This window comes from Burkholderia pyrrocinia (assembly GCF_018417535.1).
GTDB classification, from domain to species: domain Bacteria; phylum Pseudomonadota; class Gammaproteobacteria; order Burkholderiales; family Burkholderiaceae; genus Burkholderia; species Burkholderia pyrrocinia_E.
This window is the reverse complement of the sequence record NZ_CP070978.1, coordinates 3,025,131-3,136,177: the sequence shown is the minus strand read 5'-3', so window position 1 is coordinate 3,136,177 and position 111,047 is coordinate 3,025,131. Positions and strand designations below refer to the sequence as shown.

Annotated in this window: 111 protein-coding genes (2 of these 111 cut by a window edge); 51 read left to right on the top strand and 60 right to left on the bottom strand. The window is 67.5% G+C overall.

Annotated elements, in window-relative coordinates:
* Window positions 1-407 carry the 5' end (the start) of an AraC family transcriptional regulator gene (locus JYG32_RS32235; RefSeq protein ID WP_174384017.1) on the bottom strand. 517 nt of this gene lie to the left of the window's left edge, so only the first 407 of its 924 coding nucleotides appear in the window; its start codon is at window positions 405-407; the stop codon falls past the left edge of the window.
* A 181-nt stretch (window positions 408-588) separates the two neighbouring features.
* On the opposite strand from JYG32_RS32235, the gene JYG32_RS32230 reads away from it, so the two are divergent.
* Complete coding sequence (locus tag JYG32_RS32230; RefSeq protein WP_011354470.1) at window positions 589-1,050, top strand: (2Fe-2S)-binding protein; 462 nt, start codon at window positions 589-591, stop codon at window positions 1,048-1,050.
* Between the two features lie 2 nt (window positions 1,051-1,052).
* Entirely contained in the window at window positions 1,053-3,269 is a 2,217-nt protein-coding gene (locus tag JYG32_RS32225) for a xanthine dehydrogenase family protein molybdopterin-binding subunit (protein WP_213266309.1), read from the top strand.
* A gap of 119 nt (window positions 3,270-3,388) precedes the next feature.
* Here JYG32_RS32225 and JYG32_RS32220 read toward each other — a convergent pair whose 3' ends face one another.
* On the bottom strand, window positions 3,389-4,591 hold the full coding sequence (locus tag JYG32_RS32220; protein WP_213266308.1) for a Fic family protein: 1,203 nt from the start codon (window positions 4,589-4,591) through the stop codon (window positions 3,389-3,391).
* A gap of 426 nt (window positions 4,592-5,017) precedes the next feature.
* Between JYG32_RS32220 and JYG32_RS32215 the strand changes: the two genes are divergently transcribed.
* From JYG32_RS32215 to JYG32_RS32195, 5 genes are all read left to right on the top strand, one after another.
* Window positions 5,018-5,416 (top strand): winged helix-turn-helix domain-containing protein, encoded by a 399-nt coding sequence (locus tag JYG32_RS32215; RefSeq protein WP_174384020.1) that lies wholly within the window; start codon window positions 5,018-5,020, stop codon window positions 5,414-5,416.
* Window positions 5,417-5,808: 392 nt separating this feature from the next.
* Window positions 5,809-6,963, top strand: coding sequence for a type III secretion system cytoplasmic ring protein SctQ (gene sctQ / locus JYG32_RS32210; protein ID WP_213266307.1), 1,155 nt, complete (start codon window positions 5,809-5,811; stop codon window positions 6,961-6,963).
* Between the two features lie 3 nt (window positions 6,964-6,966).
* Entirely contained in the window at window positions 6,967-7,641 is a 675-nt protein-coding gene (sctR, locus tag JYG32_RS32205; protein WP_174384054.1) for a type III secretion system export apparatus subunit SctR, read from the top strand.
* Complete coding sequence (locus tag JYG32_RS32200; protein WP_213266306.1) at window positions 7,638-8,423, top strand: lytic transglycosylase domain-containing protein; 786 nt, start codon at window positions 7,638-7,640, stop codon at window positions 8,421-8,423. The genes sctR and JYG32_RS32200 overlap by 4 nt, the downstream gene beginning before the upstream one ends.
* 90 nt (window positions 8,424-8,513) lie before the next feature.
* Window positions 8,514-8,651, top strand: coding sequence for a hypothetical protein (locus JYG32_RS32195; RefSeq protein ID WP_213266305.1), 138 nt, complete (start codon window positions 8,514-8,516; stop codon window positions 8,649-8,651).
* 58 nt (window positions 8,652-8,709) lie between these two features.
* Here JYG32_RS32195 and asnB read toward each other — a convergent pair whose 3' ends face one another.
* The 15 genes from asnB to JYG32_RS32120 form a co-directional block, all read right to left on the bottom strand.
* Entirely contained in the window at window positions 8,710-10,677 is a 1,968-nt protein-coding gene (gene asnB, locus JYG32_RS32190) for an asparagine synthase (glutamine-hydrolyzing) (protein ID WP_213266304.1), read from the bottom strand.
* Window positions 10,678-10,954: 277 nt separating this feature from the next.
* The gene (locus JYG32_RS32185) at window positions 10,955-11,986 is read right to left on the bottom strand and encodes an EscU/YscU/HrcU family type III secretion system export apparatus switch protein (protein ID WP_213266303.1); all 1,032 of its coding nucleotides are present in this window, start codon (window positions 11,984-11,986) and stop codon (window positions 10,955-10,957) included.
* Window positions 11,987-12,004: 18 nt separating this feature from the next.
* On the bottom strand, window positions 12,005-12,814 hold the full coding sequence (gene sctT, locus JYG32_RS32180) for a type III secretion system export apparatus subunit SctT (protein ID WP_213266302.1): 810 nt from the start codon (window positions 12,812-12,814) through the stop codon (window positions 12,005-12,007).
* The gene (locus tag JYG32_RS32175) at window positions 12,808-13,584 is read right to left on the bottom strand and encodes a hypothetical protein (protein ID WP_249744798.1); all 777 of its coding nucleotides are present in this window, start codon (window positions 13,582-13,584) and stop codon (window positions 12,808-12,810) included. Before JYG32_RS32175 ends, sctT begins: the two co-directional genes overlap by 7 nt.
* Window positions 13,577-14,959 carry a type III secretion system ATPase SctN gene (gene sctN / locus JYG32_RS32170; RefSeq protein WP_213266301.1) on the bottom strand — a complete coding sequence of 461 codons (1,383 nt, stop codon included), beginning with the start codon at window positions 14,957-14,959 and terminating at the stop codon, window positions 13,577-13,579. Before sctN ends, JYG32_RS32175 begins: the two co-directional genes overlap by 8 nt.
* Entirely contained in the window at window positions 14,956-15,585 is a 630-nt protein-coding gene (gene sctL / locus JYG32_RS32165; RefSeq protein WP_213266300.1) for a type III secretion system stator protein SctL, read from the bottom strand. The genes sctN and sctL overlap by 4 nt, the downstream gene beginning before the upstream one ends.
* Complete coding sequence (locus JYG32_RS32160; RefSeq protein ID WP_213266299.1) at window positions 15,567-16,304, bottom strand: SctK family type III secretion system sorting platform protein; 738 nt, start codon at window positions 16,302-16,304, stop codon at window positions 15,567-15,569. Before JYG32_RS32160 ends, sctL begins: the two co-directional genes overlap by 19 nt.
* Window positions 16,301-17,218, bottom strand: coding sequence for a type III secretion system inner membrane ring lipoprotein SctJ (gene sctJ / locus JYG32_RS32155; RefSeq protein ID WP_213266298.1), 918 nt, complete (start codon window positions 17,216-17,218; stop codon window positions 16,301-16,303). The genes JYG32_RS32160 and sctJ overlap by 4 nt, the downstream gene beginning before the upstream one ends.
* Window positions 17,219-17,270: 52 nt before the next feature.
* Window positions 17,271-17,744, bottom strand: coding sequence for a hypothetical protein (locus JYG32_RS32150; RefSeq protein ID WP_034180983.1), 474 nt, complete (start codon window positions 17,742-17,744; stop codon window positions 17,271-17,273).
* Between the two features lie 148 nt (window positions 17,745-17,892).
* Window positions 17,893-18,105, bottom strand: a complete 213-nt coding sequence (locus JYG32_RS32145; protein WP_034180511.1) for a hypothetical protein — start codon at window positions 18,103-18,105, stop codon at window positions 17,893-17,895.
* 141 nt (window positions 18,106-18,246) lie between these two features.
* A complete protein-coding gene (sctD, locus tag JYG32_RS32140; protein WP_213266297.1) occupies window positions 18,247-19,605 on the bottom strand; it encodes a type III secretion system inner membrane ring subunit SctD in 1,359 nt (452 codons plus the stop codon).
* On the bottom strand, window positions 19,586-21,625 hold the full coding sequence (gene sctC / locus JYG32_RS32135) for a type III secretion system outer membrane ring subunit SctC (protein ID WP_213266296.1): 2,040 nt from the start codon (window positions 21,623-21,625) through the stop codon (window positions 19,586-19,588). Before sctC ends, sctD begins: the two co-directional genes overlap by 20 nt.
* Window positions 21,625-21,903 carry a type III secretion system export apparatus subunit SctS gene (sctS, locus tag JYG32_RS32130; protein WP_006480854.1) on the bottom strand — a complete coding sequence of 93 codons (279 nt, stop codon included), beginning with the start codon at window positions 21,901-21,903 and terminating at the stop codon, window positions 21,625-21,627. Before sctS ends, sctC begins: the two co-directional genes overlap by 1 nt.
* Window positions 21,900-24,107, bottom strand: a complete 2,208-nt coding sequence (gene sctV, locus JYG32_RS32125) for a type III secretion system export apparatus subunit SctV (RefSeq protein ID WP_174380230.1) — start codon at window positions 24,105-24,107, stop codon at window positions 21,900-21,902. Before sctV ends, sctS begins: the two co-directional genes overlap by 4 nt.
* Before the next feature lie 242 nt (window positions 24,108-24,349).
* Window positions 24,350-25,183, bottom strand: a complete 834-nt coding sequence (locus tag JYG32_RS32120) for a helix-turn-helix transcriptional regulator (RefSeq protein ID WP_174380229.1) — start codon at window positions 25,181-25,183, stop codon at window positions 24,350-24,352.
* Window positions 25,184-25,467: 284 nt separating this feature from the next.
* Here JYG32_RS32120 and JYG32_RS32115 point away from each other — a divergent pair, with 284 nt between their 5' ends.
* On the top strand, window positions 25,468-26,373 hold the full coding sequence (locus JYG32_RS32115; RefSeq protein WP_174380228.1) for a helix-turn-helix transcriptional regulator: 906 nt from the start codon (window positions 25,468-25,470) through the stop codon (window positions 26,371-26,373).
* A 124-nt stretch (window positions 26,374-26,497) separates the two neighbouring features.
* On the opposite strand, the gene JYG32_RS32110 is transcribed toward JYG32_RS32115, so the two are convergent.
* On the bottom strand, window positions 26,498-28,144 hold the full coding sequence (locus tag JYG32_RS32110) for an NRAMP family divalent metal transporter (RefSeq protein WP_213266295.1): 1,647 nt from the start codon (window positions 28,142-28,144) through the stop codon (window positions 26,498-26,500).
* 115 nt (window positions 28,145-28,259) lie between these two features.
* Window positions 28,260-28,397: a hypothetical protein gene (locus JYG32_RS32105; protein WP_213266294.1), complete on the bottom strand. Its 138-nt coding sequence runs from the start codon at window positions 28,395-28,397 to the stop codon at window positions 28,260-28,262.
* A 1,059-nt stretch (window positions 28,398-29,456) separates the two neighbouring features.
* On the opposite strand from JYG32_RS32105, the gene JYG32_RS32100 reads away from it, so the two are divergent.
* Together JYG32_RS32100 and JYG32_RS32095 are read left to right on the top strand one after the other, a co-directional pair.
* Entirely contained in the window at window positions 29,457-29,726 is a 270-nt protein-coding gene (locus JYG32_RS32100; RefSeq protein WP_213266293.1) for a hypothetical protein, read from the top strand.
* 112 nt (window positions 29,727-29,838) lie between these two features.
* Window positions 29,839-31,326, top strand: a complete 1,488-nt coding sequence (locus JYG32_RS32095) for a carbohydrate porin (RefSeq protein WP_213266292.1) — start codon at window positions 29,839-29,841, stop codon at window positions 31,324-31,326.
* 99 nt (window positions 31,327-31,425) lie between these two features.
* On the opposite strand, the gene treA is transcribed toward JYG32_RS32095, so the two are convergent.
* Together treA and JYG32_RS32085 are read right to left on the bottom strand one after the other, a co-directional pair.
* Window positions 31,426-33,153, bottom strand: a complete 1,728-nt coding sequence (gene treA, locus JYG32_RS32090; protein ID WP_213266291.1) for an alpha,alpha-trehalase TreA — start codon at window positions 33,151-33,153, stop codon at window positions 31,426-31,428.
* A 158-nt stretch (window positions 33,154-33,311) separates the two neighbouring features.
* Complete coding sequence (locus tag JYG32_RS32085; RefSeq protein WP_213267535.1) at window positions 33,312-33,536, bottom strand: hypothetical protein; 225 nt, start codon at window positions 33,534-33,536, stop codon at window positions 33,312-33,314.
* Here JYG32_RS32085 and JYG32_RS32080 point away from each other — a divergent pair.
* Both JYG32_RS32080 and JYG32_RS32075 read left to right on the top strand, forming a co-directional pair.
* Complete coding sequence (locus tag JYG32_RS32080; RefSeq protein WP_213266290.1) at window positions 33,487-34,875, top strand: MFS transporter; 1,389 nt, start codon at window positions 33,487-33,489, stop codon at window positions 34,873-34,875. The two genes, JYG32_RS32085 and JYG32_RS32080, sit on opposite strands and share 50 nt — an antisense overlap.
* Window positions 34,876-35,297: 422 nt before the next feature.
* Window positions 35,298-36,509: a winged helix-turn-helix domain-containing protein gene (locus tag JYG32_RS32075; RefSeq protein ID WP_213266289.1), complete on the top strand. Its 1,212-nt coding sequence runs from the start codon at window positions 35,298-35,300 to the stop codon at window positions 36,507-36,509.
* Window positions 36,510-36,558: 49 nt separating this feature from the next.
* Here the strand turns inward: JYG32_RS32075 and JYG32_RS32070 are convergent, their stop codons facing one another.
* From JYG32_RS32070 to JYG32_RS32060, 3 genes are all read right to left on the bottom strand, one after another.
* The gene (locus JYG32_RS32070) at window positions 36,559-36,777 is read right to left on the bottom strand and encodes a DUF1653 domain-containing protein (RefSeq protein ID WP_006480837.1); all 219 of its coding nucleotides are present in this window, start codon (window positions 36,775-36,777) and stop codon (window positions 36,559-36,561) included.
* 57 nt (window positions 36,778-36,834) lie between these two features.
* Window positions 36,835-37,278 carry a GNAT family N-acetyltransferase gene (locus tag JYG32_RS32065; protein ID WP_213266288.1) on the bottom strand — a complete coding sequence of 148 codons (444 nt, stop codon included), beginning with the start codon at window positions 37,276-37,278 and terminating at the stop codon, window positions 36,835-36,837.
* 117 nt (window positions 37,279-37,395) lie between these two features.
* Window positions 37,396-37,836, bottom strand: a complete 441-nt coding sequence (locus tag JYG32_RS32060) for a DUF4087 domain-containing protein (RefSeq protein WP_249744797.1) — start codon at window positions 37,834-37,836, stop codon at window positions 37,396-37,398.
* Between the two features lie 278 nt (window positions 37,837-38,114).
* On the opposite strand from JYG32_RS32060, the gene JYG32_RS32055 reads away from it, so the two are divergent.
* The 3 genes from JYG32_RS32055 to JYG32_RS32045 all read left to right on the top strand — a co-directional run bounded on the left by JYG32_RS32055 (window position 38,115) and on the right by JYG32_RS32045 (window position 40,498).
* On the top strand, window positions 38,115-38,879 hold the full coding sequence (locus JYG32_RS32055) for a substrate-binding domain-containing protein (RefSeq protein ID WP_249744888.1): 765 nt from the start codon (window positions 38,115-38,117) through the stop codon (window positions 38,877-38,879).
* 17 nt (window positions 38,880-38,896) lie between these two features.
* Window positions 38,897-39,520: an HAD hydrolase-like protein gene (locus JYG32_RS32050; protein ID WP_174380218.1), complete on the top strand. Its 624-nt coding sequence runs from the start codon at window positions 38,897-38,899 to the stop codon at window positions 39,518-39,520.
* 408 nt (window positions 39,521-39,928) lie between these two features.
* Entirely contained in the window at window positions 39,929-40,498 is a 570-nt protein-coding gene (locus JYG32_RS32045) for a DUF4142 domain-containing protein (protein WP_213266287.1), read from the top strand.
* A gap of 145 nt (window positions 40,499-40,643) precedes the next feature.
* Here JYG32_RS32045 and JYG32_RS32040 read toward each other — a convergent pair whose 3' ends face one another.
* Both JYG32_RS32040 and JYG32_RS32035 read right to left on the bottom strand, forming a co-directional pair.
* Window positions 40,644-41,243 (bottom strand): GNAT family N-acetyltransferase, encoded by a 600-nt coding sequence (locus JYG32_RS32040; protein WP_213266286.1) that lies wholly within the window; start codon window positions 41,241-41,243, stop codon window positions 40,644-40,646.
* Between the two features lie 56 nt (window positions 41,244-41,299).
* The gene (locus JYG32_RS32035; protein ID WP_213266285.1) at window positions 41,300-42,214 is read right to left on the bottom strand and encodes a LysR family transcriptional regulator; all 915 of its coding nucleotides are present in this window, start codon (window positions 42,212-42,214) and stop codon (window positions 41,300-41,302) included.
* 109 nt (window positions 42,215-42,323) lie between these two features.
* On the opposite strand from JYG32_RS32035, the gene lysA reads away from it, so the two are divergent.
* From lysA to JYG32_RS32005, 6 genes are all read left to right on the top strand, one after another.
* Window positions 42,324-43,562, top strand: a complete 1,239-nt coding sequence (lysA, locus tag JYG32_RS32030; RefSeq protein WP_213266284.1) for a diaminopimelate decarboxylase — start codon at window positions 42,324-42,326, stop codon at window positions 43,560-43,562.
* Window positions 43,563-44,200: 638 nt separating this feature from the next.
* The gene (locus JYG32_RS32025) at window positions 44,201-45,001 is read left to right on the top strand and encodes a transporter substrate-binding domain-containing protein (RefSeq protein ID WP_174380214.1); all 801 of its coding nucleotides are present in this window, start codon (window positions 44,201-44,203) and stop codon (window positions 44,999-45,001) included.
* Between the two features lie 67 nt (window positions 45,002-45,068).
* A complete protein-coding gene (locus JYG32_RS32020) occupies window positions 45,069-45,728 on the top strand; it encodes an amino acid ABC transporter permease (protein ID WP_213266283.1) in 660 nt (219 codons plus the stop codon).
* A 43-nt stretch (window positions 45,729-45,771) separates the two neighbouring features.
* Complete coding sequence (locus JYG32_RS32015; protein ID WP_166962040.1) at window positions 45,772-46,497, top strand: amino acid ABC transporter ATP-binding protein; 726 nt, start codon at window positions 45,772-45,774, stop codon at window positions 46,495-46,497.
* Between the two features lie 60 nt (window positions 46,498-46,557).
* Window positions 46,558-47,739, top strand: coding sequence for a cystathionine beta-lyase (metC, locus tag JYG32_RS32010; RefSeq protein ID WP_213266282.1), 1,182 nt, complete (start codon window positions 46,558-46,560; stop codon window positions 47,737-47,739).
* Window positions 47,740-47,815: 76 nt separating this feature from the next.
* The gene (locus tag JYG32_RS32005; protein ID WP_213266281.1) at window positions 47,816-48,160 is read left to right on the top strand and encodes a DUF3088 domain-containing protein; all 345 of its coding nucleotides are present in this window, start codon (window positions 47,816-47,818) and stop codon (window positions 48,158-48,160) included.
* A 42-nt stretch (window positions 48,161-48,202) separates the two neighbouring features.
* On the opposite strand, the gene JYG32_RS32000 is transcribed toward JYG32_RS32005, so the two are convergent.
* Window positions 48,203-49,090: a DMT family transporter gene (locus JYG32_RS32000; RefSeq protein ID WP_174380209.1), complete on the bottom strand. Its 888-nt coding sequence runs from the start codon at window positions 49,088-49,090 to the stop codon at window positions 48,203-48,205.
* 126 nt (window positions 49,091-49,216) lie between these two features.
* Here JYG32_RS32000 and JYG32_RS31995 point away from each other — a divergent pair, with 126 nt between their 5' ends.
* The 3 genes from JYG32_RS31995 to JYG32_RS31985 all read left to right on the top strand — a co-directional run bounded on the left by JYG32_RS31995 (window position 49,217) and on the right by JYG32_RS31985 (window position 52,048).
* The gene (locus tag JYG32_RS31995; protein WP_213266280.1) at window positions 49,217-50,695 is read left to right on the top strand and encodes a PLP-dependent aminotransferase family protein; all 1,479 of its coding nucleotides are present in this window, start codon (window positions 49,217-49,219) and stop codon (window positions 50,693-50,695) included.
* Between the two features lie 178 nt (window positions 50,696-50,873).
* Window positions 50,874-51,575, top strand: a complete 702-nt coding sequence (locus JYG32_RS31990; RefSeq protein ID WP_213266279.1) for a M35 family metallo-endopeptidase — start codon at window positions 50,874-50,876, stop codon at window positions 51,573-51,575.
* Window positions 51,569-52,048 (top strand): hypothetical protein, encoded by a 480-nt coding sequence (locus tag JYG32_RS31985; RefSeq protein WP_174380206.1) that lies wholly within the window; start codon window positions 51,569-51,571, stop codon window positions 52,046-52,048. Before JYG32_RS31990 ends, JYG32_RS31985 begins: the two co-directional genes overlap by 7 nt.
* An 85-nt stretch (window positions 52,049-52,133) precedes the next feature.
* Here the strand turns inward: JYG32_RS31985 and JYG32_RS31980 are convergent, their stop codons facing one another.
* Together JYG32_RS31980 and JYG32_RS31975 are read right to left on the bottom strand one after the other, a co-directional pair.
* The gene (locus tag JYG32_RS31980) at window positions 52,134-53,567 is read right to left on the bottom strand and encodes a nicotinate phosphoribosyltransferase (RefSeq protein ID WP_213266278.1); all 1,434 of its coding nucleotides are present in this window, start codon (window positions 53,565-53,567) and stop codon (window positions 52,134-52,136) included.
* Window positions 53,568-53,641: 74 nt separating this feature from the next.
* Window positions 53,642-54,682, bottom strand: coding sequence for a bifunctional nicotinamide-nucleotide adenylyltransferase/Nudix hydroxylase (locus JYG32_RS31975; RefSeq protein ID WP_213266277.1), 1,041 nt, complete (start codon window positions 54,680-54,682; stop codon window positions 53,642-53,644).
* A gap of 181 nt (window positions 54,683-54,863) precedes the next feature.
* Here JYG32_RS31975 and JYG32_RS31970 point away from each other — a divergent pair, with 181 nt between their 5' ends.
* A complete protein-coding gene (locus JYG32_RS31970; protein WP_213266276.1) occupies window positions 54,864-55,316 on the top strand; it encodes a type II toxin-antitoxin system RatA family toxin in 453 nt (150 codons plus the stop codon).
* A gap of 194 nt (window positions 55,317-55,510) precedes the next feature.
* The gene (locus JYG32_RS31965; RefSeq protein WP_213266275.1) at window positions 55,511-56,398 is read left to right on the top strand and encodes a DUF4261 domain-containing protein; all 888 of its coding nucleotides are present in this window, start codon (window positions 55,511-55,513) and stop codon (window positions 56,396-56,398) included.
* 191 nt (window positions 56,399-56,589) lie between these two features.
* Here the strand turns inward: JYG32_RS31965 and JYG32_RS31960 are convergent, their stop codons facing one another.
* Genes JYG32_RS31960 through JYG32_RS31935 form a run of 6 tightly spaced genes read right to left on the bottom strand, consistent with a single transcriptional unit; the run spans window position 56,590 to window position 60,503 of the window.
* Complete coding sequence (locus JYG32_RS31960) at window positions 56,590-56,976, bottom strand: hypothetical protein (RefSeq protein ID WP_174380201.1); 387 nt, start codon at window positions 56,974-56,976, stop codon at window positions 56,590-56,592.
* Window positions 56,977-57,002: 26 nt separating this feature from the next.
* Entirely contained in the window at window positions 57,003-57,386 is a 384-nt protein-coding gene (gene speD, locus JYG32_RS31955) for an adenosylmethionine decarboxylase (RefSeq protein ID WP_213266274.1), read from the bottom strand.
* Window positions 57,383-57,532 (bottom strand): hypothetical protein, encoded by a 150-nt coding sequence (locus JYG32_RS31950; protein WP_174380167.1) that lies wholly within the window; start codon window positions 57,530-57,532, stop codon window positions 57,383-57,385. Before JYG32_RS31950 ends, speD begins: the two co-directional genes overlap by 4 nt.
* Window positions 57,529-59,037, bottom strand: a complete 1,509-nt coding sequence (locus JYG32_RS31945; protein ID WP_213266273.1) for a DUF4178 domain-containing protein — start codon at window positions 59,035-59,037, stop codon at window positions 57,529-57,531. The genes JYG32_RS31950 and JYG32_RS31945 overlap by 4 nt, the downstream gene beginning before the upstream one ends.
* A gap of 9 nt (window positions 59,038-59,046) precedes the next feature.
* On the bottom strand, window positions 59,047-60,090 hold the full coding sequence (locus tag JYG32_RS31940) for an SPFH domain-containing protein (protein ID WP_213266272.1): 1,044 nt from the start codon (window positions 60,088-60,090) through the stop codon (window positions 59,047-59,049).
* Between the two features lie 26 nt (window positions 60,091-60,116).
* Window positions 60,117-60,503, bottom strand: coding sequence for a DUF350 domain-containing protein (locus JYG32_RS31935; protein ID WP_213266271.1), 387 nt, complete (start codon window positions 60,501-60,503; stop codon window positions 60,117-60,119).
* Between the two features lie 121 nt (window positions 60,504-60,624).
* Between JYG32_RS31935 and JYG32_RS31930 the strand changes: the two genes are divergently transcribed.
* The 5 genes from JYG32_RS31930 to JYG32_RS31910 all read left to right on the top strand — a co-directional run bounded on the left by JYG32_RS31930 (window position 60,625) and on the right by JYG32_RS31910 (window position 65,766).
* Entirely contained in the window at window positions 60,625-62,139 is a 1,515-nt protein-coding gene (locus JYG32_RS31930) for a polyamine aminopropyltransferase (RefSeq protein ID WP_213266270.1), read from the top strand.
* The gene (locus JYG32_RS31925) at window positions 62,139-63,758 is read left to right on the top strand and encodes an NAD(P)/FAD-dependent oxidoreductase (protein WP_213266269.1); all 1,620 of its coding nucleotides are present in this window, start codon (window positions 62,139-62,141) and stop codon (window positions 63,756-63,758) included. The genes JYG32_RS31930 and JYG32_RS31925 overlap by 1 nt, the downstream gene beginning before the upstream one ends.
* Before the next feature lie 148 nt (window positions 63,759-63,906).
* A complete protein-coding gene (locus JYG32_RS31920) occupies window positions 63,907-64,662 on the top strand; it encodes an N-acetylmuramoyl-L-alanine amidase family protein (protein WP_213266268.1) in 756 nt (251 codons plus the stop codon).
* Between the two features lie 50 nt (window positions 64,663-64,712).
* Window positions 64,713-65,102 carry a lysozyme inhibitor LprI family protein gene (locus JYG32_RS31915; protein ID WP_174380193.1) on the top strand — a complete coding sequence of 130 codons (390 nt, stop codon included), beginning with the start codon at window positions 64,713-64,715 and terminating at the stop codon, window positions 65,100-65,102.
* Between the two features lie 136 nt (window positions 65,103-65,238).
* Window positions 65,239-65,766 (top strand): GNAT family N-acetyltransferase, encoded by a 528-nt coding sequence (locus tag JYG32_RS31910; RefSeq protein ID WP_213266267.1) that lies wholly within the window; start codon window positions 65,239-65,241, stop codon window positions 65,764-65,766.
* Window positions 65,767-65,791: 25 nt separating this feature from the next.
* On the opposite strand, the gene JYG32_RS31905 is transcribed toward JYG32_RS31910, so the two are convergent.
* The 4 genes from JYG32_RS31905 to JYG32_RS31890 form a co-directional block, all read right to left on the bottom strand.
* On the bottom strand, window positions 65,792-67,138 hold the full coding sequence (locus tag JYG32_RS31905) for a glutamine synthetase family protein (protein WP_213266266.1): 1,347 nt from the start codon (window positions 67,136-67,138) through the stop codon (window positions 65,792-65,794).
* A gap of 152 nt (window positions 67,139-67,290) precedes the next feature.
* Window positions 67,291-67,848, bottom strand: a complete 558-nt coding sequence (locus JYG32_RS31900) for a helix-turn-helix domain-containing protein (RefSeq protein ID WP_034180557.1) — start codon at window positions 67,846-67,848, stop codon at window positions 67,291-67,293.
* A 17-nt stretch (window positions 67,849-67,865) separates the two neighbouring features.
* On the bottom strand, window positions 67,866-69,155 hold the full coding sequence (locus JYG32_RS31895; protein WP_213266265.1) for an NAD(P)/FAD-dependent oxidoreductase: 1,290 nt from the start codon (window positions 69,153-69,155) through the stop codon (window positions 67,866-67,868).
* A 312-nt stretch (window positions 69,156-69,467) separates the two neighbouring features.
* Entirely contained in the window at window positions 69,468-70,388 is a 921-nt protein-coding gene (locus tag JYG32_RS31890) for a LysR family transcriptional regulator (RefSeq protein WP_213266264.1), read from the bottom strand.
* A gap of 150 nt (window positions 70,389-70,538) precedes the next feature.
* On the opposite strand from JYG32_RS31890, the gene JYG32_RS31885 reads away from it, so the two are divergent.
* The 8 genes from JYG32_RS31885 (at window position 70,539) to JYG32_RS31850 (ending at window position 77,905) form a co-directional block, all read left to right on the top strand.
* Window positions 70,539-71,489 carry a ketopantoate reductase family protein gene (locus tag JYG32_RS31885; protein ID WP_213266263.1) on the top strand — a complete coding sequence of 317 codons (951 nt, stop codon included), beginning with the start codon at window positions 70,539-70,541 and terminating at the stop codon, window positions 71,487-71,489.
* The gene (locus JYG32_RS31880; RefSeq protein WP_213266262.1) at window positions 71,486-71,878 is read left to right on the top strand and encodes a VOC family protein; all 393 of its coding nucleotides are present in this window, start codon (window positions 71,486-71,488) and stop codon (window positions 71,876-71,878) included. The genes JYG32_RS31885 and JYG32_RS31880 overlap by 4 nt, the downstream gene beginning before the upstream one ends.
* 2 nt (window positions 71,879-71,880) lie before the next feature.
* Window positions 71,881-72,339: a MaoC family dehydratase gene (locus tag JYG32_RS31875; protein WP_213266261.1), complete on the top strand. Its 459-nt coding sequence runs from the start codon at window positions 71,881-71,883 to the stop codon at window positions 72,337-72,339.
* On the top strand, window positions 72,339-73,562 hold the full coding sequence (locus JYG32_RS31870; RefSeq protein WP_213266260.1) for a CaiB/BaiF CoA transferase family protein: 1,224 nt from the start codon (window positions 72,339-72,341) through the stop codon (window positions 73,560-73,562). Before JYG32_RS31875 ends, JYG32_RS31870 begins: the two co-directional genes overlap by 1 nt.
* Window positions 73,559-74,392, top strand: coding sequence for a shikimate dehydrogenase (gene aroE, locus JYG32_RS31865; RefSeq protein ID WP_213266259.1), 834 nt, complete (start codon window positions 73,559-73,561; stop codon window positions 74,390-74,392). The genes JYG32_RS31870 and aroE overlap by 4 nt, the downstream gene beginning before the upstream one ends.
* Window positions 74,393-74,411: 19 nt before the next feature.
* Window positions 74,412-74,855 carry a type II 3-dehydroquinate dehydratase gene (gene aroQ / locus JYG32_RS31860; protein ID WP_213266258.1) on the top strand — a complete coding sequence of 148 codons (444 nt, stop codon included), beginning with the start codon at window positions 74,412-74,414 and terminating at the stop codon, window positions 74,853-74,855.
* 156 nt (window positions 74,856-75,011) lie between these two features.
* Window positions 75,012-76,436, top strand: a complete 1,425-nt coding sequence (locus JYG32_RS31855) for an MFS transporter (RefSeq protein ID WP_213266257.1) — start codon at window positions 75,012-75,014, stop codon at window positions 76,434-76,436.
* Between the two features lie 245 nt (window positions 76,437-76,681).
* Complete coding sequence (locus JYG32_RS31850; protein ID WP_213266256.1) at window positions 76,682-77,905, top strand: Bcr/CflA family efflux MFS transporter; 1,224 nt, start codon at window positions 76,682-76,684, stop codon at window positions 77,903-77,905.
* Here the strand turns inward: JYG32_RS31850 and JYG32_RS31845 are convergent.
* Window positions 77,879-78,052, bottom strand: a complete 174-nt coding sequence (locus JYG32_RS31845; protein ID WP_213266255.1) for a hypothetical protein — start codon at window positions 78,050-78,052, stop codon at window positions 77,879-77,881. The genes JYG32_RS31850 and JYG32_RS31845 overlap by 27 nt on opposite strands.
* Window positions 78,053-78,716: 664 nt before the next feature.
* Here JYG32_RS31845 and codB point away from each other — a divergent pair.
* From codB to JYG32_RS31830, 3 genes are read left to right on the top strand one after another with little or no spacing between them, the layout of a single operon-like run.
* Window positions 78,717-80,012 (top strand): cytosine permease, encoded by a 1,296-nt coding sequence (codB, locus tag JYG32_RS31840; RefSeq protein WP_433960868.1) that lies wholly within the window; start codon window positions 78,717-78,719, stop codon window positions 80,010-80,012.
* A 44-nt stretch (window positions 80,013-80,056) separates the two neighbouring features.
* Window positions 80,057-81,310, top strand: coding sequence for a cytosine deaminase (gene codA / locus JYG32_RS31835; RefSeq protein WP_213267522.1), 1,254 nt, complete (start codon window positions 80,057-80,059; stop codon window positions 81,308-81,310).
* Window positions 81,311-81,347: 37 nt separating this feature from the next.
* The gene (locus JYG32_RS31830) at window positions 81,348-82,028 is read left to right on the top strand and encodes a TetR/AcrR family transcriptional regulator (RefSeq protein WP_349631816.1); all 681 of its coding nucleotides are present in this window, start codon (window positions 81,348-81,350) and stop codon (window positions 82,026-82,028) included.
* 72 nt (window positions 82,029-82,100) lie between these two features.
* Here the strand turns inward: JYG32_RS31830 and JYG32_RS31825 are convergent, their stop codons facing one another.
* Window positions 82,101-82,538 (bottom strand): glycine zipper domain-containing protein, encoded by a 438-nt coding sequence (locus JYG32_RS31825; RefSeq protein WP_213266254.1) that lies wholly within the window; start codon window positions 82,536-82,538, stop codon window positions 82,101-82,103.
* Window positions 82,539-82,799: 261 nt separating this feature from the next.
* Here JYG32_RS31825 and JYG32_RS31820 point away from each other — a divergent pair, with 261 nt between their 5' ends.
* On the top strand, window positions 82,800-83,537 hold the full coding sequence (locus JYG32_RS31820; protein WP_174380178.1) for a sulfite exporter TauE/SafE family protein: 738 nt from the start codon (window positions 82,800-82,802) through the stop codon (window positions 83,535-83,537).
* Between the two features lie 133 nt (window positions 83,538-83,670).
* On the opposite strand, the gene JYG32_RS31815 is transcribed toward JYG32_RS31820, so the two are convergent.
* The 7 genes from JYG32_RS31815 to ftrA all read right to left on the bottom strand — a co-directional run bounded on the left by JYG32_RS31815 (window position 83,671) and on the right by ftrA (window position 90,909).
* Window positions 83,671-84,249, bottom strand: coding sequence for an NnrU family protein (locus tag JYG32_RS31815; RefSeq protein WP_213266253.1), 579 nt, complete (start codon window positions 84,247-84,249; stop codon window positions 83,671-83,673).
* Window positions 84,250-84,719: 470 nt separating this feature from the next.
* Window positions 84,720-85,343, bottom strand: a complete 624-nt coding sequence (locus JYG32_RS31810; RefSeq protein WP_213266252.1) for a TfoX/Sxy family protein — start codon at window positions 85,341-85,343, stop codon at window positions 84,720-84,722.
* Between the two features lie 16 nt (window positions 85,344-85,359).
* Entirely contained in the window at window positions 85,360-86,469 is a 1,110-nt protein-coding gene (locus JYG32_RS31805) for a malate/lactate/ureidoglycolate dehydrogenase (RefSeq protein ID WP_213266251.1), read from the bottom strand.
* A gap of 40 nt (window positions 86,470-86,509) precedes the next feature.
* Window positions 86,510-87,964: a M20 family metallopeptidase gene (locus JYG32_RS31800; RefSeq protein WP_213266250.1), complete on the bottom strand. Its 1,455-nt coding sequence runs from the start codon at window positions 87,962-87,964 to the stop codon at window positions 86,510-86,512.
* A gap of 81 nt (window positions 87,965-88,045) precedes the next feature.
* The gene (locus JYG32_RS31795; RefSeq protein WP_174380173.1) at window positions 88,046-89,116 is read right to left on the bottom strand and encodes an NAD(P)H-dependent flavin oxidoreductase; all 1,071 of its coding nucleotides are present in this window, start codon (window positions 89,114-89,116) and stop codon (window positions 88,046-88,048) included.
* 48 nt (window positions 89,117-89,164) lie between these two features.
* Window positions 89,165-89,896, bottom strand: coding sequence for a hypothetical protein (locus tag JYG32_RS31790; RefSeq protein WP_213266249.1), 732 nt, complete (start codon window positions 89,894-89,896; stop codon window positions 89,165-89,167).
* Between the two features lie 50 nt (window positions 89,897-89,946).
* Window positions 89,947-90,909: a transcriptional regulator FtrA gene (gene ftrA, locus JYG32_RS31785; protein WP_213266248.1), complete on the bottom strand. Its 963-nt coding sequence runs from the start codon at window positions 90,907-90,909 to the stop codon at window positions 89,947-89,949.
* A gap of 114 nt (window positions 90,910-91,023) precedes the next feature.
* On the opposite strand from ftrA, the gene JYG32_RS31780 reads away from it, so the two are divergent.
* Window positions 91,024-91,443: a rhodanese-like domain-containing protein gene (locus JYG32_RS31780; RefSeq protein ID WP_213266247.1), complete on the top strand. Its 420-nt coding sequence runs from the start codon at window positions 91,024-91,026 to the stop codon at window positions 91,441-91,443.
* Between the two features lie 90 nt (window positions 91,444-91,533).
* Window positions 91,534-91,860, top strand: coding sequence for a superinfection immunity protein (locus JYG32_RS31775; protein WP_034180582.1), 327 nt, complete (start codon window positions 91,534-91,536; stop codon window positions 91,858-91,860).
* 15 nt (window positions 91,861-91,875) lie between these two features.
* Here the strand turns inward: JYG32_RS31775 and JYG32_RS31770 are convergent, their stop codons facing one another.
* The 7 genes from JYG32_RS31770 to JYG32_RS31740 all read right to left on the bottom strand — a co-directional run bounded on the left by JYG32_RS31770 (window position 91,876) and on the right by JYG32_RS31740 (window position 98,427).
* Window positions 91,876-93,060, bottom strand: coding sequence for a cytochrome P450 (locus tag JYG32_RS31770; protein ID WP_213266246.1), 1,185 nt, complete (start codon window positions 93,058-93,060; stop codon window positions 91,876-91,878).
* A gap of 111 nt (window positions 93,061-93,171) precedes the next feature.
* Entirely contained in the window at window positions 93,172-93,438 is a 267-nt protein-coding gene (locus tag JYG32_RS31765) for a YodC family protein (RefSeq protein ID WP_174384064.1), read from the bottom strand.
* Between the two features lie 346 nt (window positions 93,439-93,784).
* Window positions 93,785-94,645 (bottom strand): isocitrate lyase/PEP mutase family protein, encoded by an 861-nt coding sequence (locus JYG32_RS31760; protein WP_213266245.1) that lies wholly within the window; start codon window positions 94,643-94,645, stop codon window positions 93,785-93,787.
* Window positions 94,646-94,808: 163 nt separating this feature from the next.
* The gene (locus tag JYG32_RS31755) at window positions 94,809-96,476 is read right to left on the bottom strand and encodes an ankyrin repeat domain-containing protein (RefSeq protein ID WP_213266244.1); all 1,668 of its coding nucleotides are present in this window, start codon (window positions 96,474-96,476) and stop codon (window positions 94,809-94,811) included.
* A 200-nt stretch (window positions 96,477-96,676) separates the two neighbouring features.
* On the bottom strand, window positions 96,677-97,102 hold the full coding sequence (locus JYG32_RS31750; protein ID WP_213266243.1) for a GNAT family N-acetyltransferase: 426 nt from the start codon (window positions 97,100-97,102) through the stop codon (window positions 96,677-96,679).
* A gap of 55 nt (window positions 97,103-97,157) precedes the next feature.
* On the bottom strand, window positions 97,158-98,018 hold the full coding sequence (locus tag JYG32_RS31745) for a MurR/RpiR family transcriptional regulator (RefSeq protein ID WP_213266242.1): 861 nt from the start codon (window positions 98,016-98,018) through the stop codon (window positions 97,158-97,160).
* Window positions 98,019-98,073: 55 nt separating this feature from the next.
* On the bottom strand, window positions 98,074-98,427 hold the full coding sequence (locus tag JYG32_RS31740) for a YgiW/YdeI family stress tolerance OB fold protein (RefSeq protein WP_174384067.1): 354 nt from the start codon (window positions 98,425-98,427) through the stop codon (window positions 98,074-98,076).
* Window positions 98,428-98,658: 231 nt separating this feature from the next.
* Between JYG32_RS31740 and JYG32_RS31735 the strand changes: the two genes are divergently transcribed.
* Window positions 98,659-99,321, top strand: coding sequence for a response regulator (locus JYG32_RS31735; protein ID WP_047902645.1), 663 nt, complete (start codon window positions 98,659-98,661; stop codon window positions 99,319-99,321).
* Window positions 99,318-100,694 carry an ATP-binding protein gene (locus JYG32_RS31730; RefSeq protein WP_213266241.1) on the top strand — a complete coding sequence of 459 codons (1,377 nt, stop codon included), beginning with the start codon at window positions 99,318-99,320 and terminating at the stop codon, window positions 100,692-100,694. The genes JYG32_RS31735 and JYG32_RS31730 overlap by 4 nt, the downstream gene beginning before the upstream one ends.
* 96 nt (window positions 100,695-100,790) lie before the next feature.
* Here the strand turns inward: JYG32_RS31730 and JYG32_RS31725 are convergent, their stop codons facing one another.
* Window positions 100,791-101,009, bottom strand: coding sequence for a hypothetical protein (locus JYG32_RS31725; RefSeq protein ID WP_174384069.1), 219 nt, complete (start codon window positions 101,007-101,009; stop codon window positions 100,791-100,793).
* Window positions 101,010-101,209: 200 nt separating this feature from the next.
* Between JYG32_RS31725 and JYG32_RS31720 the strand changes: the two genes are divergently transcribed.
* From JYG32_RS31720 to JYG32_RS31710, 3 genes are all read left to right on the top strand, one after another.
* On the top strand, window positions 101,210-101,656 hold the full coding sequence (locus tag JYG32_RS31720) for a MarR family winged helix-turn-helix transcriptional regulator (protein ID WP_213266240.1): 447 nt from the start codon (window positions 101,210-101,212) through the stop codon (window positions 101,654-101,656).
* A gap of 34 nt (window positions 101,657-101,690) precedes the next feature.
* Window positions 101,691-102,059, top strand: coding sequence for an antibiotic biosynthesis monooxygenase family protein (locus JYG32_RS31715; RefSeq protein ID WP_213266239.1), 369 nt, complete (start codon window positions 101,691-101,693; stop codon window positions 102,057-102,059).
* Between the two features lie 561 nt (window positions 102,060-102,620).
* Window positions 102,621-102,821 (top strand): hypothetical protein, encoded by a 201-nt coding sequence (locus tag JYG32_RS31710; RefSeq protein WP_213266238.1) that lies wholly within the window; start codon window positions 102,621-102,623, stop codon window positions 102,819-102,821.
* 480 nt (window positions 102,822-103,301) lie between these two features.
* On the opposite strand, the gene blaPEN-bcc is transcribed toward JYG32_RS31710, so the two are convergent.
* Complete coding sequence (gene blaPEN-bcc / locus JYG32_RS31705) at window positions 103,302-104,213, bottom strand: PEN family class A beta-lactamase, Bcc-type (protein WP_213266237.1); 912 nt, start codon at window positions 104,211-104,213, stop codon at window positions 103,302-103,304.
* Window positions 104,214-104,341: 128 nt separating this feature from the next.
* Here blaPEN-bcc and penR point away from each other — a divergent pair, with 128 nt between their 5' ends.
* Window positions 104,342-105,232 carry a beta-lactamase transcriptional regulator PenR gene (penR, locus tag JYG32_RS31700; RefSeq protein WP_213266236.1) on the top strand — a complete coding sequence of 297 codons (891 nt, stop codon included), beginning with the start codon at window positions 104,342-104,344 and terminating at the stop codon, window positions 105,230-105,232.
* Window positions 105,233-105,715: 483 nt separating this feature from the next.
* Here penR and JYG32_RS31695 read toward each other — a convergent pair whose 3' ends face one another.
* From JYG32_RS31695 to JYG32_RS31685, 3 genes are all read right to left on the bottom strand, one after another.
* The gene (locus tag JYG32_RS31695; RefSeq protein ID WP_034180596.1) at window positions 105,716-105,967 is read right to left on the bottom strand and encodes a hypothetical protein; all 252 of its coding nucleotides are present in this window, start codon (window positions 105,965-105,967) and stop codon (window positions 105,716-105,718) included.
* A gap of 96 nt (window positions 105,968-106,063) precedes the next feature.
* Window positions 106,064-108,286, bottom strand: coding sequence for an amylo-alpha-1,6-glucosidase (locus JYG32_RS31690; RefSeq protein ID WP_213266235.1), 2,223 nt, complete (start codon window positions 108,284-108,286; stop codon window positions 106,064-106,066).
* Between the two features lie 168 nt (window positions 108,287-108,454).
* A protein-coding gene (locus JYG32_RS31685) for an autotransporter-associated beta strand repeat-containing protein (protein WP_249744795.1) crosses the window boundary here: on the bottom strand, window positions 108,455-111,047 show its 3' portion. The gene runs 6,002 nt beyond the window's last position; the window shows 2,593 of its 8,595 coding nt (coding positions 6,003-8,595); its start codon lies off the right edge, out of view; its stop codon occupies window positions 108,455-108,457.

Below are 111,047 nucleotides of genomic sequence, written 5' to 3'. Positions count from 1 at the left end.
CCTTCGCCTTCGGGGCCCGCGTCGGGCTCGGGCAGCCGCATCTCGGCCGCGAGCTCGACGATCCGCTGCGGATCGAGCGTCAGCGACAGGCACAGGTACGGCGCATCGGGCGACGCGTGCGTCACGCGCGACAGGATCGGCAAGTCGATCGACGTAATCAGGCAATTCTGCGTGTCGTATTCGTAAGCCTGGCCGGCCACGATCACGCGCTTCGCGCCCTGCGCGGCGATCACGAGCGCGGCGCGCGACACGCCGCAGCCGAGATCGACCGGACGCGTGTGCCGGTGCAGCATCAGGCCCGGCACGGCGGTCGAATGGGAACCGTCCGCGGGCGCGAAACGGCCGATCAGCGACGCCAGTTCGCGCCGCCCGGATTCGCGCGACGCCACGATATCGGTCAGGTCCATGACGAATCCTCGATTGATTTCCCCATGTCGCGGGAGCATAGCGAAACGGCTCACGGCGTGCCCGGGATTTGCAGGATTGTTCAATAAATTTGCAGGATTGGGTAGACGCAAATTCCGCGCGCTCGCGCACACTGCCCGCTAACCGGGCGCATGCCGGGTTTTCCCCATGGAGACAACCAAAATGCCTACCTCGTTTGTCCTCAACGGCAAGAACGTCACGCTCGACGCCGATCCGTCGATGCCCGTCCTCTGGGCGATTCGCGAACACGCAGGACTGACCGGCACGAAGTTCGGCTGCGGCATGGCGCAGTGCGGCGCGTGCACGGTGCATCTCGAAGGCCAGGCCGTCCGCTCGTGCGTGCTGCCGCTCGCCGGCATCGCGGGCAAGCACATCACGACGATCGAAGGCCTGCAGAGCAAGCCCGCGCATGCCGTGCAGGCCGCATGGGTCAAGCTGCAGGTTCCGCAATGCGGCTATTGCCAGTCCGGCCAGATCATGTCGGCCACCGCGTTGCTCGAACAAAATCCGAAGCCGACCGACGCGGACATCGACGCCGCGATGAACGGCAACCTGTGCCGCTGTGCGACCTACGCCCGCATCCGGGCCGCGATCCACGACGCGGCCGCGACGCTGGGAGCCTGACCATGACCATCGAACTCGACAACCGCGGTGCGGTGCGCCCGTCGCGCCGCACGTTCCTGAAGGCCGCGGGCGCCGCGGCCGCCGTCAGCCTGACCATCGGCTTCGAATGGGCCGGCGTCGGCCGCCGCGCGCTCGCCGCGACCGCGCCCGCGCCCGCCGCCGGCTTCGCGCCGAACGCGTTCCTGCGCATCACGCCCGACGGTGCCGTCACGGTCATCGCGAAGCACGTCGAACTCGGCCAGGGTGCGTATACAGGTATCGCGACGATCGTCGCCGAGGAGCTCGACGCCGACTGGTCGAGCGTGCGCGTCGAAAGCGCACCGGCCGATGCGAAGCGCTATGCGAACCTCGCGTTCGGCACGATGCAGGGCACGGGCGGCAGCTCGGCGATGGCGAACTCGTGGCAGCAGTTGCGCGAAGCGGGCGGCAAGGCCCGCGCGATGCTGGTGTCGGCTGCCGCGGCACGCTGGAAGGTGCCGGCCGGCGAGCTGACGACGGCCAATGGCGTCGTCACGCACGCGAAGAGCGGCAAGACGGCCGCCTACGGCACGCTCGTCGCCGACGCGTCGAAGCTGCCCGTGCCTGACAAGGTCACGCTGAAGCAGCCGGCCGATTTCAAGCTGATCGGCCAGCGGATTCCGCGCGTCGATGCATCGGCGAAATCGAACGGCACCGCGCATTTCACGCTCGACACGACGTTCCCCGGCATGCGCGTCGCGCTGCTGCAGCGCCCGCCGCGCTTCGGCGCGACCGTGAAGTCGTTCGACGCGACGGCCGCGAAGGCCGTGCCGGGCATCGTGTCGGTCGTGCAGGTGCCGGGTGGCGTCGCGGTCGTCGCGAACGGCTTCTGGGCCGCGAAACAGGGCCGCGACGCGCTGAAGGTCGTATGGGACGAAACGAACGCCGAGAAGCGCGGCTCGGACGAGATCATGCGCGAATACCGGCAGCTCGCCGACAAGCCGGGCACGTCGGCGCGCAAGGACGGCGATGCCGACGCGGCGATCGCGGGCGCGGCGCGCAAGATCAGCGCGACGTACGAATTCCCGTATCTCGCGCACGCGCCGATGGAGCCGCTCGACGCGGTCGTCAAGCTGTCGGCCGACCGTTGCGAGATCTGGGCCGGCGACCAGTTCCAGACGGTCGACCAGGCCAACGCGGCCAGGGTCGCGGGCCTGAAGCCCGAGCAGGTGCAGATCCACACGCTGTATGCGGGCGGCAGCTTCGGCCGGCGCGCGAACGCGTGGTCGGACTATGTGGTCGAGGCCGTGTCGATCGCGAAGGCGCTCGGCGCGGACGGCAAGCCCGTCAAGCTGCTGTGGACGCGCGAGGACGACATCCAGGGCGGCTTCTACCGGCCGATGTACTTCCACAAGCTCGACGCGGGCCTGACCGCGGACGGCCGGCTGGTCGGCTGGCGCCACCGGATCGTCGGCCAGTCGATCCTTGCCGGCACGCCGTTCGAGGCGTTCATGGTCAAGAACGGCGTCGACGCAACGTCGGTCGAGGGTGCGGCGAACCTGCCGTACGCAGTGCCGAACGTGTCGGTCGAGCTCACCACCGCGAAGACGGGCGTACCCGTGCTGTGGTGGCGCGTGGTCGGCAGTTCGCACACGGCCTACGCGGTCGAGGCATTCATCGACGAAGCCGCGCACACCGCCGGCAAGGATCCGTACGCGTTCCGCCGCGACCTGCTCGCGAAGGAGCCGCGCATGCGCGCGGTGCTGGAGCTGGCCGCGCAGAAGGCCGGCTGGGATCCGGCCAAGCCGCTGCCGAAGGGCCGCGGGCGCGGGATCGCGGTCGCCGAGGCGTTCAAGAGCTATGTCGCGCAGGTGGCCGAGGTGTCGGTCGACGCGGACGGCAAGGTGAAGGTCGAGCGCGTGGTGTGCGTGGTGGATTGCGGGATCGCGATCAACCCCGACATCGTTGCAGCACAGATGGAAGGCGGTATCGGCTTCGGGCTCGGCGCGGTACTGCACAGCGCGATCACGCTGAAGGACGGCCAGGTCGAACAGCGCAACTTCGACGGCTACCACGTGCTGCGGATGGCCGAGATGCCGAAGGTCGAAGTGCATATCGTGCCGTCGGCCGAAGCGCCGACCGGGGTCGGCGAGCCGGGCGTCGCGCCGATCGGGCCGGCGGTCGCGAACGCGATCTTCGCGGCGACGGGCAAGCGGCATTACGTGCTGCCGTTCGATTCGGCGGATAGCGCGAAGGCGTGATGGGGCGGAACGCCGGCCGCGGGGCGAGAGTTGCCCTGCGGCCGGTGCTTTTCAACGCCTCGCCGAATACATCATGCTCATCCGAGCCGAAGCCTCATGGCATGCCCCGCCAGCCGCGCTTACTCCTGCTCGACTTCGGGCCAAAGCCTCGGAAAGAGAAACCGGAGGCTACTCAGCGGCAATCCAAAGGAAAGTTCGCCTCGATGCGAAGGCGAAGTCAGCAGCCCGCAATCCAGCAGCGACCGAACGATTCGGCGCGCCAGGACGTCGCTTACGCCCAGCATCTGAGCAAATTCCGCCCGCGTTACCGTACGGCGCAGTGCCACAAACTCCATGGCCAGTGCCGCGGCTTCCGGTTTGATGACCGATTTTTCCGAACGGATGGTCCACGGATTGGCCTCCAGGTATCGCAGCAAATCCAGCAAACGCCCCGTCACCCCCTCGAACTCCGTCATATGCACCATGAAACCGACCTGGTCCTGGCAGCAGTCGAGAAAGAACCGCGCGAACTTGACCAGCCCTTCCTGGGACAGATTGCCCCGACCATCCAGATCGTTACGCCGTGTCTGGTCGGCCTCGCTCAGCCGGGCGTAATACTGCTCATGCTCTCGCGCCAGCCCTCGAAGCGGCGACCAGAGACCATGGGTCAGATCGGCAGCGCGTAATCCGAGATGCGAATGCAGACGTGCCACCCGGCCGTTACCGTCCATGAACGGGTGCACCCAGGTCAGACGATGATGCGAACACGCGATACCGATCAGTTGATATTCCTTGGCGCGAATGCGGGCATAACGTGCGGCCCAAGCCTGAAGCAACGGCTCGATCATCTCCGGCTCCGGTGCCAGATGACGCCCAACCGTCACATCCGACTGACGAAATTCGCCTGGAACGATGGCATCCTTCTCACCGGTGAGTCGTTCATCGCCGGGCAAGCAGGAAAAGAAGCGATCGTGAATAGTCGAAATTCGTGCCGGTTCGAATAGCGCGGCAACCGGAAGCGCACGCCACTCTTCCTCGAGCGCCGCTTCCGTTGCGATATGCGCAACCGCGAAGCGTTGCTTCTTGCGTTCGACGATATCGGTTGAATAATCCCGATGCAGCGCAGCCTCGATCTTTGCGGGCGTCGTGTGCTGGCCTTCGATCTTGTTCGTGTAGTACGAATTCATGGCGCGCAACTGCGGCACGAGCGCGCTGGCCAGCGGGGTATCGCATACGGCCAGCAACCGCTGCGAAGAGTCGACGAGCTCGGCGGCCTGCTCAAGCAGCGGATCGAGTACGCGATCCTCGGGAAACAACGGTTCGAAAGTAGCGACGGTCGTCATGCTTCCCTGTCGGGTTCCATGTAGGGTTTGATGTCGGCAATTATAGCCACTTATCTAACTGATTTATATAGACTTTCACTCGAATCATGTAGGGCTCCATGTAGGGTTCCATGTAGAGTTTGTCTTGCCCGCCCCTTATCCAGACTTCGGGTACGTTCCCCCACCATTTCCCGTCTCCCCCGCACGTTACGTCAGACGTAACGCCCGTAACGTCACGCCCTGGATGCTACGTAACAATCCTTCACTATTGCTCCGCCCCCTTCCACACCCATCTCGCGCCCCGCGTTAAAAATTCTTTTAAATTCAAGGCTGCCACGCCGCCTGCCCCGGTATCTTCGCCCGTTGACGCCTGACAATCGTTCCCCTGGCCCGGAAGTTGCAGCACATGACCCGCAAACACTCCTTTATGGACATGCGAGGGCCACCATGGATTGCAAATACCTGTACATCGACAACATAAAAATCAACTTCGTGCGTCGCACGATCGAAATCGACAACAAGGTCATTGACGTTACGCCGCGCGAATTCGACGTCGTCGAATTCCTGCTCGACAACATGAACAAGATCGTGCCGCGGCAGGCAATCCAGGAAGCCGTGTGGGGCCGTGAACTCGGCGTGTCGTCGCGCACGCTCGACACGCATATCTCGCGGATCCGTTCGAAGCTGCAGCTCGAACACGACAAGAATCTGCGGATCATCCCGATCTATGCGGTCGGCTATCGCCTCGTGCTGTTCGGCGCAGCAATGACGCACGTCGAGCGCCACGAAGCGGCGCCGATCCTGCGTGCCGCGCCGCAGGCCGTGATGGCCGCCGACTACGCATAACGATTCACCCGCGCGCGGCCCGCTCGCGGCGTGCCGGCAACACTCCCCCCACCGCGCCGCGCAGGTTCGCGGCGCTTCGCGGCCTGCCAGCCGGATCCGGCCTGCGCGCCGCCCGGCCCGCCAGCCAGTCGCGACCCGACCGCCGCTTCCGGGCGGCGGTTGCTTTTGGCCGCCCGCCGCCGCGCACCACGCTTCAAGGCATTTCATCGCGCTGCCGCACGCTTCGTAGCGCCCCGCGCTCCCCGCCGCCGCGCGATGCGCGCGACTACGGATTCCGGCGCGGCACGCGGCCATGGCCGTCCCTACAATCGACGCAGCAGCCGCGTGCCCCTCTGCGCCACCGGCCCCATCACAACCCGTCGAACCAACGCCGAATCCGCCCCGATCCCGCCGTGCCTGCGCAGTTCCTGACGAATGCCGACGCCGGCGACGCCGCGAACCGGGCCATGCCCGCCGTTTCCGCGCCGCCCGCCGCTGCGCCGGCCGCGGTCGCGCTCGACGCGTCGCCCTACCTGCCGCGCCTGTCCGCCGCCGCCGCGCGCGGGCTGTCGCACGCGTACTGCGCGACCGGCGCCGTACCGGTCACGCTCGGCGAGCAGGCGTACGAGGTGCACTGGTGCGTCGATGCCGAGCCGGCCGCCGACGCGCACGCGTACCGCTTCGTCGTCGGCCCGGCCACCGGCACGCTGTGGATCGATCCGGTCGCGGAAACGGAATGGCTCGGCGACGCGGCCGACCCGGCCGTGCCGGCCGTGATCCGCGCGGCACTGCTCGCCGACCTGTGCGCGCCGCTCACGGCCGTGCTGCAGGCCGCGACGCGGCAGCGCGTGGAATTGCTGCCGCCGCCCGCGAGCACGCCTGCCTGGCGTGCGTCGCCGGCCGCGCTGCGCTTCGAGCTGAGGCGCGCCGACGCCGCATGGCGCTGCCAAGGCGCGCTGCTGTTCGACGTGCCCGATGCGCTGGCCGTGTTCTTCGCGGCCGCGCCGGCCGCGCTCGCCGACGCGCGCGCGGTCTACGCGAACCTGCCCGTGCCGCTCGTGTTCGAGATCGGGCGCACCGAGCTGACGACCGCCGAACTGGCCGACGTCGTCGGCGGCGACATCATCGCGATCGAGCGCTGGCAGGCGCACGAGCAGAACCTGCTGTGCGTCGCGCGGCTGCCGGCCGCGCCGGCGTGGGAGATCACCGGACGGCCGTCGGGCAACCGGCTGACCGTCGAACGAATCAGGGAGATGCCTTTGGAACCGACCCGCACCGACACCGCCACCGCGACGACACACGACGTGCCGCCCGCCGATGCGCCGCGCACGCTCGACGGCCTCGCGGTCGACCTGCGCTTCGAGCTGCCGCCCACGTCGATGCCGCTCGGCGAGTTGAGCGCGCTGCAGCCGGGCGCCGTGATCGAGCTGCAGCAAGGGATCAACCAGAGCGTGATCCATCTGGTCGCGAACGGGATGCTGATCGGCACCGGCCACCTGATCGCGGTCGGCCAGAAACTCGGCGTGCGTGTCGTCACGCTGACGCAACCCGCGCCGCGCGAGCGCTGAGCGATGGGCAACCTGCCGAATCCGGTCGCGCTGATCGCGGTGATCGCCGCGCTCGGCATCGCGCCGTTCGCGGCGCTGATGGTAACGAGCTACACGAAGCTCGTGGTCGTGCTCGGCCTCTTGCGCTCCGCGCTCGGGATCCAGCAGGTGCCGCCGAACCTCGTGCTGAACGGCATCGCACTGATCCTGTCGCTGTTCATCATGGCACCCGTCGGGATGTCGATCCGCGACGCGCTGCAGGCGCGCCACTTCGATGCGTCGGGGCAACTGTCGACCGCCGACGTCGGCGCGCTCGCCGATGCCGCGCTGCCGCCGATCAAGGATTTCCTCGTGTCGCACACGCGCCAGCGCGACCGCGAATTCTTCGTGCGCACCGCGACGTCGATCTGGCCGAAGAACCGCGCGGACGGCATCAAGGACGACGACCTGCTCGTGCTGGTGCCGAGCTTCACGCTCGCCGAGCTGACGAAGGCATTCCAGATCGGTTTCGTGATCTATATCGTGTTCATCGTCGTGGACCTGCTGGTCGCGAACATCCTGCTCGCACTCGGGATGCAGATGATCTCGCCGACCACGATCTCGGTGCCGTTCAAGCTGCTGCTGTTCGTCGCGCTCGACGGCTGGTCGCTGCTCGTGCACGGGCTCGTGCTGTCGTACCGCGTGGCAGGCGCGGGATGAACGCGCGCGACCTGCGAACCATCTCCGCGTGCCTGTGCGCGCTGGTCGCGCTCGGGTTCGCATGCATGCAACCACGCATCGCGAATGCGGCCAGCGGCGCGGGCTTCGCGCAACTCGCGCGCGCCTGTGCGCCGAACGTCGATCCCGACACGCTCGCCGCGCTCGTACGCACCGAATCGGGCTTCAATCCGTATGCGATCGGCGTGGTCGGCGGCCACCTGACGCGCCAGCCCGCGTCGCTCGACGAGGCACGCGCGACCGCGCACGAACTTGCGTCGCGCGGCTTCAGCTACAGCGTCGGCCTCGCGCAGGTGAACGAACGCAATTTCGCGAAATACGGGCTCGACGAAGCGACGATGTTCGAGCCGTGCCGCAACCTGCAGGCCGGCGGCACGATCCTGACCGAATGCTTCGCGCGCTCGTCAGGCACCGGCCGCGCCGCGCAGGCCGCATTGCGCGCGGCGCTGTCGTGCTACTACAGCGGCAACTTCACGACCGGCTTCTCGAGCGGCTACGTGAGCCGCGTCGTCGCGAGCGCGCAGCGCAACGCGCACGAAGGCGGCGTCGAACCGATTCCCGTCGTGAGCGACACGCCGCCGCCCGAGCGCCGGCGCCGCATGGACGCGGCCGCCACCACGCCGCCCGAACGCGCGCGGCGAATGGCGTCGCCCTCCGCCTCCGCCGACGCGCCTTCGTGTCATGCGCGTCCGGTGGTGATGATGTGTCGCGGGTTGCCGGCGAACCAGGCGAAGCGGCTGTGCGTGCGGTGTCTCGATCAGTAGCCGGGCGCGGTACAGGCGCGCACGCGGGCCGTCGTCGGCAAGTCGAAGCCCGGTCCCGATCGCGCGCGTCTCGTAGCCGGTGCCGACCACATGTCGCACGCCGCCCCTCACGCGATGACGCGCGGCGAGCAGGATGCCCGCACGTTGATCGGAATCCCGCAGCACAATCGATCGGCTGCGCGCGATCGCGGTCATTCGACGATCGGCGCGCCGCTGAATATCCGTTGAATGCCGGCCGGGTTTCAACCGGATGGCCGGACACCCCGGCCATCCGCAGCGCGCCGCGTCACCCCGCCCGCTGTGCCTCCAGCCACGCCTGGAACATCAGCACCGTCCACAACTGATGCTGCCAGTTCATCCGCCCCGTCTGGTGCTGCCGCCACAGGCGCTCGACCGCGGCCGCATCGAAGAAGCCCTCTTCACGCAATCGCGACGGCCGCAGCAACGCGTCGGCCCAGTCGCGCAGCGCGCCGCGCAGCCAGTGATCGACGGGCGCGCAGAAGCCCTGCTTCGGCCGGTCGATCAGCGCGGACGGCACGTACTGGTCGAGCAGCCGGCGCAGCAGCGCCTTCGACTGCCCTTCCGGCAAGCGCACCGACGCCGGCACGCGCCACGCGAATTCGACGACGTGATGGTCGAGGAACGGCATGCGCGTCTCGAGGCTCACGGCCATCGCCGCGCGGTCGACCTTCGCGAGAATGTCGGTCGGCAAATACGTGAGCGTATCGATCGCCATCGCCTGCTCGGCGAAGCTCAGGTGCGCGGGCCACGCGGACGCCGTGTCGAGCGGCGTCGGCGGCTCCTGTCCCGACAGCGCGAGACGCTCGGGATGATGCACCGACGACATCAGCAGCCGGTACAGCCCGATGCGGCTCTCGGCCGTCATCACATGGCCGAGCTTGTGCAGGCGGTCGCCGATGCGCGACGCCGATTCGCGCGCCTCCACACCGCCCCACGCGCCCTGCGCGACGGCCGCGAGCTGGTCCGCGTGATCGGGCCGCAACGCATGCAGCGCGGCGGCGATCCGCGCGCGCACAGCCGCCGGCACGCGATGCAGCTTGCGCCACAGGCGCGGCGTCAGGAAGTAGCGCGTATAGCCGCCGAACAGCTCGTCGCCGCCGTCGCCGGACAGGCTCACCTTCACGTGCCGGCGCGTCATCTCCGAGACGAGAAAGGTCGGGATCTGCGACGCATCGGAGAACGGCTCGTCGTAGATCGACGGCAGCTTCGGCACGACGCCGAGCGCATGGTCGGCCGTCACGTAAAGCTCGGTATGCCGCGTGCCGAGATGGCGCGCGACGGCCTTCGCGTAACCGGCCTCGTCGTAGCCGGCTTCATGGAAGCCGATCGTAAACGTGTCGACCGGCGTCGCCGATTGCGCCTGCATCAGCGCGACGATCGCCGACGAATCGACGCCGCCCGACAGGAACGCGCCGAGCGGCACGTCGGCTTCCATCTGTCGCGCGACGGCCTGGCGCAGGATCGCGTCGAGCTGGCCGACGGCCTCGTCGGCACTGCCCTCGAACGGCTGCTCGCGGCCGCGCTCGATCGCCTGTTCGAGCGTCCAGTACGCGCGCAGGCGCGGCGTGTCGCGCGCATGTTCGAACTGAATGTACGTACCGGGCGGCAGCTTGTGGATGCCACGATAGATCGTATACGGCGCGGGCACGCTCGACTGGCGCAGATACAGGCACAGCGCGTCGCGGTCGACCGTGCCGTCGAAGCCCGGATAGCCGCGCAGCGCCTTCAGCTCCGACGCGAACACGAGCGCGTCGCCGATCCGGCCGTAATAGAGCGGCTTCTCGCCGATCCGGTCGCGCGCGAGCGTCAGCACCCGCGACGCGCGATTCCACAGTGCGAGCGCGAACATGCCCGTCGCGCGCTGCAGCGTCGCCTCGACACCCCACGCGACGATCGCCGCGATCAGCACCTCGCTGTCGGAGTGGCCACGCCACGCCGGTGCGCGACCCGCGCGCTCGAGCTCCGCGCGCAGTTCGCGATGGTTGTAGATTTCGCCGTTGAAGACCATGACGTAGCGGCCGCACGCGGATGCCATCGGCTGTCGGCCGTGTACCGACAGGTCGACGATCGCCAGCCGCCGGTGGCCGAGCGCGATGCCGGCCTCCGGATCGACCCAGATCCCCTGCCCGTCCGGCCCGCGATGCGCGAGGCTCGCCGTCATCCGCGCGAGCGTGCCGCGCGCTGTCTCCTCATCGATGGCGACGGTATTCAGAAAGCCGTCGATTCCACACATTTGATTTGTTCGCCCCTGTTGACCTGGTCCGTCACGCGTGGCGCAACCTCGCGGCCCGCCGTCAGGCGTGACGGTCGAGCCATATTACGAAGAAATAATTCAGCAATAATTCACCGATGAATTCCGGTGACGACCGGAAAAAAAATCGCGTCAAGCGCCGCGCACGCATGAGCGCGCAAAGGGCCATATCGAATCGGAACAGTGGGCCGCACTGGCTCGCAGACCGAAAAAATGGGCAGCATACCGACACGTCTGGCGTGGCCCGCCGCGGCGCGCATCAAGTCGCGCCGGTCGCCCATTTCAGCAACTGCGCGACCTCGCGGAAATGCTGCTGCTGGATCGTGCCGTTCTCGGGTGTCGTCTCGTACAGCGCCTGCGCGAGCCCGGCGTTCGCGAGCGTCGGGCGCAGCGTGTCGCGCGCGAGCCGCACGATCCGCTCGGCCGCCTCGCCTTCGCCGCGCGCGAGCACCCACGGCAGCGTGCCGACCCCGCCGTAATAGAGCGCGACCGCGACGCGCGGCGAATAGACGACCACCGACGCGAAGCCGATCCGGTCGGGCAGCGACGCGAACTGCGCTTCGCGCGCGAGCTGCCGGCGCTTTGCCTCGATGTGCGGGTCGCCCTCGTCCTCCTTGTGCTCGCGCCGCACTTCGTCGATCGACATCTTCATCTTCTGGTTGAACGCGTGCCGCTGATGCACGATGTCGATCAGCGCCATCACGATATAGATCAGCGCGGCCCAGCCGAACAGCAGCATCAGCAGCTTCACGATCAGCGCGAGGATCGAGATCGGCCGCGTGAAGCCCGACTGCACCGACGGGTCCAGCGACTCGACGATCAGCCAGCCGAGCGTCGCGGCGAGCAGCACCGTCTTCAGCAGCATCTTCGCGAGATTGACGAGGTTGCGCAGCGACCACAGGTTCTTCAGCCCCTCGGCCGGATTGAGCCGCGACAGTTGCGGCATGAGGCGGCTCCACGCCATCACGCCGCCGACCTGCACGAAGCCCGCGAGCAGGCCCGCCAGCAGCCCGGCCGCGACGATCTGCGCGGACAGCGTCGCCCAGTCGCGCGCGGCGCCATCGATCAGCACCGCGATCCGCGCGGACGGGTCGGCCGCGCCGGCCGCGTCGAACACGAGCTGGAACAGCGCTTGCAGCCGCGCGAACAGCGAGCCGATTCCCACCGCCAGCGCGACGCACACGCCAACGAAGAACGCCGACGAAATCGTCTCCGCGCTCTTCGGCACCTCGCCTTTCTCGCGCGCTTCGCGCAGGCGTTTCGCGGTCGGCTTCTGGTCCTTTTCGGCCATGTCGGCTCCGTCGCGCGCTCAGGCGCCGCCGTGCGCGGCGAACAGCGCGCGCAGCAGCGCCATCAGCCCGCTGTCGGGGCTCAGCAGCGAATGCAGCGACGCGTATACGACCGGCAGGAACAGCACCATCATCAGCAGCGCGAGCGCGCTCTTCAGCGGCTGCGAGAACACGAAGATGTTGAGCTGCGGCACCGCGCGGCCGACGAGGCCGATGCCGAGCTCGACGAGCACCAGCACGATCGTCACCGGCGCGGCGAGCTTCACCATCCATTCGAAAATCGTATCGGTCTGGCGCACGACGAAGGTCTGCAGCATCGCCGAGAAATCGGGGCCGAGCGAGCCGATCGGCCACCACGCGTACGACTGCGCGAACAGTTGCACGAGCACCTGCAGGCCGCCCGCCGTGACGAACAGCGCGATCGCGACGAAATTGAGGAAGCCCGATGTCGGGCCGCCCTCGTGCCCGCCCATCGGATCGAAGAACGCGGCGCTGCCGCTGCCCGTCTGGAAATCGATCAGGTAACCGACGCCCTGGATCGCGAACAGCACCGCGCTGAACGCGCCCGCGAGCAGCATGCCGATCACCGCCTCCTTCGCGACCAGCAGGCACCACATCAGGAACGGCAGCGCGGCCACCTGTGCGGAATCGATCGCCGGCGCGACGAACGCGGCAATCACGACGGCGATCCCGTTGCGCACGAGGCCCGTGACGATCTGCTCGTTGAACACCGGCACGACGAACATGATCGGCAACAGGCGCGGCATCACGTAGAGCAGCGGTCGCAGCGTGCCCGCGACGTCGTTGAAACCCGCGGCCTGGTCTAGCATCGGCGCTCCGCGGCGGCGGGCGGCGGCGCGATGTTGTCGGCCGGGGCGATGTTGTCGGCCGGGGCGATGTCGTCGGTCGGGGCGGTTGCGTCGGCCGGGGCGGTTGCGTCGGTTGCGTCGGTTGCGTCGGTTGCGTCGGTTGCGTCGGTTGCGTCGGTCACATCGGCCGCGCCGGCTTCCGCATCGGCCGGCCGGGCGGCCATCTCCGCGTCGAACGCGGCGGCCGCTTCGGGGTGCGCCGCCGCGTGGCCGGAAGCGTCGCCCGCCCCGGCCGCCCATGCGCCGGGCATCGCGAAGCGCCGCACCGCGTAGCCGTCCGCGACTTCGTCGGCATCGCGCTCGACCCGCGCGGCGCGCGCGTGCAGCGCCTTCTCGCCGGCCTTGTCGAGCTTGTCCTCGGCGGCTTTCGCCTTGCGCGCGGCGCGCTGCAGGTCGGCAAGCGTCGCCTCGTGGTCGCGATGCACGTGCACGGCCTTGCTCACCGACGCGTTCGCGGTGCCGATGTGCCGGTCGAACGTGCGCGTGTCGGCCGCCGCGTTCTGCAGCACGCGCGCCTCGCGCACGTCGTCGGCGAGCCGCGTCTGGATCGCGGCCTTCGCGGCGACCTGCTGCGCGAGCTGCGCGTGCGCGGCGTCGAGCGCGCGGCGGCTTTGCGCGGCGATGCCCTGCTGGCGCGCGGCCGCGACGCGCGCGATCTGGCTGCGCATCTCGCGCACGCGCTTCAGGCGTGCGAGCGTGGCGAGCACGAGGCGGTCGTCGGCTTCAGACATGATCGTTCGCCAGCTTCGTCAGCTTCGCGAGCAGCGCGTCGAAATGCACGTCCTCGTGCGACGCCTGCGCGCAGAACGCACCGATCGCGTCGCGTGCGCGCAGCGCGAGATCGCCGAGCCGGTCGCTGCCTTCGCGGTACTCGCCGATCTGCACGAGCAGCTCGATCTCCTGGTACTTCGCGATCAGCTCGCGCACGCGCGCGGCCGCCTGCTGGTGCGCGCGGCTCGCGACGAGCGGCATCACGCGCGACAGGCTCGCGAGCACGTCGATCGCCGGATAGCGGTTCGCGAGCGCGATCTTGCGCGACAGCACGATGTGGCCATCGAGGATCGAGCGCACTTCCTCGGCGATCGGGTCCGATTCCTCGTCGCCTTCGACGAGCACCGTGTAGAGCGCGGTGATCGACCCGTTCGCGCCCTGCCCCGCGCGTTCGAGCAGGCGCGGCAGCACCGCGAACGTCGACGGCGGAAAGCTGCGCCGCGTCGGCGGCTCGCCGCTCGCGAGGCCGACCTCGCGCTGCGCGCGCGCAAAGCGCGTCAGCGAATCGACGAGCAGCAGCACGCGCTTGCCCGCATCGCGGAAATGCTCCGCAATCGCGGTGGCGACGAGCGCGGATTTCACGCGCTCCATCGCGGGGCGATCGGACGTCGACACGACGACGATCGAACGCGCGCGCACCTCGGGCGACAGGCTGTGCTCGATGAATTCGCGCACCTCGCGGCCGCGTTCGCCGACCAGCGCGATCACGTTCACGTCGGCCTGCGCGCCGCGCGCGATCATCCCGAGCAGCGTGCTCTTGCCGACGCCCGACGGCGCGAAAATGCCGACGCGCTGCCCGATGCCGAGCGTCATCAACCCGTCGATCACGCGCACGCCGGTCTGAAACGGCGTGTCGATCATCTGGCGCGCGAGCGGGTTCGGCGGGTCCTGCTGCGTCGACACCCACGCGGCGCCCGTCACCGGCCCGCGATCGTCGAGCGGCCGGCCGAGCCCGTCGAGCACGCGGCCGAACAGCCCTTCGCCCACCGGGAATACATGCTCGCGCCCGGACGGCACCACGGTCGTTTCCGGCGACAGCCCGGCCACGTCGCCGAGCGGCGTAAGCAGCGTCGTCTGCCGCGAAAACCCGACCACTTCGGCGAGCAGCGTCGGCTGGTTCGGTGTGCGAAGCTCGCAGATCTCGCCGAGCCGCGCACGGATGCCCGTCGCGTTCAGGATCTGCCCGACCGCATGATTGACGCGGCCCTGCACCGACACCGGCGAGAAAAACGCGAGCCCCGCGTCGAGCTCGCCGACGAGGCGGCCGCGATCGAACGGCGCGCCGTCGTCGTCGCCGCTGCCGAACGGTTGCGTATCGTCAAGCGGCGCGTTCATCGCGCGGCGCCCTTCAGCGCGTCGCGGCGGATCGCCTGGCGCAGCGCGTCGATCTGCAGGTCGAGGCTCGCGTCGATGCGCCCGGACGGCGTCTCGACCGTGCACGCGTGGCGTTCGAGCTGCGCGTCCTCGACGATGCGGATCTTCTGCCGGTTCGACTGGCCGGCAAACGCGCCTTCGAGCGCGTCGCGCATCTCGTCGTTGCGGCCGGGCGCGACATGCACGACCAGGAACGCCTCGTCGCGCACGAGCGGCGCGATCCGCGCCAGCGCGGCCTCGTACAGCTTCTGCGTGCTCATCTCGCCGACGATCGCGCGCACGGCCTTCACGACGATATCGGCCATCGCGTCCTTCATCGTCTCCATCGTGCGCGCGGCCGCGAGCGCCTGCGTGTACGCCTGCGCGGCCTGCTCGCGCTGCGCGCGGCGCATCCCTTCGTCGTAGCCGGCCGCCTGCCGCTTGTCGAATTCGCGCTGCGCGTCGGTGACGATGCGCGCGGCCTCGTCGTGCGCGGTCGCGATCACCGCGGACGCATCGAGCAGCGCCGCGTATTCGCGCTCCTTGAGCACCTTGCGCTCCGACAGCAGCTGCAGGTTGTCGCTCGTGATCAGAAAAGCCAGTCCCATGACGCAAGCCTCTCGGGAATCAGAAACAGGAACAGCAATTCGCCGAACTGGTCGCGCTGCGCGCGGTTCAGCCAGTAAGGCGCTTCGTCGTCGATCGCGCGGTTGAACTTCAGGCGCGCGCGCCGCGCGACCGCATCGCCCGCCACGCCGATGAAATCCGCGAGCAATCGCCCGCCGCGCGCGCGGATCACGACGGGCAGCGCGGCGGGATCGGCGCGCCACGGTTCGAGCGTGTCGGCGAGCGCGCCGAATTCCGGCGCGCGTTCGAGCGCGAGCTCCAGCGCGTCGCCGCCGAGCCGGGCCGCGACTTCCGCGCGGATGCGCCTGATGGTCAGCGCATCGCGCAGCCAGCCGCGATGCAGCAGCAGCCCCGCATACGACGCCAGTTGCTCGAGCGCCGCGCCCGGCAGCAGCGCGAGCCGCGCGCACGGGTTCGCGACGTCGAAGTCGTGCCGGTCGGCCACGCCGTTCGCATCGAGCAGGTGCCGCGCGAGCAGCTTGCGGCCGGCCGCGCCGAACGCGTCCGGCGAACGGTAGCGCGCGGGCCAGTCGGCCGGCACGCGCGTCACGTGCAGATAACGGTCGGGCCGCAGGTTGAAATCGCAGACGAGCGCATGAAACGCGGCACGGCGCGCGGCGGGCGGCGGCGCGAGCGGCTGCAGCCATGGCAGCGGCGCGGCGTCAGGCGCGTCACCCGGAGGCGCGTGCGGATCGCTCATGCGCCGTCGCGTGCGCGGTCCGGCGTGCGCAGACCGCCGCCGGCCGACTGTCCGGACGCCGGATGCCCGGACGCCGGATGGCCGGCCCCCCCGTTCCCGCCATTGGCGCCGCGCGGCGCGCCGAGCAGGCCCGCGAGCCGCGCGCCGAACATCCCGCGCCGCGCGGCCGACAGCGCGATCACCGCGCAGGTCAGCAGGATCAGCGCGAACACGAGCCAGCCGAGCGGCGAGCGCAGCCGCACGATGTCGGTCACCGCGCTGCCGATCCCGTCCACGCGCGTCGCTTGCGCCGCGGCCGGCTGCAGGAACAGCGACACGTTGTCGTACTGCAGCCCTTCGATGCTGTGCGCGACGAGATCCTTGACCATCGGCGCCATCGCACGCAGGTCGACGCCCGGGCGGTAGCGGATATACACGGCCGCCGACGACGGCTTGATCTTGTCCGCGAGCGGATCGTTCTCCGGAATCACGACCTGCACGCGCGCGACGACCACGCCCTCGATGTCCTGCAGCGTACGCGACAGGTCCTGCGACACGCCGTACAGATAGCGCACGCGCTCCTCGGCCGGCGTCGACACGAGGCCCTGCTTCTGGAACAGCTCGCCGAGGCTCGCATAGCTCGGCTTCGGCAGTCCGTTCGCCTGCAGCACCGTGAGCGCCGACTGCATGTCGCCGTCCGCGACGCTCACGAGCCATGCGTTGCGGTCCGACGTGTCGCGCGCGTCGTTGTCCTTCGACGCGCTGATGCCCGCATCGCCGAGCACCGCGACCATCTGGTTCGCGTCGCGCTCCGACAGGCCCGAGTACAGCTCCTTCTGGCACCCGGCCAGCAGCACGAGCAGCCCCGCGAGCAGCGCGCGCGCCGCCCGGCTGCGCCACGCATGTGCGCGCGGCGTCGAATCGATCGTCGTCATCGTTTGTCCGCTTCAGGGTGCGCGAGGCCGTATCCGGTCCACGCGCACGCTTTCACTCCTGCGTCTTCAGCACCGTGTGCGTGAAGCCGTTCGCCGCCTGCGCGACCGACAGGCTCAACTGGTATTCCGAAATCGTGGTGGTCGCCGTCCACTGGAAATCCATCGCCTTCACCATCGTCATCATCGGATCGCTGCGGCTGTCCGCCATCGACGTCAGCATCTCGCTGCGATGCTTGTCGATGTTCGCGTACCGCGTGTCGAGATCGTTGCCGTAGGTGCGCAAGCGCTCGACGAGCGACGACTGGTTCGCCTGCGCGGGCGTCATCTGCACGGCCGGCGCCGCATCCGCCGGCGCGCGCGACATCGCGACGCCCGACGAAGACGATGCAGCCGGCGATGCACCCGGCTGCATCAGCGCATCGAACTGGCGCACCTGCGCCGGATCGGACGCCGAGCCCGTTTGCTGCACGGCACCCGCGAGCGCGGCCGCGCCCGGCGGCGCCGCGCCTACGCCTGTCACTGACATATCCATGCCCTCCTTGGCTGGCAGGCGCCGGACCGGCTCGGTCGGGCCCGCCCGGAACAGGCCGGCCGGCACGCGCGCATCCGCGGCCGGGCGCCCTTCGCGGGCAGGCCCGGCGCGCATCGGCGCGCGGCGCGGCCGGCGACCGGCGTCATGCGCGGCCGGCGGAACTCAGGTGTTGCGCAACCTGGGCGTTCGCCGTCCCCTCCTGCGCGGTCACTGCGTTGCTGGTTTCGAACGTCGCGGTCGACTGCTGGACCTGGAAGTTGATCTTCGTCAGTTCGAGCTGCGTCTTGGTCAGGTCGTCGGCCTGCTGCTGGACCTGGTTCGTATTGGTTGCGCCACCTGCTGCCTGGGTACCCATGTTTCGCTCCTTGACGTGAACTTCATCCACCTTCCGGCGGCGGCCCCATGCCCCGCCGGCGACGTGAGCCGCCGCACCGATGCGACGCCCCGCGTAATGCGCGCACCGCCTGTTACGCGATGCGCATGACCCGTCGCGGCGCTAGTGCGCCGCGTCCTTCGTCGATGCACCGGCCGCCGCGGCGCCGGCCGCCGGAGCGTCCGGCACCAGCGTCGGCCCCGGTACCGGCTGCGCGACCCCGGCCGCCGCGCCGCTCGCGAGCGGCGCCACGGGCGGCGCTGGCGCCTGCTCGGGCACGTTCGCCGACGCGCCGCCGAGCGGCATCGTGATGCGCTGGCCGTTGCGTTCGAACACGACTTCATCCGGGCCGATCGACACGACGGTCGGCCCGTCCTTCAGCCGCGCGCCTTCGAAATAGCGGCTGCCGTCGGCCGTCTCGATGTAGCGCTGGTCGCCGTCGCCGGCGAACACGGTCGTGATCTCCGGAATGCCGGCCATCCCGCCGAGCGTTGTCGTCGTGCGCGGCGCGGCCGGATCGGCGTCGCGCACGTGATCGACCACTTCGAGCGCCGGGCGCGCGTCCTTCATGTAGTTGCGGATGCGCGGCTCGATCTGCGCGCGCGCGGCCGCACCGGTCAGCTCGATCCGGCCGCGGCCGAGATACGCGACCGTCAGCGCCGTATCGCTGAAATAGGTCTGCGCGGTCGCGACCAGGTCGCTGACCACGTAGATGTTGCCGAGCGCCGCGTTATCAACGCCCGCGACGATCTGCGCGACGCGTTCGCGCGCGGCCGGGTCGCTCGCATAGCCCGACACGATCACGCCGTCGTCGCGCGGCGCGACGGCCAGCTCCGGATACGCGTGCAGCAGTTGCTGCAGCCGGTGCGTGCGCGCGAGCACCGATTCGTGCTGCCACGGCAGGCGCCCCGACCACGTGACGAAGCCGTAGCCGAGCGCGCCGAGCAGCACGCCGATCCACAGCGCGACCAGCGCGATCACGAGCCGCCGGCTGCCGAGGCGGCGCAATCCGCCCGTGAGCCAGCCGAGCCACGCCGCCTCGCGCGCGGCATCCGGCGCATCGGCTTCGTCGGGCACCGCGACGCTCGCCTGCGCGTGCCGCGCGATGCCGAGCCGGATCGAGCCGACCGTCACGACGTCGTTCGGCGTCATCGAGCGGCGGCCGGTGCCGAGCGGTTCGTCGTTGAACAGCACCGGCGCACCGGCGTCGCCGCCGTGGTTCTGCACGGTCACCGCGAGCGCGCCGACCTGCAGGCACACCTGTTTCGCGCCGATCTCGCGATCGGGCAGGATCACTTCGCAATCGGCAGCCGTGCCGACCCAGTTCGCGCCGCGCGCGAGCGACATCGTGCGGCCGTACATCGGCCCGCTCAGGAAGCACAGGTTCCACGGCGACGCGAGCGCGGCCGAACCGGCCCCCGCGCCGACCGCGCCGCCGGGCAATGCGCCGTCGCCGTGCGGGTCAATGATGGTCGTCGACATGGGGGGTGACTCCTGCGGTCGTCGCCGCCGGCTGCGACGCCGTATCCTTCGGAGGCGGCAGCGCCGGCGGGCCAAACTTCGTGCCGGGCAGCGGCTTCGGCGTCAGCGGCACCGCGACGTCATTGTCCGGCGGCCGATACATCGACATGCCTTCCTGGTTCGCCGGCCCGTCGGCGCCCGGGTTCACGGGCGAGCCGTCCGGCGCGTACATCGACGCGCTCGTCACCACGCGCGGCGTCAGCAGGTAGAACCGCTCCATGTGGTTGCCCGACTTGTCGGTGTACTTGAACAGGTTGCCGATCAGCGGGATGTCGGACAGCCAGGGCACGCCGCTCTTGTTCAGCCTCACCTCGTCGTCGTTGAAACCGGCGATCAGCAGGCTCCTGCCTTCGTCGATCATCGTCTTGGTGACGATGTTGCGCTGCTGGATCACCGGCACGTTCGACACGGCCTGCCCCGGCACGATGTTGCCGTCCTGGATGTCGATCGACATCATCACGCTCTGCGGGTTGCCTGACACGGCTGCCGCATTCCGGATCGCCTCGTCGACGATCATCGGCGTCACCTTGATGCTCGTGCCGGTCGTCACGCTGTACAGCGACGAATCCTGGTAGCCCGGCACCTGCACGTAGAACTGCGTGAGGTTCTCGAGGATCGCCTCGGTATTGTCGAGCGCGAGCACCTTCGGCTTCGAACGCAGTTGTGCCTGCCCCTTCTGCGCGAGCGCGTTCACGCGCGTCAGCAGGTAGTTGCGCAGCGAGCCGCCGATCGACGCGGTCAGCGCGATGCCGGTCGGCATGAAGGTGCCCGTCTGCCCGGTTTCCGACGTGCCGATGCCGAACGTCAGCGGCGGATTGCCCACGCCGTTGTATTGCGTGTTGCCGTTCAGCGGGTTCTGGCCGTTGCCGATCTGCACGTCGCCGTGCGTCGTGTGCAGGCGCCAGTCGATCCCGAGGCTGTCGAGCGAATCCTCGTTGATGTCGATGATCGTCACGTTGATCTCGACGATGCGCGGCCGCTCGTCGAGCTGGCCGATCAGCGACTGGTAGCGATACATGTTCTCCGGCAGGTCGCGCACGATCACCGCGTTGATCGCCGGGTCGGCGACGATCTGCGGCAGCGTGTCGCCACCGCCGCCGGCCGGGAACGGCGAGAACCCGCCGTCGGCGCTGCCGTCGCCGGAATAGCCGCCCGAACGCGGGCCGCCGGAGATATCGGGAAAGTCGAGGCGCGGCACCGAGATCGTCAGCCCCGAGCCGAGCTTCACCTGGCGCGCGGCCTGCCCGAGCGGCGTGCTCGACGGCAGCGCACTCGTGCCGCCGCCCTTGCCGAACAGCTTGCGCAGGATCGTCGCGACGCCCGGCACCGTCACTTCCTTGCCCGAACGGTTGATCGTGAAGTCCGACGCCCAGCCGTACTTCAACCGGAATGCGCGGATGTCCGCATGCGCGCCGTTCGCGGACGGATCGCCGACCGAGCCGACCGCCTGCCGCACGAGCTCGACGTAGCGGCGCGGGCCGGCCACGTACACGCTGTTCGCGCGGTCGTTGATCACGAGCGTGTAGCGCTTGTCGGGAATCTGCATCGCCTGCAGCGCGCGGCCGATTTCGCCGGATGCATTCGGCGGGATCGGGATCATCTGCGTCTGCGACTGGTCGGCCGGGTCGACATACAGGAACGAGCCGTCGTAGTACCACGTGAGCCCGTAGGTCGAGCAGATCGTATCGAGCGTCTGCTGCGGCGTGCCCGAGAAGCGGCCGCTGATCACGCCGTCGACCTTCGGGTCAACCACCGCCGTCACGCCCTGCGACGATGCGAGCTCGCGAATGAAGTCGCCGATCTTCTTGCCGTTCGCGACAATCGTGAACGGCTTGTTGCGCCAGCGCAGGTCCGCGGCGCGGGCCGGCTGCACGGGTGCCATGCACAGCGACGCCGTGAGCAGCGCGGTCGCGCACAGGGCAAGCGCGGCCCGTTGCAGGCTGCGCGGTTGAAACCGGATCGGGGCGACGCGTCGACGCATCAAAGGACTCCTGTGGAAGAAACGAACATGCGTTCCAGCGCCTGCTGCGCGAAGCGCAGCACTTCGCCGCCGAGCCAGCCCGACAGCAGCACGAGCGCGACCATCACGGCGATCAGCCGCACCGCGATCCCGATGTTGGCGTCCTGCACCTGCGTGACGGCCTGCAGGATCGCGACGACGAGGCCCGTGACGGTGGCGATCAGCACGATCGGCAGCGACAGCAGCAGCACGAGCATCAGTGCCTGACGCGTCAGGTCGAGGATCGTCGAGCTCGTCATTGCACGGCTCCCGGCACGCGCACGTCGGCGCCCGCGCCGACCGTGCCGTCGTCCGGCGGGTTCTTCACCCAGCCGACCGTATGCAGTTGTACGTCCTCCTCGACCTCCTGGTACGACAGCACCGCCAGCTCGGGCAGCACGGGCTGCAGGATCGTCTTCACGTAGCGGCGCGCGCCGAGCGCGACCATCACCGCGAGCCGCGCCGCGCCCTGTGCGTTGCCGTGGCCGCCGGGGCCGGCCGCCTGCGCGGCCTGCACGATCGCGCGCACCTGCTCGCCGATGTCCTGCTTGATCGCGCTCGACAGCGCGAGGAAATTGCCCTGCTTCGTGCGCATCACCGCGCTCTCGATCCGCTCCTGCAGGTTCTGCTCGAACAGCACGACCCGCAATTGGCGCGTCGTGCCCGCATGGCGGTCGGTGATCATCCGGCGCAGGTCGACGCGCACGAGTTCGACCAGCGCGATCACGTCGTCGGGTTCGTTCGGCGCCCACGTGATCAGGCTCTCGAAAATCACGCGCAGGTTGCGGATCGGCACCTGTTCGGCGAGCAGCCGGCGCAGCACTTCGGTCACGCGCTGCAGCGGCACGAGCCGCGTCAGCTCGCCCACGAGTTCGGGGTGTTCGCGGCGCACGAGATGCACGAGTGCCTGCGTCTCCTGGATTCCGAGCAATTCGTCCGCATGCTGGCGCACGATCTGCTCGACGTGCGCGGCGAGTGCGCTTTCGCTCGACAGCCACTTGCCGTCCGGCGCCGCGCCGTCGGGCTTGATCCACAGCGCGGTCGCGAACGGGCCGAACGCCTCGGCCGGCTGGCGCTCCGCGCGCTCGGGCAGCGGCGCGACGCCGTCCCACAGCAGCCAGCCCGGTTTCAGCGCGCCGTGCGCGGCGAGCACGTCCTGCAGGTAGATCCGGTACGTGCCGGCCGCGGCGCCCTCGTCGTCGTTCAGCGTGATGCGCGGGAACACCGTGCCGATGTCCGCGTCGACGCGCGCCTTCGCGCTCGACAGCGCGGCCTGCAGTTGCGCGAGATTCAGGCTCGTGCGCAGGTCGTCGGACAGCGATACCGCGATCAGCGACGTGACGCCGGCTGCGTGCGACACCTTCGCGGGCTGGCCGTCGTCGGCCGTGCCGACGCGCCCCGCGATCTGAATCAGGTTGAAGCTCGGCGCGGTCGTCTTGCGCTTGAGCTGCGAGAACGCGAACGCGCCGAGGCCGAGCGCGATCAGCGCGAACGACCACTTCGGAAAGCCGGGCACGACAAGAAAACCGGCCAGCACCAGCGCCGCGATCAGCAGCGCGCGCGGATGCGCGCCCAGTTGCTCGCCGAGCTGTTCGCCGAGCTGGCGCTGCCGCGCATCGCGTGTCGCGACGCGCGTCGTCACGATGCCCGCCGCGATCGACACGAGCAGCGACGGAATCTGCGATGCCATCCCGTCGCCGACTGTCAGGATCGCGTAGCGTTGCAGCGCCGCGCCGATATCCATCCCGTGCATCAGCGTGCCGACCGCGATCCCCGCGACGATGTTGATGAACGCGATCACGAGGCCCGCGATCGCGTCGCCCTTCACGAACTTCATCGCGCCGTCCATCGCGCCGTGCATCTGCGATTCCTGCTCGAGCTTCTCGCGGCGCTCGCGCGCTTCGTCCGCGCTGATGATGCCCGCGCGCAGGTCCGCGTCGATGCTCATCTGCTTGCCCGGCATCGCGTCGAGCGAAAAGCGCGCGCCGACTTCGGCCACCCGCTCCGACCCTTTCGCGATCACGATGAACTGCACGACGGCGATCACGAGGAACACCACGCCGCCCACCACGACGTTGTTGCCGACGACGAGCCGCCCGAACGCGTCGATCACGTGGCCGGCGTTCGCGTGCAGCAGGATCAGCTTGCACGACGCGATGTTCAGCGCGAGCCGGAACAGCGTCGTGAACAGCAGCAGCGCGGGAAACGACGAGAAGCTGACCGCCGACGGCACGTAGGTCGACACCGTCAGCAGCACGACGCTCGCGGCGAGATTCAGCGAGATCATCCCGTCGAGCGCGGCCTGCGGCAGCGGCAGGATGAACAGCGCGACGACCGCGACGATGAACGCGGCGAGGAACAGGTCGGCGCGCGGCGACGCGCCCCCGAGACGCCGTCCGGACACGCCGCGGCCAGCGGAAAACAACCGCTGCCAGTCGCGGGGGAGCGCCTTCGGTTCTGCCATCGTGCCGTTGTCCTGTCGTCGTTATCGCCGGCTGACACGGGCAACCCTGCCCCACGCTGCGCGGACCGTTGAATGGGACGAGTGTAGCGATGCGAAACGATGGAAAAAGGGATGCGCCTCGTAGCGTGAAAGCGCGTTTTCCGGCGGCGGTCGAATCGGACTACGAAACCCGGCGGCGGGTTCGGGCACGCGCCGCCGGAACCGCTTCCATCGCGCGCCGGGCCGCCGGCGCGTGCGTCAGGTCAGGGCTGCAGGCGCCGCGCGGCGAGGTACGCGAGCTGCGCGCGGTTCTGCACGTTGAAGAGTTTTTCGAGCGAGCGGATATGGTGGCCGACCTTGTGCAGCGACGTACGCAGCGCGCTCGCGATCTCCTGGTCGGACAGCCCGTGCACGAGACGGTCGAGCACCTGCTGCTGCTCGTCGCCGAGCGCGAAGCCGCGCATGCGCGCGATGCGCGCCTCGAGGAACGGCAGCGCGACGCGGTGCACGGCAAGGCTGACCGACAACGCGCCGCCGATCACGCGATCGTCGATCCATTCGGTGCCGTGCGTCTCCGACGTTACGTTCACCGCGACGCGCAGGTCGAGGCGCGGTGCCGACAGGCTGAAGATCACGCCGCTGTTCATCGCGTGCGCGCGCAGATGGCCGGCGAGCGCCAGCACCTTGCGGTCGCCGCTGCCCTGCGCGGCCGCCTCGATCTCGTCGAGCCGCCACGCGACCGGAAAGCCGCTCTGCCGCACCTGCGCGAACCGCGGGTCGCTCTCGTACAGCATCCCTTCGATAAACGGCTGCATGAACGTCGCCGGCGCGAGGTCGCGCAGCAGATGCGCGCACAGGATGCGCCGCCCGATCATTTCGTAGGCGCCGTAACCGAGCGTACTGAATCCGATTTGCCGCAATCGCGCATGACATTGCGCGAAATCGACCGGAGCAAGGTCGGTTTTACCGGGCGCGATTTGAATGCCGGTAAAAACGCCGCGCTCGATTGCCTGATATTCGTTCGAATAAGCGGCAGCGGTCGTTATATCGGCTTGTGAAAACCACTCGACGCGTGGTGCGCCGTCAGCATATGTCATGAGGAGCCCGCCCTTTCCCAATATGTGAAACTGCGCCCCGTCACGATCTGGTCTTTTCTTTATGATTTTCTGGTCGTCGTTATATGCGCGCGAATATGAACCTTTCGCCGCAATTAGTATTACGGCATATTACGCGTACACGGGCATTTTTGTACAATGCCCCCGCGTTTCGTCAGGGATGACGATCGGCGCATATCAAAAACGATGCTCGATCGCACCGCCGCGAATGCCGTACACGATACGGCCGCCGCCAGGCGATGCGCGTCGATTCCGAGGGATGGCTCATGTCCGATATTGCATTGCATGAAGAAGCGGTCGCCCCAAGCTTTGCCCGCCCGTCGCGCGGGCCGAACGCATGCGCGGATGCGCTGCGGGAGCGTGCCGTGCAGGTGGTCTGGTGCGACGACGTCAAGCGCGGCGACGTCGCGCAGCCGCACGCGCCGAAGCTCGGCGTCGCCGATACGCTCGCGCACGCGCAGAGCACGGCCGAGCGCAACCGGATCGTCACGAGCCTGCTGCACCTGACAGGCTTCTCGACGTTCGCGTACTTCGCGCTCGAATTCGCACGCGAGCGGGTCGAAAGTCTCTACCTGCACGAAGCGTTCACGCCGGCCACCTATCGCGGCGACTACGTGCGTCACAACCATCACGATGTCGATCCGCGCACGCTCGGCGCGCGCGTGTGCAACATGCCGATCGTGTGGGACCTGCAGCAGTTGCGCCGCGAACACCGCGAGCGCGACGACGGCCCGTGCGTGACGCCGGCCGCGCTCGACGGCTTCCTGCAGACGATGCAGGACGACGGGATGTGCAGCGGCATCATGTATTCGATGGCCGTGCCCGGCACGCGGCTGCATGCGTTCATGAGCTTCACCGCGCCGCGCCGCACGCGCGAATGGATCACGCCGGCGACGATCGAGCAGGCACTGTCGATCGGGCTGTCGGTGCACAAGTTCGCGTCGCCGCAACTGATCGCTACATCGCGCGAGCGCGCGGTGAACGGACTCACGCCGTTCGAGCAGGAACTGCTGCTCGGCATCGCCGAAGGCGCATCCGACAAGGAGATCGGCCGTCGTCTCGACACCAGCGCGCACAACGTCGACTACCACCTGCGCAAACTGCGCAAACGCTTCGGCGTCGCGAACCGGATCCAGCTCACGTACCTGACGTCGAAGCTCGAGCTGATCTGACGGCGACGCGGCGCTTCGCGTCACGTGAGCGAGCGCGCAAACGCACATGCCGGCCTCACGGCCGGCATGTGCGGGTTGCGGCGCGGTGCCGGGTCCGGCGCCGCTTCCTGGCAGACGACCGGCGTTACTTCAGCAGCGTCATCTGCACGACCTTGACGATCACGAGACCGACCGCGATCACCAGATAGCCGCGCAGCACGGCCATCCAGATTCGCGTCGCGAGCGTCATGTTCTGCGGCTCCAGCGCGTCGAGCGGCGGCATGCGCCACGTGTCGCGCAGCGAGCGATCGAGCGCCGGTTCGACGACGCGCTTGTGGCGGCGGACCAGCACCGTCGCGAGATAACCCGCGATCGCCAGCACGGTGCCGCCCACCAGCACGTCGACGATCGCTTCGCCGCTGATATCCGGATACATCACCGACGCGGTCAGGATGATCGACAGCAGCACGAGCACCCAGATCACCGCGCCCGTGAACACGTTGAGCTTCGTCGAGTTGACCCAGGGCCCAAGCACCTGACGGTCGTTGCACAGCACGAGCAGGAACACCGTCGCGCTCGGCAGCAGCACGCCCGCGAGCGTCTGCACGGCTTCGGTCAGCAGGCCGAGCGGGCTGCCCGGGATCAGCACGAGCGTGGCCGCGGCCGCAACGATGCCGAAGTACACGAGATAGAAGCCCTTCGCGTCGGACACGCCGCGATGCAGCGAATGGCGGATCTTGAACACATCGCCGATCGCGTACGCGGTCGACAGCGACACGGCCGCCGCGCCGATGATGCAAGCGTCGAGCAGCGCCACCGCGAACAGCGTCGCGCCCGTGCGGCCCGCATACCTCTCGAGGCCCACGATGATGCCGCCCGCGTCGGTGAAGTTGCCGGCTTCCGGATGCCCGTTGAACAGCGCGGCGCTGAAGCCGATCATCGCGACCGCGCCGACCAGCACGAACGCGATGCCGATCCACAGGTCGGCCTTCTCATACTTCATGAAGCGCGGGGTGATGCGCTTGTCGATCACGTAGCTCTGCTGGAAGAACAACTGCCAGGGCGCGACCGTCGTACCGACGATGCCGATCACGAGCAGCATCACGTCCGACAGCTTCGCGTGCGCAGGCCAGTTCGGCACGAAGAAATCGCGCGTCATCTGCGAGACGGGCGGATGGATCGACACGAGCACGGGCACCAGCAGCAGGCTCAGCACGCACAGCCCGATCGCAAACCGCTCGAAGCGCCTGAAATCGCCGGTGCTCACCGCGGCCATCGTCAGCGCGGCAGCCACGCACACGCCGGCCACCTTCGGCAGCCCGAAGAAATCCAGCACGAACGTGATGCCGATGAACTCGGTGACGATCGTCAGCGCATTGAGCAGGAACAGGTCGATCACGCTGAACGCGCCCCAGAACTTGCCGAAGCGCTCGAAGATCAGGCGAGCATGGCCGACGCCCGTGACCGCGCCGAGGCGCAGCACCATTTCCTGGTTCACGTACAGCACGGGCACGAGCAGCAGCAGCGTCCACAGCAGCGTCGTGCCGTAATTCTGGCCGGCCTGCGTGTAGGTGCCGAATGCGCCGGCGTCGTTGTCGCCGACCATCACGATAAGGCCCGGGCCGATGATCGCGAGCAGCGTGCGCAGCCGCGCCCACCATGTGCCGCGCGCGGCGGTATCGTGATGCGCGATCGTGCCGAGCGCGCCGCGGATATCGCCCAGGTGGGCTTCGTCGAGCACGGCGCTGCGTTCTGCGACGATCGGTGGAGAGACATTGGATGGCGTGGACATGATTTGTTCCGTACGGCTAATGGTTATCCAATAAGCGTGTGACCTTGGAATGCGCGCGGGGCGGCCGCTCGATGGCGGCGCGCGTGCGCATGCCGAGGCGCGCTCGGCGCTTCTTTCAGCGGATCAACGATTTCAACCGGTTCAGCAGGCGGGAGAACACCCGCGGACGGGCGTCGAGCGTCAGCATCGCGTCGTAGTGGTGACGCGATTCCGTGACGTGCGGAAGGTTCGACAGCAGAAGGCCGAAGTTCATGGTCTGGCTCCGTGCGGCGACGGCAGGCATGCCGGCCGCGTGGTGGGCGCGGGGCCAGTCCGGGGCCTGAACGACGTGTCAGGCTAGTCGGCCGGAGTGTCCCTGCGACCCGGGTTCAAAAGGGTCGGTGCGTGCAACGGGCATAAGGGACAACTGTCACTGTCGTTCATGGCGGCTCCTGTGCGGTGTTCCGGGGAACACGGTTGACCGCCGTCCGGCTTGCGGGCCGGCATTCGCGGGCCTGAACGAGGCGTGCGCGAACGCGGCCGCCTGCCAGGCGGCGGTGAAACCGGACGGCGCATGCGAAAACGCATCACGCTAACCGGCGCGAATCAGGGTGCACGTAGGGAGTTGCTGCGGAGTACTGCTGCGCGCACCGTTTGCCCGGGAGACAAACGGCGGCTTCGATGAGGCGCGGACGTCGGTCGCTCAGGCGGAGATTTCGGTCGAAGATCGACTACTGCAGGCGTCCAAGGCGGCGGCCCCAAGAGTGAAGATGCCGGATTCTATGGACCGCCCGAAAGTGAAGTCAACCCCTCGAAACCCCATTTCTCGAAATAAATTTCCTGCCTCGCGGCACTGAAAGATTTGCCCTTGAAATGGCGTGACGAAACCTTTCAGCGCGTCACGATGCGCTCACCTGCCGATGTGGATGAACAACGGCGCGGCGCCCCGCGATCCTCTCATCATGTCCATCCCGTGCCGCCGCGGCACGCACGCCGCATGCGCTGCTTTTCATGCGTTTTTCACTTGCACCGCAGCAAAATTCGCGACTACAATCCGCCCCAATTCATCAAGGGAGCCCCTCCGTGGACACATGCTCTAGTTGCAGTTCGATGCCGGTCCAGGCCGGCCAAGCCATCGCGAGATAGCAGCCAGACGCATGTCTTTCGCCGCTAGCTCGCATTCGTCGGGTTAGCGCGCTTCCTCCCGGGCCGGCCATCGCCGGTTCGTCAGTCGCACGCTCCGTTACGTTCCACCCTCCGATCGCAGGCCGCGTCGTGCGCCCGCGCTCGATCACGTCGTCCGGCATCCGCCGGACCGGACGGAGGCAGCGTCATGTTCTTTCAATCGTTCGCGGTCAGACTCAAGCGCATCGTGCACGTCGCATGCGACCGCTCGTTCGTTTCCGGCCTCTCGCCGCTCGCCCACGCATTCAGCAACCGGCTCGGCACGGTGCTCGCTCACGTACCGGCGACGCCCCGCCCGCTCGACTGCGCGCTGGTCGCCGCGATGGCGGCCGCGGTCGCGCTCGTCGCGCTGCTGTGCTCGGCCGCGCCGCGCCTCGGGTTCGCACACGTGTGGCGCGTCGGCGGCTGGCTGCCGTAAGCCCCTCGCCGCGCGGCGGTGCCACGTGCCGCCGCGCGATCGTCTCGCCACGTTTCCCGCATCACGCTTTCGTTTCTTCAGCCTAACTAATCAAACCGTCAACGGAACCCACATGAAGAACTGCCTCGAACCCGTCCCGCGCAAGCCGCGCCTCAATACGCTCGCCGCGCTGCTGCTGTCGCTCGCCGCCGCGCCCGCGTTCGCGCAATCGGCGTCGCCGGCCACGGCCGAACCGGCGGCCGGCGCGAGCGACGCCGCCGCCCCCGCACAACAGGCCGCCGATGCTGCCGCGCCCGCGCCCACCGGCTTCCGGGAGCGCTCGAACCTGCTCGGCAACATGGGCGGCCTGCGCGACCTGCTCGGCGATCACGGCGTCACGCTGAGCCTGCAGGAAACCAGCGAGTACCTGTACAACACGTCCGGCGGCACGAATCGCGGCGGCGCCTACCAGGGGCTCACGCAATTCGGCTTCAACATCGACACGGGCAAGGCGATCGGGCTGACGGGCGGCACGTTCAACGTGTCGGCGCTGCAGATCCACGGCACCAACCTCACTCAGCGCTACCTGCAGACGCTGCAGACCGCGACCGGCATCGAAGCGAATTCGACCACGCGCCTGTGGGAGCTCTGGTATCAGCAGTCGTTGCTCGACGGCAAGGTCGACGTAAAGGTCGGCCAGCAGAGCGTCGACCAGGAGTTCATGGTGAGCCAGAACGCGGCGACGTTCATGAACGCCACGTTCGGCTGGCCCGTGCTGCCGTCCACCGACCTGCCGGCCGGCGGCCCCGCGTATCCGCTGTCGTCGCTCGGCGTGCGGCTGCGCGTGAAGCCGGCCGACGCATGGACCGCGATGGTCGGCGTATTCGACGGCAATCCGGCCGGCCGCACCGACGGCGACGCGCAGGTGCTGAACGCACACGGCACCAACTTCAACCTGCGCAGCGGCGCGTTCGTGATCGGCGAAGTGCAGTACGCGCTGAACGCGCCGCCGGCGGACCCGAAGGCGCCGCAACCGGCCGGGCTGCCTGGCACCTACAAGCTCGGCTTCTGGTATCAGTCGCAGCATGCGAACGATCCGCGCTACGGCACCGACGGCCTGTCGCTCGCGAATCCGGCGAGCAACGGCATTCCGGCTACGCATCGCGGCAACTACGGGTTCTACGCGGTCGCGGACCAGATGGTATGGCGGCCGTCGGCCGACAGCCCGCGCTCGGTCGGCGTATTCGCACGCGTGATGGGCGCGCCCGGCGATCGCAATATCGTCGATTTCGCCGCCAATGCAGGCGTGACGCTGAAGGCGCCGTTCAAGGGACGCGACAACGACGTCGCGGGCCTCGCGGTCGGCTACGCGAAGGTCGGCTCGCACGCGCGCGGCCTCGACGGCGATACCGGCACCTACACGACGCCCGGTTATCCGGTGCGCCGCGCGGAAGCCGTCGTCGAGGCGACCTACCAGTACCAGGTCACGCCGTGGTGGCAACTGCAGGCCGACCTGCAGCACTTCTTCCGTCCGGGCGGCGGCATCCCGAACCCGAACGCGGCGGGTGCGCGCATCGGCGACGAAACGGTGGTCGGCGTGCGCACGACGATCACGTTCTGACGCAAGCCACAAACGGAAACGGGCCGGACGGCCGCTTGCGCGACAGTCCGGCCCGTGGGTTCGCCTGCAGCGCGCTGAACACGCCGCACGCGCCGCGCGTCACTCGCCGTACAGACCGAGCAGTTTCAGCGTGACGCCGTTGGTCCAGCCGAAGCCGTCCTGCAACGGATATTCGCCGCCACCGCCGCCACCCGTACCCGCGCCTTCGACCACGTATTTCTCGACGAGCTTGCCTTCGGTCGCATACACATGCTTCACGTCGGACAGGAAACGCGTGCCGATGTCCTTCGCGAGCGCCGGTTCGCCATAACGGCGCAGCCCGTCGACCGCGATCCACTGCAGCGGCGCCCAGCCGTTCGGCGCGTCCCATTGCTGACCGGTGTTCTCGGTCGTCGTCGCGAGGCCGCCCGGCTGCAGCAGCGTCTTGCGTACCTCGCGCGCGGTCGCCTTCGCGCGTTCGGGCCACGCGACGCCCGCGAACAGCGGATACAGCGCGGCCGCCGTCACGGCGTCGCGCGGCTTGCGCAGTTGCCAGTCGTAGTCGCCGTAATAACCATGGCGATTCCACAGATAGCGATTGATCGCGGCCGCGCGCCGCGCCGCGCGCCCTGAGAAATCGGTCACGCACGCGACGTCGCGCGTCACCGCGCAGCCCTTTACGATCGTCGTCTCGAGATGAAACATCAGGCTGTTCAGGTCGACCGGCACGATCGACGTCGTGCGGATCGTCGCGAGCGTCTTGCCGTCGCCGAACCAGCGCGAGCTGTAGTCCCAGCCGCTTTCGGCGCCCGCGCGCAGGTCGCGGTATACGTCGTTGGCGGGACGGCCGGGCGCCGACTTCGCGGTCGTCACGTCCTCGAGATACGACTCGTCGCGCGGCGTGTCGCTCGCATCCCAGTAGCGGTTCAGCACCGCGCCGTCGGGCATCGCGACCACGTTGCGCGCGGCCTGGCCGCGCGGCGTCGTGGTTTCGCCCTGCATCCAGTACGCATGTTCCTTGCGCAGTTGGGGCAGATATTTCTGGTAGACCTTGTCGCCTTCGACCTGCGCGGCGAGCGTGACCATGTACGCGAAGAACGGCGGCTGCGAGCGGCTCGCGTAGTACGTGCGGTTGCCGTTCGGGATGTGCCCGATCGTGTCGATCAGATGCGCGAAGTTGTCGAGCATGTCGTCGACGAGATCCTCGCGCCCCGACACCTGCAGCCCGAGCATCGTGAAATAGGTATCCCAGTAGTAGCCTTCGCGGAAACGGCCGCCCGGCACGACATACGGCTTCGGCATCGGAATCAGCGAACTGTATTGAGGCACCGTTGCGCTCGTGCGCGTGAGCTGCGGCCACAGCCAGTCGATGTGCTGGCGCAGCGTCTGGTTCGGCGGCGGCGTCACGCCGCCTTCCGGGGGCGGCGTGAAGTGCTGGCCGACGAACGCCTTCAGCGAAAAGCCCGGCTGCGATTTCTGTTGCTGATACAACTGCACGATCGTCGCGGGATCGGTATTGGGCGTCGCGTCGACGAAGGTCTTCTGGTCGGGATAGATCTGCGCGGTCTGCACCGCGACGAACAGGTCGCCGTAGAGCTGGCTCGGCGGCGGCAGCAGCGTGCCCGACGCGGGGCCGGCAACCGCGGCCGCAGTCGGCACCGCTGACGGGCTGACCGCTTGAGCGGCGGCCTGGTTCGCGTTGTCGGCCTGCGCGGCGCAGCCGGCGACCGCCAGATACGCGACGGCCAGTGCGGCGGCCCAGCGAAGACGCGGCGCGGGTGGCGCGCGGCGCGGCGCACGATGACGCGGGAAGCGAGATGCAATCGATGCGGCACGACGTGACGTCATGACGTGTCCCCTCCTTTCGATGGTGAGTGGCCCGGCACGAGGTCTCGTTCGCGCGCGCGCTCGTCTCGATGGCCCTCGATCGATGCGCGTCATGTGTTGTGTTGCGAGTGGGTCCGACTGTCGCACGAAACGCGCATCGCACGCAAGTTTCGCGGCCGCTACGACAGGCCGATGTCATGTGTCATGTCACACGCCGCAGCCGGCGCGGCAGTCGTCTCTTCTTCCGCGCACGCCAACAGGAACGACTGTTGCAACATGCGGAACAAGTGTTGTCGCGCGTGACGCATCGGCAACAATGTGGGCATAATGGCGTCTTTACCGCGCGCCCAGCCCATGTCGCCCGTCTTTCTAGCACCGCTCATCGTTGCCTGTGCGTTGTTCATGGAAAGCGTCGACGCGAACATCATCGTCACCGCGCTGCCCGCGATGGCGAGGGACTTCGGGCACAACCCCGTCACGCTGAACATTGCGATCACGGCCTATGTGGTCGGGCTCGGCGTATTCATCCCGATCTGCGGCTGGCTTGCCGACCGCTTCGGCGCACGCTCCGTTTTCCGCACCGCGATCGGCATCTTCGTCGTCGGCTCGCTGATGTGCGCGGCCTCCAATTCCCTCGGCGTACTCACGTTCGCGCGCTTCATTCAGGGCGTCGGCGGCGCGATGATGGTGCCCGTCGGCCGCATCATCATCTTCCGCGCGGTGCCGCGCTCGGATCTCGTGCGCGCGATGAACTACCTCGCGATTCCCGCGCTGTTCGGGCCCACGGTCGGGCCGCTCGTCGGCGGCTTCATCACGACCTACCTGCACTGGCGGATGATCTTCTTCATCAACGTGCCGATCGGTATCTACGGAATCTATCTCGCGAGCAAGCACATCGCGAACACGCACGAGCCCGATCCGGGCCCGCTCGACTGGTTCGGCTTCCTGTTGTCGGCGAGCGGCGCCGCGTTGCTGCTGATGGGCCTCACGCTGCTCGACGGCTCGCTCACGTCGCGCTCGAACGCCGTCGCCATGTGCGTGGCCGGCGCCGTGCTGCTCGCACTTTACGTCCCGTACGCGCGCCGCAAGGAACGCCCGGTGCTCGACCTCAGCTTCCTGAAGATCCCGACCTACCACGCGAGCGTCGTCGGCGGGTCGCTGTTCCGCATCGGCCTCGGCGCGGTGCCGTTCCTGCTGCCGCTCGCGCTGCAGGAAGGGCTCGGCATGAGCGCGTTCCATTCGGGGCTCATCACGTGCGCGTCCGCACTCGGCGGCGCGGTCAGCCGCTCGACGGCCACGCATACGCTGCGCCGCTTCGGCTTTCGGACGGTGCTGATCTACAACGCGGCGTTCGCGGGGCTCGCGATCGCCGCGTACGGCGTGTTCCATCCCGGTATGGCGACCTGGGCGATCTGGCTGATCGTGCTCGTCGGCGGCATCTTCCCCGCGCTGCAGTTCACGAGCCTGAACTCGATGATCTACGCGGACATCTCGCCGCGCGACGCGGGCCGCGCGACCAGCCTCGGCAGCGTCGTACAGCAGATGTCGCTCGGGCTCGGCGTGACGGTCGCCGGCATCGTGCTGCACGTGTCGCATTGGCTGCAGGGCCACCAGACGATGGTGTGGTCGGATTTCTGGCCCGCGTTCGTCGTGGTCGGGCTGTGCTCGTTCGCGTCGATTCCGATCACGCGGCGGCTGCCGCCCGGCGCCGGCGATGAAGTCGCGCGCGGCAAGCGGCAATAAGCGGCAAGCAGTTCGCCGCGTGACGGCGCGGCAATAACACTGCGACCTGTCCCGTGCGCTGCGCCTTGGGGAAACGCGTGCCGCAACATGACGCGCCGCGGCAGGCGACAAACCGGAAAAACAAAAAAATCAGCGGACATCCACACGGGGCCGGTGCACAGCCGCATGGATGTCCGCTCAGGGCTCCGGGTCTCCCGATGGGGGTTGAGAATCCCGGATTCGCTTCCTGCGTGCCATTGACATATGTGCGTCGGAAGCGGAATCGTTGCGCGCACTTATCGTCGCGCCATGCTCTGCACTATAGGGAAACTTGCGAAATGCATCTGTCAAGCATTGTCAGACGCGTTGCATGGGCGCGTCGCACGCGCGTGCCGCTTTCGCGCTAAAGTGGTCGCCGATCGTCATCCTCGACCGCCATTCCGATGCTTACGCTCTCGCCCGCCGCCGCCCGCGCGCTGCATCTCGCCGCACAGGGCCTGCTGACGCCGCCCCGCCGCAAGGCAACCAAGGCCGACGTGCTCGACTCGATCCGCCGGATGGCGCAGTTGCAGATCGACACCATTCACGTCGTCGCGCGCAGCCCGTATCTCGTGCTGTTCAGCCGTCTCGGCGATTTCTCGCCGCAGTGGCTCGACGAACATCTCGCCGAGGCGCGCCTGTTCGAATACTGGTCGCACGAAGCGTGTTTCCTGCCGGTCGAGCAGTTCGGCCTGATGCGCTACAAGATGCTCGATCCGTCGGGGATGGGCTGGAAATACGCGGCCGAGTGGCACGCGCAGAATCGCGACGAGATCGAGCGGCTGCTCGCGCGGATTCGCGACGACGGCCCGGTGCGGTCTGCGGACTTCGTCCGCGAGGACGGCGCGAAAGGCAACGGATGGTGGGATCGCAAGCCCGAGAAGCGTCACCTGGAAGTGCTGTTCACGACGGGCGACCTGATGGTGTCGGAACGCCGCAATTTCCAGCGTGTGTACGACGTGCGCGAGCGCGTGCTGCCCGCCTGGGACGACGCGCGCGACCTGCCGCCGCGCGACGCCGTACTGCCCGCGCTGCTCGACTACACGTGTCGCGCGCTCGGGGTGGTCCGCGCGGACTGGGTCGCCGACTACTACCGGCTGCCGCGCCGTTCGTATCGCGCGGAACTCGAGCGGCTCGCGGAAGCGGGCGACCTGATCCCGGTGGAGATCGGCGACTGGAAGGAGCCGGCCTACGTGCATCGCTCGCTCGACGCGCTGCTGCCGGCGGCCGCTGCCGATACGCTGCGCTCGACGGTCACGACGCTGCTGTCGCCGTTCGACCCGGTCGTGTGGGATCGCCGGCGCGCATCGACGCTGTTCGGTTTCGATTACACGATCGAGTGCTATACGCCCGAGCACAAGCGGCGCTACGGCTATTTCTGCCTGCCCGTGCTGCATCGCGGCCGGCTGGTCGGCCGCGTCGACGCGAAAGCGCATCGCACGCTCGGCACGTTCGAGTTGAAGGCCGTGCATGTCGAGCCGGGCGTGCGGTTCGGCACGGGGCTCGCGGCCGACGTCGCGAAGGCGGTGAAGAAACTCGCGGCGTGGCACGGCACGCCGGAGGTCACGGTCGCGCACGCGCCGCCCGAGCTGGCGAAGGCGCTGGCCGGCGCATGACGTTCACGCAGCCGGCTCGCACAGCAGCGCGCACGCCGCCGGATGCGGATCAATCGCGCAGCTTGCGAAAACGCGGCGTGCCGTCCTCGAGATTGCCGTTGAACATCGCTTCCGGCCGCACCCATAGCCCGCGCGCATGCGGCCACAGATGCTCGTACACGACCACCGATTCCTCGGTTTCGGAATGGCGGGCGACGCCGATGTAGCGGTACAGCCCGCCCTTGTAGTGGCGATGCGTCGCGAGCTGTTCGGCTTCCTGTTCGGTCATGATGGGCTTCTCTTCGGCAAAAACGGAAAGCGCGTATTGTATGCGCTGCGCCGCGCGTCAGCGTTTCGCGTAGATGTCGGGGCGGCGGATCTCCATCAGCCGCTCGGGATTCGCGGACGGCTCGAAGCCGACCGGCCGGTACAGCGCGTGCGCGTCGGTCGTCACGAGCATGATGCGGCGCAGGCGCTGCACCATCTCCTGCGCGAACACGTGATCGATCAGCGCGCGGCCGTAGCCGTTGCCGCGTTCGGCCGGCAGCACGAACACGTCGCACAGGTACGCAAACGTCGCGTGATCGGTGACGAGCCGCGCGAACCCGACGAGCCGGTCGCCGACATACGCACCGAAGCACAGCGAACCATCGATCGCACGCTCGACCACATCGCGCGGAATACCCTGCGACCAGTATGCGTCGCGATGCAGGAAGTCGAAGATCGCGTCGATGTCGAGTTCGCGCTTGTCGGTGGAAAATCTCAGCGTGGCGGGGGTGGCTGCGGGCACGTCTGTTCTCCGGTTAGAGGGCGGAAGGCGGAGCATCGACGATACCGCGCTGCGCGGCGGGCTACAAGCGGCACCTGCCGGCTGCGGCCCGACGGACGGGATCCTCCCCTCTCCGCGTCACGGCGCCGGCAACGCCCGGTCGGCCTTGCAACGCTTCAGCGGAAGCGGCCTGGCAGCCACGATCCGCGTCACCTCGCGCGTGTGCGGGTCGATTTCCAGATCGAGGCATGCGCAACCGTAGCCGTGCATCCCGGCGTTGGTAACGACCCAGCCCTTTGTCGACATGTCGGGCATCTCGTCGAGGCCCGGCACCGGCGGGTTGCCCATGGTCGACAGCGTCCAGCTATCGTCCTTGTCGACCAGCCACCAGTTGGCCGGCGTCGGATTCTCGAGCCATCCGCAGCGTTTTTCCGGAGCGGCGGCGGCCTCCGTCGCGGCCGTCAATGTGAAGGCCGCGCCAAGAACCCACATCGCAATACGAGCACGAGCGATTTTCATTTGATTGATTCGAACAGGAAGACGCATCGGAAAACCGCTACCGCGGACGGCAAACAGCATACCGAGCTTTCTTTCGCTCGTCGCGCGCCAGCGGGCAACGCGGGCGCAGCGAGCAACACGCGCGTGCTTGCCACCGGATATCCGCACACCGGAAACGCTCGCTGCACTCGCCCGCTTACCCGCACACGCATTTCGGTGGATGATGTAGCCCGTGCCGGCCTTTTGCAACCGCGCACGCTGCCAACGACAGACAGGAAGGAAGGAGACACCTCGATGCGCAACCGTGCTGCACTCACCGCCTCTGCCACCCGTCGTACCTTCCCCCGCCACGCCGCGTTCTGGCTCGCCGCCGTCGCGCTTCGGCCGCCGCGCTGCCGGCCGAAGCGACCGAGCTGCGCGTGATGATCTCCGGCGGCTTCACGGCCGCGTACAAGCAGCTCGGCCCCGGCTTCACGGCCGCGTCCGGCGACACGCTCGACACGATCTCCGGCCCGTCGATGGGTCAGTCGAAGGAAGCGATTCCGAACCGCCTCGCGCACGGCGAGAAAGCCGACGTGCTGATCATGGTCGGCTACGCGCTCGACCGGCTGATCAAGGAAGGCAAGGTGATTCCCGCATCGCGCGTCGAGCTCGCCGATTCTCGGATCGGCATGGTCGTGCGCGCCGGCGCGCCGAAGCCCGACATCGGCACCGTCGACCGGTTGAAGGACGTGCTGCTGCATGCGAAATCGGTCGCGCATTCGGACAGCGCGAGCGGCATCTACATCGAAAAGGCAATGTTCCGGAAGCTCGGCGTCGAGGATCAGGTGAAGCCGAAGGCGACGATGGTGCCGCGCATCCCGGTCGCATCGGTCGTCGCGAACGGCGACTACGAAATCGGCTTCCAGCAGGTCAGCGAATTGCTGCCGGTGCCGGGCGTCACGTATGCAGGCAAGGTGCCCGAGTCCGTGCAGTCGGTCACGCGCTTCGCGAGCGGCATTCCGGTCGGCGCCGCTCATCCGGACGACGCGAAGAAGCTGCTCGACTATCTCGCGTCGCCGCAGGCGCAGCCGGTCGTGCAGGCAACGGGCCTCGATTCGGTGACAATGTCGCCCGGCCAATAAACCTGCCACCTCGCTTCATGCCCTATCGCCTCATCGCATTCGACTTCGACGGCACGCTCGCCGATTCGCTCGACAGTTTTCTCGCGGCGCTGTCGGAAGCGTCGCGCCTGCACGGCTTTCGCGACGCCACGCCGGAGTTGCGCCCGGCGCTGCGCGGCATGTCGGCGCGCGACATCATCCGTGCGCTCGACGTGCCGATGTGGAAAGTGCCGCGCGTAACGATCGACATGCGCCGCCTGATGCGGCCGCGCGTCGCGCAAGTGACGCTGTTCCCCGGCGTCGACGCAACGTTCGACGCGCTCGCCGCGCGCGGCATCCGCATCGCGATCGCGACATCGAATACCGAGGACATCGTGCGCGACCGGCTCGGCCCGCGTGCCAGCGGCCGCGTCGACACCTTCGCGTGCGGCATTCCGCTGTTCGGCAAGGCACGTCGCCTGCGCGCGCTCGTTCGCGAGGCCGGTGTGCGCGCCGATGAAGTGCTGTATGTCGGCGACGAAATCCGCGACGCCGACGCGGCACGACGCGCGCATATCGCCTTCCAGGGTGTCGCGTGGGGCTACACCGCACCTGACGCATTGCAGGCGCATTGCGCGACGCCGCTGCTGCCGCGCCTCGATGCGCTGCTCGATCGCGTGTGACGCTTTCAAGCGCATTGCACGCTCGAGTCCGCACGTCGTTCGACGCGCACGACACAGCAACAGCAACAGCAACAGCAACAGCAACACGACGATGAAATGCGGATGACACGCACGTGCATCTCTCACACCTCGCGCGCGCAAAAATTGCCGCCGCCGCGCGTGCACCCGGTACGCAATACCGGCACACGTACCCGCTCATCGATTCGTCTTACCAACCGTTACACAAACCACAGCACGGTTGCACCTGCTACCCGACCGCTCTCCTAGAATCAGTCGGGCCGGGACACACTTCGACCGGCGCCGCGGCAGAGCGGTGGTCGAATCCGGCCCGGGCGCGCCCGGTCTCTCGCACAGCTACGGATCACGTCATCCGTTTTTTAACCAGAGCCCCGATCGAAAGGAGGTCCCATGAACCGCTTTCCCCACATCTCGCGCCTTGCCTTGTCTGCCGCTGGCCTGCTTCTCGTCGCCGTGACGGCGACCGCACAAACCGCGCAACCTGCACCCGCCGCGCCGGCCGCTGCCGCGACGCGCATTCACGAAGCCGACCAGGCCTTCATCACGGACGGCACGAAAACCGTGTCGACGCAGCACGACGCGGCACGCATCGCCGATTCGCGCACGTCGGACAGCCAGGTAAAGGCCTTCGCGCAACGCGTGTCGACCGACGATGAAAAGATCATCCAGGCGATGCGCGCGGCAAGCCCGCGTGGCGTCGACGTGCCGGCCAACGACCCCGATACGAGCGTGCTGAACGGCATCAAGAGCCTGCGCGGCGCCGAGTTCGACAAGGCGTATATCGAGCAGGTCGCGCTCGCCGGCGAGCAGAAGGCGATCTCGGCCTTCCAGGCAGAAATCGCAGCCGGCCGCGACACGAAGCTGAAGGAAGTCGCACGCCAGGCGCTGCCGATCCTGCAGAAGCACTACGCGGACGCGCAAAAACTCGCGGAGCGTCACCACCTCGCATCGGCGCAATAACGCGATGCAGCGCCGCGCCTCGTGCGCGGCGCACCGCTTCCCCGGTCGTCGCGCTACCGCCTCCCCCTGTCGGCTGCGCGACGCACGTCCGACGGTCGGATCCGCAAACACGCGCACACGCGCGCCGCACGTCACGCGTGACACGTTACGTCGCGAGCTTCGCCATCAGCCGCGCACGCACGTCCGGCCATTCTTCGTCGATGATGCTGAAGCGCACCGAATTGCGCTTGCGACCATCCGGCATGATCCGTTCGTGACGCACGATCCCTTCCTGTTTCGCGCCGAGCCGCAGAATCGCCGCGCGCGATTTCTCGTTCAGCTCGTCGGTCGTGAACTGCACGCGCACGCAATGCAGCGCGTCGAACGCGTACGCCAGCAACAGCCACTTCGCTTCGGTATTCGCACGCGTGCGCTGCGCCGATTCGCCCAGCCACGTATGGCCGATCTCGAGCTTGCGATTCTTGCGATCGATCTTCCAGAAACGCGTGCTGCCGATCACGCGGCCCAATGCGCGATCGACGATCACGAACGGCATCACGGTACCGGCCGCGCGCCCCTGCAATGCCGTGTCGATATACGCGTCGATCGTGTCCGCACCCGGCACGACCGTGACCTTCAGGCTCCACAACTGGCCGTCCGCGGCGGCATCGAGCAGCGCCTGCCGGTCGGATGCTTCGAGCGGCCGCAGTTCGACGCGCTCGCCGGTGAGGATCGGTTGTTCGACGGAAGATGAAGCGTCGGTCATGACGAGGTTCCGGAAAGTAAGGACGATGGCGGCGAAACGGCCATCATACGGCCACGTTAGCCGAGGTGCGCGGCCAGCCGGCGGCGGATCGCCTTCGCCTCGCCGCGCAGCGCATCGGCGAACGCATCGACGAGCAGGTTCTTCGGCCGGTGCTCGGGCACGATCATGCTGACCCGGTACGGGAACGAGCGCGTGAGCGGCCGCACGTGCAGGTCGCGCCCGACGAAATCGAGCGCCGTCAGCGGATTGACGATCGCGGCGCCGAGCCCCTGCCGCACGAACGCGCACACCGACACGGCCGACGGCGTGTCTACCACCGAGCGCGGCGCGACACCGAGCTGCGCAAACGCCTCGTCGATCAGGATGCGGTACGGATCGTTCAGCGACAGGCTCACGAACGGGCGATCGGCGAGATCCAGCAGGTCGATCGCGTCCTGCGCGAGCAGCGGATGGCCGTCGGGCAGCACGCACACTTCGTCGACTTCGAGCAGCGGCGTGAGCACGGTGCCGGCCGGCGCTACGTCGTGCTCGGTCAGCCCGAGGTCGTAACGCTGCGCGGTCAGCCACTCCTCGAGCACCGGCGACTCCTGCGTCGCGATCGACACGCTGACGCCCGCGTGGGCCGCGTGAAAACGCCGGCACGCACCGGGCAGGATCGCGTGCGAGAACGCCGGCAGCGCGATCACCGACAACTGGCCGTCGCGAAACTCGCGCAAGCGCGCGGCCGTCGCCGCAACGCGCTCGAGCCCCACATAGGCGAGCCGCACGTCGTCGAATAACGTGAGCGCGGCCATCGTCGGCCGCAGCCGGCCGTGCGTGCGCTCGAACAGCGCGAAGCCGACGACCTGCTCCATCCGCGCGAGCTCGCGGCTGATCGTCGGCTGCGACGTGTAGAGCATCTCGGCCGCGCGCGTCGTGCTGCCGGTCACCATCAGCGCACGAAAGACCTCGATATGACGGTGCGTGAGCATGGTCTTCTATATCAGGAATGAATCGAATGTCGATAAACAGGCATTTTACTGTATAGCCGATCAGGCGCATCATCCACGCTATCCGTTCATTCGACCCGATTCATCCGCCATGTCCCTCGATTCCCGCCAGCTCGCGACGCTCGCGCAGCAATACGGCACCCCGCTGTGGGTGTACGACGCCGACGTCATCCGCGACCGCATCGCCCAACTGCGCCAGTTCGACGTGATCCGCTACGCGCAGAAGGCGAACTCGAACGTCCATATCCTGAAGCTGATGCGCGAAGAAGGCGCGTGCGTCGATGCCGTGTCGCTCGGCGAGATCGAGCGCAGCCTCGCGGCCGGGTTCAGTCCGGCAGGCGAGCCGGAGGGTGTCGTGTTCACGGCCGACCTGATCGACCGCCCGACGCTCGCGGCCGTGCTGAAGCATGGCGTGACCGTGAACGCGGGTTCGCTCGACATGCTCGCGCGCATCGGCGAGCACGCACCGGGCCACCGCGTGTGGCTGCGCGTCAACCCCGGTTTCGGCCACGGCCACAGCAACAAGACCAACACCGGCGGCCCGCAAAGCAAGCACGGCATCTGGATCGACGACGTGCCGCGCGCGATCGAGATCGTGCGCCAGTACGGGCTCAAGCTCGTCGGCATCCACATGCACATCGGTTCGGGCGTCGATTACGGCCACCTGTCGCAGGTGTGCGATGCGATGGTCGACCTCGTCACGTCGCTCGGCCACGACATCGACGCGATCTCGGCCGGCGGCGGCCTGTCGATCCCGTATCGCGACAGCGAGCCGCGCGTCGACGTCGGCCACTACTTCAGCCAGTGGGACGCCGCACGCAAGCGGATCGAACGGCATCTCGGCCATCCGGTGCGCATCGAGATCGAACCGGGCCGCTTCCTCGTCGCCGAAGCCGGCACGCTCGTCACCGAAGTGCAGGCCGTCAACCGCCGGCCGAAGCACGATTTCGTGCTGATCGACGCGGGCTTCAACGACCTGATGCGCCCGTCGATGTACGGCAGCTACCACGCGGTGTCCGTGCACACGCACGGCGGCGAATTGCCCGCTGGCCGGCCACTCGTCGATCTCGCGATCGCGGGGCCGCTGTGCGAATCGGGCGACGTGTTCACGCAGGACGCGGGCGGTGTGGTCACGCACCGCAAGCTCGCGCAGCCGCAGATCGGCGACCTGCTGTTCCTGCACGACGCGGGCGCGTACGGTGCGTCGATGTCCTCGAACTACAACAGCCGGCCGCTCGCGCCGGAAGTGCTCGTCGATCGCGGCACGCCGCGCTTGATCCGCCGCCGGCAGACGATCGACGAATTGCTCGCGCTCGAAACGTTCGAGTAACGCGCTTTCGGCGTGACGATGGCCAACGGCCAGGCTTGCCGCTACCGGCAAGCCTGGCCGTTTTGCTTTTCGGCGCGCCGCCGGTTCACCCGGTCGCGATTCGGAGCAACCGCCCGGCCGCACCGTAGCACCTGATGCCTCACATCGCGCGCAACCGCAACAGATTGTTTGCGCAACCTTCCGCCCGCAGAGAAAAACATTCCACGGCGCGTGGAAAGTGCGCGCATCTTTGGAAACACTTTCCTTTTTGATAAACCTAAGATTGCCCTCAGTCGCTCAGCATTCGTGTCGCCGGATGCGTATCGACGATGCACCCGGTCCACCACTCTCGCAAAGCCGCACGGGCAATCATGAACCACATGCTTGAACTCTTCGCCGCACACCGGAACACGTTAGACACGTATGCCGTGCGGCCCGCTCACGCGTCACGCTGCGACCGCTCGCGCTTCTCACGCCTTCATCCGCACGCGCGCCGATCCACCATCGCGCGCGAACGCATGCGGTAACGCACCGCATCACGCACGGCGGCGATCGACTCGCGCCGCCACCCGCCGCACCGACTTCCCGCCCACGGCGACGCCGCCCGTCGCCGCGGCTTCGCACACCCTGAATTTTCGACAACAACCACGGAGACAACCATGAAGCACTTCACCCCGACGCTCAAGCAAGGCATCGCCGCCGCGCTCCTCTGCATCGCGGCCGCCACGTCGCACGCGGCGGACCTGCTCGACACCGTCAAGCAGGCCGGCGTGTTGAAGATCGCACTGGAAGGTACCTATCCGCCGTTCGACTACCGCAATGCCGACGGCCAGCTCGAAGGCTTCGACGTCGACGTCGCGAAGGCGGTCGCCGCGCGCCTCGGCGTGAAGCCGCAGTTCGTCACGACCGAATGGAGCGGGATCCTCGCCGGCCTGCAGGCTGGCAAATTCGACGTGATCGTCAACCAGGTCGCGATCACGCCGTCGCGCCAGCAGGCGCTCGACTTCAGTGCACCGTATGTGTATTCGTCCGCGCAACTGCTGCAACGACAGAACGACACGCGCGCGTTCAAGTCGCTCGACGAACTGAAGGGCAAGAAGGTCGGCGTGACGATGGGCAGCAACTACGTCGATCTCGTCAAGACCGTGCCCGCGGTCGACCTGCAGGTCTACCCGGGCACGCCGGAAAACCTGCGCGACCTCGCGGCGGGCCGCATCGACGCGGCGGTCAACGATCGCCTGATGCTCAACTACCTGATCAAGAACTCGCACCTGCCGCTGCGCCCCGGTTCCGTGCTGCCGGGCGGCGAGGACCGGATGGGCATCCCGTTCCGCAAGGGCAACCCGAAGTTCGCGAAGGCGATCGACGATGCGGTCGCATCGCTGCAGCAGGACGGCACGCTGAAGAAGATCTCGATGCAGTGGTTCGGCACGGACACGACCAAGCCGGTGACGCAATAACGCAGCCCGCCCCGAGCCCGCGCGCACGAACGCGCGGGCCGTCCGGCACACAATCAGGAGACACGTGATGGAAGCACTCGAACTGGTCGTTCATACCCTGCCCGTGATGGTCAAAGGCGCGGTGCTCACGCTGAAGTTCGCGGTGGCGTCGATGGCGCTCGGCCTCGTCGTCGGGCTCGTGATCGCGATCATGCGCATCGGCAGCAACCGGCTCGCGGCCGGGCTTGCGCAGGGCTACGTCAGCCTGATGCGCGGCACGCCGCTGCTCGTGCAGATGTTCGTCGTCTACTACGGGCTGCCCGATCTCGGCATCACGCTCGATCCGACGACGGCCGGCATCTTCACGCTGACGCTCAACGCCGGCGCCTATCTGTCGGAGAGCATGCGCGGCGCGATCCTCGGCATCGGCCGCGGGCAATGGGCGGCCGCGCACAGCCTCGGCCTCACGCACGTGCAGACGCTGCGCTATATCGTCTGCCCGCAAGCGCTGCGCCTCGCGGTGCCGAGCCTCGGCAACACACTGATCAGCCTGATCAAGGACACGTCGCTGGTCTCGGTGATCACCGTCACCGAATTGCTGCGCTCGACGCAGGAAGTGATCGCCGCGACGTTCCAGCCGCTGCCGCTCTATCTCTCCGCCGCCGCGATCTACTGGGTGCTGAGCACGCTGCTCACGCGGCTTCAGGGCCGCGTCGAGACGCGCCTTGCGCTGCCGTCCACGCATTGAGCGCGTGCCGCCCACTCAACCCGACCTCAACGACGGACAGAACATGATTACGCTCGACAACGTATCGAAATGGTATGGCAAGCATCAGGTCCTCTCGGCATGCAGCGCGGCGGTCTCGAAAGGCGAAGTGGTCGTCGTGTGCGGGCCGTCGGGCTCCGGAAAGTCGACACTGATCAAGACGATCAACGGTCTCGAGCCGTTCCAGAAAGGCAGCATCACCGTCGACGGCACGCGGCTCGGCGACCCCGCCGCGAAACTCGCGCAATTGCGCGCCCGCGTCGGCATGGTGTTCCAGCACTTCGAGCTGTTTCCGCACCTGTCGATCACCGAGAACCTGACGCTCGCGCAGATCAAGGTGCTCGGCCGCCGCAAGGACGAGGCCGTCGAGAACGGCATGAAGCTGCTCGATCGTGTCGGCCTGAAGGCGCATGCGCACAAGTATCCGGGGCAGTTGTCCGGCGGACAGCAGCAGCGCGTCGCGATCGCGCGCGCGCTGTCGATGAACCCGGTCGCGATGCTGTTCGACGAGCCGACCTCGGCGCTCGACCCCGAGATGATCAACGAAGTGCTCGACGTGATGGTCGAGCTCGCGCGCGACGGGATGACGATGGTATGCGTCACGCATGAAATGGGCTTCGCGCGGAAGGTCGCGCATCGCGTGATCTTCATGGACCAGGGCGCGGTGGTCGAGGACGCAGCCAGCGACAGGTTCTTCGCCGCGCCGCGCTCCGAACGCGCACGCGACTTCCTCGACAAGATCCTGCACTGACCGCTCGGCGGCCGCCTCGCCTCGCTTCGATTGACTGATTGCCCCTCAAAGGACGACATCTTGAACCACCTGCATTCGACCGACACCATTCTCGCCCACGAAGGCCGCTCGCACGGCCAGCCCGGTTCGCCCGTGAACCCGCCCGTGTACCGCCAGTCGACACTGCTCTTTCACGGCACCGACGCGCTCGACGCGGTGCGCGGCACGCCGCTCGCGTACGGGCGCCACGGCAGCCCGACCACCCGCGCGCTCGAGCAAGCGCTCGCGCGTCTCGAAGGCGCGCACGCCGCGCTGCTGACGCCGAGCGGCCTCAGCGCGATCACGACCGCGCTGCTCGCGGTGCTGAATCCCGGCGACCATCTGCTGATGGCCGATTCCGTGTACGACCCGACCCGCTCGTTCTGCGGCGAGACGCTCGCGCGCCTCGGCATCGAGACGACGTACTACGATCCGTCGATCGGCGCAGGCATCGCGTCGCTGATGCGGCCGAACACGCGTGCGGTATTTGCCGAATCGCCGGGCTCGCTGACCTTCGAAGTGCAGGACATCCCGGCCATCAGCCGCGTCGCGCACCGGCACGGCGCGGTCGTGCTGCTCGACAACACGTGGGGCACGCCGCTGAATTTCCGCTCGTTCGCCCATGGCGTCGACGTGTCGATCCATGCCGCCACCAAATACATCGCCGGACACTCCGACGTGCTGATGGGTGCGATCCTGACGACCGAGGCGCTCGCGCCGAAGATCACGCGCTTCTACCGGCAACTCGGGATGACCGTCAGCGGCGACGACGCGTATCTCGCGCTGCGCGGCCTGCGCACGCTGTCGGTCCGCCTCGAGCGGCACCAGCGCAACGCGCACGCGCTGACAGAATGGCTCGCGAAACAGCCGGAAGTCGCGCAGATCCTGTATCCGGCGCGGCCCGGCGACCCCGGCCATGCGCTGTGGCAACGCGATTTCACCGGCGCGTGCGGGCTGTTCGGCGTGGTGCTGCATCCGCAGCCCGACGATGCGGTGCGCGCGCTGCTCGACGGTATGACGTGCTTCGGCATGGGATATAGCTGGGGCGGCTTCGAAAGCCTGATCATCCCGTCCAATCCGTCGCGCCAACGTACCGCGACGCAATGGGCGGCGGCCGGCCCGCTGCTGCGGATTCATGCGGGGCTCGAGCATCCCGACGACATGATCGCCGACCTCTCCGCCGGTTTCGCAAGAATGCGCACCGCTGCACTCGCGGAAGCATGAATTTCCGCGACGTAGTACACGCCGCCCGGCGTCACGTTTTCTTCAACGTTCGTCCCACTCTCATAGCGAGACAATCATGAAAGATACCCTGTTCATTCTTCGCCCCGGCTTTTTCAAGGACTCCGAAGGTCCGTTCTACTGTGGCGATTCCGTTTCCGTCGAAGGGTTGCTGAGCTTCTACCCGCAGCTTCGCGACGCGGTCGACGTCGAATACATCGACGCGCCTCGGCCGCGCCAGCCGATCGTCGCACTGATCGGCGCAGACAACCAGTCGGCGCCCGTGCTCGTACTCGGCGACGGACGCGCGCCGAACGACAGCGCACTCGCGATTCGGGAACACAACGGCCGGCGCTTCATCGATTCACCGGCCGATATCCGGCGGTATCTGTCTTCGCAATACGACGTGGCGCACGTCGCGTAAGCACACCGTTCCGTGCCGTCGAGCGACGGCACGGAACGCGCGTCACCCCGCACGCTGCACGGGCGCCATTTTCGAGAAGTACTTCGCGCCCGCCACGCAGCCGACCACGATGACCGTCACGACGACCATCGACGGCGGCACCGTCTCGTGCAGTAGCCCGGCCGCCAGCAGGAAACCGAAGAACGGCTGCAGCAACTGCAACTGGCCGACGCCCGCGATCCCGCCGAGCGCGAGCCCGCGATACCAGAACACGAAGCCGATCAGCATGCTGAACAGCGACACGTACGCGAGCCCCCACAGCGCGGCGGCATCGACCCCGTCGAACGACGCGGGCCACGTGAGCCACGTAAGCGGCAGCATCAGCGGCAGCGACAGCACGAGCGCCCACGAGATCACCTGCCAGCCGCCGAGATCGCGCGACAGGCGCGCGCCTTCCGCGTAGCCGAGCCCGCATGCGACGATCGCGGCCAGCATCAGCGCATCGCCGACCACCGATGCCTGGCCGCCGTTGCGCAACGCAAACGCGGCGACCGCGCAACTGCCGACGATCGAGAAGATCCAGAACGGCAGCCGCGGCCGTTCGCCGCCGCGCCACACGCCGAACAGCGCGGTCGCGAGCGGCAACAGCCCGACGAACACGATCGCGTGCGCGGACGTCACGTGCTTCAGCGCAAGCGCCGTCAGCAACGGGAAACCGACCACCACCCCGAGCGCGACGATCGCCAGCGACACGGCCTCGGCCCGCGTCGGCCGCTTCTGCTTCAGTACGACCAGCAGCAGCAGGCCGAGCGCGCCGGCGATCGTCGCACGCGCGAACGTGAGGAACAGCGGGTCGAGCCCCTGCACCGCGACACGCGTCGCAGGCAGCGAGCCACTGAAGATGATCACGCCCAGCAGGCCGCTGAGCCATCCGTCGGTCGTCTTTTGCACGGGAAATCCTGAACGGGGAAAGTGGATGACCGATGATCCGCCGCCCGCGGAAAGCGCGTAAGCTACAGCCCAATACAATCTGGACAAACTGTACTGGACAACTGGCCGTACAGTTCATTCTTCACCATGAGCCATTCCGCCCCGATTCCCGTTCCGCCCGCCCCGTCACGCACGCGCGTGGAAACCGTGATGGATACCTTGCGCGCGCGGATCGCGAGCCGCGCGCTGATGCCCGGCGCGCGTGTACCGTCGATCCGGATGATGGCCGACGGGCTGGGCGTGTCGAAATCGACGGTCGTCGATGCGTACGAGCGGCTTGCGAGCGAAGGCGTGCTCGTCGCGCGGCGCGGTTCGGGCTTCTATGTGTCGGGGCACGCGCCGCCGCTCGCGCTCGCCGATCTCGGCCCGCGCCTCGATCGCGAGCTCGATCCGCTGTGGCTGTCGCGCCAGTCGCTCGAGGCCGCGCCGACGACCGTGAAGCCCGGCTGCGGATGGCTGCCGTCGTCGTGGCTGCCGGACGAGAGCCTGCGCCGCGCGCTGCGCGCCGTGTCGCGCGACGAATCCGACGCGCTGACCGACTACGCGACGCCGCTCGGCCTGCCCGCGCTGCGCCAGCAGCTCGCATGGCGGCTCGCGCAGCACGGCATCCACGCGGAACCCGCGCAGATCATGCTGACCGACGGCGGCACGCATGCGCTCGACCTCGTGTGTCGCCTGCTGCTGGAGCCGGGCGACACGGTCGTGCTCGACGATCCGTGCTACTTCAACTTCCAGGCGCTGCTGCGCGCGCACCGCGCGCGGATCGTCAGCGTCCCGTACACGCCGAACGGGCCCGATCTCGCACGGTTCGAACAGGTGCTTGCCGAACACCGGCCGCGCCTGTACATCACCAACGCGGCGCTGCACAATCCGACCGGCGCGACGCTCGCGCCGCCCGTCGCGCACCGGTTGCTGACGCTCGCGGCCGAGCACGGCCTGCTGATCGTCGAGGACGACATCTTTGCGGATTTCGAAAGCACGCCCGCGCCGCGCCTCGCGGCATTCGACGGGCTGTCGCGCGTCATATCGATCGGCAGCTTCTCGAAGACGCTGTCGGCCGCGATCCGCTGCGGCTACGTCGCCGCGCGCCCGGAATGGATCGACGCGCTCGTCGACCTGAAGCTCGCGACGTCGTTCGGCAATGCGCAGATCGGCGCGAACGTCGTGCACCGGCTACTCGTCGACGGCACGTACCGGCGCCATCTCGACAGCCTGCGCGCGCGTCTCGCGGATGCAATGGGCGAGACGATCCGGCGCCTCGCACGCGCGGGGCTCGGAATCTGGACGGAGCCGCGCGGCGGCCTGTTCGTGTGGGCGCAACTGCCCGACGGGCTCGATGCCGCGCGCGTCGCACGCCATGCGCTGGACCGCGACGTCGTGCTCGCGCCCGGCAACGTGTTCAGCGCGTCGCGCAGCGCGACGTCGTACCTGCGCTTCAACGTGTCGCGCTGCAAGGGGCCGGCGGTGTTCGATGCGCTTGCGCGGGCGATGGAGGCGACGCGGACGGCGAAGCGCACGGGCGCGCAGGACGATGCGGAGGGGCGCGTGCTGGCCGGAGAGCCGTGAGAACGGGCGAAGGCACAAACAGTTATCGGATGGTTCCGTAATCCGTTTTTTCCTTCACCCGCGGCGTCATCTTTCGCGCTCGTGGTCGATGGGTCGCAAAATCGTACTCATCCCATAGACGAGCGCGCTCCCGACAACCGATAGTTTCCCGACTTTTTTACCGGGATCTATCGAGCCAATGAACGGGATTTCGAATTCACACGACGCTGCAGAAGACGAAGACGACGAATGGGTTTTCGTCGGCACCGCCTACACGAACACGACGCCAGGATCCGTTCATGTTATCGACCTCGACCTGACACCGATCTGCGAGAACATGTCGAACAAGGCATTCCGGAAACTGATCGTGCGGTTGCGTGACGCGGCGATTTCGTTGATTCAGGATCGGATTCACGGTATTGCACATTGGGAGCAAGGAGAACAGGAACGCGTTCAGACCTGGTTCGGACGATCCGATGACGCAATTCGACACCACCCACGGACCGGGTTACCGAAGCTTCTGCGCGTTATGCAGGAATTGAAACCGGAAAATGTCATCCGGTGGGACGCGCAGAAACAGCGAAACATCACGTGTACCGTATTTCCCGACAACGGAATCACCGATGCCGCCGTATGTAAACCCGATTCGGACAAGCGAGTCATTGCAATCTATCCACACTTCTGCACGCTTCCCGACGCTCGACTCTCTTCCAATTGCAAGTTGAAGGTCCTGATTCACGAGTGTACGCACTACGTCGATACCTTCGACTCGAATGACGAAATCTACGGATTCGGGACCGGCCTGAAATACTGGGCGCGAGATCATCGGGATCTGGCGATCAATAACGCCGACAGCCTCGCTTGCTATATTTCATTCTTTGACGACAGGGTTCTGTGGTGAGATCTCTCGCGCATCTGACGAGCATCGCGCTCGGGTTATGCCTGGCGTTTTCGCCGCCGCTCGCGGCATGTACCGTTTCCGAAGACATGCTGGACAGTGTCCCGCTCAACTCTTCCGACATCCCGAATGAGGATCGAGTCAAGATCGCGGACATGGTTATCCGTGCCCGTCAGTGGCCTGATGCGGACATTCGCGGCATCATCTCTGCCGGTGCGTATATCGGTGAAAAGGACCCACAAGTGCTTGCGCTGCGTCGAGCGGCCAGTCTGAGGGAATACCTCGTCCAGCTCGGTATCAAGGACGAGAACATATGGTCGGACACGCACATGATCTCGAAACCGTATCCGAAAGACAGCGCCGGCTACGAGGGTTATCTTCAGATCGGACTGACCCTGGTTCCGCTGTGCACGGACGGATGCCGGCATCTTTGCGACGATCCTCGCATCACACCGACATCCAGAGCCATCCGTTGACAGCGATCTCCTTTCGACGAAGCCGCCATCGAACATCGCTGGCGGCGGGGTGACGCGAACACCGCGCGTCACTCCGCCCCCTACCTCAAACCTCCCCCGCGTGCGCCCTCGCCCGCACTTCGGCAAACGACGTATCGACCAGCAGCCGCCCCGTATCGAACACCGTCTCGAGCGCCTCGCCCCACTCGCCTTCCAGCGCACGATCGTCCCACGCAACGGGCAGCGTCGTCGTCCGATACTCGCCGGTGCGGCGATTGCGCAGCAGCGTGAGCCGCCCCTTCTTCGAGCGCTTGCCCTGATCGGTGACCGGATCCTTGCGGACGTCGTGCCACACGCCGCCGCGCCGGATCGCCGAGCACTTCATCGCGAAGCGCTGCGTATCGCGGTTCACCTGCTGCAGCAACGCGCCGCCCATGCCGAACACGACATTGCCGGCCGCATAACCCGCGTCGTCGAGTTCGGAAAGAATCGCGTCGATCGACAGCTCGTCGACTCCATCGCCCTGGATCACGCGCACGCGGTTCAACACGCGCCGCCCCTTGCCGTTCACGGTCGAGCCGAACGACGCGTCGAGTGCGCGCACGGTCTGCATCACGATCGTCACGGGGTCGCCCGAATCGGGACGCACGACGAGCGTCGCGCCCGAATCGATCACGGCCTGCCGCAGTTCGCCGCCCCACAGATCGAGCGCGGCGAACAGATCGTAGGAGTCCGACACGACCGATACGATCGCACCTGGCAGCCCGAAACGCTCGATCATGTTCCGGTATGCATCGACCTCTCGCTCGCGCCCCCACGACGTGATCGTGCTGTGTTCGGCCGCCGGCACCGAGTATGCGGCCATCGGCTCGCGATAAAAGCGGTTCGCGGCCAGCACGCCGAGCACCGTGTCCGAACCCATGAAGTTCACGAGGTGCGCCGCGCCGCCGATCGCGGCCGACTCCGCGCTCGACACACCGCGCGCGCCGAAATCGTGCAGCTTGAACGGCAGTTGCGCGAGATCGTCGTCGGTCTTTTCGAGGAAGCGGCGGATCGTCTGCCGCAGGTGCCAGCTTCGCGTCGCGACCGTCACCGGATACCAGACGCGCAGCAGCATCGTCTCGAGATACGACGCGAGCCAGAACACCTTCGGATCGTCGCATTCGACGGTCATCAGCACGTTGTGCACCGGCACGACCGAACCCTCCGGCACCGCGCGGATCTTCACCGGCAGATAGCCGTCGTAGCGTTCGACGATATGGCGCCACCCCGATTCGTTGAACGGCTCGCCGTGCACCGTGAAGAAATCGCGCGCGTCGTCGATCATCGCGTGCGTGACCGGCTTGCACAGATATTCCTTCAGCAGCATCTGCAGGCCGAAGAACAACGTGCGGTCGTAGCGGCCGCCGCGCGATTCGACGTACGAGAACATCGCCGACGCGTCGGGCGGATATTGCAGGAAGTGGGAAGCCTTGTACGAATCCGTGTTGAGGATCGGATTGGCGAGAACCGCGGCAAAGCCGCCGGGATCGTTTTGCATGGCTAGAGCTCCTCTAGGCCGTTGAAGTGCCGCCGCGTCTGTCGCAGCGGACCGGAATGCGGGGAATCAGCGGATCACAGCTTCCCCAGGAAGTGATACGCGATGTCGAAGTGATCCTCGAACATCACGTTGCGCATCTGCGCGAATTCGTTGAGCGGCACCCAGCGCGCCTTGTCGGCGTCGTCGCTGCCCTTCACGCGCGGCAGCTCGCCGGTCGGGAAGTTGAACAGGCACGCGTGCGTGATCGTGCGGCCGCGCAGCGAGCGGGACGGGTGATCGAACACCTGGCGATCCTTGATCGAGCCGCGCAGCACGGGCTCCGGCAGCTTCAGGCCGGTTTCCTCGCGCAGCTCGCGGATGCAGGCCACGTCGAGCCGCTCGTCCTGGTTCACGAACCCGCCCGGCAGCGCCCACAGGCCGCGGCCCGGTTCGCTGCGGCGGCGCACGAGCAGGATATGGCCCGAGTGCACGACCACCGCGTCGACGGTCACGAACGTGACGGGATACGGCGCGGCCGCCCACGCCTTGCGATATGCGGCGATGAATTCGGCTTCCGACTTCAGTTGCGCGAATTCCGGCTGCGTGCGGAAACGCTCGAGCCAGCCGAACACGGGTTCCGGCACGGCCCACTGCACGAAGCTGTTGGTGCGTTCGGCGAAATACTGGTCGCGAATCTCGGTGGCGGAAATGTCTTCGGTCGCATCGACGTCGACGAGCTCCCATTGCGGGAACATCCGCAGGTAATACGACGTGGCGTCCTTCTCGTGACCGATCAGCCCGACCTTGCGCTGCGCGACATCGCCGAGCGTGGACGCGACGGCCTCCTGCACCCAGCGCACCCAGTCGCCGTCGTTGTACGTCGAATCCTGCAACGGCGCGATCGTCACGCGGTCGCGCTCGGACGCGTCGAGCAGCGAAGCCAGCATCTGGCGGCGCTCGTCGAACGAGAACGGATCCTTGATGGTGCGGGGCTTGTCGGTCGACCCGACCAGCACGCACACGCGTTCGGCCCGGCTCAGTGCCGACTTCAGCACGTTCAGGTGACCACGATGCGGAGGCTGGAAACGACCAATGAAAACGAGCGCGTCGAAGCGCCGGTTCTGTTGCGTACTCATGAGGCTCCCTCAAGAGATTGAAACGCTTCGGGTCTTTCCCGAAGGGTTGGATTGAATCCTAGGGGAAATCCCGGGGTGCGTCAATCGAGCACACGCTCGACTTGACCAAGTCTGACGAAATGCGCGGCATTGGCGGGTTACACTCGATTTCATCCCAATCCGCGCCATGGCGCCCGCCATCATGAGGATCTCAGTCAGCCGGACCGTCGGCGTCGATCGCAGACGCCTCTTCACGTGGTCGCAGGACTACGCGCGGCGGCTCGTGTGGGACAGCTTCCTCATCGACGCCTATCTGCTCGACGAGACGACGGCCGACGTCGGCGTCGACGCGTTCTGCCGCAGCCAGTCGGGCGCGACGATGGTGTCGCGCTACATCTCGTATCGCCCGCCGCAAGTCGCCGCCGTCGAAATGGTCGAAGGGCCGAAGGTGCTCGAACGCTTCAGCGGCAGCTGGAACTTCACCGAACACACGCCGGGTTCGACCGAAGTGAAGTTCACGTACAACTTCCGCGTCCAGCCGTCCTGGCTGCGCTGGCTGCTCGAACCGCTGATCGGCGCGTTCTATCTCGTGCAGACGCGCCGGCGTCTCGATTCCTTCAAGCGCTGGGCCGAAGCCGAAGCGCTGCCGCGCTGACACGCACCCGCGTGGCCCGGCGTGTCAGCGCCATCTCCATCCGGATGCATTCGAACGCGCCACGGCCGCACCCTCGGGTATTTGCCAGATTCGCCGAACCCGGGGAAACTACGGGCGGCCGTCACCCTGACGGCCAGCCCTGACCGAGAGAACAGGGCACTCCTCCCTGAAACGGCGTCGACACAAATAATCCGATGAGCCTGATATCCCGATTCTTTGGCCGCAAAGAAGCACCCGAAAGCCCTGCCGCACTGGTCGCGGCGTCCGACGTCGAGCATCCGCTGAGCGTGACGGTCGTCTTCGACGGCCCGCTGCAGGTCGATATCGCGGCGCTGACGGCCGCGCTGCGCGCCTACCATCCGAGCATGAAGCAGGCGCGCGTCGAAACCGAGCCGACGCTGGAGCAGGTATTCGGGCTCGCCGGCTGGGGCAACCACGTCGTCCGGCTGGTCGGCTTCGATGCGCCCTATCCGTCCGAATCGCTGGAAGCATGCGTCGCGCCCGCCCACTATGGGCAGGACCTGAAGCAGCAGGTACGCGCGAGCCGCAGCCACGTGATCCTCTACTACGCCGGACACGAAGCGGATCCGCTCGACCAGTATGTCGCGCTGGCGGCCGTCGCCGGCGCGCTGGCCGAGCAGAACGGCCTCGCGGTGCTGAACGAACACGCGCACACGTCGCTGCCGGCCAGCGTCTTCGATGCGAAGAAACTCGGCAAGGAAAGCCTCGACGTGCTGCGCGAGATCCCGCTGAACCTGTTCTTCTGCGGCTTCGTGAAATACGAGGTCGAAGGCGTCGAAGGCGTGTGGATGCGCACCTATGGCGCCGACGTGTTCGGCCTGCCCGATTTCGCCGCGCTCGCGGAAGGCCATCACGAAGGCGAACGCTATTCGGGCATCTTCAACAACGTGATGCACTACTTGCTGGAAAGCGGTGCGCGCATGCATGCGGGCGAGACGATGCAGGTCGGTTCGGATACCTTCATGAAGCTGCGGGAACCGCTCGAGCACGAGTATTACCTGCAGGGGCCCGCGCAGGTGCTGGTGGCCGAGCTGATCTCGGCGGACGAAATCAATCGCTGATTGCGCCGTATCGCACCCGGATGCACGGCGCGCAGGTTCGAAGCTTTGCAAACCGCGCGCGCCGCGGTGGCGCATGACGGCTACGTAAATGACAGCAGCGCACGTTCCGCCCCGATCCACGACGCCCGGCGCATGAAGGCGTCGCACCGGCCGCCCGCCGCACGCCCTGCGGCGTTCGGACGGCCCTCACGCTAACGTGCTTCGCCCCGGCCCATCGAGAACGTTTCCGCACCGGAATCGCGGCGCAACGTGACTTCCGTACCGGTCAGCCATCCTGACGATTTCAGGATCGGGCGTGCCACTACGTACAGCCGATCGGCGCTGCTGCCATACAGGTACAGATAGCCGTCGTTGCCGTCGCGATGCAATTCGGTCTCGCCGAGCTCGCCCGCCCCTGCCTGCCTCACTGCGCGATCCAGCCGGCGTTCCAGTGCATGAAGCCGTGCCCGGTCCTTCTCGTCGTAGTCGAAGTGGATCATCACGACGGGCCCGGGCGGCTTCGGCGGCAACTCCGCAGCAACGTTGCCGGCGAAGAACGCAAAGCCGAGCAATGCGGTGATTCCTGCTCTTTTACGCATATCGGTAACAGGTCCGCAACGCTCGCTCAGGTCAATGCGCCGCCACGCGCCACTTGCTGCCGGACCTGCGCCTGCGTGCCGAACGCAGCGGCGATCGCATCGACCGCATCGGCCGCACGCGCCGCGCCGCACATGAACGCGTCGACGGCCGCGAAGCGATGCTCCGGCCACGTATGGATCGTGATGTGCGATTCGGCGAGCAGCACGACGCCCGTCACGCCATGCTCGCCGCCGAAATGATGGAAGTGCGCGCCGATCACGCGCGCGCCAGCCTGTTGCGCCGCTTCGGTGAGGATCGCCTCGAGCCGCGCGGCGTCGCGCAGCAGCGCCGCATCGATGCCGGCCAGGTCGGCCAGCACGTGCGAGCCGAGCGTCGCGCGCGGCGGCGCGATCCCGTCGCGTGCGGTCACTTGTGCGACCCGTACGACGAGTAGCCGCTGCGTGCCGACGAACTGCCCCAGCCGCCGCCGCCCGAACCGCTGCCGCCGATCGATGCGCAACTGAACAGCGTAACGACGATCAGGCCGTAGAGGCCGTAGAGGATGAACCGGATCACGCGTTGCCCCCGTCCGATGCGAAGCCCTTCCACAACCATTCAGGCAGCCACAGCACCAGCAGGCCGACCAGCACGTAGACGGAGCGGCCGCTGAACGAGAACAGCGAGCCCATGTTGAAGATCACGAGCAGCGCGCTGAACACCCACGGCAGCGGCCCGAAACTGTGCGGATGTTTGCCGCCGAACAGGCCCGTCGACGTGGTGGCACCCGTTGCGGCGGCCGCCGCGAGCGCCGGCGTGCCGAAGCGTTCGGCGAGCGCGCTGCCCGACAGCGGCCGCGCGCGCGACCACACGATCTCCGCGGCGCTGCGCTCGCGCGTCAGCTTGTCCTTCTGCCAGCCGTAGTCGATGATCGACGTGCGATCGCCCACCTGTACGCGCCAGTTGAACGCACCGACCACATAGACGACCTCCGATTCGTATTCCTCGCGCAGGCGGTAGGTCTTGCCGCCGTCGGTCACATCGGATTCGCTGCCGATCGTCGGCCAATGGTCGAGCACCTGCACGCGTTCCCACCGCCCTTCGCTCTGCACGAGCCACAGGAAGCCACGCTTCGGGTTCAGCAGCAGGTATTCGTCCCACGTCTCGTCGTCGCCCGGTACGCGGCATCGCATCATGCCGATCACCGTGTACTTCACGCCGTCGAACGTGCCGATCGCGCCGAGTTCCAGCGCGCCCTTCACCGCTTCGAGCTTGCGCTGCGCCGCGAACACGGTCTGCTGCTCGGCCGTGCACCGCACGCCCGCGTGACAACTGCCGCACACGACGTAGTCGGCCACGTTCGGCGCATACGACAGCGGCGCGCCGCAGCTCGGGCACGCGAACGGCACCATCTCCGCGCCGCGCTTCTCGCGCGTATCGGCTTGCGTATCGCGCAGCCCCGTGAATGCGAGCGCGTCGAATTCCAGCGCCTCGCCCGAATAGATGGCCGGGCTCCCGCCGTTCGAAGCGGCGTCGGAATAGTCGTAGGTCGCGAACGCGTTGCCGGTCCGCAGGTCGACGACGCGCGCCTCCCAGCCGGCATCGACGCGGAACGGCAGTTCGCCGTCGCCGCCCGTGCAGCGCGCGGTACGCACGTCGGACACGAGATACGCGCGGCCGCCGTGGTCGATCCGCATGCCCGGTTCGAGCGTGCCGAACGCGGGCCACGCGCCGCCCGATACATCGTCGGGCTCGCGCACCGTGACCGCGTACTGGCCCGACGCATCCGACAGCCAGCCGAACGCGCCGTCGTCGAACACGACATACCACTCGCTCCACGCGCCGGCGTCGTAGGTCATCTGGATGCGGCCGAGCACCGTGAACGTGCGCTTGCCGTAGCGGCCGGCCGTGCCGATCTGGATCGGCGACGCATCGTCGAGCACCGTGGCCAGCTCGCCGATGCGCTCGACGTCGGTGCCGCGCTTGAGCAGCGTGCTGCGGCAGAACGCGCAGACGGCCATCACCGCCGCCGCCGAGCGAAACTCGACCGGCGCGCCGCACTGGGGGCACGAAGTGCTGAACATGCGCGACGCTTACCGCGTGAGCTTCGCGAGGATCTCGGCCTTCGCGCGCGAATATTCGTCTTCGGTCACGAGGCCCTTGTCGAACAGCGCCTTCAACTGTTCGAGCCGCTGCACGTAATCGGTGCCGTCGGCCGGCGCGGCCGACTGGGCGGCAGCCACCGGCGCTGCAGGCTGCGCGGCCGGCGCCGGTTGCGCGGCGCCCGCGATCTGGCCGGCCATCGCCTGCCCGATCGCCGCGCCCGCGGCGAGCCCCGCGCCGATACCGGCGATGCCGCCCGGGTTCTGCGCGGCCAGCGGAATCGCCTGCGCGGTCTGGTATTGCGTGGCGCGCGCGAGATCGCCGGCCATCCCCGCGCCGATCCGCAGGTCGAGCGCCTTCTGCAACTCGGCCGGCAGCGACACGCTCTCGACCGCGAACGCGTCGAGCGCGAGGCCGTAGCGCGTGAACACCGGCACCAGCGCGTCGGCGACGCGCTGCGACAGCAGCGACTGGTTCGCGGCCATGTCGACGAACGGCACGTCGGCCGAGCCGAACGTCGTGCTCAGCGCGGTGACGACCAGGTTGCGCAGTTGCTGTTCGAGATCGTCGACCGTGTATTCCGCCCGTGTGCCGCTGACCTCGCGGTGGAACGCGGCCGCGTCGACGATCCGGTACGAGTAGATGCCGAACGCGCGCACCTGCACGAAGCCGAATTCGCGGTCGCGGATCGTCACCGGCTGCGCGGTGCCCCAGCGCCGGCCGAGCTGCAGCCGCGTGCTGAAGAAATAGACGTCCGACTTGAAAGGCGACTGAAAGAGTTTGTCCCAGTTCTGCAGGTACGTGAGCACCGGCAGCGTGTTCGTTTCCAGCGTATACAGCCCCGGCTGGAACACGTCGGCGACCTTGCCTTCGTTGACGAAGATCGCGACCTGCGTTTCGCGCACGGTCAGCTTGCCGCCGTACTGGATCTCCTGGTCTTCCATCGGATAGCGCCAGGCCAGCACGCCGTCGGTGTCTTCCGTCCATTGCAGGACGTCGATGAACTGCTTGCGAATGAATGAACCCAGACTCATGTCGGTCTCCTCGGACGCGTGGCGCGTCAGGTCAGGCAGGCGGCATTGATGATGCCGACGACGAGCGACGCGGTGCCCATCAGGCCGCCCATCGCGACGTTGCGATCCTCGATCGCATGATTCATGCCGGGTATCAGGCGCGTCAGCGCCGCATAGGTGATCAGTTGCACGATCATCGCGCCGACGGCCCAGATCACGACTTCGCCGAGCGTCGAGTTGTGCGCAATGCTGGACGCGAGCGTCAGGCAGAAACCGATCAGCGCGCCGCCGAACGACAGCGTCGCGGCCGCATTGCCGTCGCGGATCAGCGCCAGTTCGTCGAACGGAGTGACCTTCAGGTACACTGCCGCGAACACAAGAAGCAGCACGAACGCCGACAGTAAATGAACCGCATAAAGATAGGCACTATTCATTCTTTCCCTCGGATTTTGTGCTCGGTTCGCCGCCCCGTCGCCGGCCGGCCCGTCAATGGCCGCCCCACGAAAATCCGCGCCAGTATATCCACATTGCCGACCGCTGCACAACGGACGTCCCATGCTGCATAAGCGTGCGCTCGTCCTGTCGATCCTCGTGCTCGCGTCGTGCGGGCTCGGCTACGAACTGATCAGCAGCGCGCTGGCGAGCTACCTGCTCGGCGATTCGATCCTGCAGTTCTCGTCGGTGATCGGCAGCTACCTGTTCGCGATGGGGATCGGCTCGTGGCTCGCGAAGTTCGTCGAGGACGACGACGTGCTCGACCGCTTCGTCGACATCGAGCTGCTCGTCGGCCTGCTCGGCGGGGTATCGGCCGCGCTGCTGTTCGCGGTGTTCGCGTGGCTCGCCGCGCCGTTCCGCGCGGCGCTCTACGCGCTGGTGCTCGCGCTCGGCCTGCTGATCGGGATGGAGATCCCGCTCGTGATGCGCGCGTTCCAGCAGCGGCGCCAGGCGTTCCGCCATACCGTCAGCGAAGTGCTGACCTTCGACTATCTCGGCTCGCTCGCCGTGTCGCTGATCTTCCCGCTCGTGCTCGCGCCGCGTCTCGGCCTGCTGCGCACGAGCTTCCTGTTCGGGCTCCTGAACGCATTCGTCGCGTTGTGGACGACCCACCTGTTCCGCGACGAGATCCGCAACGTGCGCGGCAAGCTGATGCGCGCGGCGCTCGTGATCGGGCTGCTCGTCGCCGGGTTCGCGCTGTCGGACCGCATCACGCACTGGGCCGAACATGGCGTGTACGGCGACGAGACGATCTATTCGGAAACGACGCCGTACCAGCGCATCGTGCTCACGCAATGGCACGACGACATGCGGCTGTACCTGAACGGCAACCTGCAGTTCTCGTCGCGCGACGAGCATCGTTATCACGAGGCGCTGATCCACCCGACGATCGACGCGCTGCCGTGGGCCAAGCGCGTGCTCGTGCTCGGCGGCGGCGACGGCCTCGCGGTGCGCGAGCTGCTCAAGCACCGCAACCTCGAACAGATCACGCTGGTCGATCTCGATCCCGCGATGACGAAGCTGTTCTCGACGTCCGTGCCGCTCGTCAAGCTGAACCAGGGTTCGCTGAAGGATCCGCGCGTGCACGTGATCAACGACGATGCGGTGCGCTGGCTCGAATCGAACGCGGACGTGTACGACGCGATCGTCGTCGACTTTCCCGATCCGACCAACTTCGGGCTCGGCCGCCTGTATTCGGTGCCGGTGTTCCGGCTGCTCGCGCGCCACCTGTCGGAGAACGGCTATGCGGTGATCCAGTCGACGTCGCCGTATTTCGCGCCGCACGCGTACTGGACCATCATCGCGACGCTGCACGAAGCCGGGCTCAACACGTGGCCGTACCACTGCTACGTGCCGTCGTTCGGCGACTGGGGCTTCGTGATCGCCGGCAAGCGCCGCGACTTCACGGTGCCGACGCGCTACTCGGTACCGACGCGCTGGCTCGACGCGCAGACAGCCACCGAGATGTTCCACTTCCCGGCCGACATGCCGGCGCTGCCGATGTCGCCGAACGAACTCAACGACCAGCCGCTCGTGCGCCGCTTCGACGACGACTGGAAACACGTGCTGCGCTGATGGACCGTCGCACGTTCCTCGTCGCGTCGGCGGCCGCGTCGCTGGCCGCGTGCGGCCGCACCGGCTGGATCGAGACGACGCCGCGCGTCGGTTACCCCGGCATGCGCGAAGGCCATGCGCTGCGCGACCATGCCGCGCTGCCGCCGCCTTCCGGCACGATCGAGACGGACATCGCGATCCTCGGCGCGGGCGCGGCCGGGCTGTCGTGCGCATGGCAGCTCGCACGCGCGGGCCACACGCGCTTCGCGGTGCTCGCAGGCCCCGAATTCGGCGGCAATGCGGCCGGCGGCCGCTTCGGCGATCTCGGTTATCCGAAAGGCGCGCACTACCTGCCGCTGCCGTCGCTCGAATCCGCGCATCTGCGCGACATGCTCGCCGATCTCGGCGTGATCGAATCCGCGCCGTTCTCCGCACGCCCCGTGTACGACGAGCGCGCGCTCGTCCATGCGCCCGACGAACGGCTCTTCATCGCCGGGCAGTGGCAGGACGGCATCGTGCCGACGGCCGGCGTCGGCGCCGACGAACTCGCGCAACAGGCACGCTTCTTCGCGTACACGGACGGGCTGCGCACCGCACGCGGCGCCGACGGCCGCAAGGTGTTCTGCATCCCGATCGCGGAATCGTCGCGCGACCCGCGCTGGCGCGCACTCGACCGGCGCTCGTTCCGCCAGTGGCTGCTCGACGAGGGCTACACCGCGAAAGCGCTGCACTGGTACCTGAACTATTGCTGTCGCGACGACTACGGTGCGGGATACGAGCACGTGTCCGCGTGGGCCGGCCTGCACTATTTCTCGTCGCGCGGCGGCCACGCAGGCGATGCGGGCGACGGCGCGGTATTGACCTGGCCCGACGGGCTGCACACGATGGTGACGAAGCTGACCGATTCGATCACCGCGCGCACCGGCTCGAACGCGTGGTCGCGGGACGGTTTCGCCGTGCGGGCGACCGAACGCGCGGGCGGTGTCGACGTGCTGTGTGCGCGCATCGGCGACGACGGCGTGCTGTCGACGTTCACGCTGAAGGCGCGACGCGTCGTGTGCGCGATGCCGCTGTTCGTCGCGGCGCGCGTGTTTCCGCAGCTTTCCGCATACGGCTTCGAGCCCGCGCGCGACCTGCCGCCGCGCGCGCCGTGGCTCGTGTCCAACTTCCTGCTCGACGGCATGCCGGCCGAGGAAGCCGGCGTGCCGCTCGCGTGGGACAACGTCGTCTACGACGGCGCGGGGCTCGGTTATGTCGTGTCGACCCACCAGTTGATCCGGATGTCGCCGCCAACGCGTTCGGTGTTCTCCGCATATCAGGCGTTGAGCACGCAAGCGCCGGACGACACGCGCCGCTGGCTCGCGCAGGCGAAGCCCGACGCGTTGCGAGAACAGGCGGCGATCGACCTGCAAGCTGCCTATGGACGCGAGCTGTGGAAGCACGCGACGGCGCTCGAGATCACCGTGCGCGGCCATGCGATGGCGACGCCCGACGTCGGCTTCCTCGGCCGGCCGGGGCTGCTCGCGCTGCGCGATGCCGACGGCCCCGTCGTGTTCGCGCATGCGGACCTGTCCGGGCTGTCGCTGTTCGAGGAAGCGTCGTACTGGGGCATGCTCGCGGCCCGGCGCGTGCTCGCCTGAGCGCCGGCTTCCAGCCGGCGCTGCGGCAGCCGATTCGTCATTGCGGCGTAACCGCCACCCGCTATAATCGCGCGACATTCCGACTGCATTGAGCAGGCCGACGGTGCCGCGCGATTCGACGCGCCGTATGCCCTCCTCGACAACAACAATGACGAACCGAACCATCCGAAGCCTTCGCCCGCTCGTGCGCGCCGCCGCACGCGTGCTCGCCTGCGCCCCGCTGCTCGGCGCGCCGCCGGCGCTGCATGCGGCAGACAGCACCGGCGCCGAGCCCGCATCCGGGCGCTACATCGTCGTCGACACCGGTCATACGCCGGCGCACCCGGGCTCCACCGGCGCGAGCGGCCGCGTCGAATACCTGTACAACCTGGACCTGTCCGCAGCGGTCGCCGAAAAGCTCGCCGCGCACGGCGACCGCGTGCTGCGCACGTCGGCCGACGGCCGCGAGATCGCACTCGACCAGCGCTCGACGCAGGCGCCCGACGCAAACCTGTTCGTGTCGATCCATCACGACTCGATGCAGCAACAATTCATCGACGCGGGCCGGCAACGCGAATTCCGCGGCTTCTCGGTGTTCGTGTCGGAGCGCAATCCGCACTATGCGGAAAGCCTGCGTTGCGCGAAGGCGATCGCCGAGCGGCTGGTCGCGGCCGGCGAACGGCCATCGCTGTATCACGCGCAGCCGATCCGCGGCGAGAATCGCCCGCTGATCGACCCGCAACTCGGCATCCACCGCTTCGACGATCTCGTCGTGCTGCGCACCGCGCCGATTCCGGCCGTGCTCGTCGAGGCCGGCGTGATCGTCAATCCCGACGAAGAAGCGCGGCTCGCGCGGCGCGAGACGATCCAGCGCCTGTCCACCGCGATCGCGGGCGGGATCGACGCATGCACGGCGCCGAAGTAACGGCACCGCCCATCGGGCTCAACGGTTTTCACCCAGTCAGGAGCATCACCATGAAAAAGAAGAATCTGTTCGCATCCTGCGCGCTGCTCGCGCTTGCCTTTCCGTTCGCCGCGCACGCGGCCGGCTGTGCGAAGCCGCACAGCGCGTTCGACCAGGTGTACTGCAGCAGCACGCAGTTCTCGCAAACCGACCGCGAACTCAACGACGAATACGGCCGCCTGCGCAAGCAACTGAGCGGCGACCAGCAGGCGACGCTGAAGGCCGGCCAGCTCGCGTGGCTGAAGCAGCGCGACGCGCAGTGCAGCGAAACCCGCAACAACGGCTACCTCGTGGATCTCCAGTGCGCGACCGACATGACGGCGTCGCGGCTGTCGTTCCTGCGCGAGCGCGAGCGTGAATGCACGAGCACGGGGTGCGTGGCGTCGAAGCTCGGCGAGTAAGCGCTTCGAAGGTGCCGTACCGCGAAGCGCTTCGCGGCACGGCGTGCACTTGCGATCCACCCGCTTCGGCACCGCGAAAGGAACGGCGATGCGACATGAATTCTCCGAAGTCCTCAACGAATCAAGCGGAGCACGCATGACACCGAATACGACAACGATCGACATCCGCGCTGCCACGTCCGCCGATGCCGCGGCCATCGCCAACATCCATGTCGCGTCGTGGCAAGCGACCTACACGGACATCATGCCGGCTCCGTTCCTCGCCGGTCTGTCGGTCGAAAAACGCACGGCCGCCTGGCGCTATGCGCTCGATGCCGGCCGACCGCGCGTCGCGCTCGCATTCGCGGGACACGACACGGCGGGCTGGATCGCCTATGGTCCGACGCGCGACACCGACAAGGATCGCGCGTGGGGCGAGATCGAAGCGATCTATCTGCATCCGTCGCATTGCGGGCAAGGAATCGGCGCGGCGCTGGTCGACCATGCATGCCGAGCGCTGCGCGACGCGGGCCATGCGTGGGTATCGCTCTGGGTACTGGTCGAGAACCGTCGTGCAAGGACGTTCTATGAACGCGAGGGCTTCGTCGCCGAAAACGACATCAAGACCTTCGAGATCGACGGCGCGCCAATCGAAGAAGTGCGTTATTGGCGCGCGCTTTCCTAGTTGGCTTCAACGGCACGCGCGGTAATCACAGAAACCACCGATACTCCCGCGCCCCAATCTCGTTACGAAAATCCAGCTCCTCCTGCCGCTTGTTCTCGCAATACACCATCACGAACTCGCTGCCGAGCCCTTCGCGCACGGCCGGATGATCCTGCATCGCTGCAACCGACGACAGCATCTCCTTCGGAAAATCGATCCCGCTGCCGCGATCCTCGTTGAGCGGCGCGATCGGTTCGATCCGCGCATCGAGCCCGTGCTCCATCCCGGCGAGGATCGCCGCGAGCACCAGGTACGGATTCGCGTCTGCGCTCGCGAGCCGGTGCTCGATCCGCAGGTTGCGCGCATCCGACTCGGGAATCCGGATGCACGCATCGCGATCCTCGAAACCCCAGCTTGCGCGGCTCGCCGCGTTCACCATCGACCCGTAGCGCCGGAACGCGTTGTGATTCGGCGCAAACACGGGCATGCAATGCGGCAGCAGGGCGAGACACCCAGCCACCGCGTGCCGCAGCGGCCGCTGCCCGTCGGCCGCGAGCAGGTTGCGCCCCGCGTCGTCGTACAGGCTCACGTGCACATGCATCCCGCTGCCCGGCGCATGCAGGTAAGGCTTGCCCATGAAGCTCGCGCGATAGCCGTGCTGCAGCGCGACGCCGCGCGTGCTGCGGCAGAACAGCGCCGACCAGTCGGCCGCGCGCAACCCGTCGTCGGTGTGGCCGAAATTGATCTCGAACTGGCCGGGCCCCAGCTCGGCCGTGATCACCGTCGCGTCGACGCCCTGCTCGCGCGCGGCCTCGACCATCTCGTGCAGCACGTCGGAAAAGCGCGACAGGCGCTCGATATGCATGTTCGGCTGATCGTCGCGGTCATCGCTCAGGCGGTCGCGCGGATACTGCGGCATCCCGTCCGCGAGCTGCGCGGCGAACAGGTAGAACTCGAGCTCGAACGCGACGACCGGCCGGATCCCGCGCGCCGCGAAGCGCCGCAGCACACGCGCGAGCACCTCGCGCGGCTCGAACTCGATCGGCGCATCCGTGCCGTCGGAGCTGATCAGCATTTGCGCGAGCGGCTGCCGCTCCCAGCGCACGGGCTTCAGCGTGCCGGGGATCAGGCGGCGCGGCGCGTCGGGGTCGCCGTCGTTGAAGCAGTAGTCGCCGATCTTGTACAGGCCGCCCTGCGTGCCGAGCAGCACGCAGTTCTGCGGCAGCTTCAGCAGCGAGCCCGACGCGACCTTCTCGAGCGCATCGATCGGGTAGCGCTTGCCGTAGAAATGCCCGGGCAGGTCGAGGCAGATCAGGTCGACATAACGAATCTCGGGGTGCGCCTGCCGGAATGCGCGGACTTCACCGACCAGCGCGGGAACGACGTCAGCCATGTCTCATCCTTTCCATGTCTTGTATGGCGGTGCCGCAGCGCGGCGAACCGGATTCATGCGGCACAGCGGACAACGCATGCCGCATTTAAATCAGTACTGCAAACAGGCTGCGTGGCGCGGCGGCCTGCAACGCCGCCCGCCCCGCCGACAACTCAGGTGAATACCCAGATCACGCGCGTCGGCGCGTCGGTCAGGTTGGCATATCGGAACCGCTTGTGCGCGGGCAACTGGAACGCATCGTTCGGGCCGAGCGTGACGGGCGTGTCGTCGCCGTCGATCCAGATCGTCAGTTCTCCTTCGAGCACGAAGCCGCCCTGCTCGTCGCTGTCGTCGACGGGCCGCTCGCCGCTGCTCGCGCCCGGCGCGAGATGGCTTTCGAGGACCGAGAAGCGCGAGCGCATGTTCGGCGACACGAGGATGTCGGTGATGCCGGCCGCGTAATACACGGTGCGCCGTTCGTCGGGCCGCGTGACCCACGGCACGCTGCGCGGCTTGCTCAGGCTGTAGAAATACGTGGTCGGCACGCCGAGCGCCTCGCCGATCGCGGTCAGATCCGCGACCGTCGGGCGCGACAGCCCGCGCTCGACCTGCGACAGAAAGCCGACCGAGCGGCCGATCCGCTCGGCGAGGTCGTTCAGCGTGACCTTGCGATGCTTGCGCAGGTCGCGGATCAGGATCGCCAGACTTTCTATCTCTTCCTGTTCGTTCATGATGGGTTCCGATACGGTCAGACGGTATCGCGCAAACGGTACCAAACCTTGCCGAGCGCTTCCAGCGGCGCGGCGAGCCGGTCGCCGCCGGGAAAGCGCGGGTTGCGGATGCGCTGGTACTGCGCGAGCAGGCGCTCGTCGCCGAGCACGGCGTCGGCGACCGCGCGCGCACCGGCGAGCGTCGGCAGCACGCCGTGCCCCGAGAAGCCCTGCAGCCAGAAACGCTGCCCGTGGCGCCCGACGTCCGGCGTGCGGCGCATGCTGATGTCGATATGGCCGCCCCACGCGTAATCGAGCGGCACGCCGGCCAGTTGCGGGAATGCGCGTTCGAGGCGCGGGCGCGTCGCCGCCGCGATATCGGCCGGGATACCGCCGAGATACGTGCAGCCGCCGCCGAACAGCAGCCGGTTGTCGGGGCTCAGGCGGAAGTAGTCGGGCACGAACTGGTTGTCGATCACGCAACTGTTCTGCGGCAGCAGCGCACGCACGACGTCGGGCTCGAGCGGCGCGGTCGCGACCTGGTACGTGCCGACCGGCAGCAGCCGGCGCGCGAGGTCGCGATCGAGCCGGTCGACGTACGCGTTGCACGCGAGCACCAGCACGTCCGCGCGCACTTCGCCGCGTGCCGTGCGGGCGATGTGGCCGCCGGCCGTCTCGCGGCAGTCGAGCACGCGGCTCTGTTCGAAGATGCGGCCGCCCGCGCGCTCGATCGTCTGCGCGAGGCCGAGCGCGAGTTTCAGCGGATTCAGGTGGCCGGCTTCCGGATCGTGGAGCGCCGCGAGATAGCGCGTGCCGCCGATCCATTCGGGCAGCTCATCACGCCCGATCACACGCAACCGGTCGTAGCCCCAGCGCTCGGCTGCCTCGTCGCGGGCCTGTGCGAGCAGCGCGACACGGCGCGGCCGCACCGCGGCCCACAGGCTGCCGGGCCGGTAGTCGATGTCGAAACCGTGCCGCTCCGGCAGTTCGCGCACCTCGGCCGCGGCCCAGCGCATGCTGTCCCACAGCAGGCGCGCGCCGTCGCGGCCGAGCGAATCCTCGAGCGGCTGCATGTCGCACGACCAGCCGAGCAGCGCCTGCCCGCCGTTGCGGCCCGACGCGGCCCACGCGACGCGGCTCGCCTCCAGTACGACGACGCGCTTGCCGGCGAGCGCGAGGCGCAATGCCGTATGCAGCCCGCTGAAGCCCGCGCCGACAACCAGCACGTCGGCGTCGATGCGCTCGTCCAGTTCCGGACGATGCGGGATCGGCGCCGGGTAGGTGCCGGCGTAGTAGCTTGCGACGTGACGGTCGGACTGCACGAACATGCGGACTCCCGTGAAATTTACGTCATGAATTTTCATGAAAAATTAGCACGACAATTTCACGGAGGCAAGCGTGCGGGAAAAGCGGCGCATTGACGGGCCTGACGCGGAATCTGTAGAGATTTAGTCCGGTGAACTAAAGTTGCTCCCTTTTTGGCCATCTCCGGCACAATCTTACAATTTGCAGAAGTGGCGCAACTTTTGGAGTCATTCACCCTGGCCGGCCCATCAAGCGGGCATCCCATCGCGGAGAATCGTCGGACTCAATGTAGAGCGCTCGAGACATCTCCCGAGTCAACCGACGCTCGCATTGCGTCAGCGCGAACCGCCAAATAACTGAATCACCACGCTACGCAGCCAGCGATTCCCCGCTTCGTGGTGATACCGGCCGTGCCAGTGCTGCCGGACTGCAAAGCCTTCCACCGGGATCGGGCATGAGTGAACCACCAGGTCATTGGCCCGAGCCAACGTCTCGCCGATGTGACGTGGCAGCGTCGTGATCAGATCGGTGCTCTGGATGATGGCACCCAGCCCCAAGAATCCCGGCAACTCCAGCACGACCTGACGGTCGATGCGTTCCCGCATCAGCGCCTGCTCGAGGAGTTGCGCGCCGGTGCCCGCCGTGATGACCACGTGTCCCTCCGCACAATATTGCTTCACCCCGAGTCGGGTACGGATCCTGGGGTGGCGACGGTTGGCAAGGCACACCCAGTCCTGCTCGTACAACTGCTGCTGATAAATGCTGCCGCCGAGCCACGGGACATAGCCTATCGCGAGATCGGCCTCGCCGGATTCGAGCGCGCGTTCCGTGTTGCCGTCGATCCGCGCGGCTTCCAGCCGGATGCCGGGCGCCGCCGCGTGGACATGCGCCAGCAGCTGAGGAAGCAGTGTGACGTGGCTCGCGTCGGTCATGCAGATGCGAAATCGCCGCTGCGCCGTGGCGGGATCGAATGCGATCTCCCATGCGGTGAACCGTCTCAGCGACTCGAGGATTTCCCTGCACGGCCCGATGAGCGCATCGGCCTGCGGCGTCGGCGCCATTCCGCCCGGCGTTCGAATGAACAATGGATCGTGCAGGTATTCCCGCAAGTGCCCGAGCCAGATGCTGACCGTCGGCTGGCTCTGACCGAGCTGCTCGGCCACGCGCGTGACACTTCGCACGTCGTACAGAAGATCGAAGAGCTGGAGCAGCTTCAGGTCGGGAAGGTCGGTCGACGTCATCGCATTATTGTCCATGGCAATGATGTCATTGTAGTCATTGCATTGCCAGCGTGAGCGCCGAATCCTATCGTGCAGCCATTCGTCAGCTTTGCACGGGACCGAAGTAAGTGCTGAAGCACTAGCTCCGGCCGACATGGCGTTAACTCTGGTCGACAGGAGAAAACAATGAAGATTGCGGTTCTGGGCGCCGGCGCACTGGGCTGCGCGATCGGTGCCACCCTCACCGAAGGCGGTCACGAGACCTGGCTGATCGACCGCTCTCCCGCACACGTCGAAGCGATGCGCCGCGACGGCCTGCGGGTCGACGACACTGGCGGCTCCCGGCAAGTGCGCGTCCATGCGACGACGCAGGCGGCCGAAGTCGGTGCAGCCGATCTGGTGGTCGTGCTGGTCAAGTCGTTCCATACCGAGACGGCCATGCGCGGCGCGCAAGCGCTGGTGGGGCCGGATACGCACGTGCTGTCGCTGCAGAACGGTCTCGGTCACGAGGACCTGCTGGCCGACGTCGTCGGCCGCGAGCGCGTGCTCGCCGGCAAGACCTATGTCGGCGGCGTACTGCGCGGCGCGGGTCATATCGAGTCCGGCGTGGTCGGCAAGTACACCTATATCGGTGAGCTCGACGGCCGCATCACGCCGCGTGTACAGGCGATCGCCGACGCGTTCAATACCGCCGGCCTTGCCACGACGATCAGCGACAACATTGTCGGCACCATGTGGGACAAGCTGCTGGTGAACGTCGCGACGGGCGCGCTGACCGGCGTTACCGGTCTGACCTATGGGCAGCTCTACGATGAGCCGCTGCTGAAGGCAACGTCGCTCGCGGCCGTGGCCGAGGCGATCGCGGCGGCGCAGGCAGCCGGCGTGAAGCTGTCGATGACCGATCCCGAACAGGCATGGACGCTCGCCGCCGAGGGGCTGCCCGCGACCTTCAAGACCTCGATGCTGCAAAGCCTGGAGAAGGGCTCGATCACCGAGATCGACTTCATCAATGGTTCAGTCGTTCGGTGGGGGCAGCGCTACGGCGTGCCGACCCCGGTCAATGCGACGCTCGTCGCCTGCATCAAGGGGCTCGAGCGCGCGATGGCCGATCGTCAACGCGAGGAGGTCGACGCATGAATGCCCCGAAAGCCTATCTGGAACACGTTGCGATCTGGGTGAAGGACATCCGCTGGCACATCCGCTTCTTCGAGGAAGTCCTCGGCATGAGCCTGCGCGAAGTGGACGGAACGCTCGACGCGCCCCGGCAGTATTGGACGCTCGGCGGCCTGCAGTTCATCCACGCGCCGGAACATGACGGCCCGGAAGGCCGGCTCGCCCATCTCGGCGTGATGTGCGAAGACCTGGAGGCCGCGCTGGCCGCGGCACAACGATTCGGCGTAACGGAGATGCCGCAGGGACGCAACTGGCTTCGCTTGCCCGACGGGCTCGCCGTCGAACTGATCCAGGCCAGCCCGGCTTCATGCGTCGCGCAGGCACTGGCAATCAACCCGCGCGCGGAGGCGTGACCATGACGATCGTCGAGAAATACTGGGACGACGCCCGTGAGGGCGACGAATGCGTGAGTCCGAACTATACGGTGACGAAGGAGCGCATTCTCGCCTACGCCACTCTCACCGGCGACCATACGCCCGTCCACGTGGACGAGGACTACGCGAATGCCAGCCACTTCGGCTGCCTCGTCGCGCACGGGCTATTCGGCCTGTCCATCGCCGACGGCCTGAAGACACAGAGCGATTACCGCTTTCTGCCGGGTATGTCGCTCGGCTGGACGTGGGATTTCGTGCTGCCCATCAAGGTCAACGACGTGCTGCACGTGACGTTCCGCGTCGGCGCGATGCGGGCGAGCAAGAGCCGCCCGGGCTGGGGCATCGTCGTGCTGCCGTCGGAGCTGGTCAATCAGGACGGCCAGGTCGTTCAACGCGGCGAACACCGCCTGATGGTGCCGCGCCGTCCGGGAGCGATCTGATGCAAGCCCGTCCACTCGAAGGCATTCGCGTCGTCGACTACAGTCATTTCCTCGCCGGCCCCTATGTCGGGCGGTGCCTCGCGGCACTCGGCGCGGAAGTGATCAAGGTCGAGCGTCCCGGCACCGGTGACGCCGGACGCCAGCACGCGACCGTGCTCGACGATCAGCAAAGCGGTTATTTCCTGCAGCTCAACATGGGCAAGCGCGGCGTGAGCGTCAACATGAAGGACGCACGCGGCAAGGCATTCATGCAGCGACTGTGCGACTCGGCGGACGTGTTCATCGAGAATTACCGACCGGGCGCGCTGGACAAACTCGGGCTGGGTTATGCCGAACTGTCGGCGCGCAATCCGGGCCTCGTCTACTGCTCGATTTCGGCGTACGGCCACACCGGACCGGACGCGCATCGTGCCGGTTTCGGGCTGATCGCCGAGGCCAAGAGCGGCATCATGCAGATGGTCGGCACGCCGGGCGAGCGGCCACCGCTGCTACGCATCTCGCTGGGCGACATGTACACCGGCATTCATGCGGTGGCGGCCATCAATGCCGCGCTGCTGGGGCGCGTGAAGAGCAATCGCGGGCAGCACATCGACATGGCGCTGTACGACACGCTGGTGTCGATGCACGAATACGCGGTGCAGTGCTATACGCTGCAAGGCGTGCTGCCCGAGCAGACCGGGCACGACATGCCGACCTCGACGCTCTATGGCGTGTTCCGTGCCGCGGACGGCGATCTCGTGATCGCCGCTCAAGTCGACGACGCGTGGAAACGCTTCGCTATGCTGATCGAAGCACAAGGCGGCCCGCCGGGCTTCGGTGCCGACACACGATTTCACGACAGTGTCGGGCGCAACGCGCACCGCTCGGAGATTCTTTCGGTGGTCGAGCCGTGGGTGGCCGCCCGTTCCGTCGCGTCGGTACTCGAACTGCTGGATCACATCGACGTTCCCTGCGCGAAGGTGCAGCGCATCGACGAGGTGCTGGCCGATCCGCAGATCCAGGCAAGAGGCATGGTCGTCGAGCAGCAGCATCCGCGCTATGGGACGCTGCGCCTGCCTAACCTGCCGTTCCGGTTCTCCGATTGCGATACGACGATTCGCGATACCGCACCCGATCTCGGGCAGCACAACGCCGAAGTCGCGCATTCGCTCGGATTCGATCCGGCCGAAATCGACGCGATGCAGGCCGACGGCGTCCTCTATTCAAAAGCGAGCCAGCGATGACCGACCAGTACGCAGTGATCGGCAATCCGATCGGACACACGAAATCTCCGCTGATTCACGGCCTCTTCGCGCAAGCAACGCGGCAGGACATCAGCTATGCGGCCATCGAGGGACCGGTCGAGCTGGACGGCGCCTTTGCCGGCGTGGTTCGGGCATTCGCCGCGAGCGGCGGCAAGGGCATCAACATCACTGCCCCGTTCAAGCTCGACGCTTTCGCGATGTCGGACGAACGAAGCGAGCGCGCGGAACTGGCGGGAGCGGCTAATGCGCTCAAGTTCGAAGGCGGCCGCATCCTGGCCGACAACTTCGACGGTATCGGGCTGGTCCGCGACATCGAAGTCAACCTCGGCCTCCCGATGGCCGGCAAACGCGTGCTGCTGCTCGGCGCGGGCGGCGCAGCCCGCGGTGCACTGCTGCCTTTCCTCGACGCCGTACCGGCCGAGATGGTCATCGCGAATCGCGACGTCGACAAGGCGCGCGCACTGGCCGCGCAGGTCGCCGGACGCGGTCCGGTCGTTGCCAGCAGCTACGCGAACCTGGCTCGGATGGGACGTTTCGACTTGGTGGTCAATGCAACGTCGGCCAGTCTGACCGGTGACCTGCCGCCTGTTCCGCCGAGCGTGTTCAGTCCGGACGGCACGGCCTACGAGCTCGCCTACGGCAAGCGTCTGACGCCTTTTCTCCGACTCGCAAAAAATGCGGGAGTGCACGGGATCGCGGATGGTGTCGGCATGTTGGTCGAGCAGGCAGCCGAAGCGTTCGCCTGGTGGCGTGGCGTACGTCCCGAGACCAGCTCGGTGATCGATCGGCTTGCGGTGCCTTTTGACTGAATGTGCGATGGAGACCCCGATGAAAAAGATCCTCATGCTGCACGGCATCAATCACAACATGTTCGGCAAACGCGATCCGGCGCAGTACGGGACCATCACGCTGGCGGAGATCGACGCGCAATTGCAAGGGCTCGCGACAGAGCTGGGCGCGCAGGTGGAATCGTTCCAGACGAACAGCGAAACATTGATGTGCGAGCGTATTCATCGCGCATTCGAAGAGCGTCAGGACGCCGTGCTGATCAATGCCGGCGCCTGGACCCACTACAGCTACGGCATCCGTGATGCGCTGGCCATCCTCACATGCCCCATCGTCGAAGTGCACATGTCCAACATACATGCCAGGGAACCGTTCCGGCATCACTCCGTTTTCGCCGACATCGTCAGCGGGCAGATATGCGGCTTCGGTGTTCATAGCTATCTGCTGGCCCTGCGGGCGGCCGCCTCGGCGATCGATCGAGCGTGAGTGACGCTGCACAAGAGCAGATCTGCCGAAGGCCAACATAGGCTGGGCCGCGACGGTTGCACCAGTCGTGCGAAAAGGAACTGAAGCTTCGGGCAGGAGCCGGTTCCTCGCAGGCGCGTTGCCATCTGCCCTCGATATCAATATATGGAGACAAGCATGGAAGCCACATCACAGGAGCCTCGAGGCAAGCATCAGTCGAAGAAGGCCGCCGCCAGCGGCTGGATCGGGTCGGTGCTCGAGTACTACGATTTTTTCATCTACGCCACCGCATCGGCGTTGATCTTTCCGCAGATCTTCTTCCCGAAGGGCAATGCGACTACCGCCATCATCGCGTCACTGGCCACCTACGGCGTGGGTTATGTATCGCGGCCGATCGGCGCCTTCGTGCTCGGTCATCTCGGCGACACGCATGGGCGGAAGACCGTGCTGCTCTGGTGCATGTTCCTGATGGGCTTCTCGACCATCGCGGTGGGCCTGCTGCCGACCTATGAGCAGGCCGGGCTGCTGGCGCCGGTACTGCTGGTGATCCTGCGCCTGGCACAGGGCTTTGCGGTGGCCGGCGAGATCTCGGGCGCCAGTTCCATGATCCTGGAGCACGCGCCCTTCGGACGCCGCGGCTTTTTCGCGAGTTTCACGCTGCAGGGCGTGCAGGCCGGTCAGGTACTGGCGGCTGCCGTGTTCCTGCCACTCGCACACTACTTGCCGGCCGAGCAATTCAACAGCTGGGGCTGGCGCATTCCGTTCCTGCTCAGCTTCGTGGTCATCATCGCGGCCTGGATCATCCGCCGCAAGGTGGACGAGACGCCAGCCTTCACAGCGGAAATCCGGCAGCAGTCCCGCCCTCGTTCACCGGTAATCGACGCTTTCAAGTACAGCTGGACGGACATGCTGCGTGTGGTATGCATGGCGCTGATGAACGTGATTCCGGTGGTGGCCACCATCTTCGGCGCGGCCTACGCGGTGCAGCCGGCCTACGGCATCGGCTTCGCAAAGGACGTCTACCTCTGGATTCCGGTGGTGGGCAACGTCGTCGCGGTGCTGGTGATTCCGTACGTCGGCAACCTGTCGGACAAGATCGGCCGCAAACCGCCCATCATTTTCGGTGCGCTGCTGTCGGGCCTGCTCGCGTTCGCCTACCTCTATGCGATCAGCATCAAGAGCGTACCGCTAGCTTTCGCGATGTCGCTGCTGATGTGGGGCGTTGTCTATCAGGGCTACAACGCGGTGTTCCCGAGTTTCTACCCCGAACTTTTCCCGACCCGCACCCGTGTCTCGGCCATGGCAATCGCGCAGAACCTCGGCACCGCTGCCACCGCGATGCTCCCGGCGCTCTTTACGGCTGTGGCTCCGCCCGGGGCTGCCAATGTCTGGTTGATCGTGGGTGCAATCACGTTCGGCGCCACCGTGATTGCATCGATTGCCGCGTTGAGCGCTCGAGAAACCTATCGCATTCACATGAACGATCTGGGACAGCCGAATGCGCAGCCGGTCGACAAGGCCGAATACGATCGCCTGCGTGCACAGGCAATTCAACCGGACAGCACGTCGGATGAGCGAGGATCAAGGTCCCTTCAAGGCTAGTCGCGGTTGTGTCGAACTGCTTCGGCGCCGTCGCTGTCGGCGCCGTTCATCGTCACAGGCGCGTACGCATGAAACTTGTCCGATCGGACAGGTATCATTCTGCCTGACGTCGTATCCATGCCCGGAACCATCCGGAAAACAATTGCGACCGCAATGGTCAGCCTCGACGTACCTGCGCCCTATTGCGCTGGCGGCATAGCTACCGCAAATCCATTCAGGAAAGGTTCTTTCCCGGAACTGCTCAAATGATCCGCCGCGCTCCCATTGACTTTGCACTGTTGCTACCGCTTTTGCTTGCGGCGCAGCCGGTAGCGACTGACAGTTACCTGCCGGCGCTGCCCGAAATCGCCGCAACCCTGGGCTCGGCCAGCATCAGCCTCACGGTTTTTGCGTTGGCATTCGGCATTGGACAGTTGCCGATGGGCAGTCTGTCCGATCGCTTCGGCCGTCGGCCGGTGCTGTTGACTGGCCTCGCACTTTACGCGGTCGCTGCGCTGGGTGCCGCGCTCGCTGCGACCGCTGCGATGTTGACTGTGACACGCGCGTTTCAGGGTTTTGCGATGGCCGCGATCCTGGTATGCGCGCGTGCGACGGTGCGCGATCGATATCCGGTCGACGATGGGCCACATGTGATGGCGCGCGGATTCACGGGGATGGGGATGATGGCGTGTGTCGCGCCGATCCTGGGCGCATATGTTACCCAACACGCAGGTTGGCGGTGGGTCCTTGCGGGCATGAGCCTGTATGCTTCCGTGCTGCTTGCGATGTGCTGGCGCGGTTTTGAAGAATCCCGTCAGCAGGGAGATGCGGGCCAGCGACCAGCCGGCGACGTACGTGAAATCTTCTCCAGCGCGACATTCAGGGTGTGGGCACTCGTGGCCGCCTCGACCTATACCGGCATGTTCTGCTTTCTGTTGCTCTCGCCGGCGATCTACATCGGATATCTCGGCATATCGCCTCCGCTATACGGCTGGATACCCGCCTGCGGCACCTTGGTCTACGTTGCGAGCACGTATGGATGCCGACGACTGCTAAACCGCCAGAGCATGCTTCGCACCGTGCGGCAAGGCGCGACGCTGAGCCTCTCTGGCGCCGTGATCCAGGCGCTCGGCTGCTTGCTGCTTCCCTGGAGTGCGTGGCCTCTGCTATTGGGACACGGGGTGTATTGTCTCGGCCACGGGATCCACCAACCTTGCGGACAGGCAGGCGCAGTGAGCGGTCTGCCGCACCTTGCAGGTCGTGCCGTGTCATGGTCAGGCTTCATCATGATGTTGTTCGCTTTCTGCGTTGGCCAAACGGCGGCAACCTTCGTCGACCCGCACCATCAATTAGGCGCTTGGCCGATGGTGGTGCCGATGCTTGTCGTTGGCGTTACGCTTGTGACGATCGCCTTCGTCTGGCTGCCAAAGCTCGACGATTCGACGCAACCGGCTGTAGTCGCCTCAGTGATCTCCGCCGATGCCGAATAGCTGCCCTGGATCGGCCAACCGCCTCGCGGGTGACTGGTCCTCGACGTAACGATCGGCATCGATGGTCAGCCGTTTTTCATCGCAGCTGAACCAGCCGGCATGAGCCGATGGCGTGCCGAGCCACGCGACGACGGACGCGGTGGTCATTCCGGTGAACGGATGTCGTGACATGGAGCGGCCCGGAATTGTAGCTTTTGAAGAACGCAAATGGCATACGCCATCGGCATCATCCGTCGTCTAGCCCACTTTCGGACGCACGAAACGCTGGAATCGCGCAACTTTAGTTCACTCGGCGACATTGGCGAAACTTTAGTTCCATTATTTCGGAAGTAAATTTACCTGCCCCATACCAGGGACAACTCCCAAGAATCTGTCGCGTCGGCCTCTAGCCCCAGCCCGGAATGCAGCAACTCTAGTTCATCGGACTCTGGCGGGCCATCTTTAGCGATTCCTCGCACCGCTGCCGGCAGCGAACCGGACAAAACACCTGCCGCTTGTGCCTGCTCGTTCCCGGCCCCCGACAATCCCGTGTCGTTTCGGCATGGACTTGGCGCGGCAACAGTCGTGTTTCCGCTGTTTTCGTCCGCCCGGACTCCGATGAACCGTATCGACGGATCGGCCGATACACGTGACGCCTCACGGGTGCGCTGCACAAATCCGGTGATTTCCCCCGCCATCCGCCCGGCCCAAGTTTTTACCCTAGTAAAAATTTTGAACTGAGAAAATAACGCGCTGAAACAGCGCGTCACCCATCCAAGCACGGCCCCCGTAACCCCTCTCAGACCCAACCCAATCGCTGACGGGAGACAAGATGCCCACGAACCGGGATGCAAGCCCGATGGACGAATCGGATCACGGAGAATTCCCGCTGAGCGAAGTCCCGCTCGGGAAACGCACCGGATTCCTGTCCATCACGATGGTGTTGTTGAGTTTCACGTTCTTCACGGGAACGATGTTTGCCGGCGGCAAGATCGGTGTCGCCTTCGACGTCGTCAGCATGATCCAGATCGCTGTGATCGGAAACCTGTTGCTCGCCGCCTATGCGGCGTCGCTTGCGCTGATTGCCGCCCGCAGCGGCCTGAATGCGGTGCTGATGGGGCGATTCTGCTTCGGGGAAGTCGGCAGCAAGCTGTCCGATTTCCTGCTCGGCTTCGCCGAACTCGGCTGGTACGCATGGGGAACCGCGACGGTGGCGATCGTATTGGTCAAGCTGCTGGGTTGGCCGGCCTCCGTTACCACGCCGTTGATGATCCTGTTCGGCTTCGGATTCTCCATCACGGCCATCATCGGCTATCGCGGCATGGATGTGCTGTCGCGCGTCTCCGTGCCGTTGATGTTCGTTCTCCTGATGACATCGATGTGGATCGCCACCCGCGATATCGGCGGATGGGCCGGCCTCACGCACATCGCGCCGTCTCATCCGATGCAGTTCTCGGCGGCCGTGACCATGGTCATCGGCACCTTTGCCAGCGGCGCCACCCAGGCAACCAACTGGACGCGCCTCGCACGCAGCGCGCGCAGCGCCGTCTCGGCCAGCATGATCGGATTCTTCGCGGGCAACGGCCTGATGATCATCGCGGGCGCGTACTGCGCGATCGTCTATCAGCAAGCCGACATCGTCGAGGTGATGATGCTGCAGGGCCTGTCGATCGCAGCGGTCGTGATGCTGTGCGTCAATCTCTGGACCATCCAGGGGCCGACGATGTACAACGTGGCGGCCGCCGGATGCCATCTGCTGCGCACCGAACGGCGCCGCACGCTCGTACTCGTGGGCGCGGCGATCGGCATCGTGCTCGCGGTCGGCGGGATGTACGAGTTGCTGATTCCGTTCCTGGTGCTGCTCGGCTCGATCATTCCTCCCGTCGGCGGCGTGATCATGGCGGACTACTGGTACCGCCATCGCGGGCAATACCCGTCGCTTGCCACCGCCCGCCTTCCGCGCTTCAATCTGGTCGGTCTGGCCGCGTATGCAATCGGCGCCGGACTCGCCTATACATCGCCGTGGATCGCGCCGATCGTCGGCATTGCGGCGTCCGCCGCAGCCTACATCGTGCTGCTGCAGGTTGCCCGCGCGTTCTCGCGCGAACCGTCCGTCCAGGGTGAATGATTCCGCTGCGCGCCCTCCCGCTCCCCCGAACCACAGGAATGCTCATGAAAATCATCAACGCCAGATTGCGCGGCCGTAGCGGCCTCTTCACGATAGACATCGACGCGGACATGATTCGCGGCATCGACCTCCAGCCGTCGCCGCTGACGCCACAAGGTGGCGACGTCATCGATGCAGGCAGCAATCTCGTCATCCCGCCGCTGGTCGAACCGCATATCCACCTGGATGCGACGCTGACCGCGGGCGAACCCGAATGGAACATGAGCGGCACGCTGTTCGAAGGCATCGAGCGGTGGGGCCAGCGCAAGGCCACCATTACGCATGACGATACGAAAGCCCGCGCCCACACCACGATCGGGATGTTGCGCGACAACGGCATCCAGCACGTGCGCACGCATGTGGACGTCACCGATCACTCGCTTGCCGCATTGAAGGCGATGCTCGAGGTCAGGGACGAAGCGCGCGATCTCATCGACCTGCAGATCGTCGCCTTCCCTCAGGAGGGCATCGAGTCGTTCGAGAACGGACGGGCGCTGATGGAGCGCGCGATCGAAATGGGCGCCGACGTCGTCGGCGGCATCCCGCATTTCGAGAACACGCGCGACCAGGGCGTGAGCTCCATCAAGTTCCTGATGGAGCTCGCGGAACGCAAGGGCTGCCTCGTCGATGTCCATTGCGACGAAACCGACGATCCGCATTCACGCTTCCTGGAAGTGCTCGCCGAGGAAGCGCGGGTTCGCGGGATGGGCACGCGCGTCACCGCCAGCCACACGACCGCGATGGGTTCCTACGACAACGCCTACTGTTCGAAGCTGTTCCGCTTGCTGAAGCGGTCGGAAATCCATTTTGTTTCGTGTCCGACCGAAAGCATCCACCTGCAGGGGCGTTTCGACACTTTCCCGAAACGGCGCGGCATTACGCGTGTGGCGGAACTCGATCGCGCCGGCATCAACGTGTGCTTCGGACAGGATTCGATCAAGGATCCGTGGTATCCCATCGGCAACGGAAACATCCTGCGCATCCTCGACGTCGGCCTGCACGTGTGCCACATGCTCGGCTATGAAGACCTGCAGCGATGCCTCGACTTCGTGACGGAGCACAGCGCACATGCGATGTCCCTGGGCGATCGTTATGGCATCGCCGTCGGGCGGCCGGCCAATCTGCTGATCCTCGATGCGGATTGCGACTATGAAGTGGTTCGCAAACAGGCCAAGGTGCAATTGTCGCTGCGCGCCGGGAAGGTCATCATGCAGCGCGCGCCTGAACGCATCACCTATCCTGAAGCGGGCACGCGTTGAGCGGGCGATGACGCTGGTCCGACATGCTGGAAGAAGCATGGCGATGAACCCGGCCGAGCCGACCGCGGGAACGCCCGTCCGGCCTCACGGCCGGCGCGAAGCGCTGCGCGACAATCTCGAGGCAGCCATTCTCGCCGCTGCCGAAGCATCGTTTTCCACTTACGGATTCGAGGGGAGTTCCGTTGCGACAATCGCGGCGGCCGCCGGCTTGTCGAAGCAGAACCTGATGTACTACTTCCCCACGAAGCTGGCGCTCTACCAACGCGTGCTGGACGACGTATTGCGGGACTGGCTCGGCAGGATGCGGGAGTTTGCGGCGCCCGATCGCGAGCCCGCGGAAGCCATGTCGGCCTATATCCGGGCCAAACTCGAATTCTCCAGAAATCGCCCGCATGGATCGCGGGTTTTTGCGCTGGAGATCATCGGCGGGGCCAAGACCTACGGAAAGGAAATTCGCAAACAACTGATTCCGGTGTTGCGCGACGACATCCGGGTCCTCGAACGCTGGATCGAGGCAGGCAAGGTCAGGCAGGTCGATGCGGAGCACCTGTTCTTCCTGATCTGGGCAGCCACGCAGGCGTATGCCGATTTCGCCCCGCAGATGCTGCTGGTGCTCGGCAAGCGCGCGCTGGGAAGCGACGATTTCGACGCGGCTTACCGCACCATCTCGGATCTGGTGCTCAACGCGCTGATCGTCGGAGACGGAAAGACGGATTGACCGCTTGACCGCCTCCGTCGCCATTCATGCACGGTATCCCGGCGCCATCAACACGCGCCGGGGAACCGCCGGTCAGTCGTTCTGCTTGTAGCGCTTCTTGTTCTTGTGCTTGTTGCCGCGGTAATGATCGTTGGAACGCGAGTTGTTGCGCGACACGTGGCCGCCGAGCGCCGCACCCGCGCCGCCGCCCACAGCGGCACCGACGAGGCTGCCGGTCGTGCCGCCCATCGCGTTGCCCGCAGCGGCGCCTGCGCCGCCGCCCAGCGCGCCGCCGACGACAGCGCCCGTGCGTTCGTGTTTGTTCGACGTCACCGCACCGCCCGCGCCACCGCCCACAGCACCACCGATGATGGCACCCGTGCTTCCGCCAACCGCGTTGCCGACCGCCGCGCCGGCGACGCCACCCAGCGCGCCGCCCAGTGCGTTGCTCGTGTCGCTTGCCACGGCAGGCAGCGATGCCACCGCCGTCGCACCGACCACCACTGCCATCCCGGCCAATTTCTTCAGCATCTGTCTGCCCTTTCCGCTTTATGAGATATCGATGGGCGAATTTAGCACCTTTCCGGAAAGCCCATCGTAATGAAGCGTTAAATCGGGCGTTTTCCTGGCCGGAGCCGGCCTTTTGCGAACCCATGTCCGGCACACGCCACGGCCATGCACGCACGCGCCGCACCGCCTTCCCGCGCCCGCGATCCTGCATTACCATCGTGCGTCCGCCGCGCCTGCCCGCTTCCGGCAGGCGAGCCCTGCCACCTCCCCGCTCCCGCGCCGATGCTCGCCCTCGTCATCCTCGCCGGCCTCTGGGCCGGCCTGCAGAACACCCTCGCGGGCGGCGGCTCGTTCATCACGCTGCCGGCGCTGATCGTGTCGGGCATGTCGCCGCTCGCGGCGAACATCACGTCGACGGTCGCGCTGTTTCCCGCGCAGGTCACGACCGGCTGGGCGAGCCGACACATGGTGCGCGGCGCGGGCAAGCTGTCGTTTCGCGCGCTGTTCGCGATCAGCGTCGTCGGCGGCGCGCTCGGCGGGCTGCTGTTGCTGAAGACGCCGTCGTCGATCTTCTCGCGCCTCGTACCGTGGCTCGTGCTGTTTGCGACGATCGTATTCGCGTGGGGCAGCTTTTTCCGCAAGCCGGGCGAAGGCACGGCGCACCTCGGCGCCGTGCCCGCCGCGATCTCGCAGTTCATGATCGCGATCTACGGCGGCTACTTCGGCGGCGGGCTCGGCTTCCTGATGATGGCCACGCTGACGATGGCCGGCCTGTCGCCGCGTCACGCGATGTCGACGAAGAACGCGCTTGCCGGCGTGATGAACGCGTCGGCCGTCGTGCTGTTCCTGACGTCGCCGCACCTGCACTGGGGCGCCGCGCTCGCGCTCGGCGGCGGCGCGATCGTCGGCGGGCTGCTCGGCACGTGGGCGCTGCAGCGCGTAAACGAACGCGTGCTGCGGATCGGGATCGTCTGCATCGGCGCGGTGCTGACCGTCGGGTTGTTCGTCAAGCCGATCTGATGCACGCACATCGTTGCCGCCACCGCGGCAGTCATTCCGATTCAACGCCAGCGGCCCGGCACAAAGCGATCCTGCTCGCTGCGGTCCTCGACAATTTCCTGCCGTGGCTGCCGGTCTGGGCCGGCGCGGGCGTTCAACCAAACGGCCGCACGCCGATCAGCGGGCCATGCAGGAACCCCGCGAAGACGCCCCACACGACGAGCCCGACCACGATCGCAACCGCGTCGCCCGACAGCTTGCCGGCCGGATAGCGGACGCCGTCGCGGCGATCGCGCGTACGCGACACGACGAAATCGACGAGCGACCACACGAAGAACGCGCCGAACAGCACGACCGCGTGCACCGTGCCGTTCATGAGCAGGTGCGCAACCGCCCAGACCATCACGCCGGCCAGCATCGGATGCCCGACGAGCGCCTTGATGCGGTTCGCGGGCACGTAGGCCGCGGCGATCAGCACGAACGCGACCGCGGTCAGCATGCCGGTGAGGTGGCGCACGCCGACGGGCGACACCCACAGCAGCGCCGCGCCTTCGCGCGCGATTCCGTAACCTAGAACAATCAGCACGAAGCCGACGATCGACGCGATCGCATAGCCGGCCTTCCAGCCTTTCTCGCCGATTCGCGCGATCATCGCGGAGCGCCAACCGTCGGCGACGATCCGGATCGAGTGCACACCGAGGAAGATCGCTAAACCGAGAATCAGGACGAGCATCGGCTGTCTCCGTCTGGAATGATGAGTGTGGAAGCGTTGCGCGCGGCGTACGATGCGCCGTTCGCGGAGCCGGCGGCGAGGCCGGCACCGGCCGCGCCAGGCACGGGCACGATCCGCGCCGATCATAAACGCCGGGGCCGCGGTTGTGAAGCATCCGGAATGTGCGGTGCGGCAAGCGTTGCGCTTTTGCGTGTCCGATCTGCGGCTACCCCGCTACCCTCACGTTCGCCGCCGATGCCCCTGCGGCCTCGGTATTCAACGCCGTGGCGTGGGAGCGACATGGCCGGTGCCGGCAAGCACGCCCATCGCCGGTCAACCAGATTGACTGGCTCAGGCTTGCCCCAACCATGCGTCGATGATCCGCGCGAGCGTACGGCGGCCGCTGCGCGTCGCGCGAATCGCCCGGCGACCGAGTAGTCGGAAAGAAAGGAGAACGGAAATCGCGAAGCCGTTGCTTCGCGCGATCGACACTAGGCTTTCTTACGTGTCGATGACGATTTCGAAGCCAATTTGGGTGCCGTTTCGGGAGATGGCTTTGCAGTCCGTTTCGATGCCGGCTTCGATTTTTGCCCCGCCGTCGGTTTCGGCGCAGGCTTCGACGCGGGTTTTGGCGCGGGTTTCGGCGCAGGCTTCGACGCGGGTTTCGGCGCAGGCTTCGACGCGGGTTTTGGCGCCGCCTTCGATGCCGGTTTCGGCGCGGGCTTCGACGCCGTCCCGGATGCCGTCTTCGGCGCCGCCCTCGCCTTGCGCTTCGGCGGCCCCGCCAGCAGCGCCGCACGATACGCACCGCGACACCAGTCGAACAGCGCGCCTGCATCCTCGAGCACGTCGGCCGGCGTCTCGTAGTAGCCCTCGAGCGCGACGGTACGCGTGCGCCCCGAATACGAGAACGGCCCCATCCCCGCCGCGACGAACGCCGGGCGGTTCACGTCGTCGACACGCAGGAACAGCGACCCGCGCGCCAGGAAGCCGAACATCACGCCGTCGAGCCGCATCGCGGCGCCGCTGAAGAACCGCGTGACTTCGAGATGGCCGAGGCTCGCGATCTGGTACGCGATCTCCTCGCCGTGCGCCTTGTCCGCCTGCCAGCTCATCGGCCGCCCTTGTCGGTCAAGCGGCGCCGATACAGCGCTGCGTCCACGCATCGAGCGCCGCGTCGTCGAAGCCGACGGCCGCCGCGCTGTCGCGAATCTGCCGCCACGTCGCGCGGTCGACCGGAATGCCGCCGGCGCCGCGCGCGGCGCGGCTCGTTTCCTCCGGCTCGCCGGGCACCTGCACCGGCGCGTCGCCGGCTTGCGGCGACGCCTTCGCCCACGCGACGAACGCATCGGCTTCGCGCTCGGCATCGGCCGCGTCGAACGCTTTCGGATCGATCAGCACCGACAGCATCCCGTTGACGATCGCGCTCGTCTTCTGCAGCGTATCGCCGTACGTCGTATGCCCGCCGACGAGCGCACCGCCGAAGATCTCGCACATCGCCGCCAGCGCATACCCCTTGTGCAGCCCGAACGGCAGCAGCGCGCCGAACGGCTGCTCGTGCATCACGGCCGGATCGTCGGTCGGCTGGCCGCGATGGTCGATCAACGACCCGGCCGGCACGCGCTTGCCCTGGTTGTATGCGACGCGGGTCTTGCCGTACGCGATCGCGCTCGTCGCGAAATCGAGCAGCAGCGGCGGCCGGCCCGCACGCGGATACGCGGCGCAGAACGGGTTCGTGCCGAAGCGCGGATCGGTACCGTGCAGCGGCGCGACCAGCAGGTCGCCCGGCACGTTGACGAAATGGAACGACACGAGCCCCGAGCGCGCACACTGCTCGGCCCAGTGCCCGATGCGGCCAAGGTGATGCACGTCGCGCAGCCCGATCGCGCAGATGCCCATGCGCCGCGCGCGCTCGATCCCTTCGACCATCGCCTCGAACGCGATCACCTGGCCGAAGCCGCGCCCGCCGTCGAGCGTCAGCACCGCGCCGCCGTCGCGAACGATCGACGCGTGCCCGTTCAACTGCAACTGCCCTTCCCGCCACGAAGCAACGTAGTTCGGGATCATCCCGATCCCGTGCGAATCGTGGCCCGCGAGATTCGCGCCGACCAGGTGATCGGCGACGAGCCGCGCCTCGCGCTCGCTGCTGCCGGCCCGCTCCCAGAGTGCCGCGACGAATGCATGCAGCGGTTCGGCGCGCATGCGCAACGGTTCGGTGTCGGGCGTCGGCAGTACGGGCATCGGCAAGGTTCCGTCAGGTCGGGTTGGGCAGTCGCGGCGATCAGCGCGCGGACGCGATTACGTCCGCGACCGCGGCAGTCAGCTTCTTCGCGTACGGCACGTGCAGGAACTCGTTCGGGCCGTGCGCGTTCGACTTCGGCCCGAGCACGCCGCACACCATGAACTGCGCGGACGGGAAGCCTTCCTGCAGCACGTTCATCAGCGGGATCGTGCCGCCGAGGCCCATGTACGCGCAGTCCGCGCCGAAGTGGCGGCGCGACGCGGCGTCGAGCGACGATGCGAGCCACGGCGCGAGATCGGGCGCCGCCCAGCCGGTCGCGGCGCCCGCGTCCGGCTTGAACGTGACCTTCGCGTTGTACGGCGGATCGAGTTCGAGCAGTTCCTTCAGTTGCTGCACGGCCTGCGCGGCATCGACGAGCGGCGGCAGGCGCAGCGACAGCTTGAACGCGGTGCGCGGACGCAGCACGTTGCCCGCATCGGCGAGCGCCGGCATGCCGGCCGCGCCCGTCACCGACAGCGACGGGCGCCACGTCGAATTCAGCAGCGCCTCGCGTGGATCGGTCGTGGTCGGCAGCACGGGCTTGCCGTCCGCGCCGCACGCCCACGGCAACCCCTTCCACACCGCATCGCCGAGGATCGCGGCAGCCGCGTCGGCTTCGCGCACGCGGCTCGACGGAATCTCGCAGTGGAACACGCCCGGCAGCAGGTTGCCGTTCTTCGCGTCTTCGAGACGCTCGAACAACTGGCGCATCACGCGGAAGCTCGACGGCGCGATGCCGCCGTAGACGCCCGAGTGGATGCCTTCTTCCAGCACCTCGACCTGCAGGTCGCCGGACACGAGCCCGCGCAGCGACGTGGTGAGCCACATCTGGTCGTAGTTGCCGGCGCCCGAATCGAGACACACGACGAGCGACACCTGGCCAAGCCGGTCGCGCAGCGCGTCGACGTACGGCAGCAGGTCGTAGCTGCCCGATTCCTCGCAGGTTTCGATCAGGCCGACGCAGCGCGGCCGCTCGATGCCCTGCTCGTCGAGCGCGCCGAGCGCCGCGAGGCTCGCGTAGATCGCATAGCCGTCGTCCGCGCCGCCGCGGCCGTACAGCTTGCCGTTCTCGAACTTCGGCGTCCACGGGCCGAGGTCCGCGCGCCAGCCGTCGAATTCGGGCTGCTTGTCGAGGTGGCCGTACAGCAGGATCGTGTCGGTGCTGCCGGCGCGCGTGGCCGGCGACTCGAAGAAGATCACCGGCGTGCGGCCCGGCAGACGCACGATCTCGAGCTTCAGGCCTTTCACGGGCTGGCGTTCGGCCCACTGCGCGGCATCGGTGACGACGCGCTCGAGATAGCCGCGCGTCGCCCAGTCGGGATCGAACGCGGGGCTCTTCGCGGGGATCGCGATGTAGTCGGTCAGCGCGTGGAGGATTTCATCGTTCCACTTGCGCTCGATGAAGGTAACGAGCTTGTCATGGTCGAGGACGGGGGTAGTGTCGACGGAGGTCATGGTGGGGGTGCCTGGATCGGGCTGACGAAAACCCAGATCATACGCCGATGCTCCCGCGTCGGCGCCCCCTTCCTCGGCCGTTCAGACAGCCTGCGGGAACGCGTCGCGCAGCCCCGCCGCGCACGCCAGCGCGTCGTCCCACAGGCGGCGCGTCAGTTCGCCCGCATCCTCTTCGCGCGCGAGCGCCGCGGCCTCGCCCGACCACAGCAGCGAGAAATCGTCGCGGCCCTGCCGCTCGAACGCGCCGCGCAGCGGATCGACCGCGGCCGTCGCGAGCGGGAACGCGGGCGCCAGCGCGCTCATCGGCCCCTGCTCGCGCATGAAGCGCGTCAGCAGCCCGCGCGCGGGGCGGCCCGTGTACAGGTTGGTCATGCGCGTGCCGTCGTCGCGCGCGGCGCGCACCGCCGCGCGATGCTGCGCGGAGCGGCCGGCCTGCGGCGTCAGCAGGTAGCCGGTGCCGATCTGCACCGCACGCGCGCCGAGCGCGAACGCCGCTGCAATGCCGCGCCCGTCGGCGATCGCGCCAGCCGCGATCACCGGCGCGCGCACCGCATCGACGATCTGCGGCAGCAACGCGAACAGGCCCGGTTGCGCGTGGATGTCGTCGGTCAGGAACATCCCGCGATGGCCGCCGGCCTCCGCGCCCTGCGCGACGATCGCGTCGACGCCGCGCGCATCGAGCCAGCGCGCTTCCTCGACGGTCGTTGCGGACGAAACAACCAGCGCGCCCGCGCGTCGCACGCGATCGAGCAGCGCGTCGTCCGGCAGCCCGAAATGGAAGCTCACGACGGCCGGCCGCAACTCCTCGACGACCGCGCACATCGCATCGTCGAACGGCGCGCGGCCGGGGCCGCCCTTCACGTCGGCCGGATCGAGCCCGGCTTGCGCGTAGTAGCCGGCGAGCGCCGCGCGCCAGCGCGCGTCGACCTCGGCGTCGGGCGCCGGCGGCGTGTGGCAGAAGAAGTTCACGTTGAACGGCGCGGGCGTGCGCGCCCGGATCGCCGCGATCTCGTCGCGCAGTTGCTGCGGGCCGAGCGCCGCGCACGCAAGCGAACCGAGCCCGCCGGCTTCGCAAACCGCGATCGCGAGCGGGCTCAGCGAACCGACCATCGGGGCCTGGATCAGCGGCAAACGGGAAGGCAGTGTCGTCATCGGAGTCCTTTTTCGGAATGAGCGGTCATCGCACGCGCCGGTGGCCGTTCAGGCGGCCGGTTGTCCCGGCAACTGGCCGACCCACGCGGCAAGCTGCGCTTCGCCCGCTTCGTCGAGCTTGCCGTCGAGCGCACCGTACCACGGCGCGATCGCATCGGCCGGCTGCGTAGCCTTCAGGATCTCCAGGCTCTTCTCCAGGAACGACGAAAAAAACGGAATGCCGCGCATGTAGAGGAACGTCGAATCGGTGATGCGCACCTGGCCGTACACGTCGCGCATCCACGCGATATGCGGCAGCGCCTCGTGAAGATGGCCGCTTTGCATCAGCGAGGAGATGAAGTTCACGCGTGCGGCGACATCCGACTGCTCGCGCGTTTCATGATTGATCTCGGCGGCCTTCTGCATCCACGCTTCGCCGCGCTTGACCTCACCGCACATCACCGACGTCGTCGCGAGCTGCACCGCGTTGTGCGCGCTCGGCTCCCGTTCGAACAGCGCGAGCCAGTGCGGAAATGCTTCGGCATACCGATGCATCGCCGAATACGCGAGCGCGCATAGCCGCGCCGCATCGGCGAGACGCTCGGCGTATGGCGCGGCGCCCGCGATCGCGGCCTCGTGCCGGCCGGCCTGGTAGGCCGCCAGCGCGGGCGCGAGTTCGGGCGCGATGTCGGGGCCGTTCTGCTCGTCCTGCGCATCCTGATCGCCGGTCGAAGGCACCCGAGATGCCGACGACGCTTCGTCGCGCGGTTTCTTTCCGAACAGCTTTCCCAGCAAGCCCATGATGGTTTTCCTTTTCGTTGTCGTGCACGAACGGCCCCGTTCGGCGCCCGCTATCTTCCGCCGCGATCCATCCCGCGCCGATACGCGGCCGGGCTCGTCGCCGCGACGCGCCGGAAATGCCGGCGCAGCGATTCCTCCGAACCGAACCCCGCACGCGCCGCGACCTGCGCGAGCGACAGCGCGGGTTGCGCTTCGAGGATGTCCTTCGCAACATTCACACGCTCGCGGATCAGCCACGCGAGCGGCGACATCCCCGTCGCGTCCGCGAACTGACGCTGCAGCGTGCGCGTGCTCATCGCGGCCTGCGCGGCGAGCGACGCGAGCGTGTGCGGCTCGGCCGCGTGCGCACGCATCCAGTCGATCAGCTTCGCGAGCCGGTCGCTGCCGCCCGGCGCGACCGGGCGCGGCACGAACTGCGCCTGCCCGCCGTCGCGATGCGGCGGCAGCACGAGGCGTTGCGCGACACGGTTCGCGATGGCGCCGCCGTGATCGCGGCGCACGAGATGCAGCAGCATGTCGAGCCCCGCCGCCGAACCGGCCGACGTGACGATCTGCCCTTCGTCGACGTAAAGCGCATCGGGATTCACGCGCAGCGCCGGATAACGTGCCTGCAGGCGCTCCGCGTAACGCCAGTGCGTCGTCACGGTGAGCCCGTCGAGCACGCCGGCCGCCGCCAGCACGAACACGCCCGAACAGATCGAACAGAGCCGCGCGCCGCGCCGATGCGCGGCCCGCAGCTTCTTCAGCAGCGGCTCGGGCGGCCGTTCGTCCGGATCGCGCCAGCCGGGAATCACGATGGTGTCCGCGCGATCGAGCGTCGCGAGCCGGTACGGCGCGGCGACCGTGATGCCGCCCGCCGCGCGCACGGGCCCCGGCTCGCTCGCGCATACCGCGAAGCGATACCAGTCGACCCCGAGTTCGGGGCGTTCGAGTGCGAACAGTTCGACCACGCAGCCGAATTCGAACGTGCAGAGGCGATCGTAGGCGAGCGCGACGACGAGATGATTGTGCATGGCGTAATGTTACCGGAACTTGTCGATCGCGCCACTGCCGCGAAACGCGCCGAACCGCGATACTGGCCTCCATCCCGGCGCATTCCGCGCCCGTTCATCCAGGAGAGCCTGCCCATGTCCTTCGTCACCGACGTGTCCGCCGCCGACAGCCCCGCCGCCCTCGCGCATTTCGCGGCATCGCTGCGATTCGAGACCGATTGCTGGGACGTGCATGACGCGCTCGCGTCCGGCGCACCGGATTTCGTGCTGCTCGACGTGCGCGGCCCCGACCAGTTCGCCGCCGGCCACGTGCCCGGCGCGCGCAACCTGCCGCGTCGCAAGATCGTCGCGGGCAAGCTCGCCGGCTACCCGGCCGACACGCTGTTCGTCGTCTACTGCGCGGGCCCGCACTGCAACGGCGCCGCGCGCGCGGCGATCGAACTCGCGCGCCTCGGCCGCCCCGTCAAGCTGATGATCGGCGGCGTGACGGGCTGGCTCGACGAAGGTTTCGCACTGAGCAACGATGTGCAGCCGGTGGCCGCCGAGGCCCGCTGATCGTCATTAAAAACGCAACAATCAATTGCCGGCACACGAACGGAAAAAGCGCGACAATCGGCCACATTGCAGTTCGGACGGAGCAGCACCATGAATGATGCAGTCCTGATTCAAGTGGCCGGTTCGGTCGTCGCGATCGCGCTCTATTTCCTGCCGGCCGTCATTGCCGACCGGCGCGGCCGGCACGACAAGCTGACGATCGCGATGTTCAACGCGCTGTTCGGGTGGACCGGCATCGGCTGGCTGATGACGCTGTACTGGGCGTGCCAGCCGAACCCGCGCACCGATGTCGCGCAGACGATCCTTGCGAAGCGCCGCGGCATCAGCATGCGGACCTTCTCGACCGGCCTCGTCGAACGCGTGCAGCGCCGCGTCGCCGCCCAGGAGCAATGGGCGGAGAAGCAAGGCTGCCGTTAAGTCCCTCTTTCCCCTTCACCGCGCCGCGTCGAACGTCGGCATCCTGACGTTGGTCGACGCACGGTAATTCCACGTCAGCCCGTCGCGCGGCGGCCATCCGCCCGCGCGCAACCACGCCGAGAACGCCCCCGCCGTCACCGCCCGCGCGATCCGCTCGCCCGGGCACCCATGCGGCCCCGTGCCGAAACCGAAATTCGGTCCGGCGGCGCGGCCGGGCATCAACCGGTGCGGGTCGCGGTGCACGGCCGGGTCGCGATTCGCCGCGGCGAGCACGACGAGGATCGCGTCGCCGGCTTCGACGCTCACGCCGTCGATCGTCGTGCGCGACGCGACGAAGCGGCGCGTGTTCTGCACCGGCGAATCGAAGCGCCCGACTTCGGCAACGAAGGCGTCGAGCGCGGCGGCGTCCGGCGCGACGCGCGCGGCCTCCGCTTCCCCGTTCCACGCCACCAGCGTGTTGCCGAGCCACGCGGCCGTCGCCTCGCAGGTCTGCGACAGCAACCCGACGAGATTCGCGACCAGCGCGCCGCTCGCGTGCCAGCCCGACGCACGGGCCGCCTGCTGCACCGCGGCGACGAGCGTGCCGTCGTGCGCGTGCGTCTGCGCGACGCGCTCGGTCATCCGGTCGAGCAGTTGCCGCGCGCCGTCGCTCGCGCGGGCCAGCGCCGCGGTGTCCGACAGCGGCGACAGCGCGGCGACGAAGTCGACGACGCGCGCCGCGATGTCGTCGAGCTGCGTCTCGTCGAAGCCGAGCAGATCGGCGACCGCGCAGACGGGCACCGTCATGCACCACGCATTCAGCGCGTCGGCGTCTCCCGGCGCCGGCAACCGCCGCTCGGCAAGCTGCGCGGCGCGGTCACGCAACGCGCCCGTGTCGACCGGCGCAAACGCCGTGCGCAGCGCCTGTTTCGGCACGTCGTGCCGCAACGCGCCGTCGTTCATGCGCACCAGCTCGCCGAACAGCGCGCCGGCCGTCGTGCCGCGCAACGCGGGCGGCACCGGCGCATCCAGCGGGCGCACGCGGCAGGCCGGATGGCCGAGCACGGCCGTCACGGCCGTCACGGCCGCCGCGCGGCTCGCGACCCACAGGCCGAGCGTGGCGTCGAACGCGAGCGGCGGCCCGTCGACGAGCGCCGCATAGTAGGGATAGGGATCGCGGTGCGTCACCGCGGCGATGGGATCGGTCGGGTTCGGGTTCATGCGAGCAGTATCGGCGCAGTGCGCCGCCGCATGTTTCGGGCTCGCGTGAAATGTCGTCGCGCGGGCGCTGCGTATTGCACGTCTTGCACGCATCGCAACGACAGGCGGGTGTCAGGCAGCCGACCGGTAGCGGTGCGACTGCATGCGCATCCGGACACGCCCGGCCGAAATCGCGCGCGGCTCGGGCACCACCGTGTCGTGATGGAACATTTCCTGCCGGAACTCGCCGTGTTCGTCGAACCACTGGCAGATCAGCCAGTCGCCGTCGTCGAACACGACCGGCCCGGCATAGGTAACGGTCATGCGCGGCCCGCCCGTTTTCAGCGTCACGACATCGCCGACGCGAAACCTGACACGCTGATTTTCTCGGATCGTCATCGCTCTCTCGGTTTTTATATATTGAATATATTGATATTCCCGGCGGCCCGCACAACCGGGCATTTGAATATGTCGCAGATTAACAATCAAAAAAATAACCAGCAACTCCCGCGCACGAAAATTCGCTGATTAGAAAAAATGCAACAATGCGCGGTATCGGCGCGCGCCGTGGAAGGCTGACCGCCAGATTCGGCGCGGCCTGCGCGCCGAATCCGGTCGAGCCGGCGGAATGCGGAGAATAAACGATGGTTTTCGCGTCGTCATCGGCGTTTAAACCCGACGCGGAATCGGTTGATTATTGTCAATCAATGCTTCGACTGGAAACGATCCCACGTTTTATTTGTGATCATTCCCCGAATGAAACCGGTGAATTATCGGGCGACGCAAACCAGCGATTGATATCGCGCCCCGGCACGGCCGCTTGCGAAAAAGTAAACGTGCCGTCGCGCGCCATCTCCGTCGCGGCGCGCAGGAACGCGCCGAGCGCGGCCCGCGCCAGCGCGCCGCCGACGCTGACGCGCTTCACGCCGAGCGCCGCCAACTCGTCGAGGCTCAGCAACCCGCCCTGCAACCCCATCACGACGTTCACGGGCGCGCCGACCGCCCGCGTCACCGCGGCAATCTCGTCGGCGTCGGTGATGCCCGGCGCATACAGCACGTCGGCGCCCGCGTCGCGATAGGCAACGAGCCGCGCGATCGTGTCGGCGAGGTCGCGACGGCCGTGCAGGTAGTTTTCGCAGCGCGCGGTCAGCGTGAACGGAAACGGCAGCGCGCGCGCCGCGTCGACCGCCGCCGCGATGCGCTCGACCGCCGCGTCATGCGCGTAGATCGGCGCATCGGCGCGGCCCGTCGCATCCTCGATCGAGCCGCCGACCGCGCCGGCCTCGGCCGCCAGCCGGATCGTTTCGGCCACCGTGTCGGGCGCGTCGCCGAAACCGTTCTCGAGATCGGCGCTCACCGGCAGGCCGCCCGCGGCAACGAGATCGGCGATGTGATCGAGCATCGCGTCGCGGTCGATCGCGTTGTCGGGCTGCCCTTTCGAGAATGCGTAGCCGGCACTCGTGGTGGCGAGCGCCTCGAAACCGGCCATCGCGAGCAGGCGGGCGGTGCCGGCGTCCCACGGGTTCGGGATGATGAAGGCGCCGGGGCGCGTGTGCAGCATGCGGAAAACTTCGGCGTGGCGGGCTTGCAGGTCGAAGCGGGTCATCGCGGACTCCCGGAAGGTGTTGACGGGTGAGCTTACGCCGGTCGTGCGCGCGACGTTTCAGCGATGGCCGAAATGTCGCCGCGCGACAGGAAAAAGTCGAAGGCGCGCCGGCGGCCGGCAGCGAGCGGGCAGGCACCGCCGCCCGCTGTCCGCCCGCCTTCGTTCACGTCGATGCGAACTGCCCGCCGTCGATGCCGAGCAACGCGTCGGCGACGGCCTCGGAGAACTGCATCGCGCGACCGCCGATCAGCACGCGGTCCGGATTCGACGGGTCGCGCACCGCTTGCGGCACGCCGTGCGCGATCAGCACGCGTGCGCAGGCTTCCCAGTCGGGATGGCCGACGCCTTCCGGTTCGTTGACGGACGCCCACGACAACGTGCCGAGCGCGTCGCTCCCGAACCCGTGCGTCTCGCGCCAGCTTGCGCCGTGCGCGAGCAGGAACGTCAGCAGATCGGCATCGCCGCGGAACACCGCGTGGTTCAGCGCGCTCGCGTCCCAGTCGCCGCCGCGCGCGGCCACCGGCCAGCCCAGTTCGACCATGACCTTCACCGCGTCGCCCGAGCCCCAGGCGGCGGCGTCCGGCAACAGCCGCAACCGGTCCTCGGGCAACGCACCGGGCAAGTCGGGATGCCGCGCCTGGATGCGCCGTGCGTCGTCGGCATCGGCACGCGCGCAGGCCGCCACGAACGCGTCTGCCGCGCCGAGCGCCTCTTCCGCGCCGGCCGCGCGCAACAACGCCGCGACATCGGACAACCCGGTCTGCATGGCCAGCCGGTACGCACTGACGCCCGCTACCGTCCGCGCGCCGGGATCGGCGCCGGCCGCCAGCAGCGCGGCGACATGGCTCGCCGAGCAGCGCACGGCAATCGCCCGCAACAACGGCGCGCCCCACCTGTTCGTCGGCCCCTCTCCGGCCGGTTCGTTCGGGTCGCCGCCATGCGCGAGCAGCAATTCGAGCGCGGCCGCGTCGCGCATGTCGAGCGCCCGCCGCAACGCATTCGTCCCGCCCACCCGCGCGCCGTGTTCGAGCAGCAGGCGCGTGCACGCCGGGTTCTCCAGCGAGTGATACAGCGATTCGCCGTCGTTCGGGTCGGCGCCGGCTTCCAGCAGCATGGCCGTGAGGACCGGATCGCGATTGACGCCGGCGGCACCGTACAGCGCCGACAGCGGGCCCGACTCGTCGGGCGCGGCGAGCGAGGCCGGCGGAAACCGGTTGCCGATCCGCTGGTTCGGATCGGCGCCGGCATCGAGCAGATGGCGCGCGCAGGCGCGCAGCCTCACGGCAAACTCGGGCAGCTGCCCGAGCCGCGAATGCGTGACGGCGACGAGCGGCGGCAGGTTCAGCGCGCCGCCGGCGCGCGCGATCCATCCGGGATCGGCGGCCAGGGCAGCCTTCACGGCGTCGAGATCGCCCGCCGCGCACGCGATGGTCAGATCTTCCGAAACAAGATCGGGCTGGTCGCGCAGCAGTTGCGCGGCGACACGCGGCCGGGCCGTGTCGAAACTGCCAGTCACGTCGCCGCCGTATGCGAGGCCGAGCCAGCGCCGGATCAGCAGCGACCGCTGTTGCCGCGCGAGCGCCTGCGTTTCGACGAACACGCCGAGATCGGCCCACGACGCGAAGCCGTACTCGCGCGCAATGCACGACTGCGCGTCGTGCAGGTGCAGCCCGAGCGCGATCGCTTCGTCGTGCGTGCGGTTTGCGGCGGCGGGAAGAAACCGGACAAAGCGCGCGACAGCCTGCGCGTCGCCCTGCCGGTACAGGCGCAACAATGCCTTGGCCTGCTTTTTCAGATGATCGGGATTGGCCTTGGGAGGCAGCTTGTTCATGCGGATCCTTGTGCAGTAATGGCCGAAGGTCCGCAATACCGCCAGCACAAAGGACAGAGGGAAGACTGGATTTGCTGCGACAGGTGGGTTCAACCCTTTCCGCGGACCCGGAAGCGACCTGCATCGCTGACCGGTATGCTAGGCGACAGCCGGTGGCATCGTCAACCGTGCCGCGCGGTGCCTGCATGCGGCACCGCCGCTCAACCCGCGAGCTTCTTCGTCAGGAAAATCCGCGTGTGCCCGACCGGATAATCCGGCCGCTCGCCGAAGCGGACATGGCCGCGTTTCTCGTAGAAGGGCCGCGCCTGGAAGTCGAACGTGTCGAGCCATGCGCTGCGGCAGCCGCGCGCGACGGCCTCCGCTTCGGCCAGATCCATGATGCGCGTGCCGGTGCCCTGGCCGCGCGCTTCCTCGGGTACCACGAGCAGGTCGACGTGCAGCCAGCCGAACGCCGTCCCGCCCCACAAGCCGCCGACCACCGCGCCTTGCGCATCGGTCACGAGCACGGCCAGCGGACGAAAGTCGTTCGGGCCGGCCGGGCTTTCGTTGAATCGGACGAGCGGCGCGACGATCTGCTTGCGCACGTTCGCGTCGCCCGCGTCGGTCACCTCGTAAGTGAACGTCATCGGTTGCGTCGGGTTGAATCGTGAATGAGGGACGGCCGCAGTCGCACGTGCCGCATCAGACGACGTAAGCGCCCTTCGCGTGCAGCTCCGCTTCGGTGCGCTCGAGCGCCGCGATCGCATCGCTGCCTTCGAGCGCGAGCAACTGCGCGACCAGCGCCTCGGCCATCGCATGTGCGGCCACCAGCGACGGAAAGAACGACGGGCTGTCGTGCGTGAAGATCAGCTGTGCGTCCGCATGCAGCGCGATCGGCGACACCGCACTGTCGGTGATCGCGACGATCCGGCTGCCCTGCGCCTTCGCGGCCTGCGCGACGCGCGTCGCTTCCGCCGAATACGGCGCGAAGCTGATGACCACGGTCACGCTCTGCTTCGCGATCGTCCGCAGCTCCATTTCGAGCGAACCGGCAACGCCGTTGAGCAGCGACACGGTCGGACGAAACAGCCGGTAGCCGTACACGAACCCGAACGCGACCGGATAGCACGAGCGGAACCCCGCGACATGCACGTGCGACGCCTTGCGGATCAGCCTGGCCGCGTCCGCGAGCGCGTGCTCGTTCTGCGCGGCGGTGGTCGACAGGTTGTGTTGCTGCGCGGCGAGCAGATCGTGCGCGAGCGACGCCTTCGCGTCGGGCCGCACGAGCGAGCGCGCGCGCTGCGTAAGCGGCTCGGGGCGCGTGCGAACGCGCGCGACGCACAGGTCGCGCAGCTCGTTCCAGCCGGGGAAACCGAATTGCTGCGCGAGCCGCACGAGCGATGCAGGCTGCACCTGCGCGCGCTGCGCGACCTTGCGCATCGACGAAGTGGCGACTTCGTCGGGATGATCGAGCAGGAATGCGGCGCCCGCCTGGAATTGCGGGCTCAGCTCGGAAAATTGCGCCCGGATCCGGGACGCGAGTTCGTCGAAATTGGCGGCCATCTTGGTGGGAACGGGAACCGGTCGTTCATGGTATCACCGGCCCCGCGCGCACCGGTCAGTGCAGCACTTCGACGTGGTCGGCATCGACCTTCACCTTGCCCGACCATTTGCGCTCGAATTCGCCGGTCAGCTTCACTTCGCTCTTGTCGCCGACGGGCTGGCCGGCCGCCCACAGCTTGTTGTCGATCTCGACGCGGATCGTGCCGGTCGCGTCGGCGAACTCGTAGTCCTCGCCGCCGGCATGCTTGACGATGCGCCCCTGCAATTGCACGTGCTGGTCGTCCTTGCCGTTCGCGAGCAGTTCCTTCACGGTCGTCGTGGTCAGCGTGGACGGCCCGGTATATTCCGCGTAGACGGCGGCAGGCAGCACGGCGAGCGCGACCGCCAGGATTCTCGTCAGGTGTTTCATGATCTCGTTCCTCCTTGTTTGATGGTGCGCCGCGCTCTCGTTGAACGCGACGGCCCGAGATTACGGAGCGTAAGATTAAGAAAGCCTGAAGACCGTCCGAAGCGGCACGCTGTCGCATCGGTCCGGTGCGCCAACGCACGGAGGCGTCCGTGTTTAAGCTCTCCCTAAGACACGCGCGCTTATCATTGGAACCCCGGGCGCCGCGGCGCCCTGTTGAAGAGACACGAATCCATGCGCGTACTGCTCGTCGAGGACGATCCGCTGATCGGCAGCGGGCTCGAACAGGGCCTCAAACAGGAAGGCTTCGCGGTCGACTGGGTGAAGGACGGCGACGCCGCGTCGCTCGCGCTGCGCTCGACCGGCTACGGCCTGCTGCTGCTCGATCTCGGGCTGCCGAACCGCGACGGCCTGTCGGTGCTCGCCGCGCTGCGCCGCCGCGACGAAACCCTGCCCGCGATCATCATCACCGCGCGCGACGGCGTGCCGGACCGCATCGCGGGCCTCGACAGCGGCGCGGACGACTATCTCGTCAAGCCGTTCGAACTCGACGAACTGCTCGCCCGCATCCGCGCGGTCAACCGCCGCCACGCGGGGCGCGCGCAGACGACGCTCGCGATCGGCCCGCTGCGGCTCGATCCCGTCAAGCACCTCGTCTGGCTCGACGACGACGAAGTGCCGCTGTCGCCGAAGGAGTTCGTGCTGCTGCACGAACTGATGCGCGAACCGGGCGCGGTGATTTCGCGCGAGCAGTTCGAGGAGCGGCTCTATAGCTGGGGCGAGGAAATCGAGAGCAACGCGGTGCAGGTACACATCCACAACCTGCGCAAGAAGCTCGGCCACGACATGATCCGCACGGTGCGCGGCGTCGGCTACCGGATCGGTGACGGCGCATGATGCGCGTGCAACGCGCGATCGCGCGCTGGCGCAGTGCGTCGCTACGGCGGCGCCTGCTGATGTGGCTGCTGCCGGCCGCGTGCGTGATCGGCCTGGTCGCGAGCGCGGGCACCTACTGGGGCGCGCTGCGCGAACTCGACGATCTGCTCGACGATCAGATGCGCAGCATGTCGAAGCAAATCGTCGTCGGCCCGAACGGCGAGCTGTCGTTCAGCAACCGCGCCAACGGCAAGCACGGTTTCGAGGCGAGCGATCCCGATGCCGTGCTGTTGCAAGTCTGGCGCAACGGCACGCTCGTGTATTCGACCGACCGCGATTCGACGCTGCCGCCGCCCGCGCAGAAGGGCATCGCGAGCGTCGACGTCGGCGGCCAGCCGTGGCGCACTTACGTGACCGAGCGTGGCGGCACGACGATCCGGCTCGCGCAGGCGCGGCATGCGCGGTGGGAAGCGATTGCAGGCATCGCCGTGCACCTGCTGTGGCCGGTGTTCTCGATGCTGCCGGTGCTGGCGATCGGCCTGTGGTTCGGCATCGGCGCGGGGCTGCGGCCGCTGCGCACGATCGCATCCGGCCTGAAGCGCAGGAATGCGAACAACCTTGAACCGGTCGATGTCGCATCGATGCCGAACGAAGTCCGGCCGCTCGCCGAAGCGATCAACGACCTGCTCGCGCGGCTCGACCGCTCGTTCACGCTGCAGCGGCACTTCATCGCCGATGCCGCGCACGAGTTGCGCACGCCGATCATGGGGCTGTCGATCCAGTCGCAATTGCTGCGGCGCGCGGCGACCGCCGACGAGCGCGAGCGCATCCTCGCGCAGATCCATGCGGGCACGACGCGCCTCGGCCACCTCGCCGAGCAGTTGCTGACGCTCGCGCGCCTCGAACCCGATGCGCAAGCGGCCACGTCCACTGCCGCGCCCGTCGATCTCGCCGCGCTGTGCCGGTCGGTGGTCGCGGACCGCGCGCGCGTCGCCGACGCGCACCGGATCGATCTCGGCGCGATCGTCGCGGCGCCCGTGATGGCCGCGGGCAATATCGACACGCTGCGCGTGCTGCTGAACAATCTCGTCGACAACGCGATCCGCTATGCGGGCGACGGCGCGCGCGTCGACGTGTCCGCGCGCATCGACGGCGCGACGCCCGTGCTCGAGGTCGCCGACGACGGCCCCGGGATTCCGGAAGCCGAGCGCACCGACGTGTGGGAGCGCTTCTATCGCGGCGAGGGCGCGCAGGCGGCCACGTCGTCGGGCAGCGGGCTCGGGCTGTCGATCGTCAAGCGGATCGCCGAACAGCATCGCGCGACGGTCGCGCTCGGTACCACGCACGGCGGGCGCGGGCTCACTGTCACGGTGCGCTTTCCTGCACCAGCCTGATGCGCGCGTGACAGGCGGCTTGTCCACAGATTATGTTGGCAAGCTTGTGGACAACCTTCCATTAACGGCACCAAGCCGTTGATCGGTAAGGGTTTGTCAGGCGTGCGCGGCAAATGCGCGATGCGGCCGCGAATACGCGCATGCGCGTATTCGCCATGGCCTCGACTCATTGGCCCGGATGTCGTCGGCCACCTTGTCGCGAAGTTCGTCGCCCATGTGTTGGGCGTCACCGAAATACGCGGTCTGATAGTTGGGCGGCCGACACGCATGCGCAATCGTTCCGCACGCCGTCGCCAGCAACGGCACGGCGATCATTTTCCAGATCGTTCTCACCGATTCTCTCCAGGTTCTTTTTTGTCGGTCGGCAATCTGCCGCAGCCAGTGCTGCCGATGCTATCGGTGCCGTATCGCGTCACAAGTTTACCTGCCCGGCGTCGTTCGGCGACACACGCGCATATTTGACAACCAGTTGTCGTTTACGTAAACTAGTTGTCGATTCATGATGCGTATCAAATATGACGAAATCCGAGAAGTTGACCACCGTCGCGCTGTCCGTATTCCGGTTGAACGGCCTGCTGATCGAATGGGGCAACACCTTTGCCGGGCCGCACGGCTTGACCAGTGCGCGCTGGCAAGTGCTGGGCGCCATCTCGATGGCACCGGCAGCCCCGAACATCCCGCAGATCGCCGACGCGATGGGCATCACGCGGCAGGCCGTGCTGAAACAGATCAACGTGCTGGTCGACGAAGGGCTGGTCCGGTCGCTGCCCAATCCGGCGCACAAGCGGTCGCCGCTGTATGCGCTGACACCGCGCGGCGACGCGGCCTATCAGGCGGTGGTCGAGCAATGGCAACAGCATGTCCGCGACATCGCCGGCGAGTTCAGTTCGGCCGACCTGGATGCGGCGATTCGCGTTCTGTCGGCAATGTCGAGCGCGCATGGCCAGGATGGCCACGCGTGATCACTCAATCGACCCACGACCCACCGAGGTTCCCATGTCCCAGTTCAAACCGATGGATCCGAACTTTCCGATCCAGCAACAGCTCGCCATCGACGCCGAGCCGGTCGTTCTCGTCAACGTGTTCACGCTGGATCCCGCAGACGAAGTGGACTTTCTGGCGGTGTGGAAGGACGACGCCGAATTCATGAAACGGCAGCCGGGATTCATCTCGACGCAGCTTCATCGCGCGCTCGGCGACAGTCCGACTTACCTGAACTACGCGACCTGGGAATCGACGCACGCGTTTCGCGCGGCTTTCACGCATCCCGAGTTCGTCGCGAAACTGTCGGCCTATCCGTCGTCCGCCGTCGCCAGCCCGCACCTGTTCCGGAAAGTCGGCGTGGCCGGCATTTGCACTGCGTGAGCGCCCGCGCGAATCGAGGCAACACGTGGCATCGGTCGGTGTCGTGCCCGCCGATCGCGAACGCGCAGTTCTCCACAGAAAATGTTGGCAAGCTTGTGGATATCCTGCGTACCGCAACGCTAAACCCTTGATCCGATGGACTTTGGCACGCGTGATGCAGACGAGGCGCGCGCGATGCCCTTCGCGCGCGCCGCTTCGCCGCACTTCGCATCACGACGCCACGGTGGCGCACAACACGATCGCCGCACGCGTGCCGCGCCACTTACCCACAGATTTTGTTGGCAAGCTTGTGGATATCCTGCGCACGCGTGCGCTAACCCGTTGATCGGCCTCAGGTTCATGCGCCGCGTCAGCGTTTCGGCAACGCGACGCGCGAACCAGCGCAAATACGGACGATCCGGCGCAACAGCGGCGCGCCACCCGCGCCTTGACGCTCGCGCCCGCCCCGCGTCAAGATCACGCGAGCCGCACGCAGCCGCGCATCGCCGGGCTCGCGCGCCGGCGCAACGTGCCGGCCGTTCCGCCGGCGCCGCATCACGACACCTCACTCCGAGGAAGGCCATGGAACACTTCACCGCGTGGCAGTTGCTCGTCTCGCTCGTGCTCGCCGCCGTCGTCGTCTATCCGTATGTCCGCATCGTCCGGCGCACCGGGCATTCGGGCTGGTGGATCCTGACGATGTTCGTGCCGATCCTGAACTTCGTGATGTTGTGGGTGTTCGCGTTCGCGCGCTGGCCCGCCGTCGACGATCGCCAACGCTGAACGTCGCGGTGACGGGCAGGCAGGCTTGTCCACAGATTTTGTTGGCAAGCATGTGGATAGCCTGCGCATACCACGACCAAGCGCTTGATCCGAAAGGGTTTGTCCGCGCCGCCTCGAATACGGCACGCGGCCGGCAAATCGTCGGCCGCGCAGCGTTGCTCCACATGACGGGCCGCCTGCCGTGCGTGCGAACCGGCTTGTCCACAGATTTTGTTGGCAAGCGTGTGGATAGCCTGCGCATACCGCGGCCAAGCGCTTGATCCGAAAGACTTTGTCCGCGCCGCTTCAAACGCGGCACGACGGCGCGCGCGATGACGAACGCCGCCGCTCGCGGGCTTGTCCACAATTTTTGTTGGCAAGCATGTGGATATCCTGAGCATGCGCGACCTAAGTCGTTGATCGCACAACGTTTGATCTCGCGGGTCACGACTGCGGCACGGCGTGCATGCGCATCCCGCCACGCACGCCGCATCGCCCTGCTCAACCGAACGCCGCAACCACGACGCGCGCGACGTCGGCGATCACGTCGTCCTTCGCCCGCGCATCGGCACGCGCCTGCGTGTAGTACACGACCAGCACGATCGGTGCACGCGACGGCGACCACACGACGCCCGCGTCGTTCGTCGTCCCGTAGTCGCCGGTGCCCGTCTTGTCGCCGACCGTCCACCCGGCCGGCACGCCCGCGCGAATCCGCTTGTCGCCGACCTTGTTGCCGCGCAGCCAGGCCACGAGCTGTGCACGCTGCGCGGCCGGCAACGCGTCGCCGAGCGTCAGCACGCGCATGCTCGCAGCCATCGCGGCGGGCGTCGTCGTGTCGCGCAAGTCGCCCGGCAGTGCGGTATTCAGTTCGGTTTCCCATCGATCGAGCCGGAACGTGTCGTCGCCGATCGAGCGCGCGTATGCGGTCACCGCCGACGGGCCGCCGATCAGCTTCATCAGCAGGTTCGCGGCCGAGTTGTCGCTGTACTGGATCGTGGCCTCGCACAGTTCGGCGACCGTCATGCCCGCGCCGACCTGCTTCTCCGTCACCGGCGAATAGTTGACGAGATCGGCCTTTCCGTACGTCACGCGCTGTTGCAGCAATGCCGGACGCGCGACGCTCTGCGCGAGCACCGCCGCACTCAGCATCGCCTTGAACGTGCTGCAGAACGGGAAGCGCTCGTCGGCGCGATGCGCCACGCGCCGGCCGCTCGCGGTGTCGATCGCGCACACGCCGAGACGGCCGCCCGCGTCGCGTTCGAGCTGGGCAAACGTCGCCGCGGCTGCCGCGTCCGGCATGGCGGCCTCGTCCGGCGCGGCGGTCTGCGCCGACGCGCACGCGGTGACGGTCAGGACGAGCGGCGCCGTCGCGGCGGCCAGCAACAGGGTTCGACGTTTCGATGAATAGGTCATGTCGGTTGTCTCGTGGTGGAATGGCGGCGCAATGGTGGTGAAAACGGCCGGCCGCCGAGACAGCACTATCTTGACTTTACGGTTGCCTGACAAGCAACGATAATTGAGCGCTGACAAAAGAAATTCTTATGACGAAGCTCCGCCCTCATCTTCCGCTCAATGCGCTGCGCGCGTTCGAATCGTCCGCGCGCCACCTGAACTTCACGCGCGCCGGCCTCGAGCTGAGCGTGACCCAGGCCGCGGTCAGCCAGCAGGTGCGCTCACTCGAGGAACGGCTCGGCTGCACGCTGTTCACGCGGCTGCCGCGCGGCCTCGGGCTCACCGACGAGGGGCGCGCGCTGCTGCCCGTGCTCAGCGATGCATTCAGCCGCATCGAGACGGTGCTCAAGCAGTTCGACGGCGGGCGTTTCCGCGAGGTGTTGACGCTCGGCGTCGTCGGCACGTTTGCCCTAGGCTGGCTAATGCCGCGGCTGAAGCAGTTCGGCGATACGCACCCGTTCGTGGAGCTGAGGCTGCGGACCAACAACAACGTCGTCGACCTCGCCGCCGAGGGCCTCGACTTCGCGATCCGCTTTGGCGTTGGCAACTGGCCGGCGACGCGCAACGAGCGCCTGCTCGATGCGCCGCTCACCGCGCTGTGCGCGCCGGAAATCGCGCGGCGCCTCGCACAGCCGGCCGATCTTGCCAATGAAACGCTGCTGCGCTCGTACCGCACCGACGAATGGCTCGGCTGGTTCGACGCCGCGCAGCTCGAACCGTGGGCGGTCAACGGGCCGGTGTTCGATTCGTCGCGGCTGATGGTCGAGGCCGCGATGCAGGGCGCGGGCGTCGCGCTTGCGCCGGCCTGCATGTTCGCGCGCGAACTGCAGCTCGGCCTGCTCGCGCGGCCGCTCGACATCGACGTGCGCGCCGGCGGCTACTGGCTCACGTCGCTGAAGTCGAAACCGCTCACGCCCGCGATGACGCTCTTTCGCGACTGGATTACGGCCGAGGCGGCCGACACGGCGCCGGCCGCGTAACGCCGCTGCGCTTGTCCACAGAAAGTGTTGGCAAGGATGTGGATATCCTGGGTACCCGGGACCTAACTCGTTGATCGCGCACGAATTACCGCGCCGACGCACACATCGGGCAGCCCATGCGCACGGGCCTCGCACGCCGACCGCGTTCAGGCCGGATCCTCAACCATCGCGACGCAATCGATTGCGAGTTGTCCACAGATTTTGTTGGCAAGCCTGTGGATATCCGTCAGATCGAACGCGTAACATCTTGATACATAAGGGGATTCGATACGCAGACCTTGACCGGTCAACGGTGTGGCACCGGAAAGGCATTCGAACCGCTCAGCGGGCACGCGCTGCGCACCCGGCCGGAGGCCGGCCGGTTCTCCACAGAATTTGTTGGCAAGCTTGTGGATATCCTGCGCATCGGCCGCCTAACTCATTGAGCGCACGGGGGTTTGTGTTTCGTCTGCAAGATCGGGCAGCGCCGGCGCTGCCCGTCCGTCAATGCCGGTCGAGCCCGCCGCGCAATTCGCTCGCCTTGTCGCGCAGCGCCTCGTAACCCGAGCGCGCATGCTCGGGCAGGTCGGGATCGCCGATCAGTGCGCCGAGCGTTTCGATCAGGCTGAACAGGATGCCCTTCGCCGCGCCGACCGCGATGCTCTGCGATTCGATCGACTTGTGCAGGTGGTCGACCGCCGCTTCCAGATTCTCGAGCTTCTGCTCGCCGTCGTCGGGCCGGTTGTCGGTCGTCATCGTCTACCTCCGCCATCGTTCAGGGGTCATGTCACGATTCTATGCCGCTGCGCGCGAACGTGCCGCGACATCGCGCAACGTTCGCACGTCGCCGCATTACAGCACCGCGATCACCTTCACGCGGCCCGGCTGCTCCGCCGACGCGACGACCTGGCCGTCGACGCGGCGGAACGTCAGCGACACGGTTTCGTCGCCGACGCGCAGCGCGTCGATCCGCAACCAGTCGACGCCTTCCGGCAGCGTCGGGCGCTCGACGCGCACCTCGTGGCGCGACGCATCGATGCTCACGCCGAGGCACGCCTGCAGCATCATGAACGGCGCACCGGCCGCCCACGCCTGCGGCAGGCACGCGACCGGATACGCGGTCGGCGGTTCGCCGCGCCGGCGCGGGAACCCGCAGAACAGCTCCGGCAAGCGCATCTCGAAGCTCACCGCCGCCTCGAACAGCGCGCGCAACAGGTTCACCGCGGCCGTCTTGTCTCCGTAGCGCGCGAGGCCGCGGGCGATGAGCGCATTGTCGTGCGGCCACACCGAACCGTTGTGATACGCCATCGGGTTGAAGCGCGGCTGGCCGGCCGCGAGCGTGCGGATGCCCCAGCCCGTCTGGAACAGCGTCGAGCCGAGCACGCCGGCGACCGCCGCGCCGCGCTCGGCGTCGGGCAGCCCGAACGCGAGCAGGTGGCCCGCGTTCGATGCGAACACGCGGCACAGGTCGCCATGACCGTCGAGTGCGATCCCGTAGAAATCGCCTTCCGGCATCCAGAACAGCGCGTCGACCTGCTCGCGCAGCGTCTTCGCGCGCAGCGCGTAGCGCGTGGCGTCGGCCGCATGGCCGCGCCGGTGCGAGCATGCCGACATCGCATCGAACGCCGCGCACGCATAGGCCTGCACTTCGACGAGCGCGATCGGCCCGTCCGGGAAGCGGCCGTCCGCATGGAACACCGAGTCGTGGCTGTCCTTCCAGCCCTGGTTCGCGAGGCCGCGCTCCGACGTGCGCTGGTAATCGAGCAGTCCATAAGGATTGCGGTCGCACTTGTCGATCACCCATTGCGCGGCGCGTTCGAGTGCGGGCCACAGCTCGTCGATCAGCGCATCGTCGCCGGTGCGTTCGACGTACGCGCCGGCCAGCACGATGAACAGCGGAGTCGTGTCGACGCCGCCGTAGTACAGCGCAAACGGCACCTCGCCCGTCGCGGCCATCTCGCTGCGGCGGAATTCGTGCATGATTTTGCCGGGCTCCGCGTCGCGGAACGCGGACGTCTCGCGCGCCTGGTGCTCGGCCAGGAAACGCAGCACGCCGCGTGCGAGCGACGGCTGCAGCCACAGCATCTGCAGCGACGTGATCACCGCGTCGCGGCCGAACGGCGTCGAGAACCACGGAATGCCCGCATACGGGTACGGCCCCGTGTCGAGCTGCGTCGTAAGCAGCCCGAGATCCGCGAGCGAACGGTCGAGCCAGGCGTCGAACAGCGGATTGCCGGTGTTCACGCGCGCCATCGACTCGCGCCGCGCGCGCATCTCGCGATGCACGCCGACGAGCGCGGTGCGCAGCGCGACGCGGCCGCACCCGGGCGCTTCGCTGTGCGCCGGGCCGAGCGTCGCGTCGACGGTCAGGTAGATCGACACGCACGCCTGCGCGGCGATCGTCAGCGTGTAGTCGGCACGATCGACCGACAGCGCATCGGGCGCCGGCGAGAAATGCACGGTCACGTTGCGCTCGACGCCGTCGAGGCCGTCGTAGCGCAGCCGCACCGCGCCCGCGTCGACGCGCGGCGCCCCCACGGTGCCGCGCTTCGGGCGCTGCGTGCCGCGCACCTCGAACATGTCCTTGAAATCGGCCGCGAACGACAGCGACAGCGGCACTTCGGCTTCGCTCGCGCCGTAGTTCGTGAGCGTCAGCGCCTCGTAAAGCACGTCGCCCGCTAGCACGCGCATCCGCTCGATATGGATCACGCCCTCGGGCGTCTCGCGGCCGCCGAGCGGCGGCAACGGGCGGTTCGTCAGGTGCGCGGTGAACGATGCGTTGTCGGCGCTCGTCGCGCCCGACAGCAGCGACGGCGCGCGGCCGCCGAACGTCAGGCGCCATTTCGACAACACGCGCATGTCGTCGACGAACAGGCCGTCGTCGTGACCGCCGATGTCGCCGAGCGCGTCGCCGACCACGAATGCGTCGCCGGATTTCAGCACGTACTGGTTGTTGCGCGCGAGCGCCTGCGGATCGGCCTCGGGCGCGATGAATGCGGGGCCCGGCGCTGGGGTCGGGGCAGCAGGCGCGACTTGCGGCGCCTGCGTCGTCGTGGCTTCGGCGTGATTCGGCATCGATGCTCCTGTGTCGGGGCGCAACGCGCGGCGCGCATCGCGTGTTTCGCACAGGATAGGCCAGAACGGGGGGCACGCGCAGCGTCGAAACGGCCGCGATGCCAGGCGACGTTTCCGTCGCCGCATGGCATCGCGGGCCGGCGCCGATGCGCGCGTGTTACGCGCCGGTCAGAACTTCCACAAGATGTTGCCGAGCACCGCGTTGTCGCGCACGCCGCTGCCGTACTGGCCGCTGTACGTGAGGCCGAGCGTCAGGCGCTTCGTGATGTTCGCGTCGATGCCGGCTTCGAGCACCGCGCTGTCGCGCGCAATCGGCACGCCCGATACCTGGAACGACGTGCCGCCGTTCGCGAACGTGAACGCCGACGACGGCCGCACGTTGCCGAACGCATGGCGCCAGCCGACCGTCCCCCGCGCGGTGAACGTGCCGCTCCCGATCGAGCCGAGCTGCGACGCCGCGCGCAGGCCGAGCGTCGAGAAGCCGACGTGGGTCGTCTCGCCGCCGGCTCGCAACGCTGCCGCGCCGCCGCTTTCCGTATAGCCGTCGGTATGCAGGTTCACGTACGCGAGGCCCGCGAACGGTTCGATCGCGACGGGCCCGACCGGCAGCGCGTAGCCGACTTCGCCGAACACCTGCGCCGAATTCGCGTTATAGCCGGCCGAGTCGTGATCGGAGAAGCCCGCGAAGCCCGGATAACGGTCGCTGTTGATCCGGTACCACGTGTACGACGCGCCGCCGCGCACGCCGAGCGCACCGTACTGCGCGCCGCCGTACAGCGACAGGTAGTAGCTGTTCACCGACGCGGACGAACTCTGGTCGTTGTCGAGCGAGCTGTGCGTGACGCCCGCTGCCAGGCCCGCGCGCCACTTGTCGTTGAGCGCCATGTCGGCACCGGCGATGAAACCCGTCATGCTGCGGTTGATCGTCGACGCGTTGCCGTCACCGGCAAGCCGGCTGCGGCCGCCGAACGCCTGCCCCCAGACGACCGGCTGGTAAGGCGTGCCACCGTAGCAGCCCTCGCGCGAACCGATCCGGCGTTCCGGCGGCAGCGTCGGGTCGACCGCGCCGGCCGTGTTGTCGCCGCACAGCGCGGCGCCGCCCGACGACAGCGCCGCGAGCGGGCCCGATCCGGGCGCGAGGCCCTGGCGAACGCGATCGGTCACCGCATCGCGCACATAACGGCTGTCGAGCAGCAGCATGCTCTTCAGGCTCGCCTGCAGTTCGCCGTCGAGCAGCCCGTACGCGCGTCGCGCGGTGCCCACGTCGGTCGTCAGCACCGCGTCGTACAGCGGGTTGCCGGCGCCGAGCCCGCCGAGCGCGGTCGCGACCGAGCGCTGGTTCGGCGTCGTCGCGACGTCGGGCAGCGAGGTGCCGTTCTCGACCAGTCGCAGGTACACGTGATCCGGATCGTAGCTGAGCGTCGGATTCAGGAACGCGTAGTTCGCATTCACCTGGCTGAACGCACCCTGCACGCCCGACGCTGCAGTGAGGATCGTGTAGGTCGTGCTCGGCTGGTAGCCGCTCTGGTTCGCGAGCACCTGCACGGTGCCGCCGTTCAGCGTCGCCGTGCCGCCCGCGGCGACGCTGCCGCTTTGCTGCGGCGTGGCCGCGACCTGGAACGTCGAACCGGGCTGGAACGTGACGTTGCCGGCCACGTTCAGCGCCGCGCCCGGCTGCGATGCGGCCGCCGTCGCGCCGCCCTGCACCACGAGGCCGCCGACCGTGCCGGTGCCGGTCAGCGTCGCACCGTTCTGCACGGTCACGGCCGACTGGCCGAGCGAACCGTTGACGGCGAGCGTGCCCGCGCTGACCGTGGTCGGGCCGCTCAGCGTGTTCGTGCCCGTCAGCGTCAGTTGCCCGCTGCCGGCCTGCGTCAGCGCCCCCGTGCCGGACAGCACGCTTGCAACCGTCACGTTGCCGGACTGATTGAAGACCAGCGCGCCGTTGTCGACGACGTTGCCGGCAATGCTGCCCGACGTGCCGCCGTTGCCGAGTTGCAGCGTGCCGCCGGCCGCGATCGTGGTGCCGCCCGTGTACGTGTTGCTGCCGGTCAGCACCTGCGTGCCGCTCGCCACCGTGACGCCGCCCGAGCCGCCGACCGTGCCGCCGAATGCGGTGCCGCCGCCGTTCAGCGTCAGCGCGGTCGCGCCGAGACTCACGCTGGTGCCGGCACCGCCGGACAGCGCACCAACCGTCTGTGCGCCCGTCGCGCCGCTCACGTCGAACGTCGCACCCGCGCCGGCGAGATTCACCGCGCCCGTCGACGCAAGACTGCCGCCCGAGCCCAGCGCGAGCGTACTGCCGCCGTTGATCGTCGTACCGCCGGTATACGTGTTCGCGCCCGTCAGTGTCTGCGTGCCGGTACCGGCAACCGTCACGCCGCCCGCACCGCCGATCGTCCCGCCGAACGTGCCGGCGCCGTTGCCGTTCAGCGTCAGCGCATTCGTGCCGAGATTCACGTTCGTGCCCGCGGCGCCGCTCAGCGTGCCAACCGTCTGCGTGCTCGACGCGCCACTCACGTCGAAGGTCGCACCCGTGCCGGCCAGGTTCACCGCGCCGGTCGATGCGAGGCTGCCGCCCGCGCCCAGCGCCAGCGTGCCGCCGCCGTTGATCGTCGTGCCGCCGATGTACGTGTTCGCGCCCGTCAGCGTTTGCGTGCCGGTGCCCGCGAGCGTCACGCCGCCGGTGCCGCCGATCGCACCGCCGAACGTACTGCTGCCGGTGCCGTTCAGCGTCAGCGCATTCGCGCCCAGGTTCACG

Excerpts from the sequence above, each read along its gene's own strand:
- JYG32_RS32060 (WP_249744797.1), bottom strand. The coding sequence starts at position 37,836 with ATGCTGTTTGCCGTCCGCGGTAGCGGTTTTCCGATGCGTCTTCCTGTT.
- JYG32_RS32075 (WP_213266289.1), top strand. The coding sequence starts at position 35,298 with ATGCTTACGCTCTCGCCCGCCGCCGCCCGCGCGCTGCATCTCGCCGCA.
- JYG32_RS32100 (WP_213266293.1), top strand. The coding sequence starts at position 29,457 with ATGTTCTTTCAATCGTTCGCGGTCAGACTCAAGCGCATCGTGCACGTC.
- JYG32_RS32085 (WP_213267535.1), bottom strand. The coding sequence starts at position 33,536 with ATGAACAACGCACAGGCAACGATGAGCGGTGCTAGAAAGACGGGCGAC.
- JYG32_RS31880 (WP_213266262.1), top strand. The coding sequence starts at position 71,486 with ATGAATGCCCCGAAAGCCTATCTGGAACACGTTGCGATCTGGGTGAAG.
- sctT (WP_213266302.1), bottom strand. The coding sequence starts at position 12,814 with ATGCTAGACCAGGCCGCGGGTTTCAACGACGTCGCGGGCACGCTGCGA.
- JYG32_RS31825 (WP_213266254.1), bottom strand. The coding sequence starts at position 82,538 with ATGCTGAAGAAATTGGCCGGGATGGCAGTGGTGGTCGGTGCGACGGCG.
- JYG32_RS31935 (WP_213266271.1), bottom strand. The coding sequence starts at position 60,503 with ATGAATAGTGCCTATCTTTATGCGGTTCATTTACTGTCGGCGTTCGTG.
- JYG32_RS32045 (WP_213266287.1), top strand. The coding sequence starts at position 39,929 with ATGAACCGCTTTCCCCACATCTCGCGCCTTGCCTTGTCTGCCGCTGGC.
- JYG32_RS31995 (WP_213266280.1), top strand. The coding sequence starts at position 49,217 with ATGAGCCATTCCGCCCCGATTCCCGTTCCGCCCGCCCCGTCACGCACG.
- JYG32_RS31715 (WP_213266239.1), top strand. The coding sequence starts at position 101,691 with ATGTCCCAGTTCAAACCGATGGATCCGAACTTTCCGATCCAGCAACAG.
- JYG32_RS31930 (WP_213266270.1), top strand. The coding sequence starts at position 60,625 with ATGCTGCATAAGCGTGCGCTCGTCCTGTCGATCCTCGTGCTCGCGTCG.
- JYG32_RS32145 (WP_034180511.1), bottom strand. The coding sequence starts at position 18,105 with ATGGGTACCCAGGCAGCAGGTGGCGCAACCAATACGAACCAGGTCCAG.
- JYG32_RS31890 (WP_213266264.1), bottom strand. The coding sequence starts at position 70,388 with ATGGACAATAATGCGATGACGTCGACCGACCTTCCCGACCTGAAGCTG.
- JYG32_RS31765 (WP_174384064.1), bottom strand. The coding sequence starts at position 93,438 with ATGACGATCCGAGAAAATCAGCGTGTCAGGTTTCGCGTCGGCGATGTC.
- JYG32_RS31905 (WP_213266266.1), bottom strand. The coding sequence starts at position 67,138 with ATGGCTGACGTCGTTCCCGCGCTGGTCGGTGAAGTCCGCGCATTCCGG.
- JYG32_RS31940 (WP_213266272.1), bottom strand. The coding sequence starts at position 60,090 with ATGAGTCTGGGTTCATTCATTCGCAAGCAGTTCATCGACGTCCTGCAA.
- JYG32_RS31745 (WP_213266242.1), bottom strand. The coding sequence starts at position 98,018 with ATGGCCGCCAATTTCGACGAACTCGCGTCCCGGATCCGGGCGCAATTT.
- JYG32_RS31760 (WP_213266245.1), bottom strand. The coding sequence starts at position 94,645 with ATGACCCGCTTCGACCTGCAAGCCCGCCACGCCGAAGTTTTCCGCATG.
- JYG32_RS31830 (WP_349631816.1), top strand. The coding sequence starts at position 81,348 with ATGGCGATGAACCCGGCCGAGCCGACCGCGGGAACGCCCGTCCGGCCT.
- JYG32_RS32230 (WP_011354470.1), top strand. The coding sequence starts at position 589 with ATGCCTACCTCGTTTGTCCTCAACGGCAAGAACGTCACGCTCGACGCC.
- asnB (WP_213266304.1), bottom strand. The coding sequence starts at position 10,677 with ATGTGTGGAATCGACGGCTTTCTGAATACCGTCGCCATCGATGAGGAG.
- codB (WP_433960868.1), top strand. The coding sequence starts at position 78,717 with ATGCCCACGAACCGGGATGCAAGCCCGATGGACGAATCGGATCACGGA.
- sctJ (WP_213266298.1), bottom strand. The coding sequence starts at position 17,218 with ATGACGACGATCGATTCGACGCCGCGCGCACATGCGTGGCGCAGCCGG.
- JYG32_RS31970 (WP_213266276.1), top strand. The coding sequence starts at position 54,864 with ATGAGGATCTCAGTCAGCCGGACCGTCGGCGTCGATCGCAGACGCCTC.
- JYG32_RS31920 (WP_213266268.1), top strand. The coding sequence starts at position 63,907 with ATGACGAACCGAACCATCCGAAGCCTTCGCCCGCTCGTGCGCGCCGCC.
- JYG32_RS31750 (WP_213266243.1), bottom strand. The coding sequence starts at position 97,102 with ATGACGTTCACTTACGAGGTGACCGACGCGGGCGACGCGAACGTGCGC.
- JYG32_RS32195 (WP_213266305.1), top strand. The coding sequence starts at position 8,514 with ATGTCGCACGCCGCCCCTCACGCGATGACGCGCGGCGAGCAGGATGCC.
- JYG32_RS31945 (WP_213266273.1), bottom strand. The coding sequence starts at position 59,037 with ATGTTCAGCACTTCGTGCCCCCAGTGCGGCGCGCCGGTCGAGTTTCGC.
- JYG32_RS31810 (WP_213266252.1), bottom strand. The coding sequence starts at position 85,343 with ATGAGCTGGCAGGCGGACAAGGCGCACGGCGAGGAGATCGCGTACCAG.
- JYG32_RS31900 (WP_034180557.1), bottom strand. The coding sequence starts at position 67,848 with ATGAACGAACAGGAAGAGATAGAAAGTCTGGCGATCCTGATCCGCGAC.
- aroE (WP_213266259.1), top strand. The coding sequence starts at position 73,559 with ATGACCGACCAGTACGCAGTGATCGGCAATCCGATCGGACACACGAAA.
- JYG32_RS31775 (WP_034180582.1), top strand. The coding sequence starts at position 91,534 with ATGAATGATGCAGTCCTGATTCAAGTGGCCGGTTCGGTCGTCGCGATC.
- ftrA (WP_213266248.1), bottom strand. The coding sequence starts at position 90,909 with ATGCACAATCATCTCGTCGTCGCGCTCGCCTACGATCGCCTCTGCACG.
- JYG32_RS31980 (WP_213266278.1), bottom strand. The coding sequence starts at position 53,567 with ATGCAAAACGATCCCGGCGGCTTTGCCGCGGTTCTCGCCAATCCGATC.
- JYG32_RS31790 (WP_213266249.1), bottom strand. The coding sequence starts at position 89,896 with ATGGGCTTGCTGGGAAAGCTGTTCGGAAAGAAACCGCGCGACGAAGCG.
- JYG32_RS31895 (WP_213266265.1), bottom strand. The coding sequence starts at position 69,155 with ATGTTCGTGCAGTCCGACCGTCACGTCGCAAGCTACTACGCCGGCACC.
- JYG32_RS31875 (WP_213266261.1), top strand. The coding sequence starts at position 71,881 with ATGACGATCGTCGAGAAATACTGGGACGACGCCCGTGAGGGCGACGAA.
- JYG32_RS32035 (WP_213266285.1), bottom strand. The coding sequence starts at position 42,214 with ATGCTCACGCACCGTCATATCGAGGTCTTTCGTGCGCTGATGGTGACC.
- JYG32_RS31850 (WP_213266256.1), top strand. The coding sequence starts at position 76,682 with ATGATCCGCCGCGCTCCCATTGACTTTGCACTGTTGCTACCGCTTTTG.
- sctR (WP_174384054.1), top strand. The coding sequence starts at position 6,967 with ATGGGCAACCTGCCGAATCCGGTCGCGCTGATCGCGGTGATCGCCGCG.
- JYG32_RS32215 (WP_174384020.1), top strand. The coding sequence starts at position 5,018 with ATGGATTGCAAATACCTGTACATCGACAACATAAAAATCAACTTCGTG.
- JYG32_RS31725 (WP_174384069.1), bottom strand. The coding sequence starts at position 101,009 with ATGATCGCCGTGCCGTTGCTGGCGACGGCGTGCGGAACGATTGCGCAT.
- aroQ (WP_213266258.1), top strand. The coding sequence starts at position 74,412 with ATGAAAAAGATCCTCATGCTGCACGGCATCAATCACAACATGTTCGGC.
- JYG32_RS31925 (WP_213266269.1), top strand. The coding sequence starts at position 62,139 with ATGGACCGTCGCACGTTCCTCGTCGCGTCGGCGGCCGCGTCGCTGGCC.
- JYG32_RS32200 (WP_213266306.1), top strand. The coding sequence starts at position 7,638 with ATGAACGCGCGCGACCTGCGAACCATCTCCGCGTGCCTGTGCGCGCTG.
- sctC (WP_213266296.1), bottom strand. The coding sequence starts at position 21,625 with ATGCGTCGACGCGTCGCCCCGATCCGGTTTCAACCGCGCAGCCTGCAA.
- JYG32_RS31965 (WP_213266275.1), top strand. The coding sequence starts at position 55,511 with ATGAGCCTGATATCCCGATTCTTTGGCCGCAAAGAAGCACCCGAAAGC.
- JYG32_RS31815 (WP_213266253.1), bottom strand. The coding sequence starts at position 84,249 with ATGCTCGTCCTGATTCTCGGTTTAGCGATCTTCCTCGGTGTGCACTCG.
- JYG32_RS32110 (WP_213266295.1), bottom strand. The coding sequence starts at position 28,144 with ATGTCCACGCCATCCAATGTCTCTCCACCGATCGTCGCAGAACGCAGC.
- JYG32_RS31820 (WP_174380178.1), top strand. The coding sequence starts at position 82,800 with ATGCTCGCCCTCGTCATCCTCGCCGGCCTCTGGGCCGGCCTGCAGAAC.
- JYG32_RS32105 (WP_213266294.1), bottom strand. The coding sequence starts at position 28,397 with ATGAACTTCGGCCTTCTGCTGTCGAACCTTCCGCACGTCACGGAATCG.
- sctV (WP_174380230.1), bottom strand. The coding sequence starts at position 24,107 with ATGGCAGAACCGAAGGCGCTCCCCCGCGACTGGCAGCGGTTGTTTTCC.
- JYG32_RS32050 (WP_174380218.1), top strand. The coding sequence starts at position 38,897 with ATGCCCTATCGCCTCATCGCATTCGACTTCGACGGCACGCTCGCCGAT.
- JYG32_RS32150 (WP_034180983.1), bottom strand. The coding sequence starts at position 17,744 with ATGTCAGTGACAGGCGTAGGCGCGGCGCCGCCGGGCGCGGCCGCGCTC.
- JYG32_RS31695 (WP_034180596.1), bottom strand. The coding sequence starts at position 105,967 with ATGACGACCGACAACCGGCCCGACGACGGCGAGCAGAAGCTCGAGAAT.
- JYG32_RS31805 (WP_213266251.1), bottom strand. The coding sequence starts at position 86,469 with ATGCCCGTACTGCCGACGCCCGACACCGAACCGTTGCGCATGCGCGCC.
- JYG32_RS31915 (WP_174380193.1), top strand. The coding sequence starts at position 64,713 with ATGAAAAAGAAGAATCTGTTCGCATCCTGCGCGCTGCTCGCGCTTGCC.
- JYG32_RS31990 (WP_213266279.1), top strand. The coding sequence starts at position 50,874 with ATGAACGGGATTTCGAATTCACACGACGCTGCAGAAGACGAAGACGAC.
- JYG32_RS31735 (WP_047902645.1), top strand. The coding sequence starts at position 98,659 with ATGCGCGTACTGCTCGTCGAGGACGATCCGCTGATCGGCAGCGGGCTC.
- penR (WP_213266236.1), top strand. The coding sequence starts at position 104,342 with ATGACGAAGCTCCGCCCTCATCTTCCGCTCAATGCGCTGCGCGCGTTC.
- JYG32_RS31910 (WP_213266267.1), top strand. The coding sequence starts at position 65,239 with ATGACACCGAATACGACAACGATCGACATCCGCGCTGCCACGTCCGCC.
- JYG32_RS32005 (WP_213266281.1), top strand. The coding sequence starts at position 47,816 with ATGAAAGATACCCTGTTCATTCTTCGCCCCGGCTTTTTCAAGGACTCC.
- JYG32_RS32080 (WP_213266290.1), top strand. The coding sequence starts at position 33,487 with ATGTCGCCCGTCTTTCTAGCACCGCTCATCGTTGCCTGTGCGTTGTTC.
- JYG32_RS31740 (WP_174384067.1), bottom strand. The coding sequence starts at position 98,427 with ATGAAACACCTGACGAGAATCCTGGCGGTCGCGCTCGCCGTGCTGCCT.
- JYG32_RS31795 (WP_174380173.1), bottom strand. The coding sequence starts at position 89,116 with ATGACGACACTGCCTTCCCGTTTGCCGCTGATCCAGGCCCCGATGGTC.
- treA (WP_213266291.1), bottom strand. The coding sequence starts at position 33,153 with ATGACGTCACGTCGTGCCGCATCGATTGCATCTCGCTTCCCGCGTCAT.
- JYG32_RS31975 (WP_213266277.1), bottom strand. The coding sequence starts at position 54,682 with ATGAGTACGCAACAGAACCGGCGCTTCGACGCGCTCGTTTTCATTGGT.
- JYG32_RS31755 (WP_213266244.1), bottom strand. The coding sequence starts at position 96,476 with ATGAACAAGCTGCCTCCCAAGGCCAATCCCGATCATCTGAAAAAGCAG.
- JYG32_RS32095 (WP_213266292.1), top strand. The coding sequence starts at position 29,839 with ATGAAGAACTGCCTCGAACCCGTCCCGCGCAAGCCGCGCCTCAATACG.
- blaPEN-bcc (WP_213266237.1), bottom strand. The coding sequence starts at position 104,213 with ATGACCTATTCATCGAAACGTCGAACCCTGTTGCTGGCCGCCGCGACG.
- JYG32_RS31690 (WP_213266235.1), bottom strand. The coding sequence starts at position 108,286 with ATGCCGAATCACGCCGAAGCCACGACGACGCAGGCGCCGCAAGTCGCG.
- JYG32_RS32220 (WP_213266308.1), bottom strand. The coding sequence starts at position 4,591 with ATGACGACCGTCGCTACTTTCGAACCGTTGTTTCCCGAGGATCGCGTA.
- JYG32_RS32020 (WP_213266283.1), top strand. The coding sequence starts at position 45,069 with ATGGAAGCACTCGAACTGGTCGTTCATACCCTGCCCGTGATGGTCAAA.
- sctL (WP_213266300.1), bottom strand. The coding sequence starts at position 15,585 with ATGGGACTGGCTTTTCTGATCACGAGCGACAACCTGCAGCTGCTGTCG.
- JYG32_RS32115 (WP_174380228.1), top strand. The coding sequence starts at position 25,468 with ATGTCCGATATTGCATTGCATGAAGAAGCGGTCGCCCCAAGCTTTGCC.
- JYG32_RS31885 (WP_213266263.1), top strand. The coding sequence starts at position 70,539 with ATGAAGATTGCGGTTCTGGGCGCCGGCGCACTGGGCTGCGCGATCGGT.
- JYG32_RS32160 (WP_213266299.1), bottom strand. The coding sequence starts at position 16,304 with ATGAGCGATCCGCACGCGCCTCCGGGTGACGCGCCTGACGCCGCGCCG.
- sctS (WP_006480854.1), bottom strand. The coding sequence starts at position 21,903 with ATGACGAGCTCGACGATCCTCGACCTGACGCGTCAGGCACTGATGCTC.
- codA (WP_213267522.1), top strand. The coding sequence starts at position 80,057 with ATGAAAATCATCAACGCCAGATTGCGCGGCCGTAGCGGCCTCTTCACG.
- JYG32_RS32015 (WP_166962040.1), top strand. The coding sequence starts at position 45,772 with ATGATTACGCTCGACAACGTATCGAAATGGTATGGCAAGCATCAGGTC.
- lysA (WP_213266284.1), top strand. The coding sequence starts at position 42,324 with ATGTCCCTCGATTCCCGCCAGCTCGCGACGCTCGCGCAGCAATACGGC.
- JYG32_RS32070 (WP_006480837.1), bottom strand. The coding sequence starts at position 36,777 with ATGACCGAACAGGAAGCCGAACAGCTCGCGACGCATCGCCACTACAAG.
- sctN (WP_213266301.1), bottom strand. The coding sequence starts at position 14,959 with ATGAACGCGCCGCTTGACGATACGCAACCGTTCGGCAGCGGCGACGAC.
- JYG32_RS31730 (WP_213266241.1), top strand. The coding sequence starts at position 99,318 with ATGATGCGCGTGCAACGCGCGATCGCGCGCTGGCGCAGTGCGTCGCTA.
- JYG32_RS32025 (WP_174380214.1), top strand. The coding sequence starts at position 44,201 with ATGAAGCACTTCACCCCGACGCTCAAGCAAGGCATCGCCGCCGCGCTC.
- JYG32_RS32225 (WP_213266309.1), top strand. The coding sequence starts at position 1,053 with ATGACCATCGAACTCGACAACCGCGGTGCGGTGCGCCCGTCGCGCCGC.
- JYG32_RS32185 (WP_213266303.1), bottom strand. The coding sequence starts at position 11,986 with ATGGCCGAAAAGGACCAGAAGCCGACCGCGAAACGCCTGCGCGAAGCG.
- JYG32_RS31870 (WP_213266260.1), top strand. The coding sequence starts at position 72,339 with ATGCAAGCCCGTCCACTCGAAGGCATTCGCGTCGTCGACTACAGTCAT.
- JYG32_RS32120 (WP_174380229.1), bottom strand. The coding sequence starts at position 25,183 with ATGACATATGCTGACGGCGCACCACGCGTCGAGTGGTTTTCACAAGCC.
- JYG32_RS31855 (WP_213266257.1), top strand. The coding sequence starts at position 75,012 with ATGGAAGCCACATCACAGGAGCCTCGAGGCAAGCATCAGTCGAAGAAG.
- JYG32_RS31845 (WP_213266255.1), bottom strand. The coding sequence starts at position 78,052 with ATGACCACCGCGTCCGTCGTCGCGTGGCTCGGCACGCCATCGGCTCAT.
- JYG32_RS32175 (WP_249744798.1), bottom strand. The coding sequence starts at position 13,584 with ATGTCTGAAGCCGACGACCGCCTCGTGCTCGCCACGCTCGCACGCCTG.
- JYG32_RS32040 (WP_213266286.1), bottom strand. The coding sequence starts at position 41,243 with ATGACCGACGCTTCATCTTCCGTCGAACAACCGATCCTCACCGGCGAG.
- JYG32_RS31710 (WP_213266238.1), top strand. The coding sequence starts at position 102,621 with ATGGAACACTTCACCGCGTGGCAGTTGCTCGTCTCGCTCGTGCTCGCC.
- sctD (WP_213266297.1), bottom strand. The coding sequence starts at position 19,605 with ATGTCGACGACCATCATTGACCCGCACGGCGACGGCGCATTGCCCGGC.
- JYG32_RS31780 (WP_213266247.1), top strand. The coding sequence starts at position 91,024 with ATGTCCTTCGTCACCGACGTGTCCGCCGCCGACAGCCCCGCCGCCCTC.
- JYG32_RS31720 (WP_213266240.1), top strand. The coding sequence starts at position 101,210 with ATGACGAAATCCGAGAAGTTGACCACCGTCGCGCTGTCCGTATTCCGG.
- JYG32_RS31770 (WP_213266246.1), bottom strand. The coding sequence starts at position 93,060 with ATGAACCCGAACCCGACCGATCCCATCGCCGCGGTGACGCACCGCGAT.
- JYG32_RS31800 (WP_213266250.1), bottom strand. The coding sequence starts at position 87,964 with ATGACCTCCGTCGACACTACCCCCGTCCTCGACCATGACAAGCTCGTT.
- JYG32_RS31960 (WP_174380201.1), bottom strand. The coding sequence starts at position 56,976 with ATGCGTAAAAGAGCAGGAATCACCGCATTGCTCGGCTTTGCGTTCTTC.